General features: G+C 60.6%; 88 protein-coding genes and 4 pseudogenes (1 of these 92 cut by a window edge). 59 read left to right on the top strand and 33 right to left on the bottom strand.

Translation table 11 applies throughout. From position 1 onward, the window contains the following. Window positions 1–262 carry the 3' end of a DEAD/DEAH box helicase gene (locus V1273_RS13305; RefSeq protein ID WP_334409873.1) on the top strand. Its footprint begins 2843 nt before the window's first position, so 262 of the gene's 3105 nt are visible here — the last part of the coding sequence; its start codon lies beyond the left edge, outside the window; its stop codon occupies window positions 260–262. 332 nt (window positions 263–594) lie between these two features. On the opposite strand, the gene V1273_RS13310 is transcribed toward V1273_RS13305, so the two are convergent. Genes V1273_RS13310 through V1273_RS13330 form a run of 5 tightly spaced genes read right to left on the bottom strand, consistent with a single transcriptional unit; the run spans window position 595 to window position 6680 of the window. After that, window positions 595–1965: a four-carbon acid sugar kinase family protein gene (locus V1273_RS13310; RefSeq protein WP_334382803.1), complete on the bottom strand. Its 1371-nt coding sequence runs from the start codon at window positions 1963–1965 to the stop codon at window positions 595–597. After that, complete coding sequence (locus V1273_RS13315; RefSeq protein ID WP_334409874.1) at window positions 1962–3176, bottom strand: ribulose-bisphosphate carboxylase large subunit family protein; 1215 nt, start codon at window positions 3174–3176, stop codon at window positions 1962–1964. Before V1273_RS13315 ends, V1273_RS13310 begins: the two co-directional genes overlap by 4 nt. 15 nt (window positions 3177–3191) lie before the next feature. Further along, entirely contained in the window at window positions 3192–3731 is a 540-nt protein-coding gene (locus V1273_RS13320) for a VOC family protein (RefSeq protein WP_334368100.1), read from the bottom strand. Window positions 3732–3748: 17 nt separating this feature from the next. Beyond that, the gene (locus tag V1273_RS13325; protein ID WP_334409875.1) at window positions 3749–5656 is read right to left on the bottom strand and encodes a TRAP transporter large permease; all 1908 of its coding nucleotides are present in this window, start codon (window positions 5654–5656) and stop codon (window positions 3749–3751) included. Window positions 5657–5663: 7 nt separating this feature from the next. Beyond that, entirely contained in the window at window positions 5664–6680 is a 1017-nt protein-coding gene (locus tag V1273_RS13330) for a TRAP transporter substrate-binding protein (RefSeq protein WP_334409876.1), read from the bottom strand. A gap of 137 nt (window positions 6681–6817) precedes the next feature. Here V1273_RS13330 and V1273_RS13335 point away from each other — a divergent pair, with 137 nt between their 5' ends. Then, on the top strand, window positions 6818–7879 hold the full coding sequence (locus tag V1273_RS13335; RefSeq protein ID WP_334409877.1) for a LacI family DNA-binding transcriptional regulator: 1062 nt from the start codon (window positions 6818–6820) through the stop codon (window positions 7877–7879). Between the two features lie 199 nt (window positions 7880–8078). Here V1273_RS13335 and V1273_RS34020 read toward each other — a convergent pair whose 3' ends face one another. Further along, complete coding sequence (locus V1273_RS34020) at window positions 8079–8690, bottom strand: TetR/AcrR family transcriptional regulator (RefSeq protein ID WP_442894153.1); 612 nt, start codon at window positions 8688–8690, stop codon at window positions 8079–8081. Window positions 8691–9007: 317 nt separating this feature from the next. On the opposite strand from V1273_RS34020, the gene V1273_RS13345 reads away from it, so the two are divergent. The 5 genes and pseudogenes from V1273_RS13345 to V1273_RS13365 form a co-directional block, all read left to right on the top strand. Further along, window positions 9008–11083 carry a TonB-dependent receptor gene (locus V1273_RS13345; RefSeq protein WP_334409879.1) on the top strand — a complete coding sequence of 692 codons (2076 nt, stop codon included), beginning with the start codon at window positions 9008–9010 and terminating at the stop codon, window positions 11081–11083. An 18-nt stretch (window positions 11084–11101) separates the two neighbouring features. After that, a complete protein-coding gene (locus V1273_RS13350) occupies window positions 11102–11524 on the top strand; it encodes a hypothetical protein (RefSeq protein WP_334409881.1) in 423 nt (140 codons plus the stop codon). Window positions 11525–11997: 473 nt separating this feature from the next. Next, entirely contained in the window at window positions 11998–12306 is a 309-nt protein-coding gene (locus V1273_RS13355) for a hypothetical protein (RefSeq protein WP_334409882.1), read from the top strand. 444 nt (window positions 12307–12750) lie between these two features. Continuing rightward, the gene (exbB, locus tag V1273_RS13360; RefSeq protein WP_334409884.1) at window positions 12751–13800 is read left to right on the top strand and encodes a tonB-system energizer ExbB; all 1050 of its coding nucleotides are present in this window, start codon (window positions 12751–12753) and stop codon (window positions 13798–13800) included. Then, a pseudogene (locus V1273_RS13365) lies at window positions 13767–14858 on the top strand (HlyD family type I secretion periplasmic adaptor subunit); the annotation flags it as partial. The gene exbB and the pseudogene V1273_RS13365, both read left to right, overlap by 34 nt. Before the next feature lie 284 nt (window positions 14859–15142). On the opposite strand, the gene V1273_RS13370 reads toward V1273_RS13365, so the two are convergent. From V1273_RS13370 to V1273_RS13380, 3 genes are all read right to left on the bottom strand, one after another. Further along, window positions 15143–16162 (bottom strand): HlyD family secretion protein, encoded by a 1020-nt coding sequence (locus V1273_RS13370; RefSeq protein ID WP_334409886.1) that lies wholly within the window; start codon window positions 16160–16162, stop codon window positions 15143–15145. Between the two features lie 70 nt (window positions 16163–16232). Beyond that, window positions 16233–17354 (bottom strand): non-hydrolyzing UDP-N-acetylglucosamine 2-epimerase, encoded by a 1122-nt coding sequence (gene wecB / locus V1273_RS13375; protein WP_334382791.1) that lies wholly within the window; start codon window positions 17352–17354, stop codon window positions 16233–16235. A 24-nt stretch (window positions 17355–17378) separates the two neighbouring features. Continuing rightward, window positions 17379–18710, bottom strand: coding sequence for a glycosyl transferase family protein (locus V1273_RS13380; RefSeq protein ID WP_334412207.1), 1332 nt, complete (start codon window positions 18708–18710; stop codon window positions 17379–17381). 612 nt (window positions 18711–19322) lie between these two features. On the opposite strand from V1273_RS13380, the gene V1273_RS13385 reads away from it, so the two are divergent. Next, window positions 19323–19598 carry a hypothetical protein gene (locus V1273_RS13385; protein ID WP_334409887.1) on the top strand — a complete coding sequence of 92 codons (276 nt, stop codon included), beginning with the start codon at window positions 19323–19325 and terminating at the stop codon, window positions 19596–19598. A 104-nt stretch (window positions 19599–19702) separates the two neighbouring features. On the opposite strand, the gene V1273_RS13390 is transcribed toward V1273_RS13385, so the two are convergent. Both V1273_RS13390 and V1273_RS13395 read right to left on the bottom strand, forming a co-directional pair. Next, window positions 19703–20509: a GNAT family N-acetyltransferase gene (locus V1273_RS13390; RefSeq protein ID WP_334409889.1), complete on the bottom strand. Its 807-nt coding sequence runs from the start codon at window positions 20507–20509 to the stop codon at window positions 19703–19705. A 169-nt stretch (window positions 20510–20678) separates the two neighbouring features. Beyond that, window positions 20679–21400 (bottom strand): annotated as a pseudogene (locus V1273_RS13395) (DUF899 domain-containing protein). A 132-nt stretch (window positions 21401–21532) separates the two neighbouring features. Here V1273_RS13395 and V1273_RS13400 point away from each other — a divergent pair. Continuing rightward, window positions 21533–21943 (top strand): annotated as a pseudogene (locus tag V1273_RS13400) (winged helix-turn-helix transcriptional regulator); the annotation flags it as partial. A gap of 299 nt (window positions 21944–22242) precedes the next feature. Here V1273_RS13400 and V1273_RS13405 read toward each other — a convergent pair. The 3 genes from V1273_RS13405 to V1273_RS13415 all read right to left on the bottom strand — a co-directional run bounded on the left by V1273_RS13405 (window position 22243) and on the right by V1273_RS13415 (window position 26828). Beyond that, the gene (locus tag V1273_RS13405) at window positions 22243–24702 is read right to left on the bottom strand and encodes a hypothetical protein (RefSeq protein WP_334409890.1); all 2460 of its coding nucleotides are present in this window, start codon (window positions 24700–24702) and stop codon (window positions 22243–22245) included. A 104-nt stretch (window positions 24703–24806) separates the two neighbouring features. Then, window positions 24807–25961 (bottom strand): mannosyltransferase family protein, encoded by a 1155-nt coding sequence (locus V1273_RS13410; RefSeq protein WP_334409891.1) that lies wholly within the window; start codon window positions 25959–25961, stop codon window positions 24807–24809. Window positions 25962–26300: 339 nt separating this feature from the next. Continuing rightward, window positions 26301–26828 (bottom strand): nuclear transport factor 2 family protein, encoded by a 528-nt coding sequence (locus V1273_RS13415; RefSeq protein ID WP_334409892.1) that lies wholly within the window; start codon window positions 26826–26828, stop codon window positions 26301–26303. A gap of 243 nt (window positions 26829–27071) precedes the next feature. On the opposite strand from V1273_RS13415, the gene V1273_RS13420 reads away from it, so the two are divergent. Then, window positions 27072–27959 (top strand): LysR substrate-binding domain-containing protein, encoded by an 888-nt coding sequence (locus tag V1273_RS13420; protein WP_442894087.1) that lies wholly within the window; start codon window positions 27072–27074, stop codon window positions 27957–27959. Between the two features lie 974 nt (window positions 27960–28933). Here V1273_RS13420 and hemA read toward each other — a convergent pair. Together hemA and V1273_RS13430 are read right to left on the bottom strand one after the other, a co-directional pair. Continuing rightward, the gene (gene hemA / locus V1273_RS13425) at window positions 28934–30169 is read right to left on the bottom strand and encodes a 5-aminolevulinate synthase (RefSeq protein WP_334409893.1); all 1236 of its coding nucleotides are present in this window, start codon (window positions 30167–30169) and stop codon (window positions 28934–28936) included. Between the two features lie 64 nt (window positions 30170–30233). Beyond that, window positions 30234–30872: an SCO family protein gene (locus V1273_RS13430; RefSeq protein ID WP_334368106.1), complete on the bottom strand. Its 639-nt coding sequence runs from the start codon at window positions 30870–30872 to the stop codon at window positions 30234–30236. A gap of 192 nt (window positions 30873–31064) precedes the next feature. On the opposite strand from V1273_RS13430, the gene V1273_RS13435 reads away from it, so the two are divergent. The 11 genes from V1273_RS13435 (at window position 31065) to V1273_RS13485 (ending at window position 40435) form a co-directional block, all read left to right on the top strand. Then, on the top strand, window positions 31065–31820 hold the full coding sequence (locus tag V1273_RS13435; protein ID WP_442893731.1) for a carboxypeptidase regulatory-like domain-containing protein: 756 nt from the start codon (window positions 31065–31067) through the stop codon (window positions 31818–31820). Between the two features lie 138 nt (window positions 31821–31958). Further along, window positions 31959–33089 (top strand): metallophosphoesterase family protein, encoded by a 1131-nt coding sequence (locus tag V1273_RS13440; protein WP_334409894.1) that lies wholly within the window; start codon window positions 31959–31961, stop codon window positions 33087–33089. Between the two features lie 10 nt (window positions 33090–33099). Then, window positions 33100–33552, top strand: a complete 453-nt coding sequence (locus V1273_RS13445; RefSeq protein ID WP_334368108.1) for a c-type cytochrome — start codon at window positions 33100–33102, stop codon at window positions 33550–33552. A 109-nt stretch (window positions 33553–33661) separates the two neighbouring features. Further along, window positions 33662–35119, top strand: a complete 1458-nt coding sequence (locus tag V1273_RS13450) for a cbb3-type cytochrome c oxidase subunit I (protein ID WP_334368109.1) — start codon at window positions 33662–33664, stop codon at window positions 35117–35119. Beyond that, the gene (locus V1273_RS13455) at window positions 35116–36795 is read left to right on the top strand and encodes a cbb3-type cytochrome c oxidase subunit II (RefSeq protein ID WP_334382780.1); all 1680 of its coding nucleotides are present in this window, start codon (window positions 35116–35118) and stop codon (window positions 36793–36795) included. The genes V1273_RS13450 and V1273_RS13455 overlap by 4 nt, the downstream gene beginning before the upstream one ends. A 6-nt stretch (window positions 36796–36801) precedes the next feature. Next, a complete protein-coding gene (locus V1273_RS13460; protein ID WP_334368111.1) occupies window positions 36802–36993 on the top strand; it encodes a hypothetical protein in 192 nt (63 codons plus the stop codon). Beyond that, the gene (locus tag V1273_RS13465; RefSeq protein ID WP_334368112.1) at window positions 36953–37162 is read left to right on the top strand and encodes a hypothetical protein; all 210 of its coding nucleotides are present in this window, start codon (window positions 36953–36955) and stop codon (window positions 37160–37162) included. The genes V1273_RS13460 and V1273_RS13465 overlap by 41 nt, the downstream gene beginning before the upstream one ends. 62 nt (window positions 37163–37224) lie before the next feature. Further along, on the top strand, window positions 37225–37347 hold the full coding sequence (locus tag V1273_RS13470; protein WP_334359519.1) for a hypothetical protein: 123 nt from the start codon (window positions 37225–37227) through the stop codon (window positions 37345–37347). 14 nt (window positions 37348–37361) lie between these two features. Beyond that, a complete protein-coding gene (locus V1273_RS13475; protein ID WP_334359520.1) occupies window positions 37362–37484 on the top strand; it encodes a hypothetical protein in 123 nt (40 codons plus the stop codon). Window positions 37485–37541: 57 nt separating this feature from the next. Next, window positions 37542–38267 (top strand): sulfite exporter TauE/SafE family protein, encoded by a 726-nt coding sequence (locus tag V1273_RS13480; RefSeq protein ID WP_334368113.1) that lies wholly within the window; start codon window positions 37542–37544, stop codon window positions 38265–38267. Then, window positions 38264–40435, top strand: a complete 2172-nt coding sequence (locus V1273_RS13485) for a heavy metal translocating P-type ATPase (protein ID WP_334409895.1) — start codon at window positions 38264–38266, stop codon at window positions 40433–40435. The genes V1273_RS13480 and V1273_RS13485 overlap by 4 nt, the downstream gene beginning before the upstream one ends. A gap of 17 nt (window positions 40436–40452) precedes the next feature. Here the strand turns inward: V1273_RS13485 and V1273_RS13490 are convergent, their stop codons facing one another. The 5 genes from V1273_RS13490 to groL form a co-directional block, all read right to left on the bottom strand. Then, window positions 40453–41721: an NAD(P)/FAD-dependent oxidoreductase gene (locus tag V1273_RS13490; RefSeq protein WP_334409896.1), complete on the bottom strand. Its 1269-nt coding sequence runs from the start codon at window positions 41719–41721 to the stop codon at window positions 40453–40455. Further along, window positions 41718–42035, bottom strand: a complete 318-nt coding sequence (locus V1273_RS13495) for a c-type cytochrome (protein WP_334409897.1) — start codon at window positions 42033–42035, stop codon at window positions 41718–41720. The genes V1273_RS13490 and V1273_RS13495 overlap by 4 nt, the downstream gene beginning before the upstream one ends. A gap of 89 nt (window positions 42036–42124) precedes the next feature. Further along, window positions 42125–42451, bottom strand: a complete 327-nt coding sequence (gene soxZ / locus V1273_RS13500) for a thiosulfate oxidation carrier complex protein SoxZ (protein ID WP_334409898.1) — start codon at window positions 42449–42451, stop codon at window positions 42125–42127. Window positions 42452–42467: 16 nt separating this feature from the next. After that, complete coding sequence (locus tag V1273_RS13505; protein ID WP_334409899.1) at window positions 42468–42932, bottom strand: thiosulfate oxidation carrier protein SoxY; 465 nt, start codon at window positions 42930–42932, stop codon at window positions 42468–42470. Window positions 42933–43093: 161 nt separating this feature from the next. Further along, window positions 43094–44737 carry a chaperonin GroEL gene (gene groL / locus V1273_RS13510; protein WP_334409901.1) on the bottom strand — a complete coding sequence of 548 codons (1644 nt, stop codon included), beginning with the start codon at window positions 44735–44737 and terminating at the stop codon, window positions 43094–43096. A gap of 234 nt (window positions 44738–44971) precedes the next feature. On the opposite strand from groL, the gene V1273_RS13515 reads away from it, so the two are divergent. Beyond that, window positions 44972–45916 (top strand): LysR substrate-binding domain-containing protein, encoded by a 945-nt coding sequence (locus tag V1273_RS13515; protein WP_334368120.1) that lies wholly within the window; start codon window positions 44972–44974, stop codon window positions 45914–45916. Between the two features lie 293 nt (window positions 45917–46209). Here the strand turns inward: V1273_RS13515 and V1273_RS13520 are convergent, their stop codons facing one another. Beyond that, a complete protein-coding gene (locus V1273_RS13520) occupies window positions 46210–47031 on the bottom strand; it encodes a universal stress protein (RefSeq protein WP_334368121.1) in 822 nt (273 codons plus the stop codon). A gap of 700 nt (window positions 47032–47731) precedes the next feature. On the opposite strand from V1273_RS13520, the gene V1273_RS13525 reads away from it, so the two are divergent. Next, window positions 47732–48004, top strand: coding sequence for a hypothetical protein (locus tag V1273_RS13525; RefSeq protein ID WP_334409903.1), 273 nt, complete (start codon window positions 47732–47734; stop codon window positions 48002–48004). Here the strand turns inward: V1273_RS13525 and V1273_RS13530 are convergent. The 4 genes and pseudogenes from V1273_RS13530 to aztC form a co-directional block, all read right to left on the bottom strand. After that, window positions 47994–48200, bottom strand: a complete 207-nt coding sequence (locus V1273_RS13530) for a DUF2905 domain-containing protein (RefSeq protein WP_442894088.1) — start codon at window positions 48198–48200, stop codon at window positions 47994–47996. The genes V1273_RS13525 and V1273_RS13530 overlap by 11 nt on opposite strands. Window positions 48201–48595: 395 nt before the next feature. Next, window positions 48596–49545, bottom strand: a pseudogene (locus tag V1273_RS13535) (hypothetical protein). Between the two features lie 178 nt (window positions 49546–49723). Next, complete coding sequence (locus V1273_RS13540; protein WP_334409904.1) at window positions 49724–50932, bottom strand: hypothetical protein; 1209 nt, start codon at window positions 50930–50932, stop codon at window positions 49724–49726. 51 nt (window positions 50933–50983) lie between these two features. Further along, window positions 50984–51922: a zinc ABC transporter substrate-binding protein AztC gene (aztC, locus tag V1273_RS13545; protein ID WP_334409906.1), complete on the bottom strand. Its 939-nt coding sequence runs from the start codon at window positions 51920–51922 to the stop codon at window positions 50984–50986. A gap of 636 nt (window positions 51923–52558) precedes the next feature. On the opposite strand from aztC, the gene V1273_RS13550 reads away from it, so the two are divergent. Then, a complete protein-coding gene (locus V1273_RS13550; RefSeq protein ID WP_334409907.1) occupies window positions 52559–53065 on the top strand; it encodes a transcriptional repressor in 507 nt (168 codons plus the stop codon). 165 nt (window positions 53066–53230) lie between these two features. Here the strand turns inward: V1273_RS13550 and V1273_RS13555 are convergent, their stop codons facing one another. Genes V1273_RS13555 through V1273_RS13565 form a run of 3 tightly spaced genes read right to left on the bottom strand, consistent with a single transcriptional unit; the run spans window position 53231 to window position 56818 of the window. Then, the gene (locus V1273_RS13555; protein WP_334409908.1) at window positions 53231–54706 is read right to left on the bottom strand and encodes a DUF3526 domain-containing protein; all 1476 of its coding nucleotides are present in this window, start codon (window positions 54704–54706) and stop codon (window positions 53231–53233) included. An 8-nt stretch (window positions 54707–54714) separates the two neighbouring features. Further along, window positions 54715–56112: an ABC transporter permease subunit gene (locus V1273_RS13560; protein ID WP_334409909.1), complete on the bottom strand. Its 1398-nt coding sequence runs from the start codon at window positions 56110–56112 to the stop codon at window positions 54715–54717. 1 nt (window position 56113) lies between these two features. Next, on the bottom strand, window positions 56114–56818 hold the full coding sequence (locus tag V1273_RS13565) for an ABC transporter ATP-binding protein (protein ID WP_334368128.1): 705 nt from the start codon (window positions 56816–56818) through the stop codon (window positions 56114–56116). A gap of 151 nt (window positions 56819–56969) precedes the next feature. Between V1273_RS13565 and V1273_RS13570 the strand changes: the two genes are divergently transcribed. The 5 genes from V1273_RS13570 (at window position 56970) to V1273_RS13590 (ending at window position 63550) form a co-directional block, all read left to right on the top strand. Beyond that, a complete protein-coding gene (locus V1273_RS13570; RefSeq protein WP_334409910.1) occupies window positions 56970–59360 on the top strand; it encodes a TonB-dependent receptor domain-containing protein in 2391 nt (796 codons plus the stop codon). Continuing rightward, window positions 59360–60802, top strand: coding sequence for a PepSY domain-containing protein (locus V1273_RS13575; RefSeq protein WP_334409912.1), 1443 nt, complete (start codon window positions 59360–59362; stop codon window positions 60800–60802). Before V1273_RS13570 ends, V1273_RS13575 begins: the two co-directional genes overlap by 1 nt. A gap of 135 nt (window positions 60803–60937) precedes the next feature. Further along, entirely contained in the window at window positions 60938–62164 is a 1227-nt protein-coding gene (locus tag V1273_RS13580; RefSeq protein ID WP_334382760.1) for a CobW family GTP-binding protein, read from the top strand. 11 nt (window positions 62165–62175) lie between these two features. Continuing rightward, window positions 62176–63156: a CobW family GTP-binding protein gene (locus tag V1273_RS13585; RefSeq protein WP_334409913.1), complete on the top strand. Its 981-nt coding sequence runs from the start codon at window positions 62176–62178 to the stop codon at window positions 63154–63156. A gap of 106 nt (window positions 63157–63262) precedes the next feature. After that, a complete protein-coding gene (locus V1273_RS13590) occupies window positions 63263–63550 on the top strand; it encodes a nitrate reductase (protein WP_334409914.1) in 288 nt (95 codons plus the stop codon). Window positions 63551–63935: 385 nt separating this feature from the next. Here V1273_RS13590 and V1273_RS13595 read toward each other — a convergent pair whose 3' ends face one another. Continuing rightward, complete coding sequence (locus V1273_RS13595; protein WP_334409915.1) at window positions 63936–64235, bottom strand: hypothetical protein; 300 nt, start codon at window positions 64233–64235, stop codon at window positions 63936–63938. Window positions 64236–64608: 373 nt separating this feature from the next. Then, window positions 64609–66297 (bottom strand): hypothetical protein, encoded by a 1689-nt coding sequence (locus V1273_RS13600; protein ID WP_334409917.1) that lies wholly within the window; start codon window positions 66295–66297, stop codon window positions 64609–64611. Window positions 66298–67167: 870 nt separating this feature from the next. On the opposite strand from V1273_RS13600, the gene V1273_RS13605 reads away from it, so the two are divergent. The 9 genes from V1273_RS13605 (at window position 67168) to V1273_RS13645 (ending at window position 81299) form a co-directional block, all read left to right on the top strand. Then, window positions 67168–70293, top strand: a complete 3126-nt coding sequence (locus V1273_RS13605; RefSeq protein ID WP_334409918.1) for an efflux RND transporter permease subunit — start codon at window positions 67168–67170, stop codon at window positions 70291–70293. Window positions 70294–70340: 47 nt separating this feature from the next. Beyond that, entirely contained in the window at window positions 70341–70775 is a 435-nt protein-coding gene (locus V1273_RS13610) for a hypothetical protein (RefSeq protein WP_334409919.1), read from the top strand. 59 nt (window positions 70776–70834) lie between these two features. Next, complete coding sequence (locus V1273_RS13615; RefSeq protein WP_334368138.1) at window positions 70835–73990, top strand: efflux RND transporter permease subunit; 3156 nt, start codon at window positions 70835–70837, stop codon at window positions 73988–73990. A gap of 1 nt (window position 73991) precedes the next feature. Further along, a complete protein-coding gene (locus V1273_RS13620; protein WP_334368139.1) occupies window positions 73992–74693 on the top strand; it encodes a hypothetical protein in 702 nt (233 codons plus the stop codon). Between the two features lie 107 nt (window positions 74694–74800). Continuing rightward, window positions 74801–75934 (top strand): PepSY domain-containing protein, encoded by a 1134-nt coding sequence (locus tag V1273_RS13625; protein ID WP_334409920.1) that lies wholly within the window; start codon window positions 74801–74803, stop codon window positions 75932–75934. A gap of 269 nt (window positions 75935–76203) precedes the next feature. Continuing rightward, complete coding sequence (locus tag V1273_RS13630; protein ID WP_334409921.1) at window positions 76204–76503, top strand: PepSY domain-containing protein; 300 nt, start codon at window positions 76204–76206, stop codon at window positions 76501–76503. A gap of 64 nt (window positions 76504–76567) precedes the next feature. Continuing rightward, a complete protein-coding gene (locus tag V1273_RS13635; protein ID WP_334409923.1) occupies window positions 76568–77425 on the top strand; it encodes a hypothetical protein in 858 nt (285 codons plus the stop codon). 158 nt (window positions 77426–77583) lie between these two features. Further along, entirely contained in the window at window positions 77584–79332 is a 1749-nt protein-coding gene (locus V1273_RS13640; protein WP_334409924.1) for a peptidoglycan-binding protein, read from the top strand. 113 nt (window positions 79333–79445) lie between these two features. Continuing rightward, the gene (locus V1273_RS13645) at window positions 79446–81299 is read left to right on the top strand and encodes an ABC transporter ATP-binding protein/permease (protein WP_334409925.1); all 1854 of its coding nucleotides are present in this window, start codon (window positions 79446–79448) and stop codon (window positions 81297–81299) included. A 314-nt stretch (window positions 81300–81613) separates the two neighbouring features. Here V1273_RS13645 and V1273_RS13650 read toward each other — a convergent pair whose 3' ends face one another. After that, window positions 81614–82066, bottom strand: coding sequence for a VOC family protein (locus V1273_RS13650; protein WP_334409926.1), 453 nt, complete (start codon window positions 82064–82066; stop codon window positions 81614–81616). Between the two features lie 1126 nt (window positions 82067–83192). Here V1273_RS13650 and V1273_RS13655 point away from each other — a divergent pair. From V1273_RS13655 to V1273_RS13675, 5 genes are read left to right on the top strand one after another with little or no spacing between them, the layout of a single operon-like run. Continuing rightward, window positions 83193–85250 (top strand): TonB-dependent receptor, encoded by a 2058-nt coding sequence (locus V1273_RS13655; RefSeq protein WP_334409928.1) that lies wholly within the window; start codon window positions 83193–83195, stop codon window positions 85248–85250. A gap of 32 nt (window positions 85251–85282) precedes the next feature. Then, entirely contained in the window at window positions 85283–86512 is a 1230-nt protein-coding gene (locus tag V1273_RS13660; RefSeq protein WP_334409929.1) for an MFS transporter, read from the top strand. Beyond that, complete coding sequence (locus tag V1273_RS13665; protein WP_334409931.1) at window positions 86509–87678, top strand: ABC transporter substrate-binding protein; 1170 nt, start codon at window positions 86509–86511, stop codon at window positions 87676–87678. The genes V1273_RS13660 and V1273_RS13665 overlap by 4 nt, the downstream gene beginning before the upstream one ends. Next, window positions 87678–88745, top strand: coding sequence for a FecCD family ABC transporter permease (locus V1273_RS13670; protein WP_334409932.1), 1068 nt, complete (start codon window positions 87678–87680; stop codon window positions 88743–88745). Before V1273_RS13665 ends, V1273_RS13670 begins: the two co-directional genes overlap by 1 nt. Beyond that, window positions 88739–89491 carry an ABC transporter ATP-binding protein gene (locus V1273_RS13675; RefSeq protein WP_334368148.1) on the top strand — a complete coding sequence of 251 codons (753 nt, stop codon included), beginning with the start codon at window positions 88739–88741 and terminating at the stop codon, window positions 89489–89491. The genes V1273_RS13670 and V1273_RS13675 overlap by 7 nt, the downstream gene beginning before the upstream one ends. 1025 nt (window positions 89492–90516) lie before the next feature. Here the strand turns inward: V1273_RS13675 and lipA are convergent. Next, window positions 90517–91548 (bottom strand): lipoyl synthase, encoded by a 1032-nt coding sequence (gene lipA, locus V1273_RS13680; protein ID WP_334409933.1) that lies wholly within the window; start codon window positions 91546–91548, stop codon window positions 90517–90519. A gap of 600 nt (window positions 91549–92148) precedes the next feature. On the opposite strand from lipA, the gene aceE reads away from it, so the two are divergent. The 16 genes from aceE to V1273_RS13760 all read left to right on the top strand — a co-directional run bounded on the left by aceE (window position 92149) and on the right by V1273_RS13760 (window position 114859). After that, window positions 92149–94836, top strand: coding sequence for a pyruvate dehydrogenase (acetyl-transferring), homodimeric type (gene aceE, locus V1273_RS13685; RefSeq protein ID WP_334409935.1), 2688 nt, complete (start codon window positions 92149–92151; stop codon window positions 94834–94836). Between the two features lie 20 nt (window positions 94837–94856). Then, the gene (locus V1273_RS13690; RefSeq protein ID WP_334382742.1) at window positions 94857–96422 is read left to right on the top strand and encodes a dihydrolipoyllysine-residue acetyltransferase; all 1566 of its coding nucleotides are present in this window, start codon (window positions 94857–94859) and stop codon (window positions 96420–96422) included. A 17-nt stretch (window positions 96423–96439) separates the two neighbouring features. Then, window positions 96440–98188, top strand: coding sequence for a dihydrolipoyl dehydrogenase (gene lpdA, locus V1273_RS13695; protein WP_334382741.1), 1749 nt, complete (start codon window positions 96440–96442; stop codon window positions 98186–98188). 14 nt (window positions 98189–98202) lie between these two features. Then, on the top strand, window positions 98203–99177 hold the full coding sequence (locus V1273_RS13700; RefSeq protein WP_334382740.1) for a TAXI family TRAP transporter solute-binding subunit: 975 nt from the start codon (window positions 98203–98205) through the stop codon (window positions 99175–99177). A 27-nt stretch (window positions 99178–99204) separates the two neighbouring features. Then, window positions 99205–100575: a dicarboxylate/amino acid:cation symporter gene (locus tag V1273_RS13705; RefSeq protein WP_334368153.1), complete on the top strand. Its 1371-nt coding sequence runs from the start codon at window positions 99205–99207 to the stop codon at window positions 100573–100575. A 44-nt stretch (window positions 100576–100619) separates the two neighbouring features. Further along, a complete protein-coding gene (locus V1273_RS13710; protein ID WP_334368154.1) occupies window positions 100620–101792 on the top strand; it encodes an acetyl-CoA C-acetyltransferase in 1173 nt (390 codons plus the stop codon). 123 nt (window positions 101793–101915) lie between these two features. Continuing rightward, window positions 101916–102641: an acetoacetyl-CoA reductase gene (phbB, locus tag V1273_RS13715; protein WP_334368155.1), complete on the top strand. Its 726-nt coding sequence runs from the start codon at window positions 101916–101918 to the stop codon at window positions 102639–102641. A gap of 53 nt (window positions 102642–102694) precedes the next feature. Further along, window positions 102695–103081: an acyl-CoA thioesterase gene (locus tag V1273_RS13720; protein ID WP_334382739.1), complete on the top strand. Its 387-nt coding sequence runs from the start codon at window positions 102695–102697 to the stop codon at window positions 103079–103081. 11 nt (window positions 103082–103092) lie between these two features. Beyond that, a complete protein-coding gene (gene phaP / locus V1273_RS13725) occupies window positions 103093–103518 on the top strand; it encodes a TIGR01841 family phasin (protein WP_334368157.1) in 426 nt (141 codons plus the stop codon). Window positions 103519–103596: 78 nt separating this feature from the next. Further along, window positions 103597–105873, top strand: a complete 2277-nt coding sequence (locus V1273_RS13730) for an NADP-dependent malic enzyme (protein ID WP_334382738.1) — start codon at window positions 103597–103599, stop codon at window positions 105871–105873. 49 nt (window positions 105874–105922) lie between these two features. Next, window positions 105923–107245, top strand: coding sequence for an NAD(P)/FAD-dependent oxidoreductase (locus V1273_RS13735; RefSeq protein WP_334368159.1), 1323 nt, complete (start codon window positions 105923–105925; stop codon window positions 107243–107245). Between the two features lie 86 nt (window positions 107246–107331). Then, window positions 107332–108723 carry a cytochrome ubiquinol oxidase subunit I gene (locus V1273_RS13740; RefSeq protein WP_334368160.1) on the top strand — a complete coding sequence of 464 codons (1392 nt, stop codon included), beginning with the start codon at window positions 107332–107334 and terminating at the stop codon, window positions 108721–108723. Window positions 108724–108728: 5 nt separating this feature from the next. Further along, window positions 108729–109724, top strand: coding sequence for a cytochrome d ubiquinol oxidase subunit II (locus V1273_RS13745; RefSeq protein WP_334384263.1), 996 nt, complete (start codon window positions 108729–108731; stop codon window positions 109722–109724). 187 nt (window positions 109725–109911) lie between these two features. Next, entirely contained in the window at window positions 109912–111609 is a 1698-nt protein-coding gene (locus tag V1273_RS13750; RefSeq protein ID WP_334409936.1) for a sensor histidine kinase, read from the top strand. Then, on the top strand, window positions 111599–112975 hold the full coding sequence (locus V1273_RS13755; RefSeq protein ID WP_334409937.1) for a sigma-54-dependent transcriptional regulator: 1377 nt from the start codon (window positions 111599–111601) through the stop codon (window positions 112973–112975). The genes V1273_RS13750 and V1273_RS13755 overlap by 11 nt, the downstream gene beginning before the upstream one ends. Window positions 112976–113140: 165 nt before the next feature. Next, window positions 113141–114859 (top strand): PHA/PHB synthase family protein, encoded by a 1719-nt coding sequence (locus V1273_RS13760; protein WP_334409938.1) that lies wholly within the window; start codon window positions 113141–113143, stop codon window positions 114857–114859. Window positions 114860–115343 lie beyond the last annotated feature (484 nt).

Below are 115343 nucleotides of genomic sequence, written 5' to 3' on the forward strand. Positions count from 1 at the left end.
CTCTCGTCGCTTCGGCAGATTGCCTCCAGCGGCTCGCGAGTTCTTTGCCGCAGCAAGGCTCAGAATCGACTGCAGGCGAAGAGGAATTATAAGACTTGATGTCGGCCTGGATGCCGTAGCCGCGACATTCCTGCCGGGACGACTTCGGAAATCCAAGGCGCGATCCCTGCAACGCGATGGCGATCGGGTTGTCTACATCAGCAACGGACGCGATGGACCGCTTGGGAAGGTCGAAGAATTCCTCGACCTTCTGGATGAGTAATCGCGGCGCTGCTATTCAACTAGAGACAACCGATCCTCCGGCGTGCGGCAACGCCGAATGATGCCGATCTCGACCGAATGAGGTTCCGGCAGGCGCGCTCAGCCTTTAGCGAAAGGGAGGCGTCGTGCTTGCCGGCTCATCGGACTACCGCGCCAATTCCGGTTAGCGGTTCTGGACGGCAAGATTACACACTAGGTGCACAACCTTCCGTCTTAAATGCATCCGACGAAGGAACCCGTTTGTTGAGCCATCATGCGAAACGAAAATGCCGCCCGCCCGATCGTGACTGCCTCGTTCAAGCGACCGCCTGAAACAGCAATTTGAGATGGTTCTCAAATCGCCTTGCCGTCTCTCGCCAGGCAGAACAGGTCGACGCCGCCGACCTGTCCGCCCTTGAGCGCGATCTCAACGTTTGCGTGCTCACGGTTCGATGCGGCGCGGCAAAGCGGCGCCCCCGAAACCAGCGGAGCGATCGCGCTGAGAGCATAGATGCCCATGGCCTGGAGCGCGTGGCCGGAGGTGTCGCCGCCGGCGACCACCGCGCGCTGCAGGCGAGTCGTTTGCAGGATGCGATCGAGTGCCCAGCCAAGCCCGGCGCCGATCCGGTCGTTAATTGCCGCCGTGCTTACTCCACTCGCTTCGATCGCGGCGTTAAGAGCGCAGATCGCCGGATCGTCCGGCCCGCTTGCAGTGATTAGAAGCGGATCGCGCCCGGCAGAAACAGCCGCAAGGCCGCGGTCGGCGCCGCGACCGATTTCCTTTGTCCATTCGGCCATGTCGACGGCGCGGGCTGCATCCAGCCGCACGACTTCAAACCCATTCTCGGCGGCATAGGCAATTTGCGCGGCCGTGACAGGCGAACACGAACCGGAGATGCAGGCGATCCGCTGTACGGCAGAGAACGACATCTGGGGCCCGGTGTCCGCGATCAGGCCAAACGACCGCCAATAGGCAACCAGCGCCTGCTCCACGCCCTGAGAGCCCACCGCGAACAACCGATCGCCACGGTGTTCCCACATGAGGCGTCCGGCCTCGATCAGAGACGACTGGTCAAGCACATCGAGCGAGATGATTTCAGCGCCGCCGGCGCTCACACGCGCCAACGTCCGGTCTGCCTCGCCATTGGCCATGGTGACGAAATCGACAAGCCCGATCCGCCGCGCAGTCTGACGGGCGAGATGACGGCCAAGATCGGCCTCGTCCATCGGCGTCACCGGATGGCGCGACATCGTCGGATGGCGGTCGAGCCGATGGCCGACGGCGTTCACGGTCGCGAAGAGATTGCCGAAAACCTGGTAGCGGCCCATCGCGGGCGAGGCGACCAGCAGCGGATGCCAGGCACCGCCAAGACGCGGCACCGCCAGATCGATCGCCCGCCCGATCGAGCCAATATGCGGCGCCGAGTCGAAGGTAGAGCAGACCTTGTAGTGCGAAATCGGTGCGCCAATGCCGGCGAGCATGTCGAAGGCGGGCGGGAGGTTGAGCTCCATCCAGGCCGGATCTTTCGCGCGCGCGGTGCCGGCGATGCCGATGCCGCGGAATTGCACTGCTGTGGCAAGTTGCTCCGGACTTGGAAGCTCAAGGAACAAAATCGTCGGAAGGCCAGCGAAGGTCAGCGCTTCCATCGCGGCCGAAGAGCCGGTGTAGTCGTCGCCATAAAATGCGATCAGCGGGCCATCGGGAAGGCTTAAGGAGGGTGTCATGGGCTATGCGGCGCCTTGCGGGACATGGCGTCGTCCCATGCCGCACGCAGTTCGGCTACCCCAGCGGCAGGTCCGTCGGGATGTGCCAGGATGCCGCCGCCAGCGGCGAAGATCAGATCGGTTGATCCCAGTGCATGATAGGTTGGAAGCGCCTGCGCGGCGGTCTGGCCGGATGAAAACACCGGCATGGCGACGCAAGGCCTTTGCTCGAACAAGGGCGTGAGCGTGGCTTGGGCGGATGCGATCACGCTGTCATCGGACTCGCTGAACTTGTTTCCGATGCCGTTGACATGAATGTGATCGGCGCCGGCAAGCCGCCAGATCTTTTGCCAGGCTGCAAACTGCCAGCCGAGCGCCGGATGCCGGTTCAACGCGCCCCAGCCGTTGCGATGCGCATGAAGCGGAAGCTGGGTGTAGCGACCGAGCTCGATCATGCCGGCGAGCCCAATCGAGTTGATGCTCGCCATCACGCAACTGCCGCCTTGCGTCAGCACGAAATCATGGCGGCGGCGCATCTGGTCGATCTCGCCGGTGAGGTTGAAGGCGAGCATCACTTTCTTGCCCGTCCGCCCGGCATGATCGTTCACCACGCGCATCACCGCGCGCACGCGTTCATCGAATGGGCAAGAAGATCCATCGGACTGCAACTCATCGTCCTTGATGAAATCGATCCCGGCCTCGCAAAGAGTGGCAACGAGGCTTGCCGTCTCCGCTGCATTGAGCCCAACGCTCGGCTTGATGATGGTGCCGATCAGCGGACGGCCGCGCACGCCGGTCAGCTCGCGCGTTCCGGCAACACCAAACTTGGGCCCGGCATAAGCGGATGCGAATGCGAGCGGCAGCCGCAGATCGAGCAGCCGCAGCCCGGTGAGCTGGCGCAATTCCCAGAGATTGCCGGCAACTGTCGTCACCAGATTGGGCAGCGACGCGCCGATATTGTCGAGCGGCCAGGACAGCGTCACCAGCGCGCGCCGCCAGGGACCCTCCGAATTGACTGGCCGCGCCACCGGCAATGACGGCGCAGACAACGGATCAAGCAATTCGATGCGCTCGACGCGGGCTGCGGCTCTTTGCTTGAGCTCAGGCGTTTCGCCGGGCACGGCGACGAAGGTGCCGCTGGATTGTTCGCCCGCCATGATTTCTGCGGTCGCGCGCGGATCGCAGGGCGTCTCGATCAGATAATCCGCCTCGATGCGAACAGGAGCTGTCACCGGATCAGGTCCGCGCTAGAGCTTGCTGAGATCGGGAAAGGCGCGCACGGGATCGCTTCCATCCCAGCCTCGCGCCGCCTCACGGATCAGATCGAACATCTTGCCCTTGGGGCCGGCGACCTCCGACAATTCGATCACGGTTCCTGGGTGATATTCGGTATCGAAATAGACGAAGCGGCCGCGGGGACCGACTTCGCCGCTCATCACTGGTCTGAATCCCTGGGCTTCGAGACGGGCCAGGTCGGCGTCGTAGTTTTCAGTCCAGTAGGCGACGTGCTGCAAGCCAGTATGCCCCGCCTTGAGGAAATCGGCATACATCGACGGCGCATCGTTGCGGATCTGGATCAATTCCATCTGCAACGGTCCGGAGTTCGCCAGCGCGACCGAATTGTGCGGCTCATAAGCCTCGCCGCGATAGCGATAGTTCACGATCGGCACACGCGGATTGTAGAACCACGGCCCGATCCCGAGTTCGCGGCTCCAGTAGTCCATGGCTTTTTCGATGTCGTTGACGACGTATCCGGCCTGCCGGATCTCGCCAAAGAAGCGGCTCATGCTTGCATCCCGTTGGTTCAGAATTTGAGAAATCCGGTCGACAGCCACGGCACCGCGGCGACAATGAGGAGCCCGACAAACAGCGCGACGACATAGCCCCAGATGTGCTTCAGGCCCTCATCCGGCGAGATCCTGCTGATGGCGCAGGCGCCGTAATACCCGACGCCGAATGGCGGCGAGAACAAGCCGATGCCCATCGCGAAGATCACCACCATAGCGTAGTGCACCTCGTGCACGCCGGCCTGCTTGGCGATCGGAAACAGCAGCGGCCCGAACAGGACGATCGCCGGAATGCCTTCCAGCACGCTGCCGAGGATCACGAAGGCGGGAATCGAGATTGCGAGGAAGCCATAGGCACCGCCCGGAATCGCCGCCATCGCCTGCGCCAGTTGTTGTGAAAAGCCCGATTGCGTCAGGCCCCATGCCATCGCGGTGGCGCTACCTACGATGAAGATAATGGCGCCGGTCAGCGAAGCGGTCTCGACCAGCATCGGCTTGAGGCGCCTCCAGGGAAACTGGCGATAGACCAAAAGTCCCATCAGTACGGCGTAGACGATCCCGATGGTCGACACTTCCGTCGCGGTGGCGACGCCCTCGACGACGGCGGTGCGGATCACAAAAGGCAGCAGGATTGCGGGCAGGGCGGGCAGCGCCAGTTTTGCGATCTCGCGCGCTGAATACCGCCGCACGTGACTGAGATCCTCATGCCGATAGCGTCGCCACACCACCACGCAAAGGGCGGCGCCGACAACCAGCGCCGGCAACAGGCCACCGGTGAAGAGCGCGGCAATCGAGATGCCGGTCACCGAACCGATGGTAATCAGCACAATGCTCGGCGGAATGGTTTCGGTCTGTGCGCCCGTGGCGGCGAGCAGCGCCACGAGATCGCCGGGCTTGGCACCGCGCCGCTGCATTTCCGGCAGCAGAACCGGCGCAATCGCCGCCATGTCGGCGATCTTCGATCCTGAAATGCCGGACACCAGATACATGGCGCCGATGAGAACATAGGACAGGCCGCCTCTGACATGGCCGAGCAGGCTCGCCAGGAACTGGATCATGGCGCGGGCCATCCCGGTCATTTCGATCAGCGCGCCCAGGAAGATGAACAGCGGCACCGCGAGCAGGATGAGGTGGGACATCCCCTCGTCGAGCCGGCCGACCATCACCATCATCGGCGTGGTCGTCGTCAGTGCGAGATAGCCGAAGGTTGCCAGCGCAAAGGAGAAAGCGATCGGCACACCTGCGAACACATTGGCCGCCACCACGCCGATAAAGAAGATGATCAGATTAGAGCGGCCCAGCGGCTGCAGGGCTGGTCCGGCCAGCCAGAATGCAGCGACGATACCCGCGGTGGCGATGAGACCTGCGAGGATGAACGGGGCGCGATGACGGCGCGCCAGACCGATCACGGCGGTGATGGTCATCAGCACCAGGCCCACGGGAATTGCCGCAGCGCGCCAGGCGTTGCTGATCTCGAGCGCAGGGGTCACGATGAAGCGCTCCTCGCTCGCATAGTCGAATGCGGGATAGAGGATCAATGCCAACAATGCGAGCGATGCCGTCGTGGCCATCACCTCGAAAAAAGCCCGTGCGCGCTGACCGAGATAACGCATGAGCCCCGTCATACGCATGTGCTCGCCGCGGCGCAGCGCGATCACGGTGCCGAGCATAGAAAGCCAGAGAAACAGGATGGAGGCCAGTTCGTCGGACCAGACCAGCGGACTGCGGAAGACATAGCGGCTGATGACGCCGGCGAGCAGAATGATGATCTCGATCACGACGAGGCCGGCGGCGGCGGTTTCGACCGCTGCGCCCAGCCCACGATCGAGGGCGGCAAACGCCCGCGCGAGACCGCGCGTCGATGCAGAGGCGGGGCCATGCCCGGCCTCCAAATAGCCGCTCATCGGATGCTCGGCAATCGTCATCGCACGCTCAGGCCAGCTTGCCGATTGCGTTTTCGAGCAGGCCCCAGGCCTCCTCGCCGAAGCGGGTCTTCCACTCGCCGTAGAAGCCGGTCTCGCGCAGCTTGGAGCGGAAGCTGTCCGGCGCCGGCTTGGTGAAGGTCAGCCCCCTGGCCTGCAGGTCCGATTGCACTGTCGCATTAAACGCCTTGATGTCCTCGCGTTGCTTCAGGCCAGCGTCGTTGATGGCGTCGGCGACGATGGTCTTGAGGTCGGCCGGCAAGGCCCGCCAGGCGCGGCCATTGGCGATGAACCAGAAGCCGTCCCAGATATGGTTGCTGATGGCGCAGTACTTCTGCACTTCATAGAGTTTGGCGACCTGGATGATCGGCAGCGGGTTTTCCTGCGCATCGACGATGCGGGTCTGCAGCGACGAATAGACTTCGCTGAACTGCAGGCTCGTCGGCGATGCCGCGAGCGCCTTGAACATGGAGATGCTGAGCGGGCTCACCGGCACGCGGATCTTCAGCCCGTCCATGTCCTTGGCGGTCTCGATCGGTTTGGCGCCGCTCGTAATCTGGCGAAAGCCGTTGTCCCACATCTTCTCGAAAGCATGGAGGCCGACCTTGGCCATCGCGGTGCGGACATGCGCGCCGAGCGGGCCGTCCATCGCCTTCCAGACCTGGTCGTAGTCGGCAAAAGCAAAACCCACGGCATTAATCGCGGCGACCGGCACGAGGGTCGCGGCGACAAGCGCCGATGGCGTGAAGAAGGTGATCGCGCCGCTGCGCACCTGCGCCAGCATATCGGTATCGCCGCCAAGCTGGTTGTTGGGGAAGATGGCGATCTCGACGCGGCCGTCAGTTTCCTTGGCGATCCGTTCGGCGGCTTCCTGCGCCCGGATGTTAAGCGGATGAGTGAGCGGCAAGTTGTTGCCGTATTTCAGCGAGAATTCCGCGGCGCGCGCGACGCGCGGCATGGCGCCAATGAGACCCGCTGCGGGAAGAGCCGACAGGGCCTGCAGGGCACGCCGACGAGACAGGATCATGGGCTTCCTCCGGTAATCTTTTTGATGCCAATTGATGGCTTGGTGAGTAGTCTGGCTCGAAAATCACAGGCGTCGACCAAGGTGTCAAACGACCAAAATGATGGTTTTTGATGTATTCGAACCCGGAGCGTTTCGAGATGGACAAGCACGCAGCGCCGCCGCTGAGCCGCATTGTCGACGTGGCACGCCGTGCCAACGTGTCCACCGCAACCGTCGACCGTGTACTTAATCGCAGGCCCGGCGTGCGACCGATCACGCAGCAGCGCGTGCTCGCTGCTGCGTCCGAGTTGAACTACATGCCAGCCGAGGATTTGCTTGCGGCGATGAAGCCGAAGCCGATGCGGCTTCTGTTCCTGCTGCCGGCGGGCACCAACCGGTTTCTCGCGACGCTCGGACAGTTGATCGCCCACTCCGAGGCGCGCCTTGCACCTTTCAATATTCGTTGCCAGGTCGATTACATCAAGAGCTTCAACGCTGAACTGCTGGCGCGGCGGCTCTGGCATTACCGCGACAAGGTTGACGGCATCGCCTTCATGGCGCTGGAACATCCTGCCATTCGCGAGACCGTCGATATGCTCGCCGAGCGCGGCGTGCCGACCGTCACCGTGATCTCGGATATCCTCAATGCGCGCCGGGTCGCCTATCTCGGCTTGGACAATCGCTCGACCGGACGAACGGCCGGCTACCTGATCGCGCGGTTCGTCGGAGCGCGGCCTGCGAAGGTGGCCATGATCGCAGGCAGCCTGAGCTACCGTGCCCACGAAGAGCGTGAGATGGGCTTCCTGCACGTCTTCGAGGAGTTGTTTCCCCTGATCAAGGTCGTAGGCCTGCGCGAGGGACATGACGATGCCGACAGGAATTATCGCCAGACGCGCATGTTGCTCGCTCGGCACCCGGATCTCGCGGGGATTTACAACATCGGCGGTGCGGCTGATGGCGTCGGACGGGCACTGAAGGAGATGAACCGCGCGCGCGAGACCGTGTTCGTCGGGCATGGTCTGACGTCGGACACGCGCAGCCTCCTGATCGACGGGACCATGGACGCGGTCATTACCCAAAATCAGCTACATACGATGATGAGTTGTATCGGCATCTTCGACAATCTGCGCGCCGGCCGAAGCGCCATGCACGGCATCGAGACGCCGCGCAGCGAGATCATTTTTCGCGAGAATATTCCGGGATCAGGCGTCTCAGCGTGACTCGGCTGTCGCTGTTTGGCGGAAACGAGCTCAAATTGGCTGATCTTGAGTTCTCACAAGCCTCGTTGGCGCGAAGTCCCGAGCAATTTCATGGTTGATCACGCAGCCGAGCCAGCAGGGTGGAAAATCAATAGGGGCTGAGGGGTACACCGAGCGCTGATCCACGGCGATCCCGGTGGCAATCGCGATTTCGGCACAATCAGAGCGATCGCGGCGGCTGAGCCGCGGAACGCGCCGGTGCTTCGATCAATCGCATGATGTGACGGATAAATTCCTCATCGTCCGGCATTTCCCCGCCACCAATTTCGATCGCATCCTGCATTTCTATTCGGCTGTGCAACCAGAATTGCACCAAACTTCCGGCGATGCACAGCACCAGGCCGGTCGGCATGTCGTTTCGCAAGAGTCCGGCTTGCTGCGCTTGCTTGATGAGCGGAACGGCTCGCTCGTTCAAGCTGCGCGAACGCGATTTGCGTTCTTCAGTCGGCCCATCGAGCAAGCGCCACAGGTTGATGCGAAACGCATCCGGATGCTCGCGCCAGTACCGCAGGTAGGTCCGGATGGCCGTCGGAATCGATTCGACACCGAGTGTTTCTTGCGCGACGACATCCGCGACATAGGCGAGGAATTCAGCGGAGGCTTGCTCCCCAACCGCGTTCCAGAGCCCGTCCTTGCCCTGGAAATGATGGTGAAGCAGCCCCTGGGAGACGCCTGCCCGCTGCGCAATGTCGCGCATCTTGGTGCCGTGAAATCCGCTCTTCGCAAATTCCGTCCGCGCCGCCTGAAGGATGGCGTCGCGTCCGGCTTGCATTTGGCTGACTGACCGTGAGTTCACCCGTCACCTTCTAAGCATTCTAAATCATTTAGGAATTTTGTGTTGACAGGTCAACCAGTCAATGCTGACTGCTCAAGCGGTCAGTCGTTGGGGGTGCTGTGGAAAGTGTAGTGACAAGAAGACGAAAGGGCAGTGACCGCGGGCATTGGAGGCGTCGGGCCGCCGCGGTTGGCGCATTGACAGCATTCGCTGGGGGCATCGCGGTCGACGCGGCGTTGGCCCAGCAGCCAATAGAACTTCCGCCCGTTACGGTCGCGCCACCGAAGCCGAAGAAACGAGCCGTATCTCGGCCCGTGGCTCGCCCGGCAATCCAACTCCAGGAGATTACGGTTACGGCCCGCAAGCGACCCGAGGTCGAAAAAGATGTACCTATCAGTCTGACGACGGTTGAGGGTGCGCAGCTCGAGGACCTTTCCAAGACCCGCTCAAATGCCGACCTCGCGCGCTCCGTACCAAATTTCAATTTCGTCGATCTCGGAGGGCAGTCCTCAAATCTTGCCAATATCCGCGGCGTCGGATCGTTCTCGCCGGTATCTCCGGACGATACCTCCGTCGTCTTCTACGTCGATGAGGCGCCGCAGTCGGTGTATGGCATTGCACCGAACCTGCTTGATACCGAGCGGGTCGAGGTTTTGCGCGGGCCGCAAGGAACGTTGTTCGGCCGTAATGCGCAAGGCGGCGCAGTGAACATCGTCTCACGCCTGCCGACGTTTGATCGCTCCTTCTCGCTGACCGGTGAATGGGGAACCAAGGGTTACGGCCTGGGCGAGTTGATCGCGAACTCTCCGCTAATCGCAGATCTCCTCGCCGGACGCGTGGCGATGCGTTACTCGAACTACGGTGGTGACGTTCCGAACATCCTGCTCGGCGGCAATGATGCCGCTACGAAAATCGGCGCATTCCGCGGCTCACTTCTCTACACGCCGACCGATCGCACCACCGTCACCTTCAGCGGGTCCTACAACAAGGACGACGACACCGTGCCGCGCTGGCTGCTGCGCGGCGCGGCTGATTTTCCCGTAAGCGCCGTCAATCCGCGCAATGACGTGGATCGCGAGAACCAGAACTACAATCTAAAGGTCAAGCACGACTTCGGGCCCATTGTCTTCGATTCCGTCTCGAACTTTCAGCGCACCACCTCGTTTCAAGTCACTGATCTCACCGACTCCCTCGTATTCTCGAAGCTCACCGGCTTGCCGCGCGCCTTCTTCAGCGTGCCGGGTGCGGATATCGCGAACATCGGCATCGGTGAGAATACCTGGATGCAGGAGCTTCGGCTCTCCGCGCCGAAGGAGAGCGCGATTGCCTGGACCACGGGCTTGAATCTTTTTCGCACCGAAGTGGCGCTCGACGGCAACGCCCGTTCCATCACGCCGGCTTTTGCTACGGCGACCGGAATCCGTAACAACGACTTTTCGACCAACAGCTACGCGGCTTTCGGCGAGGCGACGGTGCCGCTCATCGGTGCGCTCAAAGGTACATTGGGGCTGCGCGCGACGCATGAGGAGAAAACGGCTTCCTATCGCTACAACGGCGTCGGCACGCCCGGCACCGTCGCCAGCTATGCCCAAGATCTCGGCCTGAAGGATGACTTCCTTACCGGTCGCGCCGGTCTGAGCTACGACTGGACGCGAGACTTCATGACCTATGTCACCGCCGCACGTGGATATGTGACGGGAGGGTTCCCGGCCAATTCCATCAACAATCCGCTCGGCAAGCCCGAGGCCCCGTTCGCTGCTTCCACAAGCTGGACCTATGAGGCCGGCTTCAAGTCCGAACTGTTCGGCCATCGTGTCAAACTGACCGGCGCGCTGTTCTTCAACGACGTCAAGAACGGACATCTGTTCGTCTTCAATGTCCCAACGGCATCATTCACCGTCGCAACGCTGGACTATCAGTCCTGGGGTGGCGAACTCGAGGGTACCGTCCGCCTCACGCCCACCTTTGAGGTGTTCGGAGGTGTTGGCATTACCCGCGCCGAGCTCGTCAACGTTCCGATCGGCAGCGCGACCGGCGCGAAGAACGGCGGCCGCGTTCCGAACGTGGCGCCCGTGACCGCCAATGTGGGCTTCCAGCATCAGGTTTCGGCCGCGCACCTTGGGCTCAACGGCGACTTCTTCGTTCGCGGCAACTACCAGTTCGTCGGTACTCGCGCGGCAGATGTCGCCAACAGCTTCGACCTCCCATCGTACGGCATTGTCAACGGCAAGTTCGGTTGGAAAGGGCAGAACTTCAAGACCTATGTCTTCGCGAACAATCTGCTCGACGAGCGCTACGAGGCCTTCGGACAAAGTTTTGGACCCACGACGCAATCCGTGCGCGTCGGACAGGGCCGCATCGTGGGCTTAGGGGCAACCGCGAAGTTCTAGCGATGAGAGGGGACCGTCATGAGAACAGAGGATTTCAAGCTGCACGACATTTCGCGTTTTCCGGTCGTGGTGCTGCACGGTCGTGGATTGCCGCCCGGTTACGGACCGACCTGGGCGAACGAGCTTGATGCGCTGCTTGGCCAGGAGCGCACCTTCGTGATGATCTTTCCTGACTCGGTGGAGGATGAGGCCCATGAGGATCAAAAGCTTCGCACGATCTTCCTCAAAGCCAACAAGGCGCGGCTTGCCGCCAAATGCCAGGGCATCTTCAGCATCGAGCCGAACAAGGCAAAGCGTCTTCTGAAGCGTGCTCAGGGCGCCCTGATTGCCGCGGCTTTCGGACTGCGCTTCCGTGTCGTAGCCACCGTCGAGGAAGCGGAGCGGCTTGCGAGCCTGGCTTTAGCAGGAGCAGCCGTGCCAGATGTCTCCGAGCCCGAGTAGCGAGACACGCGCTTATCTGCGCATCGGCAAGAGACGCCTTCGCATCCCCAAGCGCCGCGGTGTGCGGATCGCCCTTGGTGTTGCCCTCATGATCAGGGGCGTACTGCCGCCGGCCGGATTCATTCTGTTGCCGCCGGCGCTGACGCTGCTCTCAATCGACATTCCGCGCGTCCGCCGCTGGCGCCGGCGCATGATCGTGCGGCTCGGACGCCGGCGGCGAAGCGCCGTCCGTCCAGCAAAACAGAATCGGACTTAGAAGTTGTCTAAGCGATTGACGTGCAACGGCGAGGCACCCGTGCTTCCAGATTTCGAATGTTTCAAATTGCCATAGACGCGCGATGGCTTTATGGCGGCTATCACAGAGCGTAACGGTTCGCGGCATTGATAGGTCGAGTGCGTGGAGCTCTTCTCTGAGCGCATCGGGATTGCCGCGGCCGCCTGTCGTGACGCAACCAAAGAAGAGGAGGGGAGCAGTGACGCAGTCGGACCCTGACAACGAATCTGCAGGCGCAGAGATGCACCGGTCCATGATGGCCGCCTTCTGCGACGTTCTTCGTACCAGTCAGCTTCCGCCCATGACGGTGATGAACCTCGCCGCGTCCGCCCTCGGAGCAATCTACAAGGAAGTCGCCGATCAGCATGGCACGGATGGCGGTTGTCCCTGCGGCTGGAAGCCAAATCCGCGTACCGATATCGCGGTTCTGCAGGCGACACTGGCCGCGTCACTAGAAGCCATCCCGTCTGCTGATCTGCGTACCATGCAGGCTGTCGGACGTGCATAAGCCATGATGCGAGAGCCCTGCCGATCTCGTACACATCGGCGGGGTTCGACGTCTACGCTGGGCCGACGGCCCGCTCGGGAAGTCCCTTTCATGTTCACGGCCGAACGACCAATACTGCGGCGATTCCGCGACCGGAATAGTCCGTCTCGGCGCGGTCGCTCGTCTTTTCAATTTTGAGCGTTTCTAAATTTCGCTGGTGCGAAGCATAAGTATACGCAGCGCCTAGAATTGACGCAGGCGTGTCGTAGTCAGATGGCGGCTGCGCGAAAATAGTACCCCCACCGCTGGGAAAAACATCATCCTTAAACGTCTTACGTTGGAGGGGCCGTAAGGCCGCGGCTGGCGACAATAATATTGATGCAGGCCCTGCCGGTGAGAGGCGCTTGCGCGCCTCATGACGTGCGCGCTTGAACGAGAATGAAAGATTGAACGATGATGGGCGAGATGACGAAACTGGCCGAAGCGCTGCAGACAGGGTGCAGGTTCGGGCGGATGGCGTTGACGGCGCTTGTCGTGTCGGCCGGTGTTGCTGGCCCAGTGGCGGCCCAGGAAGTGGAGCCCACGACGGCCCAGGCGCAACCCGCATCGCCGCTGCCGTCGTCTTCTGCATCTCCCGCGCCCAGTGTGGAGCGGCCAGTGACATCGTCATCATCAGCGACATCGGTCGGCGCTGACCCCGCGGTATCGGCGGCGCCGCTGCCGCAGGTGTCACCGGCAATGACCGGAACCCCGGTCGCTGCGCCGGTACCATCGAATGCGCCAGTCGTTGCCTCGGCGGCCGGCCCCGCGACGCTTCCGCACGATCTGTCGCCGTGGAGCATGTTCATGCAGGCGGACATGGTCGTGAAAGCGGTGATGATCGGCCTTGCCTTTGCGTCGCTATTGACCTGGACGGTGTGGTTGGCCAAGGGCGTCGAACTCACGGGCGCCAAACGCAACGCCCGTAGTGCGACGCGCAAGCTGAGTGGCGCCGAATGCCTCGCAGACGCATCACGGGAGATCAATACCGGATGGACGAAGAATGGCCGTGTCGCCGATCTGGTCAATGCTGCGCTTCAGGAGTTGAAGCGCTCGGCCGACCTGTCCGCCGAGGGAGTTAAAGAGCGTCTCGCGATCGCGCTGTCCCGCATCGAGGCAAAAGCGAGCCGAGACATGGCGCGGGGCACCGGACTTCTCGCGACGATCGGCGCAACGGCGCCGTTCGTCGGCCTGTTCGGCACGGTGTGGGGCATCATGAATTCGTTCATCGGCATCTCGCAATCGAAGACGACGAACCTTGCCGTCGTTGCGCCCGGAATCGCCGAAGCATTGCTCGCGACCGCCATCGGCCTTGTCGCGGCCATTCCGGCGGTGATCATCTATAGCGTATTTGCCCGCGCCATAGCCGGCTACCGCGCATTGCTGTCGGACGCGTCGGGCGAAGTCCTGCAGCACATGTCGCGCGACCTGGAACGGCAGGAGAGGGCCAGCGCGTCACGGCGGGTGACGTCGTGATGCGACTGGATGCGACGCAAACGCGTTCCAACCTCGCCATCGTCACCAAGCGGCTGGATGAATTCGCCGTGCGGCGCGCGCGGCTGGAAGCAGAGCGCGATGAGGCGCCGGCGATCTCATTTCCCGCGGCGTTGACGATGCGCGCAGTCGACAGCGACGTCGCGCAGCTATTGTCAGGGGAACGCAAACTGTTCGAGCTTCGCCGTGAAGCTCGACTCGGTCAGAAAGCGCAGTTGCGAGAACGCATCCTTCAATACGAGAAAGAGGTGCGTGGCCTGGTCTCCCAGGAAGAAGCAAAGGTGCGGGGAATCGCGCTGATTGAGCGTGAGCTCACGGGTGTGCGTGAACTCTGGGAGAAGGGGCTCGTGCCGATCCAGCGCATGATGGCGCTGGAGCGCGAAGGCACCAATCTGGACGGTGAGCGCGGCCGGCTTGCGGCGGCGCAGGCCCAGTCCGGCGGCAAGATCGCAGAGACACAGCTTCAGATCATCCAGATCGATCAGGACCTTCGTAGCGAAGTGGCCAACAGCCTGCGTGAGATCGAAGCGCAAACGGCCGAGTACGTCGAACGCAAGGTTTCGGCCGAGGATCAATTGAAACGCATCGATCTCGTCGCGCCGCAAAGCGGTCTGGTGCACGAGCTTGCGGTTCATACCGTTGGTGGCGTAATTTCTCCGGCCGATACGATCATGTTGATCGTGCCTGATAGCGACAGGCTGGCATTGGAAGCACAGATACAGCCGCAGGATATCGACCAGATTCGGCTGGGCCAGAGAACGGTTTTGCGCATGTCGGCCTTCAATCAGCGAACCACACCGGAACTGAACGGCGAGGTCAGCCGCATTGCCGCCGATCTTACGCAAGATCAAAAGAGTGGACTATCCTTCTATGTCGTTCGCATTGTGGTGCCGCCGCGGGAGCTTGCGCGCCTCGGCAAGCTCGCGCTGGTGCCGGGGATGCCAGCCGAGGCATTTATTCAGACCGGCGATCGAACGGTCATCTCCTATCTGGTCAAGCCTCTGCGGGATCAGATCAACCGCGCGTTTCGCGAGGAATAGTGCTTGCCTATCGCATTTTGCGAGCGTGCCGCGAGCGATGTCTCGGTCCTTGTCGGTCCAAACATCAGTAAAGCTGATTGTTTGCAATTGTCGCGTCTTGGAAGCAATCAATGGGGCCGAGGCACGCGAGGTGCTTTCGAGCGGGAAGGAGAGAATAGACGTCGCGCTTATCGACGTGCAGAGCGTACCGAGCGAGCATGGATATGCCCTTGCCTCCTGCGTGCTTGATCATATCCGGCGCCTGCTCGCGTCACGAGAACGTGTTTCCCCATCATACAAAGCGCCTAGCGCGCGTATCCTTGGATTCGCTCGACGTAGTTCATGATGCGCCGCATGACGTCCTGAAGTATTCCTGCGCCCGACTCGCACATGTTCAAATAGCAGGTGGAGATTTTCACTTTCTGATCGAGAGGAAGGGACGCCCCCTCCGGGATCGATATCTTGAAGACCTGTCCCCTCTGGCGCACATCGCCTGGGATCTGGAATTCAGGCGGCATGGCATCCGTCATCGGCAGCAGGGACTCGACCACTCCAACGATGGACTGGGTGTAGGAACGCACATAGACGCGCTGCCCGACCTTGAGATCGAACAGATAGCTGTCGGGGAGATAGGCGAGGATGAAGCTCGGGCCTGTGTGGATGGTGGCGATGTCATTGCCTGCCGGGCCGAGCACGGCTCCGGCACTCATGACCTTGCTGCCCACATATCCGGCGACCGGCGCATGCAAGGCTCCGCCGGCAAAGGTGTGCTGCAGGGAGTCGTACGCATCCGACACCTGCTTGAGGGCATTGTGATAAGCGGCCAGCTCGCCCGCGAGCGAGGCTCGCTCCGCTTTCAAGGACTGGTGCTTCTCGGCGGCGGCAAAGGCCGCGCTGGTCATGTCGGTCAGGAGCCTGTCCACCGCAAGGCCGTTCCTGCTCGCGCCAGCCACCTTGTCGAGATAGTCCTGCGCCTGCCTGGCGTTGGCCTCGGCTGCCGGCAGCAACATGCCGATCGCGGCTTGCCTCGCCTCGATCGCCCCGATCCGGGTGATCAGCCTGGCGTTTTCCACGGCGAGCTCAGCGAGCGTGCGGGAAAGGGATGTCGATTCGACGACGGCGATCTTTTGCCCGGCCTCCACCCTGTCTCCTGGACGGACGAAAACCTCCTTGACCCGCGTCTCCTGATAGGGCGCGCCAATGGCGATATGCTCGCGCGTAACCAGGCCGGATGCCCGCAGCAACATAACCCCGCCGGAGATCAGGTAGATGGCGATGGTGATGGTGACGGCGAGACCGATGGCGATGAGGACGAGGTTCCGCAATCGCCTCCAGCGCACTTGGCTGACGTTGAGTGGCGCGCTCGGCGCATATTGTTCCAGGACTGTCATTCTTCTACTCGGCGGCTTGCTGCAACGGTCTGAGGTTGAAAATCCGCTCCGCTATGCGGCGCGACGCTTCACCGTCTCCGAACGGGTTATTAGCGGGCAGAAGCTGCGGCGCTTCGGAGCTGGTGAGACGCCTTACCCCGGCGGTGAGCGCATCGCGGTTGGACCCCACCAGCGTTCCAAACCCGGTCTCGACGACCTCGGGCCGCTCAGTGCTCTCGCGCGTGATGAGGACCTGGAGACCGAATGTCGGCGCTTCTTCCTGGATACCGCCCGAATCGGTCACGACCGTCCATGACCGGCTGAGCAGGTAGACGAAGTCGGTATATTGGAGCGGCTTCAGCAGGCGGATATTCGGCCGCGCGCCGAGCGCCCGTACGACCTGCGCCCGGATATCCGGGTTGGGGTGAACGGGAAGGACGATCAGCTTGTCGCCGTCATCTGCAAGCTCGCACAGGGCCTCAAGGATCTCATCCAGTGGCGCCCCGATGTTCTCGCGGCGGTGCAATGTCGCCAACACGAGCTTCCTGTCTTGCGGAAGGTTTGCGATTTCCCGGTCGATCGGGACGTAACCTCCAGCAAGTTTGGAGCGAGCATAAAGCAGCGCGTCGACCGCGGTATTGCCGACCATGCTGATCGAATCGCGCTGCACACCCTCGCGCAGCAGGTGATCGCGCGACCGCTTGGTCGGCGCGAAATGCAATGTGGAGGCGATCGTGATGAGCCGCCGGTTGAACTCCTCCGGCCAGGGCGAATCAAGCGTTCCGGTCCGCAGCCCGGCCTCGACATGCGCAACGGGGACATGGTTCAGAAAGGCTGCCAGGGCGCCGGCTGCAGCGGTCATTGTGTCGCCTTGCACCACCACCCCATCATACTGCCCCGGCCCGAGCAGGGCTTGCATCTGCTGGGTGATCAGCGCGAACTTGCCGGCGAGGCTGGGCTCCTGCATGACCCCGGTGCCGCTATGGGCAAGCTCGATTTCGAACAGCTTCAATAGCCCGTCTGCCAGATCGATATGCTGCCCCGACCAGAAGACATCGACATGTGCGCCGGACTTGCGCAGGGCGCGATAGACGGGACCGAGCTTGATGATCTCCGGCCGTGTGCCAAAGGCGATGAGGATGCGCATATCTATTCCAATTAACCGGGGAGATCAGCGGGTGGCGGCCAGGAAATCGTCGGGGACATCGTGAGCCGTTTTCGACCACACGATGGGGGAGGTGGCGAACTGCGACTCACCCAGATAGATTTTCCAGGCGCGGAACGTGGCAACCATGTTGATGTAGAGCGATACGGGCCACCGTATCGCGACGCCGAGCCAATCGAGCCTGCCGTAGACCCGGTAGCTGGAGGTCAGGCGCGCGACATAGCGGAACACCACCGCGAGAAGATTGAATGACAGAGACCACTGGAAAAGCTGGTACATCTCGCGCGGCAGGGTCTCGGGATTGATGAGGCCTGCAAGCGCCAAGATCATCAGGACGATGGATCCGGGGGCGAGGAAGTTGGTAATCATTCCCTTGCGGTCGCGCAGGAAGAAATAGATGTCCCAGGGCCCGCCTTGCCAGCCGAGCCTGTGCATCGCTTCGAAAGCAATGCCATAGACCCAGCGGGTCTTCTGCTTGATCGAGGCTTCCAGGCGCTGGGGGAAGAACTCGCGGGTCGCGACATAGTCGGCACCCTCTTCAGCCGGTGCGGACAGCGCGGCGAAAATCGATTTGAAGCCCGCGCGCTTGGCCTCGATGCCGAGAATGTAATCCTCGGTCACCGTCCCGGACATCAGGACCTGCCCGCGCGTCTTCAGAAAATGCCTGACGAGGACCTGCGTCAGGCAGGTGCCGACCCCGGCGGAAGGGATGGCGGCGCCAAGCGCGTTGCGCACGATCAGTTCGCGCGTATGGCGCTCGGCAAACTCCTCCATATAGGTCGAAGCGACATAGGCTCCTCTGCGGCGGCTGAGCGAGAAGACAGGAACCTGGATGAAATCGTATTCGCCCGCATACCTCGCATAGATCTCAAAGCTGCGTGGATCGATGACATCCTCGCTGTCGTGCAGAACCACCAAATCCGGAGCCTGCTGCCCCGCGAAGCTCTGGGCGAACATCTCGTTGAGCATCTGCCCTTTGGACGTGGGGCCGGGCAAGCTGTTTACGATGACCCGCACGCGATCGGGATGGGCCGCGGCAAGGGCTTCAGCGACGCGCCGCGTGCCGGTGTCGTTCGGATAGACGCCGAGATAGAGCGAAACCTGCGGGTTATCGATGCGGGCGAGGTTGCCTTCCACCATCTTGCCGATGACGTCTTCCTCGCGCCAATTGGCGACGAAGATCGCAATCTTTGGCAAAGGAGCCGGTTTGGCGGCTGCGCGCCGAAAAGGGAAATGCGCAATCCCGAACGAGAGCAGATCGATGAAAAGATCGTCCAGCGATGACAGGTTTATCAATAGGCTGACGAGCAGGAAGAGCGAGACCAGTATTTCGTTCATGATTTTCAACGGGCCGCGCTTCCATAGCGGAAGCGCGATACAGCCTTTCAGAGCGCGTAAGTTTGGCTGCTACTGCAGCGGCAACTGAAATGGCGACCATCGCCTCCCATACTCACCCATCCTCATCGGCAGTTGATCTGTATCAACGGACGGCAAGGCTTGTAGCGACTTAACCCTTCGTTAAGCAGGGGGAGCGGTCCCCTTAAAGCAAATCCAGGCAGGCATCCATTCCGGATGATTACGGCCGCAGGCCTAGGCCTCGCGCAACCGGCAGAGTCGCAACAGGCGGAAACCGATCCACGGCATAGGTCTGCAGCGCTTGGGCTCGAAGATGGTGAGGTCGCTGGCGCGTTCTTTCATTGAATTCAGGTATTGCGGGACACAGGAGCGAAACTAGAGGCCGACCCGGCAGTCGGTCACCCGCCTGTCCCCGCTGGCGAATCCAGCGCGTCATGATGGGCGTTCCCGACTGCGCCAGCCAAATCGCATTCGGCCGCGACTCGCATCCTTAGGCAATGCTGAATGTGAAATGGAAAATGCCGGCGGCTTTCTTCCGCGGTTCCTCATTTTTTGTCCCTAGAACGTCATCAGGTGAGGGAATAGGGGCGATCCATGTCTATCCTGGCAAAGGCGCTGCGGCTCATGGGCACGGTTTGGCTCTGTGCGGCAGGTCTGCTTATCGTGTCCAGCCACCTCGTCGTTCTGCATCTCGACGGCTTCTGGGCTCTCGTTAACCTCCTCAACCCGTGGAACGTCGCAAACATGCTGACGCTGGATCTAACAGCGGCTCCCGGATTGCTGCTGCACATGGCGGCTGATCAGTTGACAAAGACCGCTAACTCGTCCCAGAACAGGCCAGCTCTCGTCTCACCCTATCCCGTCCACTAGACCCCGACCGCGTGACGCGCGTCCTGCAGGTGAACGGGGCTGCGCGATAAGCCGCAGCGAATCCTAGGCGCACGCTCGCAGGTTTTGCCGACCGGGCTGGACGGCTACGTCGTCCGCTCGTAGGCGATGGCCCGATAGAGCGGACCTTGGCCGGCACCGATCTCGCGGAAACCGCAGCGCCGGAATAATGCATGCGAGGCGCGGTTCGGTACGTCGACCAAGGCAACGATGCGTCGCTGCTTCAATACGTCGGAGGTGTAAGCGAGCACCGCCTCGAGGGATTCCTTGGCGTAGCCTGCGCCCCAAGCGTCTTCCTTCAGCGCAATGATCGTCTCGATCCTGCCTTCGAAGGCCGGAAAAATCTCGACGGCTTGCGGCGAGGCGCGATGCAAACCGATACAGCCGATGACGCCTTCGCCTCGGCAAATGAGCCAGAGCCCGAAGCCGCTTTTACGTCGACGCAGATTGTCCTCGACGATCTCGCGCAGCATTTCCGGCGACACCGGTTCGTTGTCGAACAGGTATCGGCGGACTCCCGCACCCTCAAAGACGTGGGCGATCTGTGGACCGTCTTCGGCAGCAAGTGGCCGTAGCACCAATCGCCCCGTGGTTAGGACCGGCTGCATCTGAGTACTGCCATGAAGGTTCTGCGCCACAGTTACTCTGGCGCGAGGGCAATCCTCTTTCAATCCCTTTCCCTTACACAAACCAGTTTGACACATGCCTTCGAAGGGCAGGGCAACAGTCGCGTCGCCATGTGCGCCAGAGAAGGCTTCGTTGAGCTTCTCCCTGCGCTCGAACGGCATGCCCAAGCTGCGAGCGACGGGCCGGACCTGATGGCCAAGGGTTTCCAGTGCGCCGGCGACGACACGTCCGACGCTGCCGGTCGCCCCTACAACGACGAAGGTCATTTTCCTCTTATCCTCTGTCAAATCGGCCTCCTTGGGTTCACGCTGAGATGCGCCTCGGTCTTGGTATCGCCATTGCAGGCCTGCAGGAGGCGTGAGTGTAGCCGACCCCTTTTGACCTTCTGCGTCAGCAGCACGCGCCTGAGGGCGCGCGCTTCAGGTGCCGGCCCGCTCATTGCGAGGCGCCTTCATACGCGTCGTGACGCTTGATCCAGTCCACCATGTTGTGGTGAGGGCCATGCTCGTTTCGGCCCTTTGGCGTGAGATCGAGATAGTTGTAGGCGCCGATCAGCAGATCCCCGCCGCGGGCATAGGACGAGTATGTGTGGTAGACTTGTCCGTCATCGTCCTTGACGAACACGCTAATACCGGGCGCCTCTCCTTCGGTTTGCCGTTCTCGCTTCTCGTAGTTGTGGTAAGTCGGGCCATGCGCGAGATCGGCGGGTGTGAACGACACGCCGAAGTCCTGGTTGAAGGTCGATTCGAAGGATGAGACCCACTCGAACCTCCAGCCCATCCGGCGCTTGTAGGCCAGCAGCTTCTCTTTGGGGGCGCGGGATATCGCGACCAGGGAAACGTCGTGATGTCTCAAGTGCAGGTTCGCACCGTCGATATGTCGGCGAGGAACGAGCAGGAGGCGCATCCCTCGTCCCATTCGGGCGCGAACATGAAATGATAAACGATGAGCTGCGATCGGCCAGCGAACAGATCCGCAAGGCGTATGCGGCCGCTCGCGCCTTCGAACGCGTAAGGTTTCTCGATCTTTACCCATGGCAGGGCGCGCCGCTCGGTGCTGATCCGATCTCGGAGCCGTGAAAGCTCCTTCTCCCTCTCAAGCAGCGCCTTCCGAAGAGGCAACCAATCTGCGCGTGACACAATTGCTTCAGGTTTCATCGTCCCGGCTTCCGGTTCGCGGCGGCCGCAGGCGCGACCCCGCTGTCAACTCTCGTTTAGAGACTGGTTGCATTTTGCTGACAGTGATGTCATAATGCAAGCAGTTTCGTTTTGACATTATTGGGAGCGGCGATGCGGGAAGATCAACGGTCGGCCTGTCCGATAAACCTGGCGCTCGAGGTGTTCGGAGATCGATGGTCGCTGCTGATCATTCGAGACATGATCTTTGCTGGTAAGCGCCACTTCAGAGAGTTCCTGGCGTCGGACGAGAAGATCTCGACCAGAATCCTGAGCGACCGGCTTGCGTCGCTGGTCTCGCAGGGGATCCTGACGAAGACAGACGACCCAGCCCACAAGCAGAAGGCGATCTACAGTCTGACAGAAAAAGGGATCGCGCTCCTGCCCATCCTGGCTCAGATCGGCATTTGGGGACGGGAGTACTGTCCCGTCACGGATGAGAGTGCGGCCAATGCAGCTCGCCTAAAGAAGGGTGGTCCAGACTTGTTGAAACGGATGATCATCGAATTGCGGCGAGTGCATCTGCCGGCCGGTTCATGAAGGCTTCCGCGCTGTAGGTCGCGTTGCCGTTGGGTCAAGCCGCCCTTCGCCAGCAGCGGAACGTTGGCTCGTTCGTAGTGGGCTTCGCGATGTAGCGGACCAGTGACTCGAGCCCCGAGACGAAACCGAGCGTCGTGCGGATATCAATCGCGCAACGCCTGAATGGGGCGGGGCTAGCTCCGTAGATTCCTCAAGCGCGACGGCTAAACTTGTCGGACGCTGAGAACTCCGGACAGTGGCGTGGGCATGAGTGGCTTCGGCGTGCGCGGTATTCGGACTTCCCTTTACTGATGTGGCCGCCGAATCGTGGCGCCGTCCTTTCCTGCGATACAAGCCCCGGGGCTAACGGTCTCCTTCTCGGCGGACATGTCGATGGACTGCACCCTGCGGCTTGCAATGATCACGATGGCGCAGACCGCATAAGAGCACACCCCTAGCGCATAGGTCTTGGCGATGCCGAATTGGATCGACAACGCCACACCCAACACAGACGCCAGCATCGACGTAATTCCGTTGGTGCTCCAGAAGAACGGCAGTAGTTCATGATGGCGGCGCCACACACCGAGGCCGAGTGGGAACATCATCCCCATGCAGAATGCAGGAAGAGCCAGCAGCAGGACGGACACCAGAATACGCATGTCGGTTGACAGCGACCGAGCCCAGGCGGTGACCAGCGGCGTCAGCAGCGCTGCCACCACGAGCGTGGTGAGGAGGGCGGCAATCCTGAAGACGGTGACGCGTGATCGGGAGGAGGTATCCGCACCGACCGTGGCGCTGCCAATCCCGCTAAAGAGAAGAATTGTGAATAGCACGACGCTCAGCCCATAAACGGGATGTCCGAGAAAGACCATGAGGCGCTGCATCTGCGATATCTCGATCAGCATGAAGCCCATCCCGATCGCGCTGAAATAGGCCACGGGCGGCGTCAGCGTCGCCATTGGCATCCGCCTCGCAAGACGGAGGAAGGGCAGCACGATGTAGTATCCGCAAGCGCAGAGCGCTACGATGATGAGCAAGCCGGTGATGCCGATCGCTACATTGTTGCTCATGATGTCCCAGCTTTGCGTGCTCACGAAATCGCTGAAGCGGGACGTATAGAAGAAGAACGGATTGTCGTCGGTCGAAGCGACGATGTTTTCCGGCAGCGAATCGAAGAAGGCCTGGTTCGCCTTGTCCGACAGCAACGTTGAGGTGACGGCATCGAAGGTGATGTCCGGCCCCAACAATATCTTGAAACCCTGCGCCTGAATTCTCTCGCGCGCGCCTTGCCATTCTGCGTCGCTGAACGCGTCAGGCCGGGTAATCACCGTCACGATGCCGCCGACGTTGACCGCGACGACGTGATGCCGCAGCTCCCCGGCCGACACCCCTTTGCGCTGCAGCGCGCTCGCGCCAATCGCGATCAGCCGGTATAGCTCGCCACGGTGCTTCTCGGCATCGTACCAGCGTGATACCGACAACAGCCCGCCAGGCTTGAGCGCCCGGTAAAAATCATCCCACGCCTCCACGGTATAGAGACGATTTTCGGTGAGCGTCAGGCCACCGGCCGCCGTCGCCGCCCAGGTGTCGATGAGTGAAATCTGCACCAGGTCGTACCGCTCGGGCGAGTGGTTGATGTAGCTTCGCGCCTCGGCATTGACCAAGGATACGCCGGGCTGGCGATCGAGATGGCCGGAGAAATCGGCGAATTTTTGGGTGAGCACTTCGAAGATCGCCGGGTTGATCTCAATTGCGCGAATCCGGCTGGCGCCGAAGAGCAGACCGGAAAGGATGTCACGACCGCCGCCGACGCCAACGACAGCGACGTCGGCCGCCGGCTGCACGAAGTAGGCTGCATTGATGACATCATCTTTCAGGTAACCGAGTTTTCCGATGTCGCCATCATACCTGGTGATGACCGTGCCTGCATCGGCATCGATGTCGAGGTAGTGTTGGTCGATCCGGGCATCCGGAGTGCCAACCAGACCCCAGCCAAACGGGACCTTGTCGGCCAGCTCCCGCACCCTTACCCGCGAATAGGTATTCCAGCGTTCGAACAGCGTGCCGGTCTGCTCAGCGCCCTTGGCCCAGAACACACCGAGATGGCTGCGACCTGTCAGGTCAAGGCCGGCGTGCACGGTGGCCGCGACGGCCAGTGTTAGCGCGACAGCCCCGCTCAAACGCACACTGCGGACGTCTTCGCTGCGTCTCACGACGATCCAGCCAACGCCGGCAGCAAGGGCTCCGATCCATAGCGTGGCGCTTACGGGATCAATCACCAGCAGTATGACGATTACCCCGAGACATCCAACTGCGGCGCCCAGGAGGTCGGCTGCGTAGAGCCACCCGCCTCCATATGGCAAACGCGTCAGCAACACCGTGATGCAAACCCCGCCTTCCGTGAACGGAGCCACGAAGGCGATGATCGCCAGCGCCAGAGCGAGGGGCACATTTTCTGCGGATACAACGAGCGGCACGCACAGGAAGACGATCATTGCGCCAACGCTGCTGAGCGCGAACCATGACGCATGGCGGGCGAATTCGATTCCGACCCGATCGGCGGCATAACGGGCGGGTTTGCCGTAGACCTCCATCGCTCCGCGCGTAAGCCCGAGCATGGCAAGTGAAATGGCGGCAAATGCGAAATGATGATGGAGCATAACGCTGAAGAAGCGCGTTATCAGGATCTGGTAGGAAAGCGTCGCGAACGCCAGCACAAAGATTGCCAGATAATAGCGACCGTGAATCTTGGATATGGATTGCAATGAGCTACCCTCTCAGTGGAGCCCTGATGGGCTCTATTGGGTGCGCTTTGACCAACTCGCGCTGCGTCGCTGCTCAAGCATGTCATCGCGAGTATTTGTAGCGATCAACCAATCCAAATTCTACGAGCAAACAAGGCGGTGTTCATGAACAAGGATGCGCCGAAGAGTCCTATCACTCCTGCCAAAAGCCACTTTGCTCGCAATCCTAAATCAGCCAACGTCACAAACAGGGGAAATGAAACGAGATTAAATCGACTCATAGAGACGAAGCCTGCTGGCCCACCGCTGAGTGTTAGATATGGCAGAAGCAGGACAGCCATGGCGAACAGTGTCCAGCTTGAGCGCAGCCGAGACCAGCCAAAAACAATCAGGACAATGAACAATAATGTAAACCAGCTAGCTTGTCCCCAAGGATTCCAGTCGTTGAGCATCATTCGCGTGAACGGCTCAAGCTTTAGTGCCGCAATTAATCTTGTTGCCAGCGTCGTTCCTTGATGGAAAGCCGCCTGCCCATCCACAAAAGCAAACGGAGTTCCGAAAGCGCTCCAGAGGTAGATCATGAATAGCCAGATGCCCGACGTCGCAAGAAGGACGCATGGCAGGAGGGTAAGAAGGAACTTCGTCTGATCGCGATTGGCCCACATCTCCCAAAGAAGGACAGGCAATAGGACGACGCCCGTCGATCGAGTAGAGACTGCCAGGCCTGCGAGCAGTGCTGCCGACAGGTAGTACTTTCGTTTCAAAGCATGAAAAAACGAGACGATTAGCAGCAGTGCCAAGGGCTCGGTATACCCGGCCGATAGCAAGACCGAAGCGGGAAAAAAGCTGAGCAGCGCCGTTGTGGCGAGAGCCAGTTGATCGCCAAATTCCTCGCGAACCAGCTTGAAAAGGACGACGATCGCGAGCAATCCCGCGACGTTCGATACCAACAGCAATGCATCCGCTGGCGTGAGACCGCTAATCGTCGCCAAGCCCCGTGCGAGCATCGGATACAGCGGGTAAAATACGATGTTCTGTTGAACAGTCGGATCGCCGTTATACTGATAGCCATCTGTGACGATCTTGAAATACCATTGCGAATCCCATTGCAGCAGTTGGTGGTACCAGATCGGTCCCGCAGACCAGACATCTGGCCCGGAGGGCAAATATTTTCGGGAGAAAACCAGTCCGAGTGCGACCACCACCCGCGAACAAAAAAATATCAGGATGGCCAAACAATAGGGAAGCCAAGAAGGATCTTTCCAGGTTGGATAGCGCATCTCCATTCCACATTGTCGCTCGGTAAGAGCCCAAGATCAATTGCCCCAAGTGTACCGCCTTGACATTTGGCGGGCATGACGCGGCAGACTAGGTGCCGACCCAGGTCCGCGCGTCGGTCATGACGCCGGCGTTTGTCAATCACCGGAATGTCCGCTGCTGGCTCACGCGCCCTGCTGGTCTCCCACTGGCCGGTCAATTCGGAGTTGCCGTCGCCATCAACCACTGGTTCAACCAGTGCGATGACGTCACATCCCGATATAGGCCCCCGCCGAGGCGCGTCGGCTACATGCATCTGCCGCAGTTCGGCGATTACAACCCTAAAAACGGCACCGAAGCCGTCAAGTTTTCGAAGTCATCACTTTCTGAGCGATCTTCCAGGTTCCGTTGACCTTTAAGCATGACAACATGTCGGTGAAGTAACGTGGCGGAATCTGCAATTTCAACTTCACGAGTGCGAGCTCTCCTTCAATGTCTATCGATAGGAGCTGATCGTTGCGCTCTAGGCCCTGTTGTTTCGGAGCTTTCAGGTTTCGGACGGCTGTTAGCCACGTCGCAATTGGCGTCACGCTCACATTGCCGTCGTCGCCGACCTTGGTCACGGAACTGGATGGGTGAAATATCGTAGCAAATTTGTCTGCATCCATTTCATAGGCCCCGTCGAAATAGGTCTGTGCTAGAGCGCGCAAGGCACGAGCATCGGTATCCATAAGGTTGTTATCCATGAGGTTGTTATTTGGAACGGTAGGAGACTGCGCATGGCTGATCGACCGATCTCCAAGCATCAAACCAGGAGCGCTGACGAGCGTGGCTCCAAAAGCTACGCTGGCAGATCGACTCAAAAATGCTCGTCGATCCATTTTGAACATTCTGCTCTCCCAAAAGTCCACGAGCCAAGTTGCATTCTTCAGATGAAGACTGAAGCCGCCCGGTACAAACGCCCAGGTTGTTACTACGAACAGCTCTTAGGCCCAATTTCCCGTGCCCAGCGTCAAGCTGGCCACAACGTGCGGAACGTTGCTCCTTCTCGTTGTTGGGCAAACGTAGGACAAAGTGATCTATGAAACTAGTCGTGTTGCGTAGCATGGGGTTATGAGCAATATTCATAAATCATGAAAAACGAACTGAACGAACTCGCTACCTTTGCAATCGTCGCCAGCGAACGAAGCTTTACGCGGGCTGCGGCAAAGATTGGTGTGTCTCAGTCTGCCCTGAGTCACACGATACGGGGACTTGAGCAGCGGCTCGAGTTGCAGCTTCTTGCTCGAACGACCAAGAGCGTCGCGCCAACCGCTGCAGGGGCCGCTCTTTTGAAAGAATTGTCTCCGGCACTCGACCAAATTGCGCGTGCTATCAACAATGCCCGAAGCGTTCGGCACCGACCTGCCGGACGCCTTCGTATTGTAATGTCCTGGTCGGCTGCCGTGATGGTGTTGTTGCCACGGCTCACGGCATTCGCAGAGGCCTACCCCGACATCGTTCTTGACGTTGTTACCGTCACTGGCCCAGTAGACCTCGTTGCGGGTGAGTTCGATGCCGGTATTCAACTCGGTGAGTATATTCAAAAGGACATGATCGCGGTGCGGGTCACGAAGGAGCTGCGATTGGCGGTGGTCGGATCGCCAGGCTATTTTTCATCACGAAACATTCCTCGGAAGCCCAAGGATCTCAATGACCATCGATGCATAGGCCTGCGTCTTCCGGGCGGTCCATATCGTTGGGAATTCGAGAAAGGCCGAAAGACGGTCACGGTTGGCGTGAATGGCCCACTCATAATCGATGATACCCACCTAGTGATTCAGGCGGCACTCGCTGGCGCCGGCCTAGGACTCGCATTCGAAGAGCAGGTCGCAGAGTATATTGCGAAGCGTCGTCTTATTCGTGTGCTCGAGGACTGGACGCCGCCAATTCCCGGATTCTTCATGTATTACCCCAGCCGTCAGCATCAGCCGGCCGCGCTGTCTGCATTAACGAACGCGCTGCGGCTTTCTCAACCATAGTTGGCTTGCGACGACAGGTAATCGTGGTGATTTAAACTGACACATGGAGCGTGCTGGTGGCCCGGCTGGATGGCCGTCTTTAATGCTTATCCGCTCCGCTATCCGACTTTACATCCATTTCTCGGCGAAGCCCTTGGCGAACGCGCCGGAAGCAGCCATCGATGCCGTGCGATCAAGCTGTTTCCTCATCAGGTCAACCAAATGGACGAGGGTCGGAGAAACATCGCGGTTTGTTTACGGGCATTTCGCGCCCACGCGTCGACCAAGTGGCGAAAGAGGTTGTGGCGACGCGCCCATGAACGATGGTTAGCATGAGGGTTTGATGCGGCAAGCGGCAATACCCATTTGCTGGGAATAAACCGGTCAGAGCTTCGCATCGCCCGAAGCGTCCTTGCAACCGCGATGCTACTTTGCATGGGGTTGTTTTCGATATTTTAGTTGGGTCGGAGATGCTCCGCGGACGGGGGTTAAAAACATCAAGTTGCATTGCAATTCATTCAAATGATTAGAGCGCCGCGTGTGCACGACGTGTGCACTGGGAGATCAAGAGAAGTCTATTTTAATGGCAAATCTGAGCAGCTCTCTCCGAGGCGTGTTGTAGACGTCGGGGTGCGTGCGACGCGGACGGATCGGATTGATTGGAGCAGAATGCTCCGCTTTCGATCGAGAAGCTGAACTCACTCGTCTGAAATGGAGAACGGGACCGACCTTCGTCTTTGCCGGCGGGGCAGGGGGTTGGCTGGTTCAGCGTTAGAGCGACGAATTTTAATGACTGGAGCTCGAGTCGCTCCCCCGCTACTCAGTTCCACGATGTTGCATATTTTTCTTCGATGTTCTGAGGAGTGCGAGCCTACATGCCTCATCGTCGAAAATGTCCGAAATCACAGTCCTTGAAGGTGACAAGCCAACTCCTCCTGTGCCCACTCGCGATCGATCCTTCGCGGCAACTCGCGCCTTCAGGATGCCGTCCGGATCTACGTGCTCATCTGCACGAGCGCCCGGTCCTCGCGCGGCAGGTCGAGCCGCTCCCAGACAACGATCAGCGCCCTGGCGAGCGCTTCGATCATGTCGTCGTCGTGATGGGGCGAAGGCGTGATGCGCAGCCGCTCCGTCCCGCGCGGCACGGTCGGGTAGTTGATCGGCTGGATATAGATTCCATGCTCGGTGAGCAGGAGGTCGCTTGCCTCCTTGCAGTGCTCTGGGTCGCCGACGAGGACGGGTATGATGTGCGTCTCGCTCGGCATGACCGGGAGCCCGGCCGCCCTAAGTACTGCCTTCGTGCGCGCTACGCGGCGCTGATGCTGCTCGCGCTCCCAGTTGGAGCTTTTGAGGTGGCGAATTGCTGTGGTTGCAGCGGCACAAATCGGCGGCGGAAGGGCTGTGGTGAAAATAAAGCCAGGCGCGTATGAGCGCACCGCATCGATCAGCGCGGCATCGCCCGCAATGTATCCGCCAAGACAGCCGAAGGCCTTGGCAAGCGTTCCCTCAATGACGTCGATGCGCTGCGCGGCGCCTTGGCGTTCTGTGATGCCGCCGCCTCGCGGGCCGTACAGGCCGACCGCATGCACCTCGTCGCAATAGGTCATTGCATCGTAACGCTGGGCAAGATCACAAATGCCGTTGATGGGTGCGACGTCACCATCCATGGAATAGACGCTCTCGAACACAACCAGCTTCGGCCGTTGGGGATCGGCCCGTTTGAGCAGCTCTTCGAGGTGTCCGAGATCGTTGTGGCGCCAGATATGCTTTTCCGTCCCGGACTGGCGCACGCCCTCGATCATCGAGTTGTGGTTGAGCTCGTCGGACAGGATCACACAGCCTGACATCAGCCGGGCAATCGTAGCAATACCGGTCTGGTTCGAGATGTAGCCGGATGTAAATACGAGCGCCGCCTCCTTGCCGTGCAAGTCCGCCAGCTCGTGCTCAAGCTCGACCAGCGGATGACTGGTGCCGGCGATGTTACGCGTGCCGCCGGCTCCGGTGCCCATGCGGGTCGCGGTTTCAACCATAGCGCCGATCACCTTCGGGTGCTGCCCCATGGCAAGGTAGTCGTTGGAGCACCAGATCACGACGCTGCGCGGGCCCGCAGGCGAGTTCCAGATGGCGCGGGGATAACGCTCGGCGATGCGCTCAAGATCAGCAAAGACGCGGTAGCGCCGTTCGTCCCGTAACCGCGCGAGGGCATCAAGGAAATAGCCATCGTAATTCATGACAGCCTCCCTGGCTGCGACAGTCTCAAGCGCCCCGCGCAACCCCTTTGGTCAAGACACGCTCTCATTGCGTTGATCGTCCCTGATGACTTGCATTCTCGCGAGCCTTTGCCATCGCGCCGCGCACCGCCTCGGCGATGCGGTCGCCTGGCGTGTTGGCGTCGAACCCGCGCGCGAATTTGCCTTCAGGGTCCATCAGGTAGAGATAGGTGCTGTGGTCAATGAGGTCGTTCTTAGCGTCCGGCCCGCTCTTATGAGGTGCGTAGTAGACCCCATACTCCTGGGCAACGGCAGCGATCTGCTGCGGCGTGCCCGTGAGCCCGACGATCCTCGGATCAAATGAGTGGGTGTAGTTCCCCATGACGGCCGACGTATCGCGCTGCGGATCGACGGTGATGAACAGCGGTTGGAGCTTGTCGGCATCGGGGCCGAGCTTCTCGAGCGCGGCGGCAATCTCAAGGAGCGCCGTCGGGCAGCTATCGGGACACGAGGTGAAGCCGAAATAGACCAGAAGCCATTTCCCACGGTAGGTCTGTTCCGTGACCGTTGCCCCATCAGGTGAGCTGAGTGTGAACGGGCCGCCGATCGTCACCGGCGAGTTGGCTGCGCGCACGAGCGGTTGGCTCAACACCAACGCGGTGGCGACAGCAATCCCGAAAGGCATTGGCCGCCCGAGGGCCGAAAACACGGAACGGCGACGCATCAAATGCCCCCGCGGCGGTGCATATGCGGTGCGTATCTCAATTCAGCACGTATTTCTTATACGATTTTTGCTCTCAAGCTTCATAAGCTTTGCTTAAGGTTTCGCAAAGGAGTTCTGATTTTCCTAGTCCCTGTAAATGGCTGTTAGCTCTCTACGAATTTTCCTGCTGACATCAACAGAGAGAGTGCTGCGATGACTGGCTTAGCCATGAAGTGGCTGATCGGGGTGTCGTCGATGGTCATGGTGGTGGCAACCCCGGTTCCGGTGCAAGCCTACGAAGCGGGCCCGGTCGCCGGCGGCGGATCGATCACCGGCAAGGTCGTGTTCAACGGAACCCCCGGCACCCGCAAGGTCATTCCAACAAAGGACATCGAGGTGTGCGGCGGTCCCTACGAGGAGACGCTCATCCAGGTCGGGCCAGACAAGAGCGTCCAGAACGCCGTCGTGTATCTGGCCGACATCGCGAAAGGAAAAGCCTGGCCGGCGGAAGCCAAGAAGCCGGAGATCGACAACAAGAAGTGCAAATTCGAACCCAACATTCAGGTGATACGTGTGGGCGGCCTGGACGTGGTCAATAGCGATCCGATGCTGCACAACACGCACGGCTATTACGGCAAGCGCACCGTGTTCAACCTCGCTCTGCCTAATCAGGGTCAGCGAATTCCCGTCGAGTTGCCGCGGCCAGGCGAAGTGCGCATCGATTGTGACGCACATGGCTGGATGGAAGCGTTTATCTATGTCGCCGACAATCCCTACTACGCCATCACTGGCGCCGACGGCAAATTCACCATCCCTGACGTTCCGGCCGGAACCTACAAGCTGGTGGCGTACCAACCCTTCACCGGCCCGAACGAGCAGACGGTGACCGTAGCGGCAGGGAAGCCGAGCGATCTGAATATCGAACTGAAGAAGGGCGCCTCTTCGGTGCAAGGCGGCTCCGGGAAGTGACGGGTTTCCGCGGCTCGACCCGCGACAATCGAGCCGAAGAAACAAGAAATCCGGCGAGTTGCAAACAGCCGGAGACACTTCGCGTGAGCGGAGAGATGCCTTGTAACGACTAACGACACGTCCCAAGGAGGAACCCCCATGTCCGAGCTTGAGCGCGACCGGCGCGAAATAGCCGCGGTGCTCCAACAGCCCTGGGTGCATCCTGACCCCTCGCTGCGGATTACCCGGCGCACCTTTGTTCACAAATCATGTCTGGTCGGGGCGGCGACCGTAGCAGAGACCTTCGCCTGGTGGCCGCTGCTCAACACTCTCGACGTTGCTTATGCGGCCGAGGCGCCATTCAAGTTTGCCTGGATTTCCGACACCCATCTCTATCCGAAGTCCCTCAATACGCGCTTCGTCGAGAAGACGGTGCGTGCCGCCAAGGAGGTGCAGGCCATGAGTCCGCCGGCCGACTTCCTGATCTTCGGCGGCGATCTGGCCCAGCTTGGCAAGGTCGAGGAACTCGAGCTCGGTGTAGAGATCTTGAAAGAAGTCAACATCCGCAAGGTCTTCATCCCGGGCGAGCACGACTGGTACCTCGACATGGGCAAGAAATGGGGCGAACTGTTCGGTCAGCCCCACTGGACCTTCGACCACAAGGGCGTGCGCTTTGTCGGGCTCGACACCGTCAGTCGCGGCCCGGACTATTGGACGGCGAGGAAGATGAGTCCCGAGGAACGCATGGGTCACATGGCCACGCTCGACGGAACAGTCGCCGGCGCGTGGGCGGGCGTCGGTCGCGATCAGCTCGACTGGCTGCAGAAGACGCTTGCCAATTGGGACCGGAACCGGCCGGTCGTCATCTTCAGCCACAATCCGCTCTACGAGTACTATCCGCCGTGGAATTTCTGGGTGCGCGACTGGCGCGAGGTGAACGAGGTGCTCAAGCCTTACACCAAAGTCACCAATATCCACGGTCACACGCATCAGGTGCTCTATAACGAAATCGGCACCATGCGCTCGATCGGCATGCTGGCAACCTCATGGCCTTGGCCGTACGCGCCGGAGGGGGTGCCGAAGCTTACAAAGCCGATGATCCGGGTCGACCCCGGCGATCACTTTGACGGGGTAGGTTGGGCCAAGATCGACGTCAGCGCCCAGGACAAAGTCGAAGCCGAATACATCATGTGGCGTAAGCAGGTGTTCGCGCAGTCCCCGGATGACTATGCGAAGAGCATTCCCGAGGTTTTGCGGCCTCGGATCGCCGACAATATGTGGCCATACTAGGAGAATGGTCATGACCGCGCCCATTACACGTTTCATTCTGTTCCGCGCCGTCCCGGCGGTGGCGCTTGCTGTTCTGGTCGGTCCTGCGACTGCACACAAGGACCCGGTGACGCCGCAGCTGCTGAACTCCTACAAGGAAGTGTTCATGGAGCAGGTCCGCAAGGGCGACCTGCTGTTTCACGGTGATGCAGCAACCGAGGAGGCGATGGGTGTGGTGTTGTCCAAAACTGGAATGGCATGCGCTATGTGCCATCCGATGACAGCCGATACCCACCCCGCCACGTTCCCGAAGTACCAAGCGCAGATGGCTAAGTTCGCGACGCTGCGCGACATGATCAATTGGTGCATCGAGAAGCCCAACCAGGGAGAAAAGATCGCCGATGACTCAGAAGCGATGAAGGCTTTGGAAGCGTACATCTACTGGTCGCAGAGCGGCTCGGTGTTAACCCCGGGCAAGTTCTGATTTCGATGCTGCGAAGCGGAGGCTTCTAGCGCGGGTCATTGCTGTCGAAGCTGCGTCTATCCGAGAACAGGAGAGAGCGCATTAACAGACAAGCAAGGGGGAATGCTCCATGGCGGAGGTGTTTCCTGCAGAGAGACTGCGCGGCAGGTTCAGCGGCGTCAACTTGGATGATCTGGTCGATTGGCGGGTGGTCCGAACCTGGCTTTATTTTGGCATGTTCTGGCTCCTCGTTACGCCTTCGATCGGCGTGGCGATCTCGGGTCTCTTCAACTATCCGGATTATCTTGGGACCAGTAATCTAGGGCTGACCTTTGGCCGGCTGCGGCCGGTTCATGTCAATGGTGTCATCTTCGGCGCCTTTTCCGCCCTCTTCATCGGCGAATGTCACTATCTGGTCCCGCGGCTCTGCGGCGTGCGGGTACCATGGGCACAATGGGGCGTACCGCTGGCATGGCTGTATAACATCAGCTTGGCGGCGGGGCTGATCTCGCTGCCTTTTGCGCAGAACCATGGTCTGGAGGCGGGCGAGCTCCCGCTCTTCGCCGAGATTCCCATCTTCATCGTCATCGCGGCGACGACGGCACAGTTCCTGCTTACCATCGCACAACGTCTCGAGGCGCCGCTCTATGTGGCGCTCTGGTATCTCATTGGGGCCTTCGTATGGACGACGATGAATCTCCTGTTGGGCAGCTTTATCCTCCCATACACGATTCCAGGCATTAACAGCGCTGCGTTCCACGGTCTCTATATCCATTACATTGTCGGACTATGGATCACGCCCGCAGGCTACGTGCTCATCTACTATTTCCTGCCGGTCAGTGTGCGCAATCCGCTCTATGCCCACCAATTGTCGCTGGTGGGCTTCTGGTCGCTCGCGCTGTTCTATCCCTTCGTCGGCATCCACCATTATCTGTATAGCCCGATCGCCGACTGGACCGAGACTCTCGCGATCATCACCTCCATGTTGCTGATCATTCCGGTTTGGACGGTGCTGGTGAACTTCTTCGGCACCGTGAAGGGGCGTTGGGATGGATTCGGGAAGAATCTCCCCGCGAAGTTCCTGATCATGGGCTCGCTGATGTATCTGGCGGGTTGCTTCCAGGGCTCGACCGAGGCGTTGCGCTCGATCCAGCAGCCCACCCATTTCACCGACTTTGTCATCTCACACTCGCACCTCACCGTTTTCGGCACGTTCGTGGTCTGGGCGATGGGCGGACTGATTTACGTGTGGCCGCGCGCGTTCAAACGCGAGCTTTGGTCATGGACCCTTGGCAACTGGTCGTTCTGGCTGATCACCGTCGGTATTTCCACCATGGGTCTGGTGCTGACCGCTGGAGGTCTGCAGCAAGGCTTCGAATGGATGAATGGCACCGAGTGGCTCGACACGGTGGTCCGGATGAAAGCCTATTGGCTGGTGCGTACCCTCAGCGGCATCACGATGGACCTCGGCATGTCCCTGCTCGTCTTCAATCTTATGATGACCGCGCTCAGTCGACCGGCCGAGGAAAGAGAGCCCATCGCAGCCCCAGGTGCAGCCCCGATTCCCGCTGGAGGGCCAGCTGAATGAGTGCGCGCTTTGTCGCTCTGGTAGCCGGGGTTTTCTTCTTCTTCCTCGCCGTGGTCACCCAGGGCATCCTACCCTTTATTGAGCCGACGGCGCGGACGACCGACGTGACCGCCGTGGTCCGCACCGATTTTGGTCAGCTCAAATGGATGGTGACCGATGCCACTGATTATACGCCGCTGCAGCAGCTCGGTCGCCAAGTGTATCTGCGCGAGGGGTGTTGGTACTGCCATTCGCAATACGTGCGTCCGGTGACCGGCGAGACGCGCCGTTGGGGTCCGGTCTCCGAAGCAGGCGAATACGCCTTCGATGTGCCTCACCTATGGGGCACCCGGCGTATTGGGCCGGATCTGACGCGGGTCGGGCTCAAGTTCAGCGACGAATGGCATCTCGCGCATTTCTGGAATCCGCGAATGCTCTCACCGGATTCGAATATGGCGCCTTTTCGGGGACTGTTCGACACATCGGCAGAACAGGTCAAGATTGTCGATGACGGAGCTGGTAATCGCAGCCTGGAACGAACGCCCGTTACTGAGAAGCTCTTCGCATTCGCAAGCAAGGAGCAGGTCAAGCTCACCCCGAACGCCGATGGTCTTCTGTTCGTGCCCATGGCGGCGCGCGGCAAGGCTCCGATCGTTTGGACACCGAACAAGGAATATACCGGCGACACCGTCAACATTGCTGCCGAGACAGAAGCGCTGCAGGGGCTCATCGCTTATCTTCAAAAACTTGGCATGAATCGCGGCAAGTGGCGGGACCTGTTTGAGCCGCAAAAGCTCGAAGTTACGGATGCTACGGTGCCGCGATCGAGCGAATGGATCGCCTACGGCAAAGAGGTCTATCAGCGGCGATGCCTCGGCTGCCACGGGGAGAGCGGCGACGGCAATGGACCGGCTGCAACCTTTATGTACAAGCAGCGCCCGCGAAGCTTCGCGGCGGCGGTTTTCAAGTTCAGGCTGACCAAGGAGCCGTTGCCAACCGACGGCGACCTTCTGCGCACCATTACACGCGGCATTCGGGGCACGGCGATGCCGGCCTGGCACGAGCTGCATATAATCGACCGCCTCGCCGTCATTCAGTACATCAAGTATGAACTGGCGGTCGACCGTTCAGACCCCGCAAAGCCCTATGCCTATTTCAAGGAAGAACCGCCAGGTCCTCCCCTGTATATCGGGCGGCCGCCTGTTCCGTCTGAGCAGATGCTCACTCGCGCCAAGGATGTGTGGCAGAGTGCAAAGTGTTGGGAGTGCCATGGTCAAACCGGGAAGGGTGATGGCGAAAAGGCTCCCGGGCTGAAGGACGATCTGGGCTTTCCAAGCCCGCCCGCGGACCTTACCGCCGGTCAATTCAAGTCGGGTCCTACCGTTGAGGACATCTTTCGCACTATGACGACCGGGTTGAGTGGCACGCCCATGCCATCCTACCGAGATCCGCTGTCGGAAGAGGACCGCTGGGCGCTCTCCTACTACGTGCTTGCGCTGTCGGCCTACAAGGATCCGCTGTCGGGTGAACCGCTCCCGATCGCCCCCAGTGATCGCAGGGCGCTCAACGATCCCGCGCTCGAGGCGGATACGCCGGACAAAGCCTACGTTCCAAGCAGCCGTACCGCGAGCCGCGCCCGCGTCCTTGCCGGCCGCAGCGGGAATGGTGCGGTCGAACAACGGGCCGCCAAGGAGTAAAGAGCGATGACCATCTATTTCGAGATCGTCGGCCCCTACATTGCAGCCTTGATGATGAGTCTCGGTGCGCTCTGCGTCTTCATTTGGGGCGTGCTCTCGGGCGCCTTCAGCGGCGCCAACGATGCATCCATCCGGTTCGTGCAGAGGGAGGTCGGCGATGACGGATCCGACGCGAACGCCAAGCACGAAGGCGAGTAACAGCTCGCCTGCCGAGAACGAGGAGATGGAGGAGTATGCCGGCGGCACTATTGAGTCTCGCCACGGCTACATTCCCATCTGGCTGCTGGTTGTCTATGCCGTCCTCTTCATCTGGGCGCTTTACTACCTCGTGGTCTATTGGGGTGGGCTGGGACCGGGACGCATCTAGCGATCGCGGCTCACGTGCAAGCTGGTGACTGACTGATTCCGATTCGAATAAAGGAGCGGGAATTGCCGGTTCAGAAGGAGCAGAAGGTGCTGGTAGCCAGGATCATTCTCGCCCTCGTGGCCTTGAACCTGCTGTTCCTGTTCACCGAGTTAGCCATAAACGTAGTCCGTGTCTATTTCGGCTGACCAGGAGGGCGCGCATGATCGAGAATCCGGTTTTTTCGCTCGCCGATGCGAGTGCGATCCAGATCATCGCGTTAGTCGGCTTCGCGATAGCCACGGTCGCCTTCTTCGTTTGGGTCGCCTATCTCGTGCGTGGGTAGCGGCGGCGGAGCGGTGCCGTCGCTGCACAAGCGTTGGACGGGCAGGGCAATCTGCCGATGAGCGCCTATCTCGTAATCTTCTTCGCAGGGTTCGCAGGTAGCTTTCACTGCATCGGTATGTGCGGCGGGTTCGCTTGTGCGCTGGGCCGCGATCCGCAGGGACGTGGCGCGACAGTTCTGCGCCATCTGCTGTACAATACCGGTCGATTGACGACCTACTGCTTTCTCGGCGGACTCGCGGGCGCCCTCGGTCAGGTCATATGCACGCCGCAGGGAACGACAGTCCCGCTACTGAGCGGTTCGCTTGACACCGGTCAGCGGATTCTCGCGATCCTCGCCGGACTGCTGATGATCGCCATGGCGCTGCAGTTCTTTGGCCTGCTGCCGCGCCTGCATCGCATCACGACCAACTCGGGTCTGGGTACCCTCGCGGCATCCCTGCGCAGCCTGTTGACGGCGCCGGGACACGCCGCCCCGCTTGCGTTTGGCGTATTCAACGGCTTCCTGCCTTGTCCGCTGGTTTACGCCTTTGCCGCCCAGGCGGCGAGCACGGCCGGAGTATTGTACGGCCTTCTTACCATGGCCGCGTTTGGGCTCGGGACCTTCCCCGCGTTGCTGCTGACGGGCGGCGTCGGCCGAGCACTTGCGCCGGCGTGGCGGCAACGTGGCGTGTGGCTGGCCGGCAGCTGCATTTTGCTGCTTGGTCTCGTCACCGTCGGCCGCGGTGTCCTGCCTTTCGCCGCGCACTTCGCGCATGGTTGGCTAGGAGGATATCCCGCATGACGGCACATAACCGTGCGCTGTGCAGCCATTGCCTGTTACCCATCGGGCGGCGGGCGATGCGGCGCACGGTGAACGGTGAGGCTTGCGCATTCTGCTGCTACGGCTGCTGTATCGCCTACCAGGTCAAGAACGGCCAAAACGAGGAGTGGGAGGCCGCCTGGCTGCTGATTCGGCTCGGTGTCGGCGGCTTTCTCTCCATGAACATCATGCTGTTCAGCCTGCTCCTGTACAGTGACGCCTTCAGCGGCGCGGATGCCGAGATGCTTCCCTGGATTCATCTTCTGCTCTGGCTGTTCGCAACACCCGCGGTAATCATTCTCGGCGGACCGTTTCTCCGCGAGGCGTGGCTCCACGGCATGGACGGGCGCCTGACCTCCTCGGCGTTGATCGTCCTCGGCGTCGGCGCCGCCTATCTCTATTCCGCCTTCGCCGTCATCGAGCGCGCCCCCAATGTCTATTTCGACACCGCAAGCATGGTGCTGATGCTGTTCACCGTGGGCTACTATCTCGATGCCGTCGCGCGCGCACGGGCGGCGCGTGACCTGCAGCCGCTATTGGCGGCGGAGAGCGAGTGGGCAACCGTCGTTGATGGCGACGGAGAGTATCGCCGGCCGGTGCGCGAGGTCGGCGCCGGTACGTTGGTGCGGATTCGGCCGGGGGAGCGCATCCCCGTCGATGGCGTGGTCAAAGAGGGCGAATCGCACACCGACGAGGCCCTGATTACAGGCGAAAGCCGGCAGATCACCAAGGACGTCGGATCGCAAGTGATCGCCGGTAGTCTCAATCTTGACGGCCCGCTCCTCATCGAAAGCAGCGGCGCGGCAAATGCGACGCGCTGGGCGCAGATCTGTCGATCGGTGCGCGATGCGCTCACCTGCCGCAGCCCAACCCAGCGCCTTGCCGACAGCATCGTCGCCGTATTCGTACCGATCATTCTCATGCTGGGGGTTGGAGCGTCGGCGTACTGGGCACAGCGCCTGGCGTTTGACCGCGCCTTGTTGATCGGCCTCGCGGTACTGGTGGTGGCCTGTCCGTGCGCGGTGGGACTGGCGGCACCGATGGCCACGTCGCTGGGTATCGGACGACTGGCCCGCCGCGGCTGCATCGTGCGCGACCCTGCCGCGCTCGAGGCGCTTGCGCGCCTGCGGCTGATCGCCTTCGATAAGACCGGCACGCTCACGTCGGGCAAGGCGCGCGTTGTCGCCATTGAAACCGACGGCACCAGCGCCGACGTCGCGCTCGCGCATGCCGCGGGGCTGGAACGCCATTCCGAGCACGGCCTGGCCCGCGCCGTCGTCGCCGCCGCTGCGGCGCGTGGACTCGAGCCGATGGTCAGCCGCGACGTTCGGGTCGTGCCGGGACGCGGCATCCGCGGCAACTCGGACGGGCAGACCGTGGCGGCCGGCAGCGCGATCTTGATGCGGGAGTTGGGTTGGCCGCTGGCCTGCGGTCTGGCCGAGCGCGGGCGATTGCGCGAAGCGACTGGCCACTCGGTGATCTATGTCGGTTGGGGCGAGCGGGTGCGTACCGTGCTCTCGCTCGACGATACGCCGATCCCAGAGGCGCGCGCGACGGTCGAAGCTTTGCGTCGCCGCAAGGTGCTCGCGATACTGTTGACCGGCGACCTTCCGGTGGCCGCGCAGCGAATTGCCGCAGCAGTCGGGATCGAGAGCGACGATATCGAGGCGGGCCTACTGCCCGCTGCCAAACGTGCGGCGCTGGAACGGCGACGGCGAAACCATGGCATGGTCGCGATGGTCGGTGATGGCCTTAATGACGCGCCGGTGTTGGCCGGAGCCGATGTGGGGATTGCCGTTGGTTCGGCGACTGACCTTGCCCGCGAGGCCGCCGCGGTCGTGCTTCCTCCGCGAGGGCTATGGATGCTGCCGTGGGTGATCGACGTCGCTCGCGCCGTTCGCGCGACTATACTCACCAACCTGGCGTGGGCGTTCGGTTATAATCTCATCGCCGTGGGTCTGGCGATGGCCGGATTACTCCTGCCGGTGTGGGCAGCGGCAGTGATGGCAGGCTCAAGCATTGTCGTCGTACTGAATTCGCTGCGGCTGGAGCGGCTGCCTGAACCAGCTCCATTCGCCGCGGCGGAGAGCGCTCCTCCACCTCGCAGCACCGCCGTTCCGGTCAATAGTGAAGTTCTCCAAGCGGGTTGACCCTTCGGAAACGGGAGCTAGCCGAACGTGTCGCGCGTAAAGGCAGCGTACCAGCTTTGCGCCTCGCGTGCGGTCCGGTGGCGGGTTTCGACGCTTTCCTGCACCTGGCTGACGAAGTTGTCGATGATCTTGATCGTTCCGGCCGCGGGCTTGAAGCTGACAGCATTGCTCACCGCGTCGTCGGGACTAAGAAAAGTATAGCAAGTGTTGAACAAATGAGGCGGTTGGCGCTCGGACGTGGTCAGCGCCGCGGTGATGGCAAACGCGCAAGCCTTGGCCTGGCTATTCGCAACGAACGCCGATTTCGGCATGTCGCCGGCACTGCTCGCATCGCCCACCACATGGATTCCCGGCTGTAGCTTCGATTCGAACGTTATGGGATCGATCGGGCACCAGCCAGATTGATCCACGAGGCCGTTTTGCTGCGCGAACTGGCCGGCCATTTGCGGGGGTATGATATTTGCGACCGCGGCCTTGAATGTCTCGCTCGCAGTCTTGACGGATCGCTCCTTCACGTCGATGGCCTTTATTCCACCGGTGAATTGGGCAGGTAGCCATTCGATCATACCCCGATAGTGTCGCTCCCACGCATCCAGAAATAGATCCTGCGCGTTGAAGCTATCTTTCGCATCGAGGATCAGGATCCTCGAGTGCGGTTTATGTTGTTTGAAATAATAAGCAACCAGAGAGGCACGTTCATATGGGGCGGGCGGGCAGCGAAACGGGTTAGGGGGCGCAACGAGCACGAAGACGCCGCCGTCCTCCATGTTTTCGAGTTGCCGTCTCAGAAGCTGCGTCTGTGGGCCTGCGTTCCAGGCGTGCGGGATGATCTGCGTTGCTGCCTCGTCATATCCTGCGAGGGCCTCGTAGTTGAAAGCGATGCCGGGGGCAACGACGACGCGGTCGTAAGGCAATTTTGGACCATTCTTGAGCCCGACGGTTTTTCCGACCGGATCAACCGCTGTCACGGAGTCATGAATGACATTGATGCCGTATCGTTGCGCGAGCGTCTCATAGCCATGCGTAAGCGACTCGAGCGAGCATAGCCCTGCGAGATAAAGGTTGCTGAAAAAGCAGGTGGTATAGCGCGGCTTTGGCTCAACCAGCGTGACCTCGATGGTTCGTGCGCTGGCAGCCAAGTACTTGGCGGCCGTGGCACCGCCGATGCCGCCACCGACGACGACAACCTTTGCCTTGGCCTCACCTGCAGCTAATCGAGGACCGAGCCCTGCGAGGACCATTGCTCCCGTCAAGCAGCCGAACTCTCGACGCGTCCGGGACTTCATGGCCTAACCTGCCTGCTCAGCGCTGCGAGATAGCGCGCCACGGTTGCGATTTCTTCATCACTGAGCGACAGGGCGATGGCGCGCATGATATGGCTCGGGCGCTCACGCGATCTGTACGAAAGCATTGCGCGGGTGAGCAACTCCGGACTCATGCCGAGGATCGTCGGAATACCATCATCGCCGCCATCCAGACGATGGCAGGACGCGCACATCGCTGCGAGTTGGGCTCCACCATCGCGATCTACCGCCAGGCTGGGATCGGCGAAAGCAAAGAACGTACCTACAGCAATGGAAGCGGCGATGATTTTGCACATGCTGAGACCGGCTCCACCCCCGTGTCTGCGATCGCCGATACCTTTGTTCATGGCGTGAAAAGGAGCATGGCAACATCACTACAACACCATTAGGCGACAGTGAGCTGGTGCTCCAATACATAGATGCCGCCGCCATCCTCCTCCCAAACGAACTCGAGCCGGCCACTCTCTGTCGCGCGTAAGTAGAATTCGATAAACGGATTCGCCGCCATGGCTTCGTGGAGATCGACGCTGAACACCATGACGCCATTGTGGCGGCAGATAAACCTGTTGACGATCTTGCGCGGGATGGCATTCCCCTTGTCATCGTGTCGCAGCCCGGTCTCCATCGGATGGCTGATCAGGGTCTTGACCGGAAACACTTCACCGTTCGCGGCGGCGTTTGGCACTTGCACACGGGGCACCGGAGTGAACATTCCGCACCTCCTTCCGTCACTTGCATCCGTTGGTGGCGACCTCGACCCAGCTTTCGGTCATCAGCAACGTACCGTCGTTCATCTCCGCCACCGCCAGGACGTATTGCGGTTCGGCGAGGCGAATACGCGTCGATACGCGGGGTTCGCTGCGTTGCGGGAGGAAATGAAAGGTGGCGACCTCAATTAGCGGGTTTCGTGGCGCCAGCACAGAAACGTGCCTGACGTGATCGGCTTCCGTCATGGGACTATCGATCGCGAGCGTAAGCGGCACTGTGTATCCATTCGGAAAGGTCCGCGGCATCACCAGATGCAGACGATCGGATGCGGTCGGGGTTTTTCCGGTCAGTTGCTTGACGAGATCCACCGCGTAATCGTTCGGGGGCGGTGATAAGGCGAGAGCGGCGCTTGCAAAGCCGGTGCTCCCCGCAACGGCGGCGGTCAAGACGGTTCGGCGCGTAACGCCAAGTGGTTTTGTCTTCAACGCGAGATCCTCGCTACCGACAGGCGGAACTCTCCAAGCGGGCGCTCGATATTTCTAACGTTAAAATCTTACCATGGGTGCTCTCACAAGACGACTCCTCCTCGCGGGGGCTGCGACCCTAGGCGCGGCCGAGGGGGCCGGTGTGCGCGATCGCGATCGGCTCAGAATTCCATGTCGCCGCGATGGTGGTCGTGGTCATGGCCCGGCAAAGGTGGAGGCGGCGGCGTCGGCAACTCGGCAACCATGGCCTCAGTGGTGATGATTAGGCCGGCGACCGAGACCGCGTCCTGCAGCGCGGTGCGCACCACCTTGGTTGGATCGATGATGCCCTTGGAGACCAGGTCGCCGTACTCGCAGGTCTGGGCATCATAACCCCAGTTGTACTGCTCCTTCTCCAGGATCTTGCCGATCACGACCGAGGCGTCGTCGCCGGCGTTCAGTGCTATCTGGCGCGCCGGCCAGCTGATTGCCTTCCTGACGATGTCAACGCCGTGCTTCTGGTCCTCGTTGGCTGGCTTCACCCGGGCGAGCACCTTGGCGGCGCGCAACAGCGCGACGCCGCCACCCGGCAAAATGCCTTCTTCGACCGCGGCACGGGTCGCATGCATCGCGTCGTCGACACGATCCTTGCGCTCCCTCGCGTCGATCTCGGTGACTCCCCCGACATGGATCACCGCCACGCCGCCGGCCAGCTTGGCAAGCCGCTCCTCTAGCTTCTCGCGGTCATAGTCGGAGGTGGTCTCCGCGATCTGCTGCTTGATCTGGTTGATGCGGGCCTCGATGTCCGCCTTCTTGCCGGCGCCGCCGACGATCGTGGTGCTCTCCTTGTCGATCATTGCCGTTCTGGCGCGGCCGAGCATGTCGAGCGTGGCGTTCTCAAGCTTCATGCCGAGATCTTCCAAGATGGCGGTGCCACCGGTAAGGATGGCGACGTCTTGCAGCATCGCCTTGCGGCGATCGCCAAAGCCGGGCGCTTTCACCGCCGCGACCTTGAGGCCGCCGCGCAGCTTGTTGACCACGAGGGTCGCGAGTGCTTCGCCTTCGACCTCCTCGGCGATAATGAGCAGCGGCTTACCCGTCTGCGCCAGGGCTTCCAACAGTGGCAGCAGTTCCCGCAAGTCCGAGAGCTTCTTCTCATATGCGAGGACGTAGGGATTCTCCATCTCCACACGCATCTTGTCGGCATTGGTGATGAAGTAGGGTGAGAGATAACCCCGATCGAACTGCATGCCCTCGACTACGTCGAGCTCAGTCTCAAGCGACTTCGCTTCTTCGGCCGTGATCACGCCCTCATTGCCTACCTTTTTCATGGCCTCGGCGAGCAACCCGCCGATTTCTGCATCGCCATTGGCGGAGATGGTGCCGATCTGCGCGATCTCGTCGTTGGAGGTGATCTTCTTCGAGTTCTTCTTGAGATCCTCGACGACAGCCTCGGCCGCAAGGTCGATGCCACGCTTCAAATCCATCGGATTCATGCCGGCGGCGACTGCCTTGGTGCCTTCGCGAACGAGGGAAGCCGCAAGTACGATTGCAGTGGTTGTGCCGTCACCGGCGACATAAGAGGTCTTGCTCGCGACCTCGCGCACGAGGCGCGCCCCCATGTTCTCGAACTTGTTCTCGAGCTCGATATCTCCGGCGACCGTCACACCGTCCTTGGTAATGCGGGGTGCGCCAAACGACTTTTCCATTACCACGTTGCGGCCCTTGGGCCCGAGCGTCACCTGCACCGCGTTGGCGAGAATGTTGACACCGCGCAGCATGCTTTCACGCGCCCTGCCGGAAAATGCGATTTGCTTCCCTACCATGGATGGTTCCCGATTTGATCAGGTGACCTCGCGGGCGCCGCGGGCGTATAAGTCCGAATTTGCGGTCCTCCCTTTTTGCTTGTCCGTACGACAGAGACCCTCGGAGCGTGCACGTGCGGCGCGCTTGCGCTGGTGATTTCAACCCACACGATTTCAGGCCATCTAATGTTTTAAGCTAGCGGCCAAAAAGCCAATCAAATTGCTTTGCCGCGGCATTAAGAATATCTTATCGGGGTGATCACGACCCGGCAGCTATGTTATCTTGATGCGCTTGCCCGTCATCAGCATTTCGGACGAGCCGCGGCGGAGTGTTGTGTCAGCCAGCCCGCTCTTTCAATGCAGATCCACGAACTGGAAGGGCTTCTCGGCATAGAGTTGATCGAGCGGCGCCCGGGCGCGCCGATGTTCACCGAACTTGGCATCGAGATTGCGCAACGCGCCGGAGTGATCCTTGGTGCAGTGCGCGATCTGACAGACCTGGCTCAACACAGAGCCAAGGTGCTGAGCGGAACGTTGCGCCTTGGCGTCATCCCGACGCTGGCGCCGTATATATTGCCGCGGTTGCTGCCGCAACTGGAGCTCGGGTATCCCGACCTGCGCCTTGATTTGGTGGAAGCACAGACTAAGGTGCTGCTCGCTGATCTCGAGCGTGGCGCTCTCGAAGTATTGTTGTTGGCGTTACCGCTCAAGGCGGCCGCGGTTGAAGTTTTCCATCTCATGAGAGACCGCTTCCTCTTTGCTGTACCCGCCCACGACCCTCTTCCGGAAACGGCGCGCGTGACGCCCGGCGACGTGAAGAAGCGTAAGCTCATTCTGCTGGAAGAAGGCCATTGTCTGCGGGATCAGGCGCTCGACTATTGTGCCAAGGGGCGTTGGACCGTGGCCTCGAGCCTCAGTGCAACGAGCCTTGCAACGGTCATGCAAATGGTGGCAAGCGGATACGGCGCCACGCTAGTTCCGGAAGTCGCGGCCGATGCCGAGTTGCGGGACGACCGAGTGAAGCTCCTCCGTTTTGTCGAACCGCAACCCGGCCGTAGTATCGGGCTGGCGTGGCGCCGAACGTCTCCACGCAAGGTCGATTTCCTGGCGCTTGGTCAGATGGTGAAGAACGCGCTGAAGGCACCCGCCTGGCCGCAATGTATCCGCCACGAACGCACCGCTCGACGAACGGAAATCTAGTGGTGCTGATTTAACCAATGGGGGGCGTTCGAGACTCTGGCAGCTTACGAAGATGCAAAACTGCAAGATGCGCAAGGGCATCGTGGTCTGGTGAAGGCTACGACTGCGGATCGCAAGCGGGCGTCGCGATGTAGCGCTCTACCGTCTCGAACCCCCAGCTTAAACGCGGATATCTGCGCCGTGATGGTTACGCGTCATAAGTCGATTTTGCACGCGCGATGTCGATATCACGAGGTTGGGCGTTGTTTGCTGAAGCTAGCTCAAACTTGCTCATGATGGGTTGGAATATCCGATCAGTGCGACATCAATGTGGGTTTGGTCATCGAGGCAAGCATACCACGTGTCGTTCCGCCAAGAATAAACTCCCGCAGCCGGGAATGCCCGTACCCGCCCATGACGATGAGGTCGGCACCTGTATCGGCTGCATATGACAGGATTGCATTGGAAACATCGATCTTGCTGACGGGAATGCGCTCAATCGTGGCGTTTACTCCGTGACGGGTCAAGTGGGTCGCGATGTCCGCACCCGGACGGTCTGCGCTTTTGGCGCTCTGGGTGTCCGCAACAACAATACTCGTCGTGCCCGATCGGGTAAGAAACGGCATGGCATCGGCGACCGCTCGGGCGGCTGCCCGGCTGCCATCCCAGCACACCATGATATGATCGAGTTTGAGGCGATCCTTCTGAATAAAAGGTACGATGAGCACCGGTCTTCCGGATTCGAACAGCGCTGCCTCAAGGACGATATTCGTGGTTCGATGATCCCGGTCCCCTTCAAATTGGCCAATGACGGAAAGATCGAATCGTCTTGCGATATGCGCAAACTGGGTTGGTACGTCGCCGACGTCAGCTTGAATTCTGCGCGTTTCAGCTGAAACGCCGGCGCGACGCGTCGCCTCGTCAAACGCGGTGGCCACGGACTCTGCGCGTTCTTGAGCTTCAGCTTGCTGGGCTCGAATAAAGTTAGCCGACAGGTCAACGCCACCGACCACTGCCGGATAGAAGGCGGTCCCCATGATGTGTGCGCCGAATGTTTCCGCAACCGATAAGGCGTAGTTGGAAACGCCATCTTGCGATGCCCCGTAAGACAGGTTGACAAGAATATCCTTGATCATGCGTCTGCCTCCAGTTAGGTGATCGCCTCCCTTTCTGTTGAAATAATATAGTAGTGGCTTTCGGCAGTCCTAGTGCCAGCTCCTATCGTTCACGGTCGACTCGGTAAGGGCACTGGCGCGAAAGCGTCAGATAACAGCGAGGCTCCGCAAAGGGCCACCACTTCAAGGCTCCTCTCTACCATCCTCCGTGTTTAGTTCTCGGTACACACACACCGGAAATCCGATCAGCCGAATGCGGTCCGCAGTTTTGGGACGACCTTCTCGGAATACAGGCGAAGAAACTTCTCCTGGTTGGGACCCGGTGCGTGGAAGCCGCAAATCGTTACCGCGCCGAAGCATAGCCAGACCGTCGTGCTCGGCTCGCTCTGGCGCGCCCGCAGAAGCCCGGCGCCCGCGTTGGGTTGCAGGCGATCCGCCGCGGCAGGACCCGGGAGCCGGAGCGAACATCAAGCGCGCCACCACAGCTAGAGGATCATGTGCCACTAGGCGGCGGGGTTCCGACCTTCCGCAAGGTGCGGCCATGGTCGTGGCAGCAACTTTCCGAGCTTTCATTGCCGGGAATGATGAGCGATAATCAATAAGCCGATCGCGGCAGGTAGGTGCGCGCTGCATGAATCGGTGCACGGAGATGGTAAAGCCGATGCCTGAGCGGACGTACAGTCGAGACAGCGATATCGATGCCACAAGAGCAGGAGCTCGTTTGCCCGGCCTCGACATCGAGATCATTCACCGGCAATCGCCGAATGGTGATTGGGAGCAGATGTCGATCAACCTGCGGGCAACACCGTCCTTCGAAGCGCTCGGGTCCTTGTTCGAGGCAGCTAACCCTTTTACGTTTTGGGTGCAGGCCACTCGGTTTATGTGGATGCCGTGGCTGCTCACGGCGCAGACGATGATGCTGCCGGCAGGCCGGCCGCGAACGCTCCCGAGCGCCGTCCACCCAGAGCGAAAGGCGCCGACGGCTAACGGTTAGCGAGCCAAAGGATCAGAGAAAGGGTCACGCTGACCAGCAGCGATGTTGCGAGCGGGATATAAACGCGGAAGTTGTCGCGCTCGATGACAATGTCGCCGGGCAACCGGCCCAAGCCGATCTTGTTGATCACTGGCCATAGCAGCCCAAGCGCAACGAGCGACAAGCCGAAGATGATGAGCAGACGCGAGATCGACATTGCGCCGAGCCTTCGATCACCGTGGGTGAGCCGATCGAGGGAGCGCAAGCGGGATTTGGCGTGCTGCTGTGACCGCGTCCGTCGCACGGCTCGGATGGGTCAGTATAGCGTTTTCGAGCGAATTGGACACACGCGCTTGGGCAAGCTGACACCATGATTGCGCTGTTCACAGATTTTGGGTTGAATGGCCCGTATATGGGTCAGATGAAGGGGCATGACGGAGAGTTGCGCCACAATGTCTAGCCGGGCCCGCCTACGGGCACGAGCGCCTGCGGATATTGGTTCATTCTATTCCTGATCGGCGGAGACCGTAAGCCGAACCGTCGACAATCTCGGCCGCTGAGGTCCAAACTCTGCAACGCTCATTCGTCACGACCAGCGATGAGGGATAAAGTTCACGGCTCCTTGCAAATCGGCGGGGGTCGCGACGGCGGCGCCGGATGATTCTTCTTGTACTGAGCAAGGATTGGCTCGAGATCTCCTTTTGACCAAAATCTCGGAGAGCCGATCTCTTTCAAGCAGGATGCATTCCAATATAATCCCCGGCGCGATGGCAATTGCCCAGCCGCAACGGCTTTGCCGATGGCGTCGATGTCGTGTGATTCAGGATAAATATAGATCGTGGTCGGATTGTCTTTCAACATCGGGATGATTTGCCGGACGTCCGACGGTGACCAACTTGTGCAGCCATTGCTACGGCCTGCAGAGTAATCAACCAGCGTTCCAAACGGAACGTAACCATCGTGGTTTGCGTATGGGCTGTGTGGATCCTTTCGAAGACATACGCCCTTTAGCGAAACGGCTGCATGTCCGCCGATCGCGCGCTGCCTGGCATTTGCGGTCTCGCCTTCGCCGTCAAACTGAACGAAAGAGCGTACCAAAGCAGCGTCTTGCCTTGCCGAAACGCGGTAATATCCTTTGAAAGATGTTTCGTTTCGGCGGTCACATACGCACCGCCGGTCGTCAGGTTGGAATCGATCGCGTTGCTGAAGTTCTTCGCGCACCGCCTCCCATTTGCAAAATCCACGATGCCCTTCAAATCGTGACCGCTGCCGTGACCCGCTGAAATTGCGCGGAACGACCGGTCGGCTTCGCAGATAATGTAAAACCGGCGCCCCAATATGCCTTCACTTGCATAGTTGGGCCGCGTGGCATCCATGGCGAAGTAGCAGAGACTTCTGACCGCGCCTTCACGCACTTTTTTCAGATAAAGCGCGCGAGCTCTCTCCAAGACCGCTCGTGCGATTTGACCATCGCGGTCGCCGACGTGGGCCTGCAACCAAGCCGGTACGGCCGACGACTGCCCCATCGCAAGAGCCGGACCCGAACTGGACAAGGTGGTTATGAAACCGAGGCCGGCGATATTCAGATGGTGTAATCTGGACCGCAACGGATCATCTCTCTTGTCGACTCATTGTGCACTTTGACGTGGATATCGCCACGTCCCGCAAAGACGTCCTCGCTTCAGAAGACTTCCTGTCTTTATCAATCGGAGCGATGACCATGGCTGTCGGATACCGTGCCTACTTCGCGTCATGAATCTGACCTGACCCGCCCACCGCCACAATGTTGAAGGGCCTCCCGCCGAGGGTAATTTCGCCGGCCTTCGTGAGGCTCATCGCGTCGACGAGCGAAACGACGCCTCTTGCCGGATCAGTGACCACGACCATGTCACTAGCGACTGCCAGCCGCGGGCGCGGATCATTCCAATGACCATCCATGGAGTAGGGCTCGGTCACTCGTAGCGATCCGTCAAGCTTTCCGGCGATAACGTCCAATCGATGCAATCGTCCATCTTCCGTGAAGACGTACGCGAATTTTGCGCGGACTGGATCGACGGTAAAATCCACCCGCCGCATTGGCAATGTCACGAGGCGGAAAGGTTCCGCGTCAGTCGGCTCCATCAGAACGACCTTGTCCGACCCGTAATTGCCAAGGAAGTATTGCAAGCCTCGTCCGCCAAGCATGGTAGTCGTCTTGCCGCTTGGCAGCGCGGCGGCGTAGGGAAGGTGCTTAACCTGCGGCGTGGACCCATCCATGCTGGCAACGAGAAGTCCGGTAGCGCAGCTGAAAACTAGGATGCTTCCTGATGTTGCTTCGCCGTGCAGGTCCGGGCACGAATGAATGCCGCCGATTTGCGCACCGTACTTGTCGACGATCTTGATGCCAATGGGCAATTCATCCGAGTTCTTGACGTTAGGCTCGGAAATGAGCGTGTAGCGATCATTCGCAACCGCTACCCCATGGTGAGGCACCCCCGGTGCGGTTTCGCGCAGGACAGACTTCGATTCCAGGATCATCCTTTCGGATGCGATTCGAGCGCGGCCCTCGCCGTCGAAGAAGATCGCGATCTCACCACCATACTCGACCACGTGCGATGGCTGCTTGCCCGCGATCTCAACGCCAAGCAATCGCGGCGCCTTGACTTTGATGTCGCCGTGATCGCCATGATCTTCAAATGATATGCCACTATCAATCGCTGTGACCAAGTCCGCGCCTCTCTGCACGGCAAGGACCGTCCGTCCGGTCTTGCTGCGGTAGAGACGAGCTGGCGCTTTGGTCGCAAAGGTTTCGATCTTCTCCTGCTTGGGCAGATCGACGACATGCACAATTGGCTCGGAATGATCGGAGACGAACAGGCGCCACGCCGTTTTCTCGGCAGCCAAAGCACCGCAGTTGAGGGCGATTGTCGTCAGAAGGACAACGATGGTGCCGGATTGAACTCTGGTCATCGGATATTTCCTCTCAAAGCAGCATTCGCATTCCGAATAAGGCGCGTTCGATCAGGGGACATCAGGCACGATGGCTTTCCGAATTGTCGAGGCGTTGTGCTTCATCATGTCAACGTAGGTGGCCGCCGGCCCGTCGGGCCGGGACAGAGCATCGGAGTAGAGCTCTCCGCCGACCTTCGACCCTGTTTCCGCGGCAATTCGCTGCACGAGACGGGGATCGGTGATGTTCTCCACGAAGACCGCGGCGACCTTGTCCCGCTTGATTTGCCGGATGAGACTGGCGATGTCGGATGCTGCGGCCTCGGCGTCTGTTGAGAGGCCTTCTGGCGCAAGGAATGTCAAACCGTATTCGTGAGCGAAGTAGCCGAATGCCTCATGCGCGGTGATGACAACGCGCTTGTGGGGCGGGATGAGTGCGATCGTCGCTCTGATCTCGTCATCGAGCGCACTGAGAGTTGAATCGTAGGCTTTGGCATTTGTCTCATACGTCGTGCAGCCGGGTGGATCGATCGAACAGAACGCGTCTACGATATTTTTGACGTAGATCCGGGCATTCGGAACCGCTTGCCACGCGTGGGGATCATGGTCGCCATGGTGGTGATGAGGGCCAGACTGCCCGTGATGGTGCGCTTGCTCAGTGCTCTTGAGCGGCTGGACTCCTTTCGTAAGCTCGACAACCGGCGCCTTTGTTCCACTCGCTTCGATAAGGCGTCTCAAGAAGCCTTCGAACTGAAGGCCGTTGACGAGTACGATATCGGCGGCGGCAATCGTTCTGACGTCCGCGGGCTTGGGTTCGTAAACGTGGGCATCGCCGTTTGCTCCGACGAGTGAGCGAAGATCGATACGGTCTCCGCCGACATGACGCGCAAAGTCAGCAATAATCGAGAAGCTGGCGACCACATTGAGCTTCTTGGCCGACGCGGCACCTGCAGCAAGCGGTGATAGTGAGACGAGTCCCGCAAGCACGACCGTTCTTAACGTCTTGAGCATGAGCCGTCGTATTCTCGTTGTTTCAGGTGCTTGATGGCGGTGGCGCTGGACAGTTCTTGGCGAGGAATCGATCGCTGCGGTTGCCGACCGCACCCGGACGCTTTCCGATGATCGCTGGATTGGAGCCGCGCTCGCACGACCCCCGGGACAGAGGTGACCGCATTGACGGCGCAGCTCAGATTGAAAAGGGCGAAACGAGGTACCCTCGCCAAAAGGCGCGCGGATTGACCGAACGCGGTGCCTACACTCCCTAATGATCGCGTCCATGCGGTGCTCGCCTCAGCCTGAATTGTTGCAGCGACTATGTAATGTTATAACATAACAATCACGTTGCGCAAAAAGGGCGCAAGATCAATTCCGCGCGCAATCGCCCTAGATCTCTGTGTAGTCCAGGATCGTATGTTATCCGGACCAGACCTTGTCTGCGTCGTAAATTCGCTCTCGGCGCTTGGACCTGAAGTCAATCCCAAGAATGATCTGGCCCATGGCCCTCTTTCCGCCGCCGAAGAATCGGGACGGAATAGAGACGGGGAGCAGGGGGCCTCCCCCGTTTGGGACTTGGTCATGAACGATCCTGGGTGTAATGTTGTAACAGCACAATAACTGTTATACTGTTACACCGTCAAGGTGAACGGAATGCATCGCAATCCAGATCCGCGCGTAACTTGCGCGCACGAAGAGACGCATGGTCACCCCGTCGATGGCGATGCAGTTGAGTCTCGCGCCCGCTCGTACGCGGTATCGAAAGGGGTGCCGTTCACGCCGATGCGCCAAAGCGTGCTTGCCTTGCTTGCGGCGTCCGGAAAGCCGATGAGCGCCTACGAGATCGCAGAGAAAGTGAGCGATGCGCGAAAGCTCAAGGCCGTGCAGGTCTACCGTGCGCTCGAATTCCTGCAGGAGGCAGGGTGCGTCCATCGGCTGGCGTCCCGCTCGGCCTATTTCGCCTGCGATCATCTGCACGGAGAAGGCGAAACGGTAGTCTTCATGGTTTGCGCGCAATGTGGCGCGGTTCAGGAGGCGGCCTCCGAACTGGTGGCGCGCGGCTTGCGGGGCGCAGCGAAAACAGCCGGCTTCAGGCCCCGACATCCGATGATCGAGGTGGACGGCGAGTGTGCGGAATGCGCGGGTACGCCTGAACGCTAACCCTCATGGCTTGTGGCAGGATCGGCCAATCTCGCGGCTAGGCGCAAGGAGCATTGCCGGCGAGCAGCGGCAAGCGTCATACCCCGTCTCGGCTTCACTGCAGTTGTCGATAGCTTTGGCGACTCTCCGTACGAGAGGTGTCTTGATCGGAAACGCTTTGGACAGTTACTCGATCGATCGGCGGGACGAGCGCGCAAGCGCGAGGCCGCCAGGCACGGACGCGAGCGCCAGCATCAACATGGCCCGCCACCAGATGCTCCAGTTGATTTCGCTTGCCGGCATCTCAATCCAATGCCACCGGGGCAATGATGACAGGTCACGCATGGTCATAGCGCGGCTCTCCAGGATTCGGGGAGAGAAATACTGCCGCCATTCTTTGTGAAACGCCTCTGTTTGATCCTTGAACGCGAGGAAACGGCGTGAATCAGTGCCGGCGATAGAGGTCAGTGCTTCATTGACGAGCATTGCAGGCGATAGCAAGCTCAGCCTGTCGACAAGTTTTTGCTGTTGCAGCAGTTGCTGATCAAAACGTTTCAAAAGCGGCTCGATTCGTTCGTCGACTTTTTGCTTGGCCAGAAAAAATGCACGCATGCGCGAAGGCACTTCGATACGTTCATTTTTTACCAGCAGCGCTTCCGGATCGGAGGCATAACGATAATCCGCGCTATAGAGGTCCTCGTATTCGCGCAATGATTCGGCGGTTGCGACACGCGTGCGGTTGGCCAATTCGGTGCGGGAAGGAGCCGGGCTAACCAATCCCACGGCAAGGTTCATTGTCACCGGCAAGATGAGCACAAGAATCGTCCAGAGTGCCACCATGATCAACGCATTGGTCGAAGATGAGAGGTTAACGGTGTTGACCAAGGCCGCAACCGCGAACCAGAACAAGGTATAGGCCGCCACCAGCGCCGACCACGACAGCATCAAGACCAGTTGCTCCGCGCCGCGGGCTTCGGGACGGATCAAAAGCAGGACCACGAGCGGCACGGGAATAACGATCGCCAGCAGCGCAAGCATGCGCACGACGACTTTCCCGATCATCAACGTTGCGATGGAAAGCGGTTGCGAACACAGCATGCGCAAGGTGCCATGTTCGCGCTCTGCCGACAGCAGGTTATACCCGAGCGACGTAACCAGCAGAGGCAGTACGAATACGATAACGAAAGCGAGATCGAAGTGCCCGCTGAGCAGATTCCAGGGATTTTCGATTTCCGTGTCGTACATGAACTGAACTTTGCTCAAATAGGTGATGCGGTAATAATTGGGCATCATGTCCGACTGACCGATCGCCAGCGCCGCGAGCGGAGCGTTGGGCATTGTGGCGTAACGCCCGGACAAGGTGCCGGCCATGGCAGCGGGGTTCGCGGGATTGGAGAACGGTATCAGCGCGGTTTGGCCAGCGAGAACGGATTGGAGCGTCCCGCTATTTGCCGTTTGGGTCTCTTGTTCGTGTTTGAGGACTTGAGCGACCATGCGGTCGCGGAGCGTTGCTTGCGCCAGTCCCACAAATAGTCCGTAACCCACCATGAGGGCCAGAACGCAACACACCAGCAGCAGCGTGCGATCGCGGACAAGGATGCGGGCCTCGTGCAGTACGATCAGCGACAAGGTGGAGAGCGGGCGAGGCTGCATTATCTTCATTCGACTACCTAGCGCATCAGCGGACGGGAGAGCGCATATTGCGCAAGCGCGACGGAGAGGCAGAACATGACGGCGAGCAGCACAAGGCTCGCCCAATGGTGCGCCAAGGCAAACGACACAGACGGACGTTCATACTTGAATTGCGGCACGCTTGCCCACAGCTCGGGGCCAGCCCTGTAAGTGAAATGCGCATTACCCAAGCGATCGGCGTGTTCAATCAAGTCCTCGCTGACAATGTTCTGAATCTTCCGCCGTTGGGCTTCGGCCGCGGTTGAGAAGTCGCGATGTTGGGAAAAGTCCGTTCCCGCCAGGCCCATGGAGAAGCCGCGGAGTGCAACGACCGGGGCAGCAAGGCCGACCCACTCTTGCGCGCGCTGTTGACGCTCGAATGTGTCCCAAAGCCTGCCGAAGTTTTCATCAAGTGCGCCGTAACCCGCCTCGTCATCAACTTTCAGCGCCGCGCCCCACTTGCTGAGCGGAACCGATGGATCCCACGGCGTTCGCGCACCGAAGTGGGTGGACCAGGCCTTGCGGCCAGCGTCTGCCACGTCGTGCGCGAGTTGATTGTCAAAGTCTAGCCGGGACGGCGTGGGATGGAGCAAATTCGTCGCTTCGGAGGCGGTGCGCGGAGCAATCAGCGTTGCGGCGACCCAGAAGCCCAGGAGCAAGACCAGGGCGGTCCGCGATGAACGCGCGAGGGCCGATACCGCCAGGGTCAGAAACACGAAAAAGCCGAGATAGAAGCCGTATCCCGCCGCGAGCCACGTGATCCGATAGACCACGTCCACGCGCTCTCCAGCGGGTAGGCGAGCAACGATGAGTACTGCAAACGCAAGGCCGACTGGAGCAATCAGAATGCCAACGCAGCTCGCAAGCGCCGCCGCTTTGCCGTAAAGAAGGCTCCGCGTGGGCGCGCCCAGGCTGAGAAGCTGGCGCAACGTTCCGCGTTCACGCTCGTTGCTCACAGAGTTGAAGCCGATGACGATAATGAGCAGGGGAAGCAAAACCTGAAGAAGCCAAGCTGGCGATAACTCGCCGAACCGCTGCAAGCCGGTTGCATCCTGGGCCGGCCGGAACTTGACTTCGCTTTGGCGATGCGCCTGTAGCCAGACGGTCGAGCCAACAAATGGCCCAATGCCGGGATCGAAGACGGCAAGCGATGGTTCAGGCTTGAACACGTGCATGCCCTGTTCCGCCGCATCGTGCGGGTGCCGATAGCCTTGGTGAAGCCAGGCGTCATGGTCGAGGGCTTGGCCTGCCGACCGTTCGCTATTCAGCTGAACCTGCCGATTCCATCCGGCCGCCAGAGCCACCAGCATGAGGATAACGACCAGTCCTCCGGCCCAGAGCAGACGCCCGTCGCGGGTCAGCTCGCGAAGATCTTTGGCGGCGATGATTGCGAACACGTCAACTCTTCATGTGCTTGAGGTACAGCGCTTCAAGATCGGCATGGCTGACCTCCTCGCTCCTGAGTTCTTCCACCAGCCTGCCTTGCTTCATGATGCCGATGCGGGTCGCGGTCTGCTTCGCGTGGAAGAGATCGTGTGTTGTCGTCAGGACGGTCACGCCGTCGTTGCTGGCCTTGACGAGAAGCTCCGAGAACTCGTTGGCCGCGGACGGGTCCAGTCCTGAGGTGGGCTCGTCGAGCAAGAGGGCTTTGGCATTCTTGGCCAGCGCGATGGCAATTCCCACCTTCTGACGCATGCCTTTCGAGTAGGTCGCGACCCTGTCATCGGCTGCTTGACGAGGGAGACCTGCCGCCTCGAGCAGTTCAAGCAACCGCTGCCGCGGCAAATGCTCTCCGATTGCGAGTGAAGAGAAGAATGCCAGGTTTTCCAGACCTGAGAGCACGCCATAGAGCGTGACCTGTTCGGGGATATATGCAAGGAGCCGCTTCGTCTCCAGCGGCTGACGCACGACGTCGAGCTTGCCGATTTGGAGGCTGCCGGATGTCGGCTGGAGAAAATTCAGGAACAGATTGACCAGCGTCGTCTTGCCCGCGCCGTTCGCCCCCAAGAGGCAATAGATCTCGCCAGGCAGGACGCTGAGCGAGACATTATCCAGGGCACTCTTGGCGCCAAACTGCTTCGTCACTTCAATCGCATCGAGCATGGATCTCACACCTCCACTGGCCACGTCGGCCGCTGATCTGCGGTCGCATGACGAGGCCTCTTGGTTGCCTTGACGTATGTAACGTTATAACATTACATAGCTCTTGTGAAGCCTTGACGTGGGGTGGGGGCGGTTCGGGGTGGGGGCAAGTGTGCGTTACCTGTTGTGTTCGATTTCTCTATCAACTCTTTTGATAGCGGCAGGCGTTCTGCCTTTTGGCTTGGCTGAAGCGCAAGCTCAGACGCGTTCGTCATCACCCGACCAGCCGGCGAACTCGTTGCCGCCTATAACCGTTGACGCGCCGCAGCGGCAACCAGCGGCGAGAGTGGCGACGCGGTCGAATTCGCAAAAAGGCCGCATCTCCCGGACAAACAGAAATCCGCGACCATCAACCATCGCCGAGGCTTCACCGCAGTCGCAAGGGCAACAGCAGGTGCCGGCGACGCCGCTGAACACAAATGTGGTTACGCCCAGCGCGAGCCGGCTGGGGCTGACCCCTCGGGAGATTCCCGCCACCGTCGAGGTCGTCGGAGCGGAAACGATCCGGGAGCAGGGCTACCACACGACGATCGATACGGTGAAAGGCGCAACCGGCGTGACCGCCAGCGACGCGCCGAACGACGTGTCGTTCTCGATGCGCGGTTTCCAGGGCGAACAGGTCAACGTGACCTACAATGGCGTCAATATCGGCCTGACGGGCTTCACGGCGCTGACCATGGAGACGTTCAACCTCGATAGGGTTGAATTTCTCAAGGGCCCGTCCTCCCTGATGTCAGGGCAGGGCGCGGTCGGCGGTGCCATCAACTATGTCACCAAGGTGCCGCATACCGGTCCGATCAAGAGTGAGGCGTTCGTCGGTTTCGATTCGTTCGGCAGTATCCGAAGCGGCTATGGTTCAGGGGGCAGCACCAACATCCAGGGCCTCGATTATCGCGTCGACATCAGCCGGTCCGTTCAGAACGGCTTCATCGACGATACCAATACGAAGAACCTGCACGTATCCGGCCAACTGAACTATCGGTTGACGGAATCGTTCAAGGTCTTCGTTGCGACCGAGTACAAGGACTACAACGCGCGCGTCTACGAAGGTACGCCCCTTGTTCCCGTCGCCTTTAGCGGTCCTTTTGCGACCACGGGCATCGTGTCCGGAACGAAAGTGTCCGATTATAACGGCACCAATCTCGGGCCTGTCACCATCGACAGTCGTACGCTGAAAACGAACTACAACGTGCTCGACAACCACAAGACCATCAAGGAGTCATGGGTGCGCGGAGGATTCGAGTGGGATCTCACGAGCAACGTTACTCTGAGAAGTCAGGTCTATAACTACAATGCCAGCCGCGACTGGTACAACAATGAGGTGAGCGCCTTCAACGCCGCCAGCAACCTGGTCGATCGTGAACGGTTCTATGTCCATCACAACCAGAATCTGGTCGGCAACAATACGGATCTCACGTGGAATTCGCATCTATTCGGCATGGAAAACCGCCTGGTCACGGCGCTCGAATTCTATCACCTGGATTTTTCAAGGCCCGGCGCGGCAAACTTTCCTTCTGATCAAGTGACGCTGGTCGATCCCGTTCGTGGCTATTATGGTTTGCTAACGACGCAGCGACAGACCGCCACCATCGACAGCTTTGCGATCAATCTCGAAGATCGGCTGAAGATTACGCACAATTTCGCGCTTATCGGCGGTCTCCGCTACAATCCCTTCGAGCTCGATCGAACGTCCACCGATGTCAACGGCGTGAGCAGGGCTGGTTTCCCATACACCACAAGCTGGCAGCCCGTGACGGGCCGTATCGGATACACGTGCGAAGCGATTCCGGGGATGACGTTCTACAGCCAGTATGCGACGGCGAGCGACTTGTCGGCAGGCAGCATTTTCCTGCTGAGCCCGACGCAGCAACTGACCTTGACGTCTGCCCGCAGCTACGAGACCGGTGTCAAGAATCTGCTGTGGAATGGTCGCGCCGAATGGACCTTTTCGGCTTTCGACATTGAGCGCAGCAATGTGTATTCGGCTCAGGCTGGCCAACGCCTCAACATCGCTGGAAAAGTCAAATCGCAGGGCGTGGAGTTCGCCGCGGCAGTGCGTCCGACCCCTGAGCTCAAGTTCTGGGGCAACGTCGCGTATGTCCACGCACGCTATGCCGACTACGAATTCACGGGCGGATCGTTCTCGGGAAATACCCCGCCGAATATTCCTGCCGTTGTCGTGAACGGCGGGGCCTCGTATCGTTTCCTTAATCCAGGTTGGCTGCCGGTCGAGCTCGGGGTTTCGGTTCGTCATGTCGGCGACCGCTATAGCACCGATGCCAATACGGTTAAGCTTCTCGCATATACGACGGCGGATGCCTTCGCCTTTATCGACATTCCGAAGTCACCGACATTCCCGACTTTTGACAGCACGCGCGTCACCTTCCGGGTACGTAACTTCACCGATGCGAAGTACGCGGCATGGAGCTCTCCATTCTATCCAGACCAGATCCTCCTGGGGGCACCGCGGACCTACGAGGTCGGGGCGTCCTTCAAATTCTGATGGTGGTTCGCCCGTTGCGGGTCCTGGTCCTTATCCATCGCTGGCTGAGCATCCCGCTGTGCCTGCTGTTCGTGATGTGGTTTGCATCTGGTATCGTGATGCACTTTGTGCCATTTCCGGCGCTCACCGAAGCTGAGCGCCTCGGAGGATTGTCCGTCTTCGACGTTTCCAAGGTGAGGCACAGTCCCGCCGAGGCTATCGCGGCGAGCACGCTCAAAGGCGTCACGCGGGTACGTCTGTGGCAGCGCAGCGACGGTCCCGTGTACTTGCTGTCGACTGCCTCCGGCATGAAAGCCCTGCATGCTGACGATCTCCGCGCGGCCGATATCGGCTCCGAGCAAGTGGCACTCGCAATCGGGTCCGAGCACGCGCGCTTGCGTGGCTTGAATCCTGCTGCGGCCACTTTCGTGGAACTGGCGGAATATGATCAATGGACGGTCCCGAACGGCCTCGACGGACACCGACCTCTCTATCGCATTGCTCTGAACGATGTTGCGGGAACCGAGCTGTACGTCTCGTCACGCACCGGCGAGATCGTGAGAGATACGACGCGCAGTGAACGCGCATGGAACTACGTTGGAAGCGTCGCGCATTGGATCTATCCGACCGCGCTGCGCAAAGACTGGATGACCTGGAACGTCACGGTCTGGTGGTTGTCCCTTGCTGCCGTCATCGCGGCATTGTCGGGCCTCATGGTTGGCCTGTTTCGTCTGAGGCGCGTGCGAGACCGTATCGTGTCTCCCTTCCGAAAATGGCATGCTTGGCATCACTGGCTCGGATTGGCGTGCGCTGCGTTCGTGATGACGTGGATTGTTAGCGGATGGCTATCGATGGACCATGGCCGTCTCTTTTCCACCGGCGTGCTTACCAGATCGGAAGCCGACCGGATCGCCGGGACGCCGGCATGGGTCGAACTGACCGCGACAGTGCCCGCATCGCTTTCACCGACTACCCGTGAGATCGAGTGGTTCACCTTCGGCGGTCGCATCCATCAACGTAATCGAACGGGAGTTGACGCGCAGCAGCTCTCCGTCGTCGTTCCAGCGTCTACTGCACTTGCTTCACCGTTCCTGCAAGCCGATCAGATCAATGTCGTGATCTCGCACGCTGTCGGTAGCTGCTCGAGCACTTCGGCTGTCGCGCCAGATGACCACTACTTCCTTGCATCTGAAGTTGCACCGGCTCCCGTATATCGGTCCATATGCGGGGACGTTTGGTACCAAATCGATGGTGCTAGCTGTGCCAACCTGGAAAAGCTTGATGCGCAGCGTCGAACCTATCGCTGGCTGTACCGCGCGCTGCATACTTTCGATTTTCCTGCATTGATGGCGCGCCCTAGCCTGCGGAGCGCGATTATTGTTGTTCTATGCGCGTTCGGAGCAGCGTTCAGCATCACCGGAATCGTGATCGCCTGGCGGCGACTGAGACTTGAATTTCGCTGACCATTCGAATTGGCCCTCCTACCCATGCGCTGCAGAGGCAACGACCACAATCAATCGTGATGGGCCCCCGAGGGCTGTTGCGCGACTACATGTAACGTTATAACATTACGCGTAGGGCGATTTGATTGCGTGGCAATGAAGATAGACCAACCGATTCCGGTGACGATCCTTACGGGCTTCCTGGGCTCGGGGAAATCCACGCTGCTCAATGAGCTCTTGGCGAGCGAGGCCTTTGCGGACACCGCCGTCATCATCAACGAGTTTGGCGACATCTCCATTGATCATGACCTTGTTCGCGTGAACAAGCGCGAGCTGATGGTGACAACGACAGGCTGCCTCTGCTGCACAGCCGCTAGCGACATCAGGTCTTCCCTGTTCGAACTTTACGACGCTGTGGAGAGCAAGGCTGTCCCGCCGTTCAAGCGCGTGATCGTCGAGACGACCGGGCTTGCCGATCCCGCTCCGATCATCAATCAGATCACACCGGGCGGTCTTCCGGCGGTCGGGTATCGGGACCATGTCGTGGCAAGATGCTTTCGACTGTCCGGCGTCGTCTGCGCAATCGACGTGACCATGATCGAAGAGACGATGGAGCGGCACTTCGAATGCATGAAGCAGGTGGCGTTTGCGGATAGTGTCGTGCTGACCAAGACCGACTTTGGCGCAGAAGCCGCCGCGGCTGCCGGTCTCTCCGGCCTGCTGCCGAAGATCCGGCAGATCAACGCTGCCGCGACCATCGTGGACCGTCACGGGAACGACTTCGATCTCGCAGCGGTCTTTGCTCCGCGTCGCTACGTTCCCTCCGAACAGGGGGCCGATGTCGAGGGGTGGTTGGCCTTGGAGGTCGCGTTGGCCCAGCAAGGGCAAACTCACAACGATGCCACAGGCGCGAGCCGCCATGCGGCGGCTGGCATCCAGAGCCTGGCATTGCTCGAAAGCCGGCCCGTATCGCCGCGAAATCTCGCCACATTCATTGAACTGCTCAAGGCCGTAGGCGGCCCGCAATTGCTCCGTCTGAAGGGACTTGTTGGGCTGGAGGACGATCCGGAGCGGCCTCTTGTCGTGCACGGCGTTCAGCATGCGATTCAACAGTACCGGCTTCCGGCCTGGCCCTCGGACGATCGTCGCACGCGAATGGTCGTCATCGCTCACGGCCTTGATGAAGCGGTCGTCAAGAATCTGTTTGCGGCGATCACAGGCATTTCAGCGCGCGCAAAGGCGCAATTGCTGCTGACGGTCGCGGGTTTGAGCGTTCTCGGCTTTGCGCTTGTCGCAGGGCTATTGCTGTTGCTTCACGAGCGCGCCGCTGCCCAGTTTGAACCCCCGCTTGTGATTCAGAACGCAACGAGACCTCAACGCTGAAAGGGCCAAGCATGAACAATGTGATTTCACAAACACCGGTCACCGTCCTCACCGGGTACTTGGGCGCTGGGAAGACGACTTTGCTGAACCGTATCCTGACCGAGACACACGGTAAGCGTTATGCGGTGATTGTGAACGAGTTTGGCGAGGTCGGAATTGACAATGATCTGATCGTCAATGCGGACGAAGAAATATTCGAAATGAACAACGGGTGCATCTGCTGCACGGTGAGAGGTGATCTCATCAGGATTCTCGAAGGGCTCATGAAGCGGCGCGGCAAATTTGACGGGATCATCGTGGAGACCACCGGGCTTGCTGATCCGGCGCCCGTGGCGCAAACCTTTCTTGTAGATGACGACGTTCGTCGCAACACGAAACTTGATGCCATCGTCACGGTCATCGACGCAAAGCACCTCCTCGGAGAGATCGACCAGGCGCACGAAGCGCAAGAGCAGATCGCATTCGCCGACGTTGTCTTGCTCAACAAGACCGATCTGGTCTCGGAGGCGGACCTTAAGCTCGTCGAGGCAAGGATTCGTTCAATTAATCCCTATGCGATGATCCATCGCACCGAACGTTGCGCGCTTGACCTCGAAAAAGTCCTGGATCGAAATGCGTTCGATCTCAACAGGGTTCTTGAATTCGAGCCTGGCTTTCTCAGTGAAGCTCACGACCATGAGCACGACAGTCACGTAAAGAGCCTGTCATTGACGACGCAGACACCTCTCATTCCTGAGAAATTTTTCCCCTGGATGCAGGAGACCGTTCGTCAGTTCGGGACCGATATTCTGCGGGTGAAGGGGATCATCCAATTCCAGGATGATCCCGATCGCTTTGTTATTCAGGGAGTGCACATGTTGCTCGAAGGAGACCATCAACGCCCCTGGAAACCCGATGAGCCGAGAACAAGCCGCCTAGTCTTCATCGGGCGCGATTTGCCGGAGGACGTCTTGAAGGCAGGCTTTGAGCAGTGTCGGGGCTCAAGTCACTGATTGAAGGCACGAGTGATGCACCAAGCTTGCAGCATGGCAGCGGAGTTTGTCCGTTGCCAGGCTGAGGCTGACAGCCCTCGCAAATCCATTTTCGGACGCCAAAAGCATGCCAAAGATTGCCTTACCTATGGGGCGGCAGGTCCAAAGAATCGGCTATCCTCAGGCAGTTCAGGAATTAAAGCTGCAAACGCAGAAGCTGTTGGGCTTGTCGGATGACGTGACTATCTCGGTTAGCGAGTTGACCTGTCGAGAGCCAGGATGTCCCGATGTGGAAACCGTCGTCGCGATCTTGAGAGACGGGGAAAAGCCGATAATTGCAAGAATCCACAAATCGATTCCCGACGTCACTCTCGATGAACTGAAAGAAGCGCTTGATCTGAGACTTCGTACCTAAAGCGCGCTTTCGCGGACATTTCACCAGGATCTTGTTGGCGAAAATTTCCCCGAAGCTGCTCGATGCATCGAGCGGAGCGTTGTCGAGTTGGCCGAGCCGCAACCGGGGTCTAAATACTCCAGCTTCTTGCCGTCTACGCGCCCATAGGTAAAAAATCGTACTCCTTCAGGGCTCTACATTCAGTTGGGCGAGCCACCAATGCCAAGCGCTCACGCCACCATACTAAGGACAAACAGCAGCGGTTCGTCGTGTCGGTGGTTGCGTATGACAGCCTCCCTCGTCGCACGTCGCTTCCACGCATCGAAGGCGTGGTGCAGTCTGTACTCTGTGAAATCGGCTTTCGTTAACTTGAGGCGGCGCCAGAGAGTGGCCTTTTGCTTGCAGGCTACCAGCCGCGAATGATGAACCTTGGTCTGCCGTCGCCGTAGCTGCGATCGTAGTAGCCGGGGCCAGCGTAGTAGTTGTAGCCCCGGCCGGGAAAGTAGCTGGGGTCATAATAATAGCGCAGGACGTAGCGCGGTCCTCGGGTCCGCCAGCAGCGTCCATAATACTCGTTGCAGACCAGACCGACCTGATCGACGTTGGAGGCTTCGGCGGAGCCGATCGTTGTCGCATTGAGGGGCGCGGCGGAAGCGGCGGACGCGAGCAGCGCGGCACCGAATGCGCCCAGTGCGATGGCCTTCATAGAATCCTCCCTTCGGTTGGGCGAAACAATCGATCTCTGACGCGGCGTACCGCCTCGAACATCGAACTATTCTACGGATTCCCCAACTGCTGGCCGTGCGGCAGGTCGAGATCAGTCCGCAGTATTGCCGGGGGCAGGGCGCACATTAAGCGGCCAATAAGCCTCCGCGCCAACTAGGATGATGAACGTCACCGCTGACGATCGGTTTCTGGTGGCTCCGAAACGCTCCAGTCTGATATCCGGGCGACGAGAGCGGTGTTGCTGCGCGCAGGCCCACTTAACGCGACCAGCCACGTTGCTACTAACGCGGCTTGCTCGTCCCCGGGGGATATTCTCAATCGCTTCCAGGATTTAAGCTCTCGGCGGAGACGGATCAAAAATTGAGCTGGATCAGTCCGAATGCACCATGCGCGACCTTTCCCGTCCCGCCGGCGCTCACCGGATAGTCCCAATTTGCTGAATATTCCACGGCCACCTTCAGGCCGTCCATCACCCACTCGCCTCCGGTCAGGAAAAGCCGGTGCTGCGGCACGAATCCGATCCGGGTTGGCACGCCGCTTTGCAGGATGGACGCACCCGCCATGTCTTTGCTGCCGGAATATCCCACCGAGATGTAATTACCCTGCGCGCCGATCTCCTGTACCCACGGGTTCCAGTCAAATTGGTAGGCAATCGAGGCCTGCCAGGTCATCGGCATCATGCTCCTCGCAATGCCGAGCCCATCGATAAACCTGGCGTCCTGAATTGCGGCATTCACCTCGCCCACGAACGCGAACGGGCCGAAGCTGCTTTTAAGGCTCGCGGCTATTCCGGGAATCTGTCCGATCTGGCTCAGGAATGGGAGGTAGGAGGAATGCAGAAATCTGCTTTCGAAAACGGAGGAGCTATAGTCGACATGGAAGTCAAGGGTCCATGGACAAACCAGCGAGTCCTTCAACTGGTCATAGGGCACGCCGCAATGGCCCCTTGTCCGGAAACCGAGACTGGCATTGTAATCGTCGATTTTCGTCCGGCCGGGGATGATGCTGTCGCTGCCTTTGTAAGTCACGACTGAGCCGTAGAAGGGCGCCGGGTCGAAGGGGAATGTGACTGGCGTCGGCCGGAACGGCCGCTCAGGCAGCGGGGTGTAGCCGAGCCAGCGCATCAGTTGGCTCACAGCCGGTGCGACGACCAACGGACTAACGCGTGGAACAACCACAGGCGCCGGCGGTGGCTGCCGCGGCGGGGTTGGCCAGGCGAATTCCAGGCCTCCTGCGGTCTGACGGTTTTCGAACACCTCGGTTGTCAGCGGAGTGCCGATCGAAAGCGTATCCAGGCGTGCCACGCCCGTGGACGTACCGAAATGCAAAACCTCCACGCCGAAGCGGGCCGCGATCGGGAATTGCATCAGATCGCCGACGGAAACGTGAGTCCGATCAAGCGTGAAGCGATCCACGCCTATGCCGGGGAGGTTGGTCGGCACCACCGGTTGATTCCCGGTCGGGAATATTGCGCCCGTGCCATTGTCGAAGTGCAGAACCAGCGCACCGGTCAACCAGTCGCTGAGCTTGATATCGAAATCGAGTTCCGCCGTACCCAGCGACAGGTTTTCCTGGGTAGGGCCGGTGAATGAGCCGGTCCGCGAGGCCAGACCTTCAACTACGCCGCTCAGCGAGAGGAAGCTATTAATTTTCGGTCCGGTCTTCGAGAGCGAGTCCCGGATGATCTGGCGCGTTGCGTTCTCATTCGCCGCCCAGCCGATTTCCAGATCTCTTATACGCTCGTTAAGCGGCCGCTTCGCTGCGGCGTCCGACAAATCTGGCGCGGGCAATGCGGGCGGATCGACAGGCGGTGATTGAACCGTGGGTGCGGGCTTCGCCGCCGTTACGGCAGGTGCCGGACGTTGATGCTCCGCAGCGGGCTTGGTCCGCCGCGCCGGCGATGTCCCCTCCAGGGCGCTGAGACGTTCGGAAAGTTTGCGGTTCTCCGCCTTTAGCTCTCCGAGCATACGCCGGAGAGCTGCGATGTCCTCGTTCTCCGCGGCGGCGGCATGGGAAGGGACGAGCAGGGCGAGGCTGAACAATGCGGGCGCGGCACGAAACACAAATGGGTACACGGAGCAGACGCGGTAACAGCCGCGCGTGGTTGACTTTACGGTTCTTGTTTCTGCAGCCTGCCAACGTCGCCCGGATCCGGCGACGCGCCTATCTCGCTTACCCCAGATCATGCGCGGCCCCATCACTACCGCAGTTCGACGTCACTCACGTGGTCGAACAAACTCGTTCATAACAATTCCGCTCTGGCAATCAGACTGTCTCACAATCAGACTCTCTCTCAGCCAGCGCTTCATCCCTCAGGCCGACTGCAGACAAGAGCCCGCTCAAGAACGCGGAGCATTAATTGTCGGAGCCCCCAGCAATGTTGGGATAAGAGTGACGCGGATGACGAATTACGCAAGTGCCACGAAGTGATACATCTAAAGTGATGTATCCTACAGTGCAGAAGAAGCCGCGAACAGCCTCGTCGGCTGTCAGCCAACTTCAAGTGGCGGTAGGGTTTTTGCCACCTAAGCTCGCAAAGTGCGTAAACACGCGTGACCCAATTTGGGACCTGTCTTGTAATCCAAATGGGTGGATTGTCCCGACAAGAACATCAACTTAAGATTATCAGCAGATTATCAGCGTCTTAATCTGGTTCTCAGTCTGCTTTTTTGGAAAGGCAGTATTGGGGTTTTGATTACGGCGAAGCCTCACTAGGGCGTTAGCACGACCGAAATAATGCCGGCGCATGGCCGATAAAAATTCGGACTCGTGGGAATAGTGGGGAACAATTGTGTCGCCTCTACGAGCGACACAGCGATCAGAAAATCCCGCATTCAACGGGCCCTCTCAAAAGGAGTTTCGATTTCAACTAGAGGTGAAATGCAACCAGGGGTCAAAAGAGGGGCGTCGAAATGTTGGCGTGGCTCATTTCCTCTAGCGTGCGTTTGCGCACTCTCATTGTAGTTGCCGCCTCGGGCCTGCTTATCCTCGGCGCCGTCGACGTCAGGAACAAGCCGCTCGAAGTCATCCCCGAGCTGGCGTTGCCCTCACTCACCGTGAAGACCGAGTCGCTTGGCCTTTCCAGCGCCGAAGTCGAATCGTTGATTACCGTGCCGCTGGAGGCGGACCTCCTGAACGGTGTGCCGTGGCTTCAGGTCATCCAGTCGGAATCGATGGCGGGACTTTCGACGATCGAGATGATCTTTGCTCCCGGCACCGATCTGATGAAGGCGCGCCAGATGGTGCAGGAGCGGCTGACGCAGGCGCATGCGCTGCCGAATGTCTCCAGTCCCCCGACTATGCTTCAGCCAGTTTCCTCTGCCAGCCGAGTGATGAATATCGGCCTGAGCTCGAAATCCGTCTCGCTGATCGACATGTCCATTCAGGCGCGCTGGAACATCGCGCCGCGCCTCGCCGGAGTCCCGGGTGTGGCAAATGTATCAATATGGGGTCAGCGCGACCGGCAGGTGCAGGTGCTTGTCGATGCCCGGAACCTGAACAAGAGGGGCGTCAAGCTCGATCAGGTGATCAAGACAACCGGTGAGGCGGTGTGGTCCTCGCCGCTCACCTACCTGAGCTCATCCACGCCCGGCACCGGTGGCTTCATCGAAACGCCGAACCAGCGGCTCAGCATCCGTCACCAACTGCCGATCTCCACCGTGGGCACCTTCGCCAAGGTGCCGCTGAGCGGTACGACCGTGAGTGTCGGCGACGTCGCCTATCTCGCGGAGGGTCATCAGGCGCTGATCGGAGACGCCATCGTCGGCGAAGACCCCGGCCTGATGGTGGCTATCGAGAAGTTTCCCGGCTTCAACACAGTGGACGTGACGCGCGGCATTGAACGAGCGCTCAACGAACTGAAACCCGGGCTGCCCGGTATCGAGATCAATACGACCATCTACCATCCCGCGAGCTTCATCGAACGTGCGACCAGCAATCTGGGCAAGGCCATGCTCATTTCGATCATCCTGGCCACCGTCGTGCTTGGCCTTCTGATCGGTAGCTGGAGGGCCGCGGTTATCGCCCTCGTCGCGATCTCATTGTCGTTCGTCTGCGCTGAACTGCTGTTAAAGGCCGCGGGAATCCCGCTTAGTATGATAGTCGTCGGCGGCCTGCTGATGGCGTCCGGGGTAATCGTGCATGACAGTATTTTCGACGTCGAAAATGTGCTGCACCGCCTACGTGCGCAGCAACGCGATGGTCGGTCCGGCTTCATGGTCGTCGTCCGCGCGATGCTGGAAACGCGTCGGCCGATGCTGTACGCGTCGCTGATCGTTGTAGTCGCAGTGCTACCCGTTCTGTTCATGTACAGCCGGTCCGCCGCGTTCTTCGCGCCGATGGCCTGGGCCTATATCGCCGCCGTGTCCATCTCGATGCTAGTGGCGTTGATCGTGACCCCCGCGCTGGCTGCGGTGCTGCTTGCCAATGCGCCACTGACCCCGACGGGCGGATGGGTCATCGATAGGCTGGCCAAGCCTTTCGATCGGATCGTCGGCCGCGTCATCCGCGCGCCGTTTGCCTGCATCGGCGCCTGCGTCGTGGCGGCGATCGCGAGCTTCGCGCTCTGGAGCCCGCTCGAACGCAACATGGTGCCCAGCTTCAGAGAGACGGATCTGGTGATCGAATGGCAGGGGCCGCCCGGCACCTCGTTGCAGGCAATGACCCGATCGACCGAGAACCTGATCCGCGATCTGCGGCAGATCCCGGGAGTGCAGAACGCTTTCGCCAATCTCGGACGGGCCGTGCTTTGCAACTGCGAACGCGCGGCGGACGTCAATACGGGACAAGTATGGGTCAACATCGATCCGAAGGCCGATCGCGAAACGACGGTGGATGCCGTCGAAGCTGCCATCACCACCTATCCCGGGATGCGCGGCAAACTTGGGACATACCTGTCAACGAAGCTGCGCGAGGCGCTCACCGGTGACCCGGATAGCCTCACTGTCCGCGTCTATGGCAACAGCCTTGAGATCATTCGCGCCAAGGCGGAGGAGATCCGCGCATCGATGGCGAAGATCCCCGGCATAGAAAATCCGCGGGTCGAGTTACAGGTCGAAGAACCCTCGATCGAAGTAAAGGTGGATGTTGATCGCGCGGCTGGTTACGGCCTGAAGCCTGGCGACGTCCGCAGGGCGACCTCCGCGCTGGTCGGCGGCATCACCGTCGGTGCGCTTTTCGAGGACCAGAAGGTTTTCGACGTGGTTGTCTGGGGGCGACCGGAGTTGCGCGACAACATCGATGACGTGCGGAATCTGATGATCAACAGCGAGAGCGGGTCGCAGGTTCGCCTGGCCGAGGTCGCAGACGTCCACATCGCGCCGGCCACCAGCATCATCCAGCGACAGGGGTCTTCGCGCCGCATCGATGTTTCCGCGAAGGTGGACGAGCGGGCGCTCGGTGATGTGGCGGATGATGTCGCCAGGAATGTCAAGCAGATCGCATTCCCGTTCGAGCACCGTGCCGAGGTGCTCGGCGAATACAAGGAGCAGCGAGCTTCTCTGCGATCGATATACAGCTACATGGCGGCGGCAGCGGTGTTGATGTTCCTGCTGACCCAGGCGGTGCTCCGCAGTTGGACACTCAGCGCCCTGTCGCTGCTGGGCGTACCGGTTGCTGCACTCGGTGGCCTCGCTGCGGCCGCAATCGATGACGGTGACTTCTCGCTTGGCTCTCTGTTGGGTCTGGCAGCGGTGCTCGCACTGATGGTGCGGCAGGGTGTCGGTCTGGTCGCCCATTTCCAGCACCTGCAATTGAACGAGGGTGAGCTGTTCGGCGAAACGCTGGTGCGTCGCGGCGTGCTGGAACAGTTCCCGAGCATCATCGCGTCGTCGGCGACAACGTCCGCTCTGGTGCTTCCGTTCGCGATCATGGGTGATGTCGCCGGACTAGAGATCGCACATCCGCTCGCGCTCGCGGTCGTGGGCGGCGTCGTTACCATGACGCTCGGAACGTTGCTCGTGCTGCCGGCGCTTTACCTCCGGTTCGGCAATGGCTGGACGGCCGACCGGCTCGATCTTGAAATGGAGAACGCGTCATGACTGCCGCTTGTGCCGCTTCGAAGGCGGTCAAAAGGGAGAAACGTCCCATGGTCCGCTTCAACGCATTGATGGTCGCGGCGTCCGCCGCGTGCCTTGCAGCGTCCTGTCTCTCAGCACTGGCCGCAGAGTCGACGGTCAAAAAGAGCGCGCCAGCCCGAGTCGAGACCACGCTCGACGCAAGGATCAAGAAGGTAACGCTCACGCCGAAGGCGGCCGAGCGGCTCGGCATCCAGATCGACGAGGTGCGGGTGGATCCGTCGGGCCGACGGATCGTGCCATACGGATCTGTTCTCTACGACCTCACCGGAAAAACCTGGGTCTATATCAGCGCCGATCCGTTGACCTTCTTCCGCGGAGCGGTGGAGATCGACACCATCAAGGGCGACAACGTTTACCTGAGTGACGGGCCACCTGCTGGCACGAAGGTGCTTGCCGTTGGAGTGCCGCAAGTCTTCGGGAGCGAGGTGAAGGTAGGTCACTAGCTTCCGGCCGAAATCGTTTTCCATAACGGCTTCGGCCTGAGTGGAAGGATGCGTTTTCAATGATGAGGCTGATTATCGGTTCTAGTCTGCGCTTTCGCTATCTCGTCCTCGCCCTTGGCGTGGTGCTGACCTGGTTTGGCCTCGCACGCCTGCGGGACGTGCCAGTGGATGTATTCCCGGAATTCGCGCCGCCGAGGGTCGAGATCCAGACCATCTGTCTTGGGCTTTCGTCCGCCGAAGTTGAACAACTCGTCACTGTGCCGCTGGAGAATGCGCTGAACGGTGTCCCGAACATCGAGGTGATGCGTTCGAAGTCGGTGGCGCAATTGTCGTCAATCCTCCTAATCTTCAAGTCCGGGGTCGACGAAATTCGCGCGCGGCAACTGGTCAGTGAGCGAATGGTGCTCGCGAGCAAGACGTTGCCGACGTGGGCCTCGCCGCCTTTCATGATGCCGCCACTCTCCTCGACCAGCCGGATCATGAAGATCGGCATTACGTCTCAGGACAAGTCCGTAATGGACCTGTCGATGCTGGCCTATTGGACCATCCGGCAGCGGCTGCTTGGCGTTCCCGGCGTTGCGAATATCGCGATCTGGGGGGAGCAGCTGAAGATGCTTCAGGTCATGGTTGATCCGAAGCGGTTGGCTGCCGCCAACGTTACGCTTGACCGGGTTCAGGAAGCGGTTTCCGATGCGCTCGATGTAGGCCTGTTGCGCTATGCCCGCGGCGCACACATCGGTACCGGCGGCTTCGTCGAAACACCCAATCAGCGCTTTCAACTCCGCTTCGCCGCCGCCGGCGTTACACCCGAAACGCTCGCCAGGGTGCCGGTGACCGCACAGGGCGGCAAGCCGCCACTATTGCTGAGCGATGTAGCCGATCTCGTCTATGCGCCGCAGGGCATGATCGGCGATGCCGTTATCAACGACGGTCCAGGCCTCATGCTCATCGTCGAAAAGTTCCCCTGGGGCAACACGCTCGCCGTCACCCGCGGGGTGGAAGAGGCGCTCGAGAGGATGAAGCCAGGTCTTCCGGGAATTGAGATCGATACGACAATCTTTCGGCCGGCAACCTTCGTCGAGGATTCGATCAGCAACCTCTCATGGGCGCTGTTGCTGAGCTGCGTGCTGGTCGCGGGAATCATACTCATCTTCCTTTACGAATGGCGCACCGCGATCGTCTGTATCGTCGCCATTCCGCTGTCGCTCCTCGCAGCTGGGCTGGTTCTGTCCATGTCCGGCGCTTCGGTCAACACAATGACCCTGGCCGGCTTCGTAATAGCATTGGGGATCGTCGTCGACGACGCGATCCTCGACGTTGAGAACATCATGCGCCGACTACGTCTGGCGCGGCGGGGAGGCGATACGCGAAGCACGGCGCGCATCATTTTGGATGCTTCGCTCGAGGTGCGGGCGCCGATCGTCTCTGCAACCCTCATCGTGGTCGCCGCCGTAGTCCCTGTCCTGTTTATGGAAGGCCTTGCCGGATCCTTCTTCAAGCCGCTGATTGCTTCCTATGTGCTGGCGATTGCGGCCTCGCTCGTCCTGGCGATGACGGTAACGCCGGCGCTCTGCCTGATCCTGTTGCGTAACGCGCAACTCGAAGGGCGTGAATCACCTGTCGTCGTCTGGCTGCTGCGCCATTACGCGCCCCTGCTGGAACGTGTCACCCGGACACCACGCATGGCCTATATTGCTGTTGCAGTCGTGACGCTCTCGGGGATCGGTGTTTGGCCGCTCCTCGGCCACTCGCTGCTGCCTTCGTTCAAGGAGCGCGACTTCCTGATGCACTGGGTAACCACGCCCGACGCGTCACTTCCCGAGATGCTGCGTATCACGACCCGCGCGAGCAGGGAGTTGCGCGCTATTCCGGGCGTGCGCAATTTCGGTGCGCATATTGGCCAGGCGTTTGCTGCCGATGAGGTCGTCGGCGTCAATTTCGGCGAGAACTGGATCAGCATCAGCAAGGAGGCCGACTACGACAAGACGTATGCCAAGATCGAGGAGATGGTGGAGGGCTATCCCGGCCTCTACCGCGATGTGCAGACTTATCTGAAGGAGCGCATTCGCGAGGTCCTGACCGGCACCGGCGAGGCGATCGTCGTGCGCATCTTCGGCCCGGATCTCGACGTTCTGCGGGACAAGGCAGAGGAGGTCCGCGCGGCACTCGCTGATGTTCCGGACCTCGTCAACCTGCACAAGGAGTTGATGGTCGAAGTGCCGCACATTCAGGTGACGGTGAAGTTGGACGAGGCGCAACGCTACGGTCTGAAGCCGGGCGATGTGCGGCGTGCCTCCGCGTCATTGATGTCTGGAACCGAGGTCGGCGACATCTTCATCGAAGGACGCACCTACGACGTGCAGGTGTGGACCGCGGAGGAATTCCGCCGAAGCGTGGACTCGGTTCGCGAGATGCTGATCGACACTCCGACCGGGCACCGCGTCCGGCTGGCGGAAGTGGCCGATGTCGATATTGGACCGACGCCAAATGTCATCAAGCGTGAGGCGAGTTCCCGCCGGATCGACGTGCAGGCGAATGTCCGGGGCCGCGATCTCGGCGCAGTCGCTAGCGACGTGCAGGCGCGTTTGCAGAAGTTGACGTTTCCACTCGGCTATTACGCGGTGCTGCAAGGCGAGTATCAGGAACTGAGCGCCGCCCGCAACCGCCTCCAACTGTTGGCCTTGCTGGCGCTCGCCGTCATATTCGTGCTTCTGCGACAGTCCTTTGATAGCTGGCGCCTGGCAACGCTGAGTTTTCTGACCCTTCCTTCGGCGCTCGTAGGCGGTGTCCTGGCGGCGTGGCTCGCGGGCGGCGTGATTTCCCTTGGCTCGTTGATCGGTTTCCTGACGGTGCTTGGCATCGCCGCTCGCAACGGGATCATCATGATCAACCACTTCCAGCATCTGGAACGTCATGAGGGAGAGACGTTCGGCATGGGGCTCGTGCTTCGTGGCGCGAGCGAGCGGTTACGGCCGATCCTGATGACGACCGGAGCCGCTGGGCTGGCGATCGTGCCGCTGATCATTTTCGGCGACCTGCCGGGCCACGAGGTCGAATATCCGATGGCGGTAGTCATTCTGGGCGGCCTCGTGACATCGACGCTGCTCAACCTGTTTATCTTGCCTGCATTTTATCTCCGTTTCGGCCGCGGTGCTGGCCAGTCGACGGATCTTCTGACTGTACCGGCGCCGGCGCCAGTATCCGGGAGCGCGTGAGATGAGAGCCGTACGTCGTCGCAATGGTTGGATTGTCGTCGCCGCTGCGACGTTATCTGCGCTTGCGTATCCGGTGACAGGAGCCGCGGCCGAGGATGGCCGCTTTGAAAAGCTCTCCGTCTATCTCGAACGCAATATACAGGATCGCGATGCCGAGATCCGGTTCGAGGCAACCGGCGGGGACGATGGCCTGGCTGCGCTGAAGGTTTCGGCGCCCGGCGCGCGTACCGTGATCGAACTGAAAACGCCGGACTCGAAACTGGGAATCCGGAGCCTCACGCTCGAATCGCCGGAACCCGACGACGATAGAATCGTACGCGCCGATTTTCCGGCGGGCGCGTATCGCTTTGAGGGAACGACGACCAAAGGGGAAAACCTGCGCGGCGAGGCGCTGTTGAGTCACGTGTTTCCGAAACCTGCGGCATTCGAATATCCGCGGCCTGATCAGAGGGACGTGCCCGCCACCGCGCTGACCCTGCGCTGGTCTGTGCCGGAGGGCATCGAGGCCTGTGCCATCGTTATCGAGCAAACCGGCTCGGCCTACGAAGTCCGGGCACTGCTGCCCGGTTCGGCCAAATCCTTCACGGTACCGGAGGGGTTCTTGCGCGCCGGTAAGGTCTACAAATTCGCAATCGGAACCGTCGCGAAGGACGGCAATCGGTCATTCATCGAAGCAGGCTTCACCACGGCGAGGGGGAGATGAACCCGCAAGAAATGTCAGATCAGCCCATCGGCTACACACGGCTGAACACTTCCGCAACCTAGGGCGACACGTGGCCGGACCGCCGCCCGCGACTGGAGGGCATTGAGATGTTCGACAAGCAGGGATTGAAGCGACAGATGAAGACAGCGAGGGAGCAATCTAGCCGACTCGCCAGGTGGCGTGCCGCGCTCATGGCAGGCACTGTTCTGGTGGCGGCCGGGTTCATGCTGGCTGGCGGCACCTGGCTGGGTTTGCATGGCGACAGGGCCATGGCACGGGAATTCAAGGATCAGCCAGGCCGCACCCAGAGCGGCGCCCGCGTCAATTTTTCCTCACTCAAGGACTGGAACTTGAAGGCGGAAAACCTGCTGCCGAGTGGACACAACCCACTCTATTTTCCACTCAAGCCAGGCTTTCGATACATCATGGAGAATCGAAACCATCCACATGGACTCCTACGGATAGAAGTCAAGGTTCTCGACAAGACCGAACCGTTTGATGTTCCGGGTATTGGCAAGTTCGAATGTGGCGTCGTCCAGGAAGAGGAATTCTACGACGGCGTATTGGACCAGCGGGCGGAAAACTGGTTCTGCTTCGATAAGACGACCAATGCCCTGTACACGTTCGGCGAAGTGAGCTGGGAGATAGACCAGGTAGGACGCAAGGTCTTTGCGGGGACCTGGCGTGTCGGCGACCCCGATGGCAACGGTGTCGCCGAGCCCGGCTTGCTGATGCCCGGGGCCTTTACCGTCGGTGACAAATACATCTTCGACGGGCACGAGGCCGAGGCCTATGGCTATACAGAAAACATGGAAAGCGGGATCGCAATAACCGTTCCAGCCGGGACCTTTAAGGATTGTGTGAGAACGCGCGAGAATAGCCTCACCAACCCATCCGATATCACGGACAAGTGGTGGTGCCCTGGAGTGGGACTCGTCAAGGACACCTCGGATGGCGAACTGGTTGCCTCTGACGCATTGCCCGGCACGGACATCGCGAGCTTTGGAAAACACCATCGAGAGCCTCGGAAGCAGACGGTGCCACCGGTTGCAAAAGTCAGCACGTCGGAGGCGACGAAAATCGCACTCAAGGAAGTCCCGGGCAAGGTTACGTCGACGAAGATCGAGAGATACGGCAAACACAATGTCTACGCCGTGGAGATCGTTGCCGAAAAGGACGGAGTGGAAACCGATGTCTTCGTTGACATCGAATCAGGAAAGGTGGTGGGCACGGATAAGTAACCGCTGTTCGCGTTGTCCACGTCCGTGAAGTGCTGAGCATACGAAGGCCGCGCCCCTGTCGCTGACCGGCGACGGGGCCAGCTCCACCGCGTTGGAGCTGCCTTCGGCGAACGGCCAACGGATCGAGATGGAGCGCACGCGGCGCCGGGTCTATGGCGTTGGAGGCAATGCCCAGCGAATACGGCGAGAAAGATGCACGTCCGTGGACAGTCTGACAGCGGAACGCGGAACGCGAGTTTCCATGGGGCTTGATCGGAAAGGATACCGCCATGAAGAGGACGATCCACTGGGGCCTGCTCACCAGCCTTCTTCTTGCGCCAGCCATGACCGTCGCCGCGCAAGCGCAGCAGCCAGGTCCTTCGAAAGAGCGTGCGCCGTCCGCGGCAAAGATCACGGAAGAACAGGCGAAGAAGATTGCGCTGGAACGCATCCCCGGCGAAGTCACGGACGTAGTGATCGAGAAGAAGCGCGGCAAGAATGTCTACGTGATCGAGATCCAATCACCGGAACAGGGCGAGAAGGACGTGTTCGTCGACATCCAGACCGGAAAGATTGTCGGGACGGACTGACATACATCGGCTGCGTGCGAGGTTCGTTATTGGAAAGGATAGCGTCATGAAGAGGGCAATTTACATGGGCCTGTTCGCCGTCCTGTTCGCTCCAGCGATCGCCGCGGCGCAGGCGCAGGCACCGAAGGGTCTTGGCACCGAGGAATTCGGCATGTCGCCACGCGAGCTGGTCCAGGCGATCGAGAAGACCGAGGAACTGATCGCGCGTTGCATGCGCGAACAAGGCTTTCAGTACATTGCGGCCGACCACAACACGGTGCGGGCGGGCATGGCGGCGGACAAACGCCTTCCAGGCCTCAGTGAAGAGGAGTTCGTCAGTCGCTATGGTTTTGGCGTAACTACCTTCTATACCGGTTTGCCGCCTCAGCTCGCCACCGGCTACAGTCCGGCCCGCGTTGGTCTCGGAGAACGCAATGTGCAAATTTTCCGCAAGCTATCCCCCGCGGATCAGGTCGCCTACAATCGCGCGTTGCTCGGGGACGACGTGAGCAGCACCCTCGCGGTCGCTTTGGAGATCGAGGATTTGTCGCGGACCGGTGGTTGCACGCGCAAGGCCCTCACTGAAACATTCAAACCGGATCAGTTGAAGGCCACTCACTACAATCCCCAGGACGCGCTGATCAACAAGGACCCCCGGATGAAGGCCGCGCTTGGATATTGGCAGCGCGAGATGAAGAAGGCCGGCTTCGAATACGGCCACCCGGATGAGATCGAACCCGACCTGCGGAACCGGCTCAGCGCGCTGACCGAGGGCGGCAAGTTGTTGGCTTCCAAGATGTCGCCGGACCAGAAGGCCGCTCTGCGGAAACTACAGGACTACGAGCGCCTGGTCTCGGCCAAGAGTTTCAAAATGCAGGAGGAGGTGTTGGCTCCGGTCGAGGAGCGCATCCAGGAGGAGCTGTTCTCAAGGAAGGTGCAATAGACCAGTTAGGATGTACACTTTAGGATGTACACTTCCATACTTTCCCCGATCGGCGGCTAGGAGTAATCTCCTTTTCTGGCAGTGCTTCGCATGACGAAGGCGGACGCAACGCTTCCTGCGAAGATGGCCCGCACGCTGTCGATGGCGGGAGGGACGGCATGGTCGCAAAGCGCGTAAACGTTCTCTGGGCCATTCTGGGCGTGGTCGGCGGCATGGCGGTTGGCGCCTGGTATATGGGCTCCAGGATCCAGTCGCCGGCAGAGGTGGCGGCGCGTACCGCGGCCCCCGAGCCATCCGCGATTCTCGTGCCCGTGGAGTCGCGGGTATTGAGTTCCGATGTCGTCACCCGCGGCACGGTCCGCTTCGGGCTGCCGCAGCCGATTTCCATCGCGCCTTCCACGGTCAAGGGCGGCGCCGGACTGATCTCGTCGCTACCCCGACCCAATACGAACTTCGGGGAAGGCGAGGTGATTCTATCCGCATCCGGCCGTCCGGTCTTTGTCCTCATCGGCGCGGTTCCGGCTTTTCGCGACATGGCGCCCGGAACCAGCGGCGGTGACGTCCGCCAGCTCGAAGAAGCCCTGGCTCGCCTTGGCTTCGATCCGGGCACAGTCGATGGCAATTACGATCAGAAGACATCCGCCGCGGTCGAGCGCATGTATAAGAGGGCCGGGTGGGATCCGTACGTACCGACCCGCGAGCAGCGCGCTGCCGTCGCGGCGCTTGAGCGAGAGTGGTCGGATGCCGCGCGCGCCCAGCTTGCGGCCGAGGCCACGCGCGAAACGGTGGTGAAAGCGGTCGCCGCCGCCCGGGCCATCGCCGAGCAGAACACGCGCCAGGCTTCTCTCGACAGCGCGGCACGCGTTGGTGACAACCGCCAGCTGGCGGACGCGCGCGCCGGAAAATCGCTTGCGCTTGAAGCCGAACGCGCGCGGGCCGCGCATTCGGCGACCGCGGCCAGCGCCGATGTCGCCACGCAAATGGCCGACCGTGCCCTGATCGTTCTTGATCCGCGCCAGACCGAAACGGCGCGTGCTGCGGCCGAGGCCAAGCTGAAAGTGGCGCGTGCCGCGCAGCGCAAGGCAAAGATGGAAGCCGATTTGGCGATTCAAACCGCGGCGCGCGAGGCCGCGCTGGCCGAGGAACGGATCCGGGTCGCCGAGGGCGCCGTGAAGGCGGCCCGCCTCGAAGGCGAGCGCAGCGTGCGCGCCGCGTTGGAACAGCAAGAGCTCGCTGAATTTGACGTCAAGGTCGCGAGCGAACGAGCGCAGCGGCTGAACGCCGAGTTCACGGCCGCCCGCGCGAAGCTTGGCGTGCAGGTACCAGCGGACGAGGTCGTGTTCATCCCGTCGCTCCCGGTTCGCGTCCACGAGGTGACCGCCGCGGTCGCGGCCAATGCTTCCGGGCCGGTTATGAGCGTGACCGATAACCAGCTAAGCATCGACTCGCAACTGCCACTTGAAGCCGCGCCGTTGGTGAAGCCCGGGATGAAAGTTGCGATCGACGAGCAGGCGCTTGGGATCAAGGCGACCGGCGTTGTTGAGACGGTGGCGACCACACCCGGCACGCGCGGCGTGGACGGCTACCACTTCTATCTCGGGGTCAAGGTGGAGACCACGCCTGTGCTGCTGGCGGGGTTTTCCGTCCGACTGGCAATTCCGATCGAAACGTCGAAGGGCGCGGTCACTGCGGTCCCGACCAGTGCGGTGTCGCTTGCCGCCGACGGAACATCGCGTGTGCTGGTCGAACGCGGCGGTAAGCAAGAGTACGTCACCGTGCAGCCGGGGCTTTCTACGGGCGGCTATGTCGAGGTCAACACCCCCGATGGGCGACTTGCGCCCGGTCAACTCGTGGTAGTCGGCTATAAGACAGCTGAGCCGACGGCAGCGCCGGCGGCGGTCAAATGAAGCTCATGGAGGACATTCGGCCGGAGGTGCCGACGGCTTCTGTCGATGCCGACCATGTCCTCGACCTGCGGAAAGTGTGCAAGCAATTCGGGACCGATCCCGCTGTCGACGCATTGATCGATGTCGACCTCGTGTTGCGGCGCGGCGAATGGCTGTCGATAACCGGTCCGTCCGGCTCGGGGAAATCCACGGTGTTGAACATCCTCGGTTGCCTCGACCGGCCAACCAGCGGACAGTACGTTTTTGATGGTATCGAAACGACGAAGCTGAGCGAGAATGAGCGGGCCGGGCTGCGCAGCCGCCGCGTTGGATTCATCTTTCAGTCATTCCACCTGCTGCCCTATCGCACTGTCCTCGAGAACGTCATGCTGGCGGAAGTATACCGCCGGCACACCGGGCGCGGGCGGCGCGAACGGGCTATGGAGGAAATTCGCCGCGTCGGCCTCGAGCATCGTGCGGAATTCCTGCCTTCCAAATTGTCCGGCGGCGAACGTCAGCGGGTGGCGATCGCCCGCGCTCTGATGGGATCACCGAGCCTGCTCTTGTGCGACGAGCCGACCGGGAATCTTGATTCCAAGAACACCGAGTCGATCCTGGATTTCTTCACCGAGCTCAACAAGGAGGGCATGACGATTGTCGTCGTCACGCACGACGAAAACGTTGCACGCCGGGGCTCGCGCCGGGTCAACATGAAGGATGGCCGGCTCTTCGGTGGAAGCGAGACGGCATTGCCGCCTCCATCCAGGGCGCGCATTGTCGCTTCGGGGATCACGATGCGCGATCTTCTCTCCGAGGCGATCGCCGGGGCGATTGCGCGGCCGGCGCGCATGGCGTTGACGGTGCTTGGCATCGTGATCGGCATGTCGGCGCTGGTGGCCACTGTCGGTCTCACCCGAACCGCCGGCAACCGCATCATCAGTCAGTTCGATCAACTTGCGGCCACGGAACTTTTCATCACGGCGCGGCCGGGAATGGCGACCGGCACGATTGATCCACGTGCCATTCCTTGGGACGCTCCGGAGCGGCTTGTCCGGTTGAACGGCGTGGTGGCTGCGGGCCTGCTCAGCGACGTTAATGTCCATGACATGCTCGTCAGCGCCTCTCCGGTGGTGGATCCGTCCAATCAGACAGCATTCAAACTGGCGGTGCGCGCTGCCTCGCCGGATTTGTTTCGCGCCGTGCGTGCCGACCTCGCCTCGGGACGGCTTATCGACGACGGGCATTCGGCGCGCGCCGAGCGCGTCGCAATCCTTGGTCCCGATGCTGCGCGCCGCCTGGGCATCGCTGGAGTCGAGCGGCTGCCCGCGATTTATGTCGGCGATCACCTCTACCTCGTGATCGGCATCCTCCGCGATGTGGTGCGAAAGCCTGAACTGCTTGGCTCGGTGATCATTCCCGAGGGCACGGCGCGACGGCATTTCAGTCTCTTCGGCCCTGGCATGGTGGTTGTGGAGACCAAGATCGGCGCGGCCAACCTGATAGCGATGCAGGCGCGGGCGGCGCTGCGGCCCGACGACCCGCGCGCGCTTCGCGTGCAACTGCCGCAGGAGCCGCGGCGCGTGCGCGACGACGTGCAGACCGATCTCAATATGATGTTCCTGCTGCTGGGCGGCCTGTCGCTCGTGGTCGGCGCGCTTGGGATCGCAAATATCACCTTGGTGGGCGTGATGGAGCGAACGGCGGAGATCGGACTGCGTCGTGCCATTGGCGCTACTCGTCGCCACATCGCTTCACAGTTCCTGATTGAGAGTGCGTCCATGGGTGTCGTGGGGGGACTGCTCGGATCCAGTGTCGGCGTGCTGATAGTGGTGGGTGTCTCGGCGTATCAGGTCTGGACGCCGGTGCTCGACCCAATCGCTCCCTTGCTTGCTCCGGCCGTAGGCGGAGTGATCGGTTTGCTGTCCGGCGTCTATCCCGCCTCGCGCGCCGCCGCGCTCGAGCCAGCCGAAGCGTTCCGACACGAATGACCTATGAGAAAGCCCAAGACTGCGGCTACCGCAGCCGTAAGGCCGTGAGTGCAGGGGCCATCGTCCCGATAATTTCTTGCCGATGCCGAACATCGGCACCCACAAGACGCCTTAGGATACGGGTTGTAGCAAGTGCCGTCAGTGATCAGCCCTTAGGGTCCATAGGATTGGTGTGCGAACTGCTGCAGTTGGGCGTAGGAGCGCTCCTCGGTGCGATAGACGCCGTCGGGGGTCACGTCCACGAACGTCAGGGCATTCTTCGTGGGAATCTTTGAAGATCCGGCGGCAAAGAGGACGAGCGGTTGCCATTGGCTTCATTCCTCGAAGCCATAGTCCTTGCGTACAACCGGCTCACGAAGCTTGCCGGGTTCGAAGATCTCGATAACGACTCCATCAGGTGCGCCGAGCATGAAGTAGCCGCCGCCCCCTCCCAAACGGCGGATGGGATTTGGAATATGGAGACTGGCGGCCTTCATGCGCTCGTAGAGCTCGTCGATGCCGACGACCTGCATGCCCAGATGATGGACAGCGTTCTTGCCTTCGCCGGGCGGAAGCTGGTCATAGAGGTGCAAGGCGCCAATGCCGATCTTAATGAAGACGTTGCGCGCGTCGGCGACATCTCCATCCCACTTCACCTCGGCATCGAACCATTTTTTGTAAAAGTCGATCGTCACATCGATGCTGGATGCAAAGAGATGCACGTGCTGCAAGTGGTAGCGCTGCGTGGTTCCGTAGGGATACTGCCACGCTGTTTCTTGCGTCGTCATGCTGTCCTCGGATGTTGAAGTCGGTGCCAGATATCGCGTGGTTCACGAGCGGGCAGGTGCTTTCCCCCATATCATGACGTGATGAAGAGGTCTGTGTCTCCTTATATCCTCGCCACCACTTTCCTCGTCGAGGTGATCGCCGAATTCAAGGCTCACTAATGCCGACGATCATCTACAAGACAGGTGATGGTAGACGCAGGCTCATTCGAGGAATGCCGTCGCGGCGCTACAAACACTGAGGGCAGCCTGAGCAGTCGTTCCTTGGATTCATGAGACGCCGCGAAGCTTGGCCGGCTTGGAGAGTCGCGTCGCAAGAGCAGTGCAATCGCTTACGACTAAGGAGCTCACAGCGCCCTCACGAGCAGTGTTCAGTTTCCGGTGCGGCAGGTGTTGTCGCAATGAGGGCGACGTACAGGAACGGAATGGTGATGCGCAGTCAGTCCATGACGAGGTCTGGAGCGTTCCTGAAAAGCGAGGCCAGTCAAGTTGCCGCGCCGAGGGAAAGTATGGCCGCTGGTGAGAGCGCTCTCGTCCATCGTTCCTGCCAAATTTCAACAGCACTGACTTGGAATCTCCCAAAGCATCTTTGGAATCTTTCCAAATTCGGTGTCAGCTGACTCAAGCCGTCGATGATTGAAGCATTCTAAGTCGCAGCGCACGCATTTGTCGTTGCGGTCACCATAGCGCCTCTCTAAAGAGGCCGGAGCAGATCGCTAGTGATCGGAGTTTGCCGATAAGGCACAGGCAACCAACGCGGAGTGCGAATCTGCGGGGGCGCTGATTCACAGGCCATAAGTGTCGATCGGACGCGGAGAGCGGATCTTTGATCCATGGTCATTGCAGGCCGAGCGTAGAACCATTTCACGTTGGGCAACGTGTTGTTGATGGGGGACTATCTGGAATGCGACGTGGAGGTGGGATTGGGACGGTAGCTCGCTTTGGTGCGACATTGCTGGGTGGAGTGGCGTTGCTGGCGTGGTTCGAATCGCCCGCTCAATCCCAGACATCGCAAGGCGGCAGCTCCCTTCCACCCGTTACGGTCGATGCTCCGACCCAGCAGTCGGTCCGCCGCGCGCCAACCAAACGAAGTGACGCCCGGGTCCGATCGGCTTCAAGGCGCACCACGGTGCCTGCCGCCCCGCAAGCCGAAACCGTCGCGGTGCAATCGCAGCCGTCGCAGCCGGGTGTCGTGCCCGTCTTCGCCGGCGGCCAGGTCGCTCAAGGCGCGCGGCTGGGGATGCTCGGAAATACCAACACGATGAAGTCGCCGTTCAACGTGACGAGTTACACCGACAAGTTCATCCAGGATCAGCAGGCGGCAACCGGTGCGGATGCGTTGATCCTGGATCCTTCCGTGCGCAGCTCCCACCCTACTGGCGGCGTGGTCGATTCCTTCAACATTCGCGGCTTCCCGATCAACGAAGGCAACAATGGTGAATTCGCCTTCGAGGGCCTTTACGGGATCGCGCCGAGCTACCGCATCTTCACGGATTACGTCGAGCGCATCGAGGTGCTTAAGGGGCCCTCTGCCGCGCTCTCGGGCATTGCGCCCAATGGCGGCGTCGGCGGCGTCATCAATGTCGTGCCCAAGCGTGCGGGAGAGGACCTGACCCGCCTCACCGCGAGTTACGGTTCGGCCGCGCGGTTCGGCGGTCATTGGGACGTCGCGAGGCGCTACGGCCAGGGCAAGGAATGGGGCGTGCGCGCCAGCGGCAGCCTGCGCGGCGGCGACACGCCGATTGACCGCCAGTCTGAAACGACGGGCGTCGGATCGCTGGCTCTCGACTATCAGGGCGAACGGTACAGGTCTTGGCTCTACCTCATTGCCCAGACCGATCGGTTCGAAGCTCCGTCACGTCCCTTCCTTATGCGTGCCGGCGTGCCAGTGCCGAAGGCACCGGACGGTCGGTTGAACGTGACGCAACCCTGGGAATGGTCGCGCATCAACGATCAATCTGTCCTGTGGCGCAACGAATACGATGTAAACGATCAGGTCACGCTGTTCGCCGACGTCGGCGGATCGCGGACCAATGTCGAGCGGTTCTTCGGTCTGCCGACGATCACCAACGCCATCGGCAGCACTACCTCGACGCCGCAATTCTTCGGGCTCAGCATCGATCGGCACACCTATGATGGCGGCGTCCGGGCCCGATTCGATACCGGATTCGTTCGTCATGCCGTCACCTTCCAGGCCTCGGTCTATCATGACGCGCTGCACCGGCGGCTTACCAATGGCAGTCCGGTCACGTCGAACATCTACAGTCCGACGGTAGCGCCAACTCAGTTCGCAAACGAGATCAGCGATCGCCCACGGCTCTCGGACAGTCACCTCACAGGGCTTTCGATTGCTGACACCTTGTCCGTGCTCGATGAGCGTGTCCTGTTGACCTTGGGCGTCCGGCGTCAGGGGGTCGAGGTCAACAACTATCTCTCCAATGTCGGAACGCTGATGAACGCCTCCGACAAGAGCGCGACCACGCCCGTGGTCGGCCTCGTCGTCCGTCCCAGGGACAACGTCTCCCTGTACGCGAACTATATCGAAGGTCTAAGCAAGGGCGACGTAGCGCCCCAAGGGGCTTCCAACCAAGGCGAGGTGCTCGCGCCCTACATCGCCAAGCAATACGAGGCCGGCATCAAGGTAGACTTCGGCCGGATCGCGACCACCTTCAGCGCCTTCGAAATATCGAAGGCGAGCGGCGAGCTGTTGGCTGGTCGCTTCTCGGCGACCGCCGAAACGCAGGTGCGTGGGCTCGAGTTCAACGTCTTCGGCGAACTCAGGCCCGATGTTCGTGTCCTCGGAGGCGTTTCGCTGCTGGATGGCACCCTCACGAAGACCGCCATCGCGGCAAACGTTGGCCATACGCCAATCGGCGTTCCGAACGTCCAGGCCAATATTGGAGCCGAGTGGGATCTCCCGTGGGTGAGGGGGCTCACTTTGAACGGGGCGGTCATCTACACGGGCAGGCAGTTCGTCGATGCAGCGAACAAGCAGCCGATCCCGGATTGGACGCGACTCGATCTCGGCGCCCGCTACACGACGGCGATCAATGGCAGGAAGACGGTTTTCCGCGCTAACGTTCAGAACGTGACCGGTGAGAGTTACTGGTCAAGCGTGGCCTCATTCGGAACGTTCTTCTTGGGGGCACCGCGCACGTACCTCCTGTCGATGACCGTGGACATGTAGTTGCTGCACATGCTGTCGGTGGCGGAAGCGGAATGACAAACACTTCCGCCGCGCTTCGCGGCTTCGGACCGGCTTTTGTTTTGTTGTTCGGGCTGCAATTCATTTCCATGGGTGCCATGGAAATGAGTGGTCCATTCTGGCCGATCCAAATCAAAGTGTTGAGCCCTTCCGACAGCGTCTTTGGACTCGCAGGCGTTGGTGTCTACGTTGGCCCGATGATTGGCGTGTCGCTGACCAGCGCCTTCTGGGGGCGAATGGGCGATCGCTACGGCAATCGGCTGATGATGGTTCGGGCGCTCGGCGGTCTCGCGGTCACGCAACTGCTTGTTGCCGTTGCACAGGATGTCTGGACAATCATCGCGCTGCGTTTCGTGCAGGGCGCCTGCGCCGGCTATATCGCTCCCGCGCAGGCCTATGGCGTGCAGATCACCGGCGGGAAGGATCGCGCCAGCCTCTTCGCCTGGCTTCAGGTTGCCACCAATGTGGGGTCGCTGGGTGGCGCTTTCCTGGGCGGGCTCATTCTCGATCGCTTTCCTTTCGCCGCAATAAATCTGACCGCCGGGGCAATTTGTGCGCTGTGCGCTGCCGTTGCCTGGTTGAGCCTGCCCGTGCCGACGCCAGCCGCTGTAGCCGCCAGTCCCGGAAGCGCGGGTACCGCAGGGCCCAAGGCGTCGACCGGTGCTCCCATCGTAGCTGTTCTTGCGTTGATGGGGATGCTGCTTGCCAGCCGCATGGTCCTGCAGGTTCCCTTCTCACTGTACATGACCCAGGTATTTGGCGCCCCGCACTGGGTCGCCGGCTTCACCTATGGGCTGCTCGCGTGCGGCTTCGTCGTGGCCGCGCCGCTATGGGCGCGGCTCTTCGAGAATCGAGCGCCATCCTATGTGCTGGGCGGGAACGTGCTGATTTCGGCCGCGTGCGTTTTGGTTACACATCTGGCGGGAGGCGCGGGCTCGGTTGCCGTATTCGCGCTCCTGTATTTTATCTGGGGCGCGCTTCTTGGCGGAACGACGCCGGTCCTTCTTGCGCTCATTTCTGTAACCGTGGCTAATGATCGGCAAGGTTCGGTTTTGGGCCTTGCGCAAGCTTCCCAGCAGGCTGCGTCCGCGAGCGGCATCATTGCCGGCGTCGCGGTCACCCAGTTCTTTGGTTTCGAAGCCGCTTTCCCGCTCGTCGCCACGCTTTACGCCTTGTCATTTTTGTCGGCTCTCGGCATATGGCTCAAAATTTCGCGCTCCACTCAAAAAGGAAGCCGATCATGACCAAACACCGATCGCTGCTGCATGCCGCGGTGACGGCTATTGTTCTGATCGCTTTGCTTCCCCCAGCAGCATTTGCCGGCGAATCCAGACCGACGCAGGCACAAGCGCCACTTACCGTCACTGATATCGCGGGCCGCGAGGTGACGCTTAACGCGCCCGTCAAGCGCATGCTTCTGGGCGAAGGCCGGCAGCTCTATCTCATCGCATCGCTCGAACCCCAAGATCCTCTGGCCCATGTGGTTGCCTGGCGCACCGATCTGATCGCGGCCGACCCGGCCACTTACGCGCAGTATCTCAAGGTGTTTCCCGAGTTGGCGAAGCTTCCTTCCTTCAAGGGCCAGGAGGACAGCCTGATCGACATCGAATCGGCGATCATCCAGAAGCCTGATGTCGTGCTGCTCAATCTTGAAGCCATGCAGGCCAACAGGGATGCCAACTACATCGAGAAGCTCGCGGCGCTGAACATACCGGTTGTTTATGTCGATTTTCGCCACCGTCCTCTGGAAAACACCGAGCCGACCATTCGGCTTCTGGGCAGGATCATGGGGCGCGAGGCGCGCGCTGAGGAGATCATCGTGTTCCGTCGACAGGCCATGGCTGCGGTTGCCGACGTCCTTGCCGCCCGACAACCGAAGCGCCCCAAGGTGTTCGTCGAGCGGATCGGTGGCTACTCGCAGGATTGCTGCCTGTCTTTTGGCGCTGAGAATTTCGGAGAATATGTCGAACTCGCTGGCGGCCACAACATCGGCAGCGATATCATTCCTTCGACCTTCGGGCAGATCAGCCCCGAACAGGTTATCGTCGCCGATCCCGTGCATGTGGTGGTTACCAGCGCCGACTGGCAAGCCTATGTGCCCGGCGGCCACTGGATTCCGCTCGGACCAGGGGCGGATCCTCGCCTGACGCGCAAGAAGCTCGAATGGTTCACCACGCGCGATGCCTATACCGGTATCGCGGCAAAGAAGGCGCGGAATTTTCACGGCATCTGGCACCAGTTCTACAATAGTCCATACGAATTTTTTGCCGTCCAACAATTGGCAAAGTGGTTCCACCCTGACCTGTTCGCCAATCTGGACCCCAATGCAACCTTTGCCGAATATCATCGTCGCTTCCTGCCCATCGACTACCGGCCCGGCTACAGCATCAGCCTTTCCGACAGCCCGTGATGACAGATCGTCCTACTGAAGCACTGACATTGGCCGGACGTGACGCCTATCAGGCGCTCAGCATCAGGCGGTGGGTCGTTCTCATTGTGCTGGTGGTCGGAGTTTGCATCGCACTGGTCGGCGACCTTGCGACCGGACCGGCCAGGTACGGGCTTGGAGAGGTGGTGCGCACGCTCGTCCTGCCGGCAGAGGCGGATGCGCAGATGCGCGTCATCGTCTGGTCGATCCGCATGCCGTCGGCCCTCATGGGCGTCGTGGTCGGCATGGCGCTTGCCATCGGCGGCGCTCAGATGCAGACCATCTTGAACAATCCGCTGGCGAGCCCTTTCACGCTGGGCATTTCCGCCGGTGCAAGCTTCGGCGCGGCCCTGGCGCTCGCCTTCGGTGTCGCGCTGATTCCCATGGCAGGCGACTACATCGTCGCGGCCAATGCTTTCGTCGTGGCCATGGCAACCGCCCTCCTGATCCATTTGGCCAGCCTTCGGCGCGGAGCCTCGATCCAGATGATTGTGCTTCTGGGCATAGCGCTGGTTTTCAGTTTCAATACGGCGCTCGCTATTACCCAATATTTCGCCGCCGAGCAGGCCGTCGCGGCCATCGTCTTCTGGACCATGGGCAGCCTCACCAAGGCAACATGGCCCAAGCTCGCCATCACCGCACTGGTCGTAGGTGTCACCTTGCCGGTCTTTCTGCGCCGCCGGTGGCAGTTGACGGCCTTGCGCCTTGGCGAGGCGCGCGCGGCGAGCTTCGGCATTCCCGTTCGGCGCCTGCGGCTCGAAACCCTGATCCTTGTCTCGCTTTTGTCGGCGATCCCCGTCGCGTTTGTCGGCACGATCGGTTTTATCGGTCTGGTAGGTCCGCACATCGCCCGCATGATGGTCGGCGAAGACCAGCGCTTCCTGCTGCCCGCGAGCGCACTGACTGGAGCGCTGATCATGTCGTTGAGCTCGATCCTGACCAAAATCGTGGTACCCGGCGCCGTCCTGCCGATCGGCATCGTCACCTCAGCGATCGGATTGCCGGTCTTCCTCTATTTGATCCTGAGAAGCGGAAGAGACATATGGTAGTGCTGAGCACGCATCGCCTCGGCGCTCGCTTCGGATCACGCGAGGTACTGCGTAATGTGACGCTTCCGCCCTGTCATGGCGGCGAGGTGGTGGCCGTCATTGGACCGAATGCTGCGGGCAAGTCGACAATGTTCCGGCGCCTCGCAGCCATTCTTCCGGGGCCCGGCGAGTGCCGGTTGGAAGGTGTGCGCGATCGCGAGCGCGCCATCGCCTACATGCCTCAGGACCAAACGGCAAGCGCAGTGCTGACGGTATTCGAATCCGTGCTTCTTGCGCGCAAGCAGGTCAGTGGCTGGCGCCTGGAGCGGTCTGATCTGGTGGCGGTGGACCAGGCGCTAGCAGCGCTCGACATGGGCGATCTTGCCAATGAAATCCTTTCCGAGCTGAGCGGTGGACAGCGCCAGCTCGTCGGGCTTGCACAATGTCTCGTGCGCGAACCGCAGGTGCTGCTCCTGGATGAGCCGACCAGCGCGCTGGACATGCACCGCCAGCTGGAAGCGATGCGGCAGGTGCGCAGCCTTGCGCATGACGACGGCATGCTCGTGCTGATCGCGCTGCACCATCTCGACCTGGCACTGAAATTCGCCGACAAGGTCGCTATCCTCTTTAATGGAACGTTGCACGATTTCGGCACGGCGGCTGACGTCCTGACACCGGAAAACCTTGCCGCAACCTTTCGCATCAGGGCACGCGTGGAATCGTGTTCGCAGGGCAAGCCACATCTGATCGTCGACGACGCGATCTGACGCCCCACGCGTCAGGGCTAGCCGGCCTCAGAAGTCCGGTTCATTCCTACTGCGGCAGGCCCTCCTTAAGGTGGTCATTGGCACACGTGCAGCGACAGAGACTCGGGAAGCATTTACGGCGCGCGCGCCAGGGCATCTCGCTCGGAATTGGCGGTATCGGGCAACGATAAGAATGTAGTTCCAGAATCCTTGCGCACTTACGCATTTTGCTTACGCGCTAATTAGGTCAGGTTGAGAAGAAGTCCGATCGGGGTGTCGAAATCCGTTTCGCTACTAATCGACACCGCTCTTTCGATTGCCGTTCCTCCATAATGACGTCGATGCGCGGCGAGTGATCCCAGATTTATTGCGAATGGCGATACGCCCGGCGACGTTTCCGGGAGTTGGCTTTATATGGCTAAGAGTTCTCTGTGGAGAATATTGCCGCTGTTATGGACGGCTTGGCCATCACGCGCGCCCGGCGACTATACTATTTTCGCGGAAATAGTATAACGGGGCAAACGTTAAAGAACGTACGGTAACCGATTGAAATCGCAAGGCTATCGTTTTCTGTGGCCCCCATGATGGATTGGACCGGGACATCTTAAAAAGTGAAGCGCGATCAGCACTTAAGCACGGTCGTCGCCAGCCATGCTGTGCCAAATGCTGTACCGTCCGACTGACGATTTCTCTTTAGCCTGCGTTAGGCGGCGTACGCCGGCCACAGAGAGCAGTAGTCGTGTCCGCAAAAACTGAGCGGGCATCTTGCCGTGAACTTCACGATAAAGGTTGGAGAAGATGTTGCCGTGGGTTGGTAGCGCTCCCCGCTACAATGCGCCACGATTTTGTACGCCGATGTTCCCCGATTGCGTGCGATGGACGGTAGCTCTGCCGTCGCACCTGCATCGCTTCGATCGGCGGACACATCGCGCGCGGAGGAAATATTGGCGCTAGGCTCTGGCAGGACCAAGGACTGGCGCCGGTCCAGTGTTTCATCAATTCGGACAGGGTTGCCCGGCGGCTCCCACAAAGCCATGTCTTTAACATTATCCTCGAAGGTGCCCGGAGGCGTCGTGCGGCCTGCTCCGGGCTCCCACCCGCGAGGCTGCTTGTTGCCGCAGGCGCTCGCGCAGCCTGCGGAAGTCTTCGCCCGCGTGGTGTGACGAGCGCGTCAGCGGCGCGGCCGATACCATCAGAAAGCCCTTGGTGTAGGCGACCTTCTCATAGGCATCGAATTCGTCAGGTGGCACGAAGCTTACAACTGCGTGGTGCTTGCGCGTCGGTTGCAGATACTGGCCCATGGTCAGGAAATCGACGTCGGCGGAACGCAAATCGTCCATCAGTTGCAGCACCTCGTTCCGGCTTTCGCCAAGGCCGACCATGATCCCGGACTTGGTGAAGATCTCTCCGTCGAGTTCCTTCACGCGCTGCAGTAGCCGGATCGAATGGAAGTAGCGCGCACCGGGCCGCACTGTCAGATACTTCGACGGTACCGTCTCCAGATTATGGTTGAGCACGTCGGGTTTCGCTGCGACGACCGTTTCGAGTGCGCCCGCTTTGCGCAGAAAGTCTGGGGTCAGGATTTCGATCGTCGTACCCGGGCTTGCTGCGCGGATGGCAGCAATCGTCGCAGCGAAATGCGCGGCGCCTCCGTCGGCAAGGTCGTCGCGATCGACCGAGGTAACGACCACGTGCTCGAGCCCGAGCTTTGTTACCGCCTCTGCGACCTTGACCGGCTCATCGACGTCGAGCGGGCCGGGCAGGCCGGTGCGCACATTGCAGAACGCGCAAGCGCGCGTGCAGGTATCGCCCATGATCATGAAGGTCGCGTGCTTCTTGCTCCAGCACTCGCCAATGTTGGGGCAGCCTGCTTCTTCGCAGACGGTCACGAGCTTGTTCTCGCGCACGATGCGCTTCGTCTCGACCCATTCGGCGGAGCCGGGCGCCTTCACGCGAATCCATGCAGGCTTGCCTAGGATGGGCGTATCGGGGCGGTTTGCCTTCTCGGGGTGACGCGGCACGTCGGGCCGCCTCTTCGGTCGCGGATCGTTGTTGAGGAGATCAAGTACAACGGTCATTTGGTCGACCTCATGGTGTGCGAGCGCCGAAGACGGCTCGGAGAATCCAACGCCGTGAACTTCGCACGGATGCGCTCGCGCTGCCGCACGCGACGAAAATGCAGGAACGTTTTCGGTCGCAGACATTCGCTATCCGAACGGAGTTCGTCAACCCGATTGTCACCTCCACACTTGTCGACCATTGCGCTCGGCCTTCGAGGTCGAAAGACGGCAACGTGCGTAGCAATCCGGAGCGCGCCCGCCGGTCGGTCCGATCTTTCGGGCGGAACCTGCGGCTCGTTTCCGGCGCGTCAGACAGATTCCGGCCGATCATCTCGGCGCCCTCGACGGGGTGTCGGGCAATCCCAAGCAAAATGAAAGGCATGCGCGCGATTGGCGGCGCATTGCGTGGTCTGGCACGAATGCTGCTTGGGTATCTGCAAAAGAAGCAAAAGCTCAAGAACAAACGATGCGAGGGAGCGTTCAGATGCCAGCCAGTATTCAACTCATCACCTAGAGCGACAGGCGGTACCGCCTGTGTGGCGTTGCGCTTCCGCACGTGCGCGGAACGCAATGAGCGTTGACGCTTGACTTCGGCTTGGCATGCAAAGGGAGAGGGTAATGAAGGTCGCGGACGCGCAAGATCTGGATCCGCAGGAAACCCGGGAGTGGCTGGATGCCTTGTCGGCAGTCCGAGGACATCGCGGCAATGAACGAGCCGAGTTCGTCGTCAATACGATGCTCGACGCCGCACGCCGTGGCGGGCTTCAGGTAGAGCAGTCGCTGACAACGCCCTACTGCAACACGATCCCGCCGCATCAGCAGCCGGCGCTGCCGGGTGATCGCGCGATCGAGCACAAGCTTCGCTCGATCATCCGGTGGAATGCTCTCGCCATCGTTCTGCGCGCCAACAAGGAAAGCTCGGAGCTTGGCGGTCATATCGCGAGCTTTCAATCAGCGGCCACACTCTACGACATCGGATTCGGCCATTTCTGGCACGCGCCGACGGACGCGCATGGCGGCGATCTGATTTTTGTTCAGGGGCATTGCTCGCCCGGAATCTACGCGCGCGCCTTCCTCGAGGGACGGTTGAGCGAGGAGCAACTCCTCGGCTTCAGGCAGGAGACCGGCGGCAAGGGCTTGTCGAGCTATCCGCACCCATGGCTCATGCCGGACTTCTGGCAGTTCCCGACGGTGTCGATGGGGCTGGGACCGCTGCTGGCGATCTATCAGGCGCGGTTCCTGAAGTACCTTCAGAACCACAAGCTGGCCGATACATCGAACCGCAAGGTCTGGGCCTTCATGGGCGACGGCGAGACGGACGAGCCGGAATCGCTCGGCGCGATTGCGCTCGCTGGACGCGAAAATCTCGACAATCTGATCTTCGTCATCAACTGCAACCTCCAGCGGCTCGACGGGCCCGTTCGCGGCAATGGCAAGATCGTTCAGGAGCTCGAAAGCGTTTTCCGGGGTGCCGGGTGGAACGTCATCAAGGTGCTGTGGGGCTCGGGCTGGGATCGCCTGCTCGAAAAGGACAAGAGCGGATTGCTGCTGAAGCGCATGGAGGAGTGCGTCGACGGCGAATACCAGGATTTTAAGAGCAAGAGCGGCGCCTATATCCGCGAGCACTTCTTCGGCAAGTACGAGGAACTGAAGCAGCTCGTCGCCGACATGAGCGACGACGAGATCTGGAAGCTCGCGCGCGGCGGCCACGATCCGGAGAAGGTGTTTGCGGCTTATGCGGCGGCGGTGAAGCACAAGGGCCAGCCGACGGTCATCCTGCCGAAGACCGTCAAGGGCTACGGCATGGGCGAGTCCGGCGAAGGCCAGATGATCGCGCATCAGGCGAAGAAGATGACGCAGGACGCGCTGCGCGGCTTTCGCGATCGCTTCCAGGTCCCTGTCGCCGACGAAGACCTTGCAAAAGTCCCTTTCATCCGTCTGCCGGAAGACAGTCCGGAGATGAAGTATTTCCGGACGCAGCGCGAACGGCTCGGCGGTAGCCTGCCGCAGCGCAGGCGCAAGTCCGTGTCCCTGCAAATTCCGCCGCTGTCGACGTTCCAGCGGCTGCTCGACTCTACGGGCGACCGCGAAATCTCGACCACGATGGCGTTCGTGCAGATGCTCGGCACCCTCGTGCGCGACAAGGCGATCGGCAAGCACATCGTGCCGATCGTGCCGGACGAATCCCGTACCTTCGGTATGGAGGGCATGTTCCGCCAGCTCGGCATCTATTCGTCGGTCGGCCAGCTCTACCGGCCGCAGGACGCCGATCAGCTCATGTATTACCGCGAGGACAAGAGCGGGCAGGTTTTGCAGGAGGGCATCAACGAAGGCGGCGCGATGTCGAGCTGGATCGTTGCCGCGACGTCCTACAGCACGAACAACGTGCCGATGATCCCGTTCTATATCTACTACTCGATGTTCGGTCTGCAGCGCGTTGGTGACCTCGCCTGGCTCGCGGGCGACATGCGTGCCCGCGGATTCCTGCTCGGCGGCACCGCCGGCCGCACCACGCTCAACGGCGAAGGCTTGCAGCATGAGGACGGCCACAGCCACGTGCTTGCCGGCACCATCCCGAACTGCATCTCCTACGATCCGACTTTTGCCTATGAGGTCGTTACGATCGTGCGCGAAGGCATGCGCCGCATGTATGAGGCGCAGGAGGACGTTTACTACTACATCACCCTGATGAACGAGAACTATCCGCATCCCTCGCTCGCCGAGGCAGGCAAGGGCGCGGAGGAGGGAATTCTCAAGGGGCTGTATCTCCTGAAGACTGGCGGAGAGACGCCGAAGAAAGGACTTCGCGTCCAGCTCGTCGGCTCGGGCACGATCCTGCGCGAGGTGATCGCGGCCGCCGACCTGCTCAAGGCCGATTTCGGCGTCACCGCCGACGTCTGGAGCGCGACCAGCTTCAACGAACTGCGCCGTGACGGCATGGCCGCGGAGCGCTGGAATCTGCTGCATCCGACCGAGCCGCGCCGCAAGAGTTGGGTGGAGACGCAGCTCGAGGGACATCCCGGTCCGGTCGTGGCGTCGACCGACTACATGCGCAACTATCCCGACCAGATCCGGGAATACGTACAGGCCGCCGGCCGTCGCTACGTCGTGCTGGGCACGGACGGTTTTGGCCGCAGCGACTATCGCGTGAAGCTCCGAAAATTCTTCGAGGTCGACCGGCATTACGTCGTCGTCGCGGCGCTCAAGGCGCTTGCCGACGATGGCGCGATCAAGCCGGCGCTCGTGGCCGAGGCCATCGCCAAATATCAAATCGACTCCGGGCGTGCTGCGCCCTGGACCGTGTGAGCGGAGCCGAGGACAGAGCGATGAGTGGTCTGATCGATATCAAGGTGCCCGACATTGGTGACTTCAAGGACGTCCCCGTGATCGAGGTCTTCGTCAAGCCCGGCGACAAGGTGAAGGCCGAAGATCCGCTGGTCGCGCTGGAGTCCGACAAGGCGACCATGGAGGTGCCGTCGCCTCGCGAAGGCGTGGTGAGGTCGGTGGTCGTGAAAGTTGGCGACAAGGTCAGCGAAGGTACCGTGATCGTGCAGTTCGTGGGTGCGGGCGCGGAGCAGGCCGAGGCGCGCCCGGTCGTCAGCGCTCCGCCGTCGCCTGTCAGCGCACCAGCGGGTGTCGCGGAAGTCCGAGTTCCCGATATCGGCGACTTCAAGGATGTTCCCGTCATCGAGATATTCGTGAAGCCCGGCGACAGCGTGAAGGCGGAGGATCCGCTGATCGCGCTCGAGTCGGACAAGGCGACGATGGAAGTGCCGGCGCCGCTCGCGGGCACCGTGCGCGAGATCAAGGTCAAGACCGGTGACAAGGTCAGCGAAGGCTCGATCATCCTATCGCTCGCAACCGGGGCGGCACCTCTGCAGGCCGACATCCCTCCCGTGTCGCTGCCTGCGTCCTCGCCAGCCACCGCCGCAGGAACGGCGGTGGTCGGCGGCCTTGACGAAAAAAGCTTCGCGCTCGCCTATGCCGGTCCGGCCGTGCGCAAGCTGGCGCGTGAACTGGGTGTCGATCTCGGCAAGGTCAAGGGCTCGGGGAATCACGGCCGTATTCTGCGTGAAGACGTCGAGGCCTTCGGCAAAGGCGAGGCACCCTCTGCCAGGCCGCAAGCAGCAGCCGCAAGCGGAGGCGGCGTTGGCGGCATCGACCTTCTGCCCTGGCCGAAGATTGATTTCGCCAAATTCGGACCGGTCGAGCGCAAGGAGCTCGGCCGCATCAAGAAGATTTCCGCGGCCAATCTTCACCGCAACTGGGTCGTCATCCCGCACGTCACGACCCACGACGAGGCTGACATCACCGAGCTCGAGCAGTTTCGGGTGAAGATGAACAAGGAGCTTGAGAAGAGCGGCGTAAAACTCTCGCTCCTGCCGTTCATGGTCAAAGCCGCGGTAGCGACGCTGCAAAAATTCCCGGAATTCAATGCCAGCCTCGATGGCGACGCGCTCGTCTACAAGAACTACTGGCACATCGGCTTTGCCGCGGACACGCCGAACGGCCTGATGGTGCCTGTCATCCGCGATGCCGACAAGAAATCGGTGCCGGAAATCGCCAAGGAGATGAACGCCCTCGCCAAGCTCGCGCGCGAAGGCAAGATCAAGCCCGACCAGATGCAGGGCGGCACGTTCTCGATCTCCTCGCTCGGCGGTATCGGCGGCATCTATTTCACGCCGATCATCAACGCGCCCGAAGTTGCGATCATGGGCGTCTGCAAGGGGTACTGGAAGCAGCACTCCTCCGACGGCAAGACATCGGACTGGCGGCTGACGCTACCGCTGTCGCTGTCCTGGGATCACCGCGTCATCGATGGCGCCGCGGCGGCGCGCTTCAACGTCTACTTCGCCAGCGTGCTCGCCGATCTGCGGCGCGTGCTGTTCTGAGATCGGGGGGAAGCAGCATGGCTCAGCAGATCGAAGTGAAGGTCCCGGATATCGGTGATTTCAAGGACGTTGCCGTGATCGAGGTCATGGTGAAGCCTGGCGAGACCGTCGCGGTCGACACCAGTCTCATCATGGTCGAATCCGACAAGGCGTCGATGGAGATTCCATCCTCGCACGACGGCGTCGTGAAGGAGGTCAGGGTCAAGATCGACGACAAGGTAAGCGAGGGGTCGACCATTCTCGTGCTGGAGGCCACAGGCGCCGCTGCTGCGCCCAAGGCCGCGCCCGCGGTGCAGCCGACTGCCGCCGCTCTGCCGTCAGCAACGCCATCTGCGGCGTCTTATTCCGGCAAGGCGGATATCGAATGCGACATGCTGGTGCTGGGCGCCGGTCCCGGCGGCTACTCGGCCGCCTTCCGCGCCGCCGATCTCGGCATGCAGACCGTGCTGGTCGAGCGTTACGATACGCTCGGAGGGGTGTGTCTCAATGTCGGCTGTATCCCGAGCAAGGCGCTGTTGCATACGGCATCCGTGATCGACGAGGTCAGGCACCTCCCTGACCACGGCATTTCCTTTGGCGCGCCGCAGATCGACCTTGGCAAGCTCCGCGGATTCAAAGACGGCGTCATCAAGAAGCTGACGGGTGGCCTTGCCGGCATGGCAAAGGCCCGCAAGGTCGAAGTCGTGACCGGTGTCGGTACCTTCCTCGACCCGCATCATCTCGAAGTCATCTCGTCAGGCGGCAAGAAGACGATCAAGTTCGCCAACGCCATCATTGCCGCCGGCAGCCAGGCCGTGAAACTCCCATTCCTGCCCGATGACCCGCGTATCGTCGATTCGACCGGCGCACTGCAGCTCAAGTCCATCCCCAAGCGCATGCTGGTGATCGGTGGAGGCATCATCGGGCTCGAAATGGCGACGGTCTATTCGACCCTTGGTGCCCGGATAGATGTGGTCGAGATGCTCGACGGCCTGATGCAGGGGGCCGACCGCGATCTGGTCAAGGTCTGGGAGAAGGCGAACGCGGGCCGCTTCGAGAAAGTCATGCTGAAGACCAGGACGGCGGGCGCGAAAGCAACCGAGGCCGGGATCGAGGTGAGGTTCGAGTGCGAGCAGGCGCCCGCCGAGCCGCAGGTCTATGACCTCGTTCTCGTGTCGGTCGGCCGAAGCCCAAATGGCAAGAAGATCGGCGCCGAGAAGGCGGGAGTCGCCGTGGACGAGCGAGGTTTCATCGACGTCGACAAGCAGATGCGCACCAACGTGGCGCACATCTTCGCGATCGGCGACATCGTTGGCCAGCCGATGCTGGCGCACAAGGCCGTGCATGAAGGTCATGTCGCCGCCGAAGTGGCGCACGGCGAAAAATCATTCTTCGACGCGCGGCAGATTCCTTCGGTGGCCTACACCGATCCCGAAGTCGCCTGGGCCGGCAAGACCGAGGAGCAGTGCAAGGCTGAGGGCATCAAGGTCGGCAAGGCGGTCTTCCCATGGGCAGCCTCCGGCCGCGCCATCGCCAATGGTCGCGACGAGGGTTTTACCAAGCTGCTGTTCGACACGACGACGCACCGCGTCATCGGCGGCGGCATCGTCGGGACGCATGCCGGCGATCTCATCAGCGAGATCTGCCTTGCGATTGAGATGGGCTGCGAGCCCGCAGATATCGGCAAGACCATCCATCCGCATCCGACACTTGGAGAATCTATCGGCATGGCGGCTGAGGTGTTCGAGGGCCACTGCACGGATCTTCCGCCGCAGAAGAAAAAGTGACGCTGGAGACAGTCATGGTTTCAAGAGCGTGGCGAGTTCTTGTCCTTCTCGCATTGGTTCTGCTTCCGCCCAAACTGGCGTCGGCGGCGGAGGCGCATTGGCCCCAGGTGCTTACTCTCGGCACCGCGTCGGAAGGCGGCACTTACTACGTCTATGGCGAAGGGTTGGCTCGATTGCTCTCGCGAGAACTCGGCATCGCGGTGGTGGCGCGACCGACGGGTGGCCCGGTTGATAATATCAAGCTGCTTGAGGCCGGTGAAATTCAACTGGCCTTCGTCACACAAGGCGTGGCGCTGCAGGCATGGAACGCCAACGCTGCCTGGACCGACGGGCGGCAATACCGAAACATGCGCGCCATGTTCGCGATGTACGATACGCCCTTTCAGTTTCAGGTGCTCAGTGACTCGCCGATTCAATCGTTTGCCGATTTCGCGGGCAAACGTATCGGTGTCGGGCCCGAGGGCGGCACCACCGCCGCCTACTTTCCCGAGTTCCTCAAGGCGCTGAAGATCGAGGCCACCCTGGTTCACGGCGATTGGGCGGAGCTTGCGGAGAAGTCGGTGGCGCGAAGCATCGATGCGCTCGCGGTCGGCGCCGGCGTACCGGCTCCATTCCTTATTGATATCGAGCGAAAGGCGAAGGTGCGCTACCTCCCTCTCACGCGGCAGGAGATCGCAACGCTGCGCCTGGCAATGCCGGAACTCTCCGCATCCGTTGTCGCAGCGGGTTCGTATCCTACCTTGCGGCGCCGTTACGACACGGTCGGCCTGTTCAATTTTGCCGTTGCGCACAAGGATCTACCGGACGATCTGGTCACAGCCATCGTCAACACCGTGTTCGCCAATCACGAGCAGATGATCGAACTTCATCCGGCGGCGGCGGAAACGATCCCCTCGAACATCACGCGCAACAATTTCATTCCGCTGCATGGCGGCGCGGTCAGTTGGTATCGCAGCAGGGTTATGCCTGGCGTTGCGCATTCGGACTGAGAAATAATCTTTGAGAAGGAATGAGGCATGGAAACAGCAGCAGCAATGACGGACGGTCACCATTCCGTAAAATGGTATCAGCACCTCTATGTGCAGGTTCTGGCTGCAATCACATGCGGCATATTGCTTGGCCATTTTTATCCTCATCTTGGCGAGCAGATGAAGCCGCTCGGCGATGCGTTCATCAAATGCATCAAGATGATCATCGCCCCCATCATCTTCTTCACGGTTGTGCACGGTATTGCCAGCATGCGCGACATGAAGAAGGTTGGACGCGTTGGTTTGAAGGCATTGATCTATTTCGAAGTGCTGACGACGGCTGCGCTGATAATCGGACTTATCGTTATCAATCTGTGGAAGCCCGGCGCCGGCATGAACGTCGACCTGTCGACCGTCGACACAAAATCGATCGCGGCCTTCACCGCAAAAGCGAAGGAGCAGGGCACGGTCCAGTTCCTGATGGACATTATTCCGTCGACGGTCGTCGGCGCTTTTGCCCAAGGTGAAATCTTGCAGGTGTTGTTCTTTGCAATCCTGTTTGCATTTGGTTTGCAAGCTCTCGGTCAGCACGGTGAGGGCGTGCTGCGGCTGATTGATGTCGTGAGCCACGTGTTCTTCAGGATCGTAGGCTACATCATGAAAGTCGCGCCGATCGGTGCGTTCGGCGCAATGGCGTTCACGATCGGCAAGTATGGCGTGGCGACGCTGGTTTCGCTGGCCAACTTCATGCTGGCGTTTTACGTCACGTGCTTGTTGTTCGTCTTCGCCGTGCTCGGCGCCGTTGCTGCCCTTAGCGGCTTTTCGATCTTCAAGTTCATCCGTTACATCAAGGAAGAACTTTTGATCGTGCTCGGCACTTCGTCGTCGGAATCAGTGCTGCCGCGCATGATCGCCAAGACTGAAAATCTTGGCTGCGAAAAGTCGGTCGTCGGTCTGGTCATTCCTACCGGCTACTCGTTCAACCTCGATGGCACCTGTATTTACCTGACAATGGCCGCGATCTTTCTGGCGCAGGCGACCAACACGCCCCTGACGATCTGGCAAGAGCTCGGCATCATTGGCGTTCTGCTTCTGACATCCAAGGGCGCCGCCGGCGTCACGGGATCCGGCTTCATCGTTCTGGCCGCAACACTTGCATCCGTCGGGACGATTCCGGTCGCGAGCATCGCCTTGATCCTTGGCATTGACCGCTTCATGTCGGAGGCGCGCGCGCTCACCAACCTCATCGGAAATGGCGTTGCGACAGTCGTCGTCGCCAAATGGGAAGGGGCGCTCGATGAAAAAATGCTTCATCGGCGTCTGAACCAGGAGAGCGATGTCGAAGCTGATGATCCGGAGTCAGTGAAGATTGCGGATGACGAGATCGAGGCGGGCGCGCCCCGTCCAGTCATTGCTTGACGTTGAAAACCGAAGTGCAGGGAACGCTGAACGAGGAGTTGATCATGACTGAAGTGGTAATTGTGTCTGCCGCGCGAACGCCGGTTGGCTCCTTCAACGGAGCGTTTGGGTCGCTGTCTGCCCACGAACTCGGGGCCGTGGCGATCAAGGGAGCGCTCGAACGTGCCAAGGTCTCGCCGGCAGAAGTCGATGAAGTGATCCTCGGCCAGGTGCTGGCCGGCGGCGAGGGACAGAATCCCGCTCGGCAGGCCGCCATGGCGGCCGGCATTCCGCAGGAGAAGACCGCGTGGGGCATGAACCAGCTTTGCGGTTCGGGCCTGCGCTCGGTCGCGCTCGGCTTGCAGCAGATTGCCAACGGCGATGCCAAGGTCATCGTCGCCGGCGGCATGGAGTCGATGTCGATGGCGCCGCATCTGTCGCACATGCGGGGCGGCACCAAGATGGGCGACGTCAAGTTCGTCGACTCCATGCTGAAGGACGGCTTGATGGATGCATTCCACGGCTATCACATGGGAGTGACGGCCGAGAATATTGCCACCAAGTGGCAGATATCTCGTGAGGAGCAGGACGCGTTCGCCACCAGCTCGCAGAACAAGGCCGAAGATGCGCAGAAGGCCGGTAGGTTCAAGGACGAGATCGTTTCCGTCACTGTCAAAACCAGAAAGGGCGACGTCGTCGTCGACCAGGATGAGTATATCCGCGCGGGCACAACGCTCGACGCGCTCGCGAAGCTGAAGCCCGCCTTCAACAAGGAAGGCTCGGTGACCGCGGGCAATGCGTCCGGTTTGAACGACGGTGCGGCTGCGCTGGTGCTGATGAGCGCTGATGAGGCCAAAAAGCGCGGGCTCACGCCGCTGGCAAAGATTGTCTCCTGGGCGACGGCTGGCGTCGATCCAGCGGTGATGGGGTCGGGGCCAATCCCGGCTTCGCGCAAGGCGCTTGAAAAGGCCGGCTGGAAAGTCAGGGATCTCGATCTCGTCGAGGCCAACGAGGCCTTCGCGGCGCAGGCAATCGCCGTCAACAAGGACATGGGCTGGGACCCCGCGATCGTGAATGTGAACGGTGGCGCCATCGCCATCGGCCATCCGATCGGTGCGTCCGGCGCACGCGTTCTGACGACGCTTCTGTTCGAGATGCAGAAGCGTGATGCGAAGAAGGGCCTTGCGACGCTGTGCATCGGCGGCGGCATGGGTGTCGCCCTGACAGTCGAGCGCTAGGCCGGCAGCCGTTTTACGGGCTCCAAACAAAGCAAACGCGGATGGCACCAGCCGTCCGCGAAGGACCGAGGCTCGCAAGAGCCGGCGAATACAACACGAACCGATCAGGATCAGGAGGGAACGATGTCCAGGGTTGCGGTGGTTACCGGCGGTACGCGCGGCATAGGTGAGGCAATCTCGGTTGGGCTCAAGGCGGCCGGCTACAAGGTGGCTGCGAGCTATGCCGGCAATGACGAGGCGGCGGCGAAGTTCAAGAAGGAGACCGGCATCAACGTCTACAAATGGGACGTGTCGAGCTACGACGCCTGCGTCGCGGGATTGAAGCAGGTCGAAGCCGAACTGGGGCCGGTGGAGGTGCTGGTCAACAACGCCGGCATCACCAAGGACGGCATGTTCCACAAGATGACTCCGGAGCAGTGGTACGGCGTCATCAACACCAACCTGAATTCGCTGTTCAACATGACGCGGCCGGTGTGGGAAGGCATGCGCGAGCGCAAGTTCGGCCGCGTGATCTGCATCTCCTCGATCAACGGCCAGAAGGGCCAGATGGGCCAGGTTAATTATTCCGCCGCCAAGGCGGGAGACATCGGCTTCGTGAAAGCGCTGGCACAGGAGGGGGCACGCGCCGGCATCACCGTCAACACGATTTGTCCCGGCTATATTGCGACCGAAATGGTCAAGGCGATCAACCCGGACGTCGTGGCCAAGAATATCCTGCCGCAGATCCCGGTCGGCCGTTTGGGCGAACCGCACGAGATCGCGCGAGCCGTCGTGTTCCTGGCATCGGATGATGCCGGCTTCATCACGGGCTCGACGATTTCAGCCAATGGCGGCCAGCACATGAACTGAGCCCCGCCATGTCGATCCAGCCACGAGGGGACCTTACGACACGGACGCTGGCCATGCCCGCGGATGCAAATCCGAGCGGCGATATCTTCGGCGGCTGGGTGCTTTCCCAGATGGACATCGCCGGCGGCATCCATGCCGGTCAACGCGCGCAACGGCGCGTTGCGACGGTGGCGATCGAGGCGATGCATTTCATCAAGCCGGTGCATGTCGGGGATGTCTTGTGCGTCTACGCGGCGTCCGAGCGTGTCGGGCGTACCTCGGTGGCGATCCGCCTCGAGGCCTGGGCGCTGCGCCGACGGCTCGGTGATCGCGTCAAGGTGACCGAAGGCATCTTCACGTTCGTCGCACTGGATGCCGAGGGGCGGCCGGCACCGATCGCCTCCGCTCGACAAGTGGAAGCATCGCAATTTCAAACCCCAGACCGCAGCAGCGATCAATGAAGGAGAGAGAAATGTCCGACAACAGATCGAAGCCAAACGACCTTGATTGGGGCCTCGCCGAGTTCGACTTCGCCAAGCTCATCGAATCCTGCCGGATCAGCGGCATCGACATGATGCCGTCGATGGACATGGAGAAGAAGTGCATCGACGCTCTCGTCGAGGTCAATCGCTCGGCATACGACAGTTGGCGAAATCTGATGGCGCGACAAGCCGAGGTGTTCCAGGAGACCATGAAGGCTATCGCTGTCGAGGTGAACGACGAATCTGTTGCGGGACGACGCGCTGAAATCGCCAGGCAAGGGTTCGAAAAAGCGATCGCCAACATGCGCCAGCTCGTCGAGGCGTCGACGGAGTCGCAGAAACAAACGATCGAAATATTGCGCCGGCGTTTCGAGGACGGAATGGCGAGCATGCGCACACGTGACGGAAGTGCCTGAGGCCTGCCGACCGCACAAGAGTAGGAGAGGGGCGGTTGCATCCGCCTCCCAAACAAAGAAGTAAAATCGGGGAATACGATGAACCAGGATCTGAGGGAAGCCGCACTCGAATATCACCGCCTGCCGAGGCCGGGAAAGATTTCCGTGGTGCCGACCACGGCCATGGCGACGCAACGCGATCTGTCGCTGGCCTATTCGCCGGGCGTGGCGGAGCCTTGCCTGGTCATCGCCAAGGACCCGTTGCAGGCCGATGAGCTGACCGCACGCAGCAATCTCGTGGCTGTCGTCACCAACGGCACCGCCGTGCTTGGTCTCGGCAATATCGGCGCGCTGGCCGGCAAGCCGGTGATGGAAGGCAAGGCGTGCCTGTTCAAGAAGTTCGCCGGAATCGACGTATTCGACATCGAACTTGCCGAAGAGGATCCTGACGCCCTGATCGAGACCATCGCCAGGATGGAGCCGACCTTCGGCGGCATCAACCTGGAGGACATCAAGGCGCCGGAATGCTTCTACATCGAGCAGAAGCTCCGCACCCGAATGAAGATTCCGGTGTTTCACGACGACCAGCACGGCACCGCGATTATCGCCGCCGCGGCAATCCTGAACGGCCTGAAGCTGGTCAAGAAGGACATTGCCGAGGTCAAGCTGGTCTGCTCCGGCGCCGGCGCAGCGGCGCTGGCCTGTCTTGATCTCATTGTCAGCCTTGGCCTGCGGCACGACCGTATCATCGTGACCGACGCAAAAGGCGTCGTCTATGCGGGCCGCACCGAGGGTATGGACGACAACAAGGCGCGCTATGCGGTGAAAACGGATGCGCGAAAGCTGGACGAGATCATTCAGGACGCGGATATCTTCCTCGGCTTGTCGGCCGGCAATGTGCTGACGCCCGACATGGTCAAGAAGATGGCGCGAGATCCCCTGATCTTCGCCATGGCCAACCCGATCCCGGAGATCATGCCCGAAGAAGCGCTGGCGGTTCGTCCGGATGCGATCATCGGCACGGGGCGTTCGGACTACCCCAACCAGATCAATAACGTGCTGTGTTTTCCGTTCATCTTCCGGGGTGCGCTCGACTGCGGAGCGACAACGATCAACGAGGAAATGAAGCTTGCCACCGTCCGTGCGCTGGCGGATCTGGCCATGACGGAAGTGCCCGAGGTGGTGGCCGCTGCGTATAAGGGGGAGAAGCTTCGATTCGGCCGCGACTATCTCATTCCAAAGCCGCTCGACCCGCGGCTCATCGAGGTCGTCGCGCCGGCAGTGGCCAAGGCTGCGGCCAACAGCGGAGTCGCCAAGCGTCCGATCGCTGACATGGAAGCCTATCGCCAGCAGCTCAGCCGTTTCGTCTATCAGTCCGGCAACGCGATGCAGCCGGTCTTCTCGGTGGCGAAGGGAAGCGGCAAGTCGCTGCTTCTGGCGGAGGGCGAGGACGAGCGCGTGCTGCGCGCTGCCCAGGTGGTCGTTGACGAGAGGATCGCGCGGCCCTTGCTGGTTGGCCGGCCGTCAACGATCGAGGAGCGGATCAAGTCGTTCGATCTCCGGCTGAGGCCGGGCATGGACTGTGACATCATCGATCCGCATGATGCGGAGATCTACTCCAAATGCGCGGAAGTGTACCACGCGCGCAGAAAGCGCGACGGCGTATCGGCTGGTCTCGCTCTCTCGGAGACCCGAAGCAATGCGACCGTGCTCGCCTCGCTCCTTCTTGCAAGGGGAGTTGGCGATGCGATGTTGTGCGGTGTCATCGGCAGGACATCCGACCATCTGACCGCCATCCGCAATGTGATCGGCACCCGCGATGATGCGCGGACCCTTGCCGTGATGCAGATGCTCATTCTGCAACAGCATCAGCTTTTCATTTGTGACACTCATTGCCACCTTAATCCGACCGCCGAGCAGGTCGCCGACATCGCCTTGCTGGCGGCGGCGGAGGTCAGGCGGTTTGGCATTACGCCGAGGGTGGCGTTGTTGTCGCATTCGAGCTTCGGCAGCTCGGCTGCGCCGGAAGCGAACAAGATGCGGGAGGCGCGGACAATCATTCGCGAGCGATCGCCCGATTTAGTCTTAGAGGGCGAGATGCGCGGAGACGCGGCGCTTTCGCCGTCCGTGCTCCACCACGAGTTTCCGGATTCTGGTTTCGAGGGACCTGCGAACGTGCTGGTGATGCCCAATCTCGACGCCGCCAATATCTCCTACAATCTGCTCAGGATGGCGGCGGGCCAGGGGCTGACGGTTGGCGGCATCCTGCTCGGAGCAGCAAAGCCGGCCCACATTCTCACGCCATCGTCCACTGTGCGGCGGATCGTGAACATGGCGGCTGTCGCGGTCGCAGACGCAGTCTCCGATCGAGCCTGATCGGGAGGCGCATTTGGGCGGGTAGTGAACTCGATCGGTCGAGGCCATCATGGGTAAGCCGCGTTTGGGAAAGCCCCGGATCGTCATCGTCGGCGGCGGAGCCGGCGGACTGGAGCTTGCGACCCGCCTGGGGGACAAATACGGGCGCAAGGGCAAGCTCGATATCACGCTGATCGAACGCAACCGCACGCATGTGTGGAAGCCAAAGCTGCACGAGATTGCCGCCGGCAGCATGGACATCTCCGCCCACGAGGTCGACTACCTCGCGCAGTCCTACTGGCACGGCTTCCGCTACCGTATCGGCGACATGATCGGGATCGATCGCGACCGCCGTCAGGTGCAGGTGGCGCCGTATTTTGACACCGAAGGTCGCGAAGTTACACCGAAGCGGACCTTTGATTATGACGTGCTGGTCGTCGCCGTCGGCAGCCAGAACAACGACTTTGGCACGCCCGGCGTCGCGGACCACGCGATCAAGCTTGAATCGCAGGCGGACGCGAGGCGGTTCCACGAACGAATGGTCAATGCCTGCATCCGCGCGCATGCCCAATCGTCGCCCTTGGGTGCGCACCAGCTGAAGGTCGCGATCATCGGGGCCGGTGCGACGGGCGTCGAACTTGCGGCCGAGCTCCACAGAACGACGCGTGAAGTGGTGGCGTATGGCCTTGATCAGGTCGATCCTCAGAAGGACATCAGGATCACGCTGATCGAAGCCGCCGACCGGGTGCTTCCCGCACTGCCCGAGCGGGTGTCGAAAGAGACGGAGAAGCTGCTCGGCAGGCTAGGCGTCGATCTGCTGCTCGGCGCCAAGGTTTCCGAGATCGGCTCCGACCGTGTGAACCTGACGGACGGCCGGACGATCCCCGCCGAATTGATCGTCTGGGCTGCAGGAGTGAAGGCGCCCGATTTCCTGAAAGATATCGCCGGCCTCGAAACCAACCGCATCAATCAGCTCGTCGTTCGGCCAACGCTGCAAACGACGCACGACGACGGCATCTTTGCAATCGGCGACTGCGCTGCCTGCTCATGGGGCGAGCGCGGCAACGTGCCGCCGCGCGCGCAGGCGGCCCACCAGCAGGCCTCGCATCTTTATTCCCAGATTCCGCGCTATCTGCAAGGCGAGCCGATCAAGGACTACAAGTATAGAGACTTCGGCTCTCTGGTGTCGCTCGGCGAATTCAGCACCGTCGGTTCGATGATGGGAGCGCTGGTGGGCGGCAACCTGGTGTTCGCGGGCATCTTCGCAAGGATGATGTACCTGTCTCTCTACAAGATGCACGAACACGCGCTGCACGGTTCGGTGAAGGTTGCGCTCGACACGCTGGCACGCCTGATCACCCGGCGCACCGAGCCGCATGTGAAGCTTCATTGATATCGGGTCGCGGGGAGGGATGCCGTGCCGGTCGATGCAAGCTTGAGTGATGCGAAGGTGCTGCGCCGAACCCGGAGGGGATGCTGATGGACGTTGTGTTTCTTGCGCGCATCCAGTTCGCCGCCAATATCACGTTCCACATTCTGTTCCCCTCGATTTCGATCGCGTTGGGGTGGGTTCTGCTGTTTTTTCGCCTGAAGCACCTGCGCGCGACCGATCCGCAGCAGAAGCTGGATTGGCTGCGTGCCTACCGGCTTTGGACAAAAGTATTCGCCCTGACGTTTGCGCTCGGGGTCGTCAGCGGCGTCACCATGAGTTTTCAGTTCGGCACCAACTGGCCGGGCTACATGGAGCGCGTCGGGAATATCGCCGGCCCATTGCTCGGCTATGAAGTGCTGACCGCATTCTTTCTGGAAGCGGGTTTTCTCGGCGTGATGCTGTTCGGCCACCGCCGCGTCGGCGAGATGGTTCACCTCGGATCGACCTTTCTGGTCGCCCTCGGTACGCTGCTGAGCGCGTTCTGGATCCTTGCCCTAAATTCCTGGATGCAGACGCCGGCGGGATACGAAATCATCGATGGCCAGTTTCACGCCAGGAACTGGCTGGAAATCATCTTCAATCCGTCCTTCCCGTATCGCCTGGTCCACATGGTGCTTGCGTCCGCGCTGACCTGCGCGTTCCTGCTCATCGGGATCAGCGGCTGGCAACTTCTGAAGGGCATCGCGACGGAGAGCGCATCACGCGTGCTGCGGACCGGGCTCGTTTTCGCTGCCCTGGCCACGCCCGCACAGATGGTGGCCGGCGACCTTCATGGGCTCAATACACTTAAATATCAGCCGCAGAAGATCGCAGCGATGGAAGGTGTCTGGGAAACAACGCGGGGAGCGCCGCTTCTCCTGTTCGCGATCCCGGACGACGTAACGAGATCAAATCGTTTCGAGCTGGCCATACCAAAACTCGCGAGCCTGATCCTCCGGCACGACGCTGACGGCGAAGTCAAGGGACTGAACGAGTTTCCATCGGCCCATCCGCCGGTCTTTCCGGTGTTCTGGTGCTTCCGGATCATGGTGGGGATCGGCATCCTGATGCTGCTGGTGAGCTGGATCGGCCTGTGGAGACATTGGCGAGATGGCTGGGATTTTGGCCGGATGCCGCGGCCCATGCTCAAGTTGTTCGCCGTGATGACCTTTGCCGGCTGGGTCGCGACCATTGCCGGATGGTACGTCACGGAGATCGGACGCCAACCCTTCATCGTTTCCGGCCTCATTCGAACGAGCGACGTCGCCTCGCGTGTCCCGTCGTCGAGCATTGCCCTGACGCTCGGTATCTATATTGCGCTCTATGTCGCCTTGCTCGTCGCCTATGTCGGCGTTCTGAAATACATGGCGGAGACGGCGGACAAACCGAAGGGCGTGATCGGTTCGGAGGACCTCGCTGGCGGCCCGCGCCAGTATCAGCGCGAGGGAGAGTTCGCATGACCTCGATGTCTTTCGACGAACTGCTTCCGCTGATCTTCATCGGGCTGATGGGCGTCTCGCTGCTCGTCTACGTCGTGAGCGACGGATACGACCTTGGGGTCGGCATGTTGATGCATCGAGCGACGCCTGACGAGCGAGATACCATGATCGCCTCCATCGGCCCGTTCTGGGACGCCAATGAAACCTGGCTGGTGCTCGGCGTCGGCCTTCTTTTGGTTGCCTTTCCGAAGGCGCATGGGCTGGTGCTGTCGGAACTGTATCTGCCGACCGCGCTCATGCTGGTTGGCCTGATCCTGCGCGGCGCCGCCTTTGATTTCAGGGTCAAGGCAAAGGCCGACCGCAAGGCGATGTGGGACCGCCTGTTCATCGCGGGCTCAATGCTTGCGTCGGTGTGTCAGGGCTGGATGCTTGGCCGGTACATCAGCGGCTTCGGCGAGGGCTGGAATTATCCGATCTTTGCCGGTGCAATCGCGGTGGCGCTGCCGATGGCCTACGCGCTGCTCGGTGCTACATGGCTGGTGATGAAGACAGATGGGCAGCTCCAGGACAAGGCGATCCAATGGAGCAAGATCGCCTGGCCGCCCATGGTGCTGGGTCTGATCCTGATTTCGATGGCAACACCGTGGATCAGCGAGACCGTTCGCGTCAGGTGGTTCACCCTGCCGGCGATGATTGCGGTGGCGTCGATCCCGATCACGACGGGCATTGCGCTGCTGACGGCGCGCCTCCTGCTCGGGTCGCCGGCCGTGCGCGGTAGCCTGTGCTGGCTACCCTTCGCATTGCTGGTGTTCGTCTTCTTCCTGAGTTTCCTCGGCCTCAGCTACAGCATCTATCCCTTCGTGGTGATCGACAGGCTTACCGTCTGGCAGGCCGCCAGCAGCCCCGACTCGCTCAAGATCATCCTGGTCGGGGTTTGTGTCACGCTGCCGGTCATCATCGCCTACACCGGATTTTCCTATCGCGTATTCCGGGGCAAAACCATAGAGTTGGACTATGCCTGAGTGGTCGTCTGTTGTAGCCGACACTCCCCGGATTTGTTTGGTTCACAGCATGACGGACCTTCCATCCCTGGTGGACGTCAAGGGGAAGCCCGAAGTCAGGTCGGCGACACCCAAGTCCACGCGTTGGCTTGTTCGCGGAACAGCCGCCCTCGCGCTGGTCGTGGCCGCTTCGTGGGTCGGATATGCAGTGTCTTTCCAGCGTGGACTGGACCATTTGCACTCTGCCGCTCAGCAGCGGCTGGCCATGGAAGCAGCCAGGCTCGACGGTCATCTCTCAAGATTTGAATATTTGCCGTCATTGCTGGAGACGTCTCCGAGCGTCTTCCAATTGCTCGGCACTCCCCAAGATGCCGCGCTGCAGCAATCGGTCAGCCTGTACTTGAAATCGATCAACCTGCTTGCAGGAGCCGACAACCTTTACGTTTTAGGTGTTTCGGGCGACACCTTGGCGGCGGCCGATTTCGAGCAGCCAGGCACGCCGGTTGGCCGAAACCTTTCGTACCGCCCATATGTGAGCGAAGCTCTCGCCAGCGGCCGAGGGGCGTTCTTCGGTATCGGTATTACAAGCGCGCGCGCCGGCCATTATCTTTCTTATGCCCTAAAGGATGGCGGGGCGACCCGCGGGGTCGCCACAGTCAAGGTCAATCTGGATTCGTTCGAGCGTGAGTGGCGCAATGCTGAAGGCGACATTCTTCTGCTCGACGAGCGTCAGGTCCCTATACTCGCCTCCCGTGACGAGTGGCGCTATCGGCCAATGGCGCCGCTGTCGGTTCAGATGCGTGATGACATTTCTCGATCCAAACCTTACGGCAACCACGACCTGACGCCGCTCGGATGGACCGTGGTCGCGCAATCCAAAGGCGGCGCGCGTGTCACGACCGAGAGCGGAACCGCTTATGCGGTCAGCGAGCTTCCAACTAACCGAGGTCTCTGGAAGCTCGTCCTTCTCGACGACGAGGCGCCGATACGGCAGACCGCGCTGGTCATCGGTGCGATGTCGGGCCTCGCCTCCATGGTTGCGTTGCTGGCAACTGGGCTCGTGCTGCAACGCCGGAGAGAGATCAGGCAACGCCTGGCCAATCAGGCTGCGTTGCAGGCCGCGCACGACATGCTTGAGACCAGGGTGCTGGAGAGAACCGCCGAACTGCGGGCTGCACAGGATGAACTTGTCCATGCCGGCAAGCTGGCTGCGCTCGGCCAGATGTCCGCCGGCATCGTGCATGAATTGAACCAGCCATTGGCGGCCCTGCAGACTGCCGCTGACAACGCGATCTCGTACGTCGACCGCGGTTCCATCGGCGATGCCCGTGGCAATCTCACCCGGATTGGCGAATTGGTGCGTCGGCTCGGGCGCTTGACCAGCCAGCTGCGGATCTTCGCCTACAAGTCGAGCAGCCCGCTCGATACGGTCTCCGTCGAACATGCGCTGGCTGAATGTCTCAAGATACTGGCCGGGCGTGTCAAAGAGGGAGGAGTCGATGTTGTGACGGACATCGAGGCGAATCTCTGCGTGCTCGCCGATCAGGCGCGACTTGAGCAACTGTTGTGCAACATCGTGGCGAATGCGCTGGACGCGGTGGAGAGCGTAGACCAGAAGTCCATCCAGATCCGGGCGAGGCGAGAAGACGGACAGCCCGCCCGTTGCCGCATCGCCATCAGCAACAGCGGTCCGGCAATTGCGCCCGATGTTCTCCAGCGCATGTTCGAGCCCTTTGTGACGACCAAGCCTGCAGGAAAAGGGCTCGGCCTTGGACTGATGCTCTCCAACCACATCGCGCGCTCTTTCGGCGGCGAATTGCGCGCGCGAAACCTCGGGCCATCCGGAGCCGAATTCATTGTGATCCTTCCACTAGCCGACGTAGCAGGGGCTTCGCATGGGCGATGACCAATCAATCGGCGTGATCTACGTCGAGGACGATGACGATGTCCGGATCGGCGGCGTTCAAGCCCTCGAGCTTGCGGGATTTTCGGTTTCGGGCTTTGTCTCAGTCGAAGCCGCCGATGGAGCTCTGCGCTCCGAAATGCCGTTCGTCGTGGTCTGCGACGTGCGCCTACGCGGCAAGAGCGGACTTGAGTGGCTATCGGATCTGCGCCGGCTGGATCAGGATTTGCCGGTGATCCTGATCACCGGGCACGGCGACATTTCGATGGCCGTACAGGCGATGCGTAACGGCGCCTACGACTTCATCGAGAAGCCATGCTCTTCCGAACAACTAGTTTCTGTTGTGCGTAGGGCAGTCGAAAAGAGACGGCTGACCCTCGAAGTCCGTTCGCTGAGATCCGCCTTGGCGGATCGCCAGGGCATCGAGGCAAGCCTGCTGGGCCGATCGCCGCAGATCCAGGAAGTGCGCAGGCTGGTCTCCACGCTGGCTTCGACCAATGTTGACGTCACGATCTATGGCGAGACCGGAACCGGCAAGGATGTCGTCGCGCGCTGCCTGCACAATCACAGCGCGCGACGGGGCGGACACTACGTCCCGGTTAACTGCGGGGGGCTGCCCGAGTCGCTGGTCGAGAGCGAGTTGTTCGGCCACGAGGTAGGCGCATTCACCGGCGCTACGCGTCAGAGGATCGGAAAGATCGAATACGCGAATGGCGGAACGCTGTTCCTCGACGAAATCGAAAGCATGCCGCTGAGCGTGCAGGTGAAGCTGTTAAGATCGCTGCAGGATCGATCTATCGAGCGCGTCGGCTCGAACAAGCCGATCGCCGTGGATTGCCGCGTGGTAGCGGCGAGCAAGGTGAACCTGCTCGAGTTGAGCGACAAGAAGGTTTTTCGCGCCGACCTCTACTACCGCCTGGGCGTCGCCTTTATCGAGCTGCCGCCGCTTCGGGAGCGGCGCGAGGATATTCCGTTGCTGTTCGAGCATTTCACGCTGGATGCCGCCCGAAGGTTCGAGCGTGACGCGCCGATTTTGGACGACAAGACCATGTCCGCGCTGTTGGCCTATTCGTGGCCGGGAAACGTGCGGGAGCTTCGCAACGTCGCCGATCGGTTTGTGCTTGGCGTTCTCGATAGCAAGGCGATCAACAAATCCGGCTTTGGCACATCGGATGTGTCGTTGCCTCGACAGTTGGAGAACATCGAGCGATCTATCATCGAGGACGGGCTGCGGCGCAAGCAGGGCGACGTCCAGGCAACTGCGGCTCTCCTGGGCATCCCAAAGCAGACATTGTACGACAAGATCAAGCGTCTTTCGGTGAATGTTGATGGTATCCGCGAGGGCTCAATCATTCGCTCTGGACCCTGACGATGATGAGTCAGCCAGGCGCGCCATCCCGATGGGCTTGCCGGCCGATGTCACGCGATCGCTCCGACATGCGGGCGCATGGCGTCTAACAGACGGAAGGGCGCCGGATTAGAAGCGCCCGGGGACAGGAAACAACAAGCATCCAATTTGCAGCGAGGGTAACTGATGAATCGGCCATTCAACATGCCGGACGAATTTGTCGACGGGTTCATGAAGGCGGGCGCGAGCCTGTGGCGGTCTCTGGGGTGGATACCGGGCGCCGATGGAGATGGTACGAAGTTAACCTCCGCCCTGGGTTCGCCGGGACGCATCGCAGAGTTGCAGGCCGAGCATCTGATGCGCATGTACCAACTCACCGAGCACGTCATCAAATCGGCCGCAGGCGTTCAGGCCGAGGCCGCACTGGAACCACCACGCGGGGATCGCAGGTTCAGCGCAACGGAATGGCGGGACAACGCGCTCTACAGTGTGCTGAAGCAGGCCTACCTGCTGAACTCGCGCTATTGCATCGATTTCGTCGAAGCGCTGGATCTGGAGGAGAAGGAAAAACACCGCCTGCGCTTCTTCACGCGCCAGCTCGTCGAGGCGATGAGCCCGACGAACTTTGTCGCCACCAATCCCGACGTCATCAAGCTGGCGACGGACACCGAAGGCCAGAGCCTCAAGACCGGTTTCGACAATCTGATCGCAGATCTCGGGAAGGGCAATCTGACGATCACGGACGAGAGCGCGTTCGAGGTCGGAAGGGATGTCGCGGCATCCAGAGGGGCGGTCGTATTCGAGAACGATCTTTTCCAGCTCATTCAGTATGAACCGGCGACGGAGCAGGTCGCTGTGCGGCCTCTGCTGATCGTGCCACCCTGCATCAACAAGTTCTACATTCTTGACCTTCAGCCGAGCAATTCCTTCGTCCGCTTTGCGGTCGAGCACGGCCTGACGGTCTTCGTTGTTTCCTGGCGCAATCCGGATGCCTCTTGCGGGCATTTTGGATGGGATGACTACGTCGAGCATGGCGCAATGCGCGCCATCGAGATCGCCCGATCGATTTCCGGCGCCGACAAGGTCAACGTGGTCGGCTGGTGCGTTGGAGGAACCATCCTGTCATCGGCACTCGCCATTCTCCGGACGCGAGGCGATGAATCGGTCGCTAGCGTGACGTTGCTGACGACCATGCTGGATTTCCGAGAGCCTGGCGATCTCGGCGTGTTCGTGGACGAGGAGAGCGTGCGGCAGCGCGAGCAGACGATCGGAAACGGCGGCATCTACCGCGGCGCCGAACTGGGTTTTGTCTTCCAGACCCTACGTTCGAAAGAGCTGATATGGCCGAACGTGATCAACAATTACCTGAAGGGAAAGCCGCCGGAGCGTTTCGATCTTCTGTTCTGGAACGCCGACGTCACCAATCTGCCGGGACCGATGTATTGCTGGTACATCAGGAACATGTACCTGGAGAACAATCTCCGGGAGCCGAACCGGCTGACGATGTGCGGCACATCAGTCGATCTGGGGCGGGTCGATCTACCTGCCTATGTCCTGGCTACCGTCGAGGATCACATTGTACCCTGGCGGTCCGCCTATCGAACGACAGGCCTGTTCGGCGGCGACATTCGCTTTGTCCTCGGCGCGAGCGGACATATCGCCGGTGTGATCAATCCGGCGTCGAAGAACAAGAGAAGCTATTGGGTATCGACCGATCGATGCGACGACCCGGCGGCATGGCTGGCGAGTGCGGATGAGAAGCCGGGCAGTTGGTGGAACGACTGGATCGGTTGGCTCAAGCCGTGGGCGGAGGAGCAACTGCCGGCGCGCACGCAACTCGGCAGCAACCTCTACCCGCCCGGCGAATCTGCGCCCGGGCGATATGTGAAAGCGAAGGCGAGTTGACAGCAGCTATGGCGTGCATGCCTCAAAAATCGGTTTTGAGAGCGTGGTCGCTTACTCGCGCGAACAAGTCAAAGCTGCAGTTTTGCCTTGGTGATACGCATCGATCTGCAGAGCAAAGAGATTTGGCGCATCCAACACGATTCGAACGTGTGACCTTGCCCTCGGAGGGTGATGCTCATTCTTCGAGCCCAGTATGGGCCGAAGCTTTCGCAAGCCTGCGGTCTGATAGCGCAAACGCCAACCCCGGAATCGCCGCCCGCAGGTTTCCTTAGCGTCGCCAAATCTACGATGGCGCTTGTTCTATCCTAGGCGTGGCCAGAGCGGCACGTTACTTTGCACGGGATTGGTAATGAGGGTCGGAACTAGCGCGGTACTGCATGAACTCATTCGGTAGTGCAATGCTGTACCGAAGAAGGCGCGGCGTCATCGAGGACGAACGAGCGATTGACTTAAGAACTTGAAATGAAAGGAAAATGCCCCAATA

The sequence above is a fragment of the Bradyrhizobium sp. AZCC 1721 genome (genome assembly GCF_036924715.1).
Taxonomy (GTDB): domain Bacteria; phylum Pseudomonadota; class Alphaproteobacteria; order Rhizobiales; family Xanthobacteraceae; genus Bradyrhizobium.

Coding starts and splice junctions, on each gene's coding strand:
- V1273_RS13730 (WP_334382738.1), top strand. CDS start 103,597: ATGAACCAGGATCTGAGGGAAGCCGCACTCGAATATCACCGCCTGCCG.
- V1273_RS13705 (WP_334368153.1), top strand. CDS start 99,205: ATGGAAACAGCAGCAGCAATGACGGACGGTCACCATTCCGTAAAATGG.
- aztC (WP_334409906.1), bottom strand. CDS start 51,922: ATGCTCAAGACGTTAAGAACGGTCGTGCTTGCGGGACTCGTCTCACTA.
- V1273_RS13665 (WP_334409931.1), top strand. CDS start 86,509: ATGACCAAACACCGATCGCTGCTGCATGCCGCGGTGACGGCTATTGTT.
- V1273_RS13755 (WP_334409937.1), top strand. CDS start 111,599: ATGGGCGATGACCAATCAATCGGCGTGATCTACGTCGAGGACGATGAC.
- V1273_RS13630 (WP_334409921.1), top strand. CDS start 76,204: ATGAAGAGGACGATCCACTGGGGCCTGCTCACCAGCCTTCTTCTTGCG.
- V1273_RS13325 (WP_334409875.1), bottom strand. CDS start 5,656: ATGACGATTGCCGAGCATCCGATGAGCGGCTATTTGGAGGCCGGGCAT.
- V1273_RS13495 (WP_334409897.1), bottom strand. CDS start 42,035: ATGTGCAAAATCATCGCCGCTTCCATTGCTGTAGGTACGTTCTTTGCT.
- V1273_RS13380 (WP_334412207.1), bottom strand. CDS start 18,710: ATGAACGAAATACTGGTCTCGCTCTTCCTGCTCGTCAGCCTATTGATA.
- V1273_RS13700 (WP_334382740.1), top strand. CDS start 98,203: ATGGTTTCAAGAGCGTGGCGAGTTCTTGTCCTTCTCGCATTGGTTCTG.
- V1273_RS13720 (WP_334382739.1), top strand. CDS start 102,695: ATGCCCGCGGATGCAAATCCGAGCGGCGATATCTTCGGCGGCTGGGTG.
- wecB (WP_334382791.1), bottom strand. CDS start 17,354: ATGCGCATCCTCATCGCCTTTGGCACACGGCCGGAGATCATCAAGCTC.
- V1273_RS13445 (WP_334368108.1), top strand. CDS start 33,100: ATGACCGCGCCCATTACACGTTTCATTCTGTTCCGCGCCGTCCCGGCG.
- V1273_RS13585 (WP_334409913.1), top strand. CDS start 62,176: ATGAACAATGTGATTTCACAAACACCGGTCACCGTCCTCACCGGGTAC.
- V1273_RS13595 (WP_334409915.1), bottom strand. CDS start 64,235: ATGAAGGCCATCGCACTGGGCGCATTCGGTGCCGCGCTGCTCGCGTCC.
- V1273_RS13610 (WP_334409919.1), top strand. CDS start 70,341: ATGGTCCGCTTCAACGCATTGATGGTCGCGGCGTCCGCCGCGTGCCTT.
- V1273_RS13745 (WP_334384263.1), top strand. CDS start 108,729: ATGTCTTTCGACGAACTGCTTCCGCTGATCTTCATCGGGCTGATGGGC.
- V1273_RS13385 (WP_334409887.1), top strand. CDS start 19,323: ATGTCTATCCTGGCAAAGGCGCTGCGGCTCATGGGCACGGTTTGGCTC.
- aceE (WP_334409935.1), top strand. CDS start 92,149: ATGAAGGTCGCGGACGCGCAAGATCTGGATCCGCAGGAAACCCGGGAG.
- hemA (WP_334409893.1), bottom strand. CDS start 30,169: ATGAATTACGATGGCTATTTCCTTGATGCCCTCGCGCGGTTACGGGAC.
- V1273_RS13310 (WP_334382803.1), bottom strand. CDS start 1,965: ATGACACCCTCCTTAAGCCTTCCCGATGGCCCGCTGATCGCATTTTAT.
- V1273_RS13670 (WP_334409932.1), top strand. CDS start 87,678: ATGACAGATCGTCCTACTGAAGCACTGACATTGGCCGGACGTGACGCC.
- V1273_RS13420 (WP_442894087.1), top strand. CDS start 27,072: ATGAAAAACGAACTGAACGAACTCGCTACCTTTGCAATCGTCGCCAGC.
- V1273_RS13590 (WP_334409914.1), top strand. CDS start 63,263: ATGCCAAAGATTGCCTTACCTATGGGGCGGCAGGTCCAAAGAATCGGC.
- V1273_RS13435 (WP_442893731.1), top strand. CDS start 31,065: ATGACTGGCTTAGCCATGAAGTGGCTGATCGGGGTGTCGTCGATGGTC.
- V1273_RS13710 (WP_334368154.1), top strand. CDS start 100,620: ATGACTGAAGTGGTAATTGTGTCTGCCGCGCGAACGCCGGTTGGCTCC.
- V1273_RS13490 (WP_334409896.1), bottom strand. CDS start 41,721: ATGAAGTCCCGGACGCGTCGAGAGTTCGGCTGCTTGACGGGAGCAATG.
- V1273_RS13450 (WP_334368109.1), top strand. CDS start 33,662: ATGGCGGAGGTGTTTCCTGCAGAGAGACTGCGCGGCAGGTTCAGCGGC.
- V1273_RS34020 (WP_442894153.1), bottom strand. CDS start 8,690: ATGCAAGCCGGACGCGACGCCATCCTTCAGGCGGCGCGGACGGAATTT.
- V1273_RS13465 (WP_334368112.1), top strand. CDS start 36,953: ATGACGGATCCGACGCGAACGCCAAGCACGAAGGCGAGTAACAGCTCG.
- V1273_RS13335 (WP_334409877.1), top strand. CDS start 6,818: ATGGACAAGCACGCAGCGCCGCCGCTGAGCCGCATTGTCGACGTGGCA.
- V1273_RS13555 (WP_334409908.1), bottom strand. CDS start 54,706: ATGAAGATAATGCAGCCTCGCCCGCTCTCCACCTTGTCGCTGATCGTA.
- V1273_RS13650 (WP_334409926.1), bottom strand. CDS start 82,066: ATGACGACGCAAGAAACAGCGTGGCAGTATCCCTACGGAACCACGCAG.
- groL (WP_334409901.1), bottom strand. CDS start 44,737: ATGGTAGGGAAGCAAATCGCATTTTCCGGCAGGGCGCGTGAAAGCATG.
- V1273_RS13455 (WP_334382780.1), top strand. CDS start 35,116: ATGAGTGCGCGCTTTGTCGCTCTGGTAGCCGGGGTTTTCTTCTTCTTC.
- lpdA (WP_334382741.1), top strand. CDS start 96,440: ATGGCTCAGCAGATCGAAGTGAAGGTCCCGGATATCGGTGATTTCAAG.
- V1273_RS13640 (WP_334409924.1), top strand. CDS start 77,584: ATGGTCGCAAAGCGCGTAAACGTTCTCTGGGCCATTCTGGGCGTGGTC.
- V1273_RS13520 (WP_334368121.1), bottom strand. CDS start 47,031: ATGATCAAGGATATTCTTGTCAACCTGTCTTACGGGGCATCGCAAGAT.
- V1273_RS13320 (WP_334368100.1), bottom strand. CDS start 3,731: ATGAGCCGCTTCTTTGGCGAGATCCGGCAGGCCGGATACGTCGTCAAC.
- phaP (WP_334368157.1), top strand. CDS start 103,093: ATGTCCGACAACAGATCGAAGCCAAACGACCTTGATTGGGGCCTCGCC.
- V1273_RS13580 (WP_334382760.1), top strand. CDS start 60,938: ATGAAGATAGACCAACCGATTCCGGTGACGATCCTTACGGGCTTCCTG.
- V1273_RS13625 (WP_334409920.1), top strand. CDS start 74,801: ATGTTCGACAAGCAGGGATTGAAGCGACAGATGAAGACAGCGAGGGAG.
- V1273_RS13550 (WP_334409907.1), top strand. CDS start 52,559: ATGCATCGCAATCCAGATCCGCGCGTAACTTGCGCGCACGAAGAGACG.
- V1273_RS13740 (WP_334368160.1), top strand. CDS start 107,332: ATGGACGTTGTGTTTCTTGCGCGCATCCAGTTCGCCGCCAATATCACG.
- V1273_RS13410 (WP_334409891.1), bottom strand. CDS start 25,961: ATGCGCTATCCAACCTGGAAAGATCCTTCTTGGCTTCCCTATTGTTTG.
- V1273_RS13615 (WP_334368138.1), top strand. CDS start 70,835: ATGATGAGGCTGATTATCGGTTCTAGTCTGCGCTTTCGCTATCTCGTC.
- V1273_RS13575 (WP_334409912.1), top strand. CDS start 59,360: ATGGTGGTTCGCCCGTTGCGGGTCCTGGTCCTTATCCATCGCTGGCTG.
- V1273_RS13415 (WP_334409892.1), bottom strand. CDS start 26,828: ATGTTCAAAATGGATCGACGAGCATTTTTGAGTCGATCTGCCAGCGTA.
- V1273_RS13530 (WP_442894088.1), bottom strand. CDS start 48,200: ATGTCGATCTCGCGTCTGCTCATCATCTTCGGCTTGTCGCTCGTTGCG.
- V1273_RS13760 (WP_334409938.1), top strand. CDS start 113,141: ATGAATCGGCCATTCAACATGCCGGACGAATTTGTCGACGGGTTCATG.
- V1273_RS13690 (WP_334382742.1), top strand. CDS start 94,857: ATGAGTGGTCTGATCGATATCAAGGTGCCCGACATTGGTGACTTCAAG.
- V1273_RS13620 (WP_334368139.1), top strand. CDS start 73,992: ATGAGAGCCGTACGTCGTCGCAATGGTTGGATTGTCGTCGCCGCTGCG.
- V1273_RS13635 (WP_334409923.1), top strand. CDS start 76,568: ATGGGCCTGTTCGCCGTCCTGTTCGCTCCAGCGATCGCCGCGGCGCAG.
- lipA (WP_334409933.1), bottom strand. CDS start 91,548: ATGACCGTTGTACTTGATCTCCTCAACAACGATCCGCGACCGAAGAGG.
- V1273_RS13460 (WP_334368111.1), top strand. CDS start 36,802: ATGACCATCTATTTCGAGATCGTCGGCCCCTACATTGCAGCCTTGATG.
- V1273_RS13390 (WP_334409889.1), bottom strand. CDS start 20,509: ATGACCTTCGTCGTTGTAGGGGCGACCGGCAGCGTCGGACGTGTCGTC.
- V1273_RS13475 (WP_334359520.1), top strand. CDS start 37,362: ATGATCGAGAATCCGGTTTTTTCGCTCGCCGATGCGAGTGCGATCCAG.
- V1273_RS13540 (WP_334409904.1), bottom strand. CDS start 50,932: ATGACCAGAGTTCAATCCGGCACCATCGTTGTCCTTCTGACGACAATC.
- phbB (WP_334368155.1), top strand. CDS start 101,916: ATGTCCAGGGTTGCGGTGGTTACCGGCGGTACGCGCGGCATAGGTGAG.
- V1273_RS13605 (WP_334409918.1), top strand. CDS start 67,168: ATGTTGGCGTGGCTCATTTCCTCTAGCGTGCGTTTGCGCACTCTCATT.
- V1273_RS13735 (WP_334368159.1), top strand. CDS start 105,923: ATGGGTAAGCCGCGTTTGGGAAAGCCCCGGATCGTCATCGTCGGCGGC.
- V1273_RS13440 (WP_334409894.1), top strand. CDS start 31,959: ATGTCCGAGCTTGAGCGCGACCGGCGCGAAATAGCCGCGGTGCTCCAA.
- exbB (WP_334409884.1), top strand. CDS start 12,751: ATGACGAAACTGGCCGAAGCGCTGCAGACAGGGTGCAGGTTCGGGCGG.
- soxZ (WP_334409898.1), bottom strand. CDS start 42,451: ATGTTCACTCCGGTGCCCCGTGTGCAAGTGCCAAACGCCGCCGCGAAC.
- V1273_RS13330 (WP_334409876.1), bottom strand. CDS start 6,680: ATGATCCTGTCTCGTCGGCGTGCCCTGCAGGCCCTGTCGGCTCTTCCC.
- V1273_RS13675 (WP_334368148.1), top strand. CDS start 88,739: ATGGTAGTGCTGAGCACGCATCGCCTCGGCGCTCGCTTCGGATCACGC.
- V1273_RS13430 (WP_334368106.1), bottom strand. CDS start 30,872: ATGCGTCGCCGTTCCGTGTTTTCGGCCCTCGGGCGGCCAATGCCTTTC.
- V1273_RS13350 (WP_334409881.1), top strand. CDS start 11,102: ATGAGAACAGAGGATTTCAAGCTGCACGACATTTCGCGTTTTCCGGTC.
- V1273_RS13660 (WP_334409929.1), top strand. CDS start 85,283: ATGACAAACACTTCCGCCGCGCTTCGCGGCTTCGGACCGGCTTTTGTT.
- V1273_RS13480 (WP_334368113.1), top strand. CDS start 37,542: ATGAGCGCCTATCTCGTAATCTTCTTCGCAGGGTTCGCAGGTAGCTTT.
- V1273_RS13565 (WP_334368128.1), bottom strand. CDS start 56,818: ATGCTCGATGCGATTGAAGTGACGAAGCAGTTTGGCGCCAAGAGTGCC.
- V1273_RS13485 (WP_334409895.1), top strand. CDS start 38,264: ATGACGGCACATAACCGTGCGCTGTGCAGCCATTGCCTGTTACCCATC.